This window comes from Burkholderia sp. AU30198 (assembly GCF_020419825.1).
Classification (GTDB): Bacteria; Pseudomonadota; Gammaproteobacteria; order Burkholderiales; family Burkholderiaceae; genus Burkholderia.
Genome location: NZ_JAIZSA010000001.1, coordinates 1 through 115343 on the forward strand (window position 1 = coordinate 1; position 115343 = coordinate 115343).

Sequence of the window (115343 nt, forward strand, 5' to 3'; positions counted from 1 at the left end):
TGGTCGAACAGTCGGTGAACATCTACAACTGCGAGCGGCCACATGCCGCCCTCAAATACAAAACGCCCGATGCGGTGCATCGGGCGTTTAGCGGGTGAACACTGTCAACCTATTCCAGGACTTGACACCGGTGCGACGTTGCGTCGCGCCGCATGGCTCAGCGTGCGAGCGACGCGAGATCCCAGCGCGGCTTCACCGTGAATGCGTAGTCGGCATTCGCCTGCTCGGGCCACCGGCCGAGCCGCAATGCGCCTGCGAGCGCGATCATCGCGCCGTTGTCGGTGCAGAGTGCGAGATCGGGGTAGTGCACGTCGAAACCGCGCTTGGCCGCGGCGGCCGACAGCGCGGCGCGCAACTGGCGGTTCGCGCCGACGCCGCCCGCGACCACGAGGCGCTTGAGCTTCGTCTTCTTCAGCGCGGCGAGCGACTTGGCAACGAGCACGTCGACGGCCGCGTCGACGAAGCCGCGCGCGAGGTCGGCCTTCGCGCGTTCGAGCGCTTCGCCTTCCAGCTTCGCCGCTTCGAACTTCTTCATCTGCGTGAGCACGGCCGTCTTCAGGCCGCTGAAGCTGAAGTCGAGGTCGCCCGAATGCAGCATCGGGCGTGGCAGCACGACCGCGCCCGGCGTACCGGTTTCGGCGAGCTTCGATACTTCCGGGCCGCCCGGGTAGCCGAGGCCGATCAGCTTCGCCGTCTTGTCGAATGCTTCGCCCGCGGCATCGTCGAGCGTTTCGCCGAGCGTCTCGTACACGCCGACGTCGGTCACGCGCATCAGTTGCGTGTGGCCGCCGGACACCAGCAGTGCGACGAACGGGAACGGCGGCGGCTCGTCGACGAGCAGCGGCGACAGCAGGTGGCCTTCGAGGTGATGGATGCCGACGGTCGGCTTGTTCCAGGCGAGCGCGAGCGCATTCGCGATGCTCGCGCCGACCAGCAGCGCGCCGGCAAGGCCGGGGCCCTGCGTGAACGCGATCGCGTCGATGTCGTCGCGGCGCGTGCCGCTTTGCGCCATCACTTCCTCGAGCAGCGGCAGCGCGCGGCGGATGTGGTCGCGCGACGCGAGCTCGGGCACGACGCCGCCGTATTCGCGGTGCATGGCGATCTGCGAGTGGAGCGCGTGCGCGAGCAGGCCGCGCTGCGTGTCGTAGAGCGCGAGGCCGGTTTCGTCACAGGAGCTTTCGATGCCGAGAACGAGCATGGGTGCGGGCAGGGCGCGCCGTATCGGACGCGCCGCAGGAAGGTCAACGTAACCGGAAATTATAGCAGGCGAGGGCCTGCCGCCGCTGGTGGCGGCCCGGGCCCGATGCCGGGCAGGTACAATCCGCGCCATGGAAACTTATGACATCGCCGTGATCGGCGCGGGCGCTGCCGGGATGATGAGCGCCGCGGTTGCCGGGCAGCTCGGCCGCCGCGTCGTGCTGATCGATCACGCGCCGCGGCTCGCCGAGAAGATCCGCATCTCGGGTGGCGGCCGCTGCAACTTCACGAACCTGTACGCCGGCCCCGACAACTATCTGTCGTCGAATCCGCATTTCGCGCGCTCGGCGCTGGCGCGCTATACGCCGCGCGATTTCCTCGGGCTGCTCAAGCGTCATCATGTGACCTGGCACGAAAAGCACAAGGGCCAGCTCTTTTGCGACCACGGCAGCGACGCGGTCATCGACGTGCTGAAGCACGAGTGCGATGCGGGCGGCATCGCGTGGCGCCGGCCGGTCGTCGTCGACACGGTGCGCCACGCGCCGGCCGACGGCTTCATGCTCGACACGCAGCAGGCGGGGACGATCGGTGCGCGCGCGCTGATCGTCGCGACCGGTGGCCTGTCGATCCCGAAGATCGGTGCGACCGACTTCGGCTACCGGCTGGCCAAGCAGTTCGGCCACAAGCTCATCGATACGCGGCCTGCGCTCGTGCCGTTGACGTTCGCGCAGCAGGACTGGGAGCCGTTCGCGGCGTTGTCCGGCGTATCGCTCGAAGTGCGCGTATCGACCGGCGACAAGAAGCGCGGCGGCGAATTCGTCGAGGACCTGCTGCTGACCCATCGTGGCCTGTCCGGGCCCGGGATCCTGCAGATCTCGAGTTACTGGCAGCCTGGCGACCCGATTCGCGTCGATCTGTTGCCGCAGCGCGACGCGGTGGCCGACCTGCTCGACGCGAAGCGCACGTCGAAGCGCCAGATCGGTTCGCTGCTCGCGGACTGGGTGCCGTCGCGCCTCGCGCATGCGTGGCTCGACACGCATCGCGTCGCGGCCGACGCGCGGCTCGCGGACCTGCCCGACAAGACGCTGCGCCAGGTGGGCGACGCGCTGTCCGGCTGGACGCTGACGCCGAACGGCACCGAGGGCTACAAGAAGGCCGAAGTGACGAAGGGTGGGGTCGATACGCGCGACCTGTCGTCGGCGACGATGATGAGTACGCGCGTGCCCGGGCTCTTCTTCGTCGGCGAGGCGGTGGACGTGACGGGCTGGCTCGGCGGCTACAACTTCCAGTGGGCGTGGGCGTCGGGCACGGCGGCCGGGCAGGCTGCGGCGGAGTATGCGCGCGGCGCTTGACAGGGCCGGGCTGGCGCCGTTTGGTGGGACCAGGCCCCGTGCCTTCAGGCAATCGCTCTGCTATACTCGGCAGTCTTTCCCTGCAATCCTTTATTCGTGTCGGATCATGACGATCATTCGCGTTAAAGAGAACGAGCCGTTCGAAGTTGCAATGCGTCGCTTCAAGCGCACGGTCGAGAAGAACGGTCTGCTGACCGAGCTTCGAGCGCGCGAGTTTTTCGAGAAGCCGACCGCGGAGCGCAAGCGCAAGAAGGCTGCTGCAGTGAAGCGTCATTACAAGCGTATCCGCAGCCAGACGCTGCCGAAGAAGCTGTACTGAACGATTGGGCGCCGCGCGGTTCACTGAGCGGCGCACCGGCGACTCCGTGCGATCGTGGAAGATCGAGCTGATCGTGCAATCGATCAGGCGAGCCGCCGATGCCGGATTCGAGCAACCCGCTTGAGACATTGTCCCAAGCGGGTTTTTGTGTTGACGTCCGTTCGCGGGCGTCGAATTCACGTTTCCTTCCCGGGTGAAAGATGAGTTTGAAAGAGCAGATCAGCGAAGACATGAAGGCCGCGATGCGCGCGAAGGAAAGCGAGCGCCTGGCAACGATTCGCCTGCTGATGGCCGCGATCAAGCAGCGCGAAGTCGACGATCGGATCACCCTCGACGACGCGGGCATCACGGCCGTGATCGACAAGATGATCAAGCAGCGCAAGGATTCGATCAGCCAGTTCCAGGCAGCCGGCCGTGACGATCTCGTCGCGAAGGAGCAGGCCGAACTGGTCGTGCTGGGCGGTTACATGCCCGAGCAGCTGTCGGAGGCCGAGGTGGCTGCCGAAGTCCAGGCCGCGGTCGCGCAGACGGGCGCCGCCGGCCCGCAGGACATGGGCAAGGTGATGGGCGTGCTGAAGGGCAAGCTCGCCGGCCGTGCCGACATGACGGCCATCTCCGCGCTGGTCAAGGCCGCGCTGACGAAGTAACCCCTGTTTCCCTGGTGCGCGCCGTGCGTGCGCCGGGGTGTCGTATTGTCTTTTTTTCGCTCGATCCCACGGTGATTCCGCATTCGTTCCTGCAGGATTTGCTGAACCGCGTCGATATCGTCGACGTGGTGGGCAAGTACGTGCAGCTCAAGAAGGGCGGCGCCAACTTCATGGGGCTGTGCCCGTTCCATAACGAGAAGAGCCCGTCGTTTACCGTCAGCCCGACCAAGCAGTTCTATCACTGCTTCGGTTGCGGCGCGCACGGCACGGCGATCGGCTTCCTGATGGAGCACGCGGGGCTCACGTTCCCGGAGGCCGTGCAGGACCTCGCGCAGTCCGTCGGGCTGACCGTGCCGCACGAGCCGTCGATGCGCGGCGGCGGTGGAGGCGGTGGCGGCGACTATCCGGCGCCGGTGTCGAAATCGGTCGCGACCGCGTTGTCCGATGCGATGACCGCCGCGTGCGACTACTACCGCAAGCAGTTGCGCGGTGCGACCGTCGCGATCCAGTACCTGAAGAACCGGGGCCTGACCGGCGAGATCGCCGCGCGCTTCGGGCTCGGCTATGCGCCGGATGGCTGGCAGAACCTCGAAACTGCGTTCCCGGACTATCGCGACGAGTCGCTCGTCGAGTCGGGGCTCGTGATCGTCAGCGAGAAGACCGATGCGCAGGGCGTCGCGCGCCGCTACGACCGGTTCCGCGAGCGGATCATGTTCCCGATCCGCAACGTGAAGGGGCAGGTGATCGGCTTCGGCGGCCGCGTGCTCGGCAGCGGCGAACCGAAGTATTTGAACTCGCCCGAAACCCCGCTGTTCAACAAAGGCAGCGAACTGTACGGGTTGTTCGAGGCGCGGCTCGCGATTCGCGAGCGCAAGTACGTGCTGGTCGTCGAAGGCTACATGGACGTCGTCGCCCTCGCGCAGCTCGGGTTCCCGAACGCGGTCGCGACGCTCGGCACCGCGTGCACGCCGATTCACGTGCAGAAGCTGCTGCGCCAGACCGATACGGTCATTTTCAGTTTCGACGGCGATTCGGCCGGGCGACGGGCGGCCCGGCGTGCGCTCGAAGCCTGCCTGCCGCATGCGGGCGACAACCGCACGATCCGGTTCCTTTTTCTGCCGGCCGAGCACGATCCGGACAGCTATGTGCGCGAGTTCGGCGAGGCAGCGTTCTCCGAGCAGGTCGAGCGCGCGATGCCGCTGTCACAATTTCTGCTGAACGAAGCAATTTCCGGCAAGGCGCTCGACCAGCCGGAAGGCCGCGCGAAGGCGCTGTTTGACGCGAAGCCGTTGTTGCAGGCGCTGCCCGCGAACGCGTTGCGCGCGCAGATCATGCACATGTTCGCCGATCGCCTCGACATCCCGTTCGAGGAGGTCGCGGGGCTGTCCGATGTCGATACGCGGATCGCGGCACCGCCGCGCCAGGCGCCCCCGCGCAGCGAGCGGCGCCGCGTGACGGACAGCGAAAAGCGTGCGTTGCGCACGCTGGTGATGCATCCGCGCATCGCGTCGCAGCTCGACGACGAGCAGCTCGCGACCCTGCGTGCATTGCCGCGCATCGGCGAACTGTTCGCGGAAGTGGTCGATCATGCGCGCGCGCTGGGCGATGGCGCGGAGTTCCGGCTGCTGTCGGATGTCCTGCGGACGTCCTCGAATGGAGCGACTTACGAGGAAATCTTCCGCGAAATTCTGGACTATGATGAAAACGTCCGCGACTTGCTGTTACAGAATCCGGAAGACGAGACGGTGCCCGAGCGGCAGCGTGAACAGGAACGGATCGCGGGGGAGGAACTGCAGGCGGCGGTGCTCAAGATGCGTTACGACGCTTGCTGCGACCGGCTTGACAGGCTGGCGCGGCAATCCACCTTCACACCCGAGGAATTGGCCGAATTGACGGAATTGAACCAGCAGCGAACCGACATGAAGCGTCGGCTCGGGCTGTAGGCGGCCGCGGAGCTTAGAGAGGGCTCCCCAGCGTGCTATAATATAAGGTTTCCAGCGGTTTGTTTTCTAAGCAGAGGCGAGAATCGCGATGGCAAAGACGACAGGCGGAAAGAAAGCAACAGGCAAGGGCTCGACGGAGCCGACCAAGCAGGTCACAGCGGCCAAGTCTGCTTCTTCCACCAGGACAACGTCTTCAGCCACGTCAGCCCCAGCAGGAAAGAAAACCGCGGCCGGCACTGCTCAGGCTGCGCCGGCGTCGGCAGCCAGAACACGGGCTGCCGCCAGACCCGACTCCGGGCCGGCCAAGCCGGCGGCGAAGCGGGCAAGTGCGAAAAGCGCAAGGGACACGACTGCCGCCGCGGACGAAACGGCAGTACGTACTACTCATGCACCCACGGTTCAACCGGCTGTCGTCCAGCAGCCGCGAGTCGATATAGCCGGTACGGCGAACTCCATGACCAAAAAGCTGAACGAAGTATCCGTCGAAGACGACGCAAATCAGAGCGACGAGCAGCCCGCCGCAGCAGCAGCGGCGGCTGCACCGGGCAAATCCAAGGTGCGCGATCGTCGCGCCAAGGAAAAGGCGCTACTGAAGGAAGCGTTCGCGACGAGCACGCCGGGTACGGCCGAGGAGCTCGAAGAGCGCCGCGTGAAACTGCGCGCGCTGATCAAGCTCGGCAAGGAGCGCGGCTTCCTCACGTACGCCGAAATCAACGACCACCTGCCGGACAACTTCACCGAGACCGAAGCCCTCGAAGGCATCATCGGCACGTTCAACGACATGGGCGTGGCGGTCTACGAGCAGGCGCCGGACGCGGAAACGCTGCTCCTGAACGACAACGCGCCCGCCGCGTCGTCGGACGATGAAGTCGAAGAGGAAGCGGAAGTCGCGCTGTCTACCGTCGATTCGGAATTCGGCCGCACGACCGATCCGGTCCGGATGTACATGCGTGAAATGGGCACGGTCGAACTGCTCACGCGAGAAGGCGAAATCGAGATCGCGAAGCGGATCGAGGACGGCCTGCGCCACATGGTGATGGCCATCTCCGCGTGCCCGACGACGATCGCCGACATCCTCGCGATGGCTGAACGCGTCGCGAACGAAGAGATCCGCGTCGACGAGCTCGTCGACGGCCTGCTCGATCCGAATGCTTCGGACTCCGCCGATACCGACGGCTTCTCCGCGAAGGAAGCGGAAGCCATCGAGAACGAGAACGAGGAAGCCGAAGAGGAAGAGGAAGAAGAGGAAGAGGAGGAGGATGACGGTGCCGCCCAGGCATCGGCCAACGCCGCCCAGCTCGAAGCCCTCAAGCGTGCGTCGCTCGACAAGTTCTCGCAGATCAGCGAGTGGTTCGACAAGATGCGCCGCGCGTTCGAAAAGGAAGGCTACAAGTCGAAGGCCTACCTGAAGGCGCAGGAAACGATCCAGACCGAACTGATGACGATCCGCTTCACCGCGCGTACCGTCGAACGCCTGTGCGACACGCTGCGTGCGCAGGTGGACGAAGTGCGTCAGGTCGAGCGTCAGATCCTGCACATCGTCGTCGACAAGTGCGGCATGCCGCGTTCGGAATTCATCGCGCGCTTCCCGGGCAGCGAGACGGATCTCGACTGGTCCGAGAAGGTCATGGCCGAAGGCCATTCGTACAGCGCGGTGCTGTCGCGTAACGTGCCGGCGATCCGCGAACAGCAGCAGCGCTTGCTCGACCTGCAGGCACGCGTCGTGCTGCCGCTGAAGGACCTGAAGGAAACCAACCGCCAGATGGCGGCCGGCGAACTGAAGGCACGCCAGGCGAAGCGCGAAATGACCGAGGCGAACCTGCGTCTCGTGATCTCGATCGCGAAGAAGTACACGAACCGCGGCCTGCAGTTCCTCGACCTGATCCAGGAAGGCAACATCGGCCTGATGAAGGCGGTGGACAAGTTCGAATACCGTCGCGGCTACAAGTTCTCGACCTACGCGACGTGGTGGATCCGCCAGGCCATCACGCGCTCGATCGCTGACCAGGCGCGCACGATCCGTATTCCGGTTCACATGATCGAGACGATCAACAAGATGAACCGCATCTCGCGGCAGATCCTGCAGGAAACCGGTCTCGAGCCGGATCCGGCAACGCTCGCCGAGAAGATGGAGATGCCGGAAGACAAGATCCGCAAGATCATGAAGATCGCGAAGGAGCCGATCTCGATGGAAACGCCGATCGGTGACGACGACGATTCCCATCTCGGCGACTTCATCGAGGACAACAACACGGTCGCGCCGGCGGATGCCGCGCTGCATGCGAGCATGCGCGATGTCGTGAAGGACGTGCTCGATTCGCTGACGCCGCGTGAGGCGAAGGTGCTGCGGATGCGCTTCGGTATCGAGATGAGCACCGATCACACGCTCGAGGAAGTCGGCAAGCAGTTCGACGTCACGCGCGAGCGGATCCGTCAGATCGAGGCCAAGGCGCTGCGCAAGCTGCGTCACCCGAGCCGTTCCGACAAGCTGAAGTCGTTCCTCGAAGGGAACTGATTTCCAGCGTCTCTCCTGCGAACGCCGCCGGTATCTGCATGATGCCGGTGGCGTTTGTCTCCTTTGTTGTTACAATGCCGGCCCGGCTTCTTTGTCGGGGCAGCGTGTGACACGCTTTGCTTCTCATCAGGGCTTGTAGCTCAGCGGTTAGAGCAGTCGACTCATAATCGATTGGTCGCGGGTTCGAACCCCGCCGGGCCCACCAGATTTCATGCGCGCACTTGCGCAGCATGCCGAAACCCGCGATGGCTTCATGCGTCGCGGGTTTTTCTTTGCGCGGACGCGAGACGAGCGTCCGAATCAGGAAAGTACCGAGACGGTGCCGCTCCGCTGTCAATCGAAGTATGCTGTAGCGCGGCCGTTTCGCACGCAACACCGGTTGCGGCCGAAGGAAAACCAGACAGCCCCGCGATCCATCCGGCGGCGAGAACAAACAGACTTCGGCCGGGAGTGGGGCGGCAATCATGACCATGCTGCGTTCGTGGGGTGCGATTCTTTCGTTGCTGGCGCTCGTTGCATGCGCGAGCCTGCCGCCGCAGGCCGATCGTGCGCCGACACATGCGTACACCGATACCGACAACACGCGGCTGGGTGTCGCGTTCCAGAAGCAGGCCAGTACGCATCCAGGGCAGGACGCGTTTCATCTGCTGACCGATCCGGTCGACGCGCTGGATGCGCGCGTGTTGCTTGCCGATCGCGCGGACCGCTCGCTCGACCTTCAGTACTACATCTGGCACGACGACCTGACCGGGCACGAACTGGCCGATGCGATCATTCGCGCGGCCGATCGCGGCGTGCGCGTCCGTGCGCTGCTCGACGATCTCGGCACGAACGCGGACGACCGCAAGCTGCTCGAGATCAGTTCGCATCCGAACATCGAGATCCGGCTGTTCAATCCGGTCGCTACGCGCCGGTTCAAGAAGATCGGCACGGTGTTCGAGTTCTCGCGCGTCAACCGGCGCATGCACAACAAGGCGATGATCGCGGACAACCAGGCAGCGATCATCGGCGGCCGCAATATCGGCGACGAGTATTTCGGCGCATCGTCGATGCTGGAATTCGGCGACCTCGATGTCGTCGTCCACGGCCCGGTCGTGAAAAACATCTCGACCGAATTCGACACGTTCTGGAATTCCCCGTACGCGTATCCGATCGATGCGCTGGTCGGACACGATGCGGCGCCGGGCGGGCTGGACCGCGAGCGTGAACGGTTGCGCGACTACCTGAGGACCATGGAGGACAATCCGTACGTACTCGAGGCGAGGCAACGGCTCGACCAGATTGTTCACGGGGCTGGCACGGAACTGTCGTGGGGCCACGCGACGGTGCTGTACGACGATCCGTCAAAGATCGCGCACGCGCCGAAGGACAGCGACGGGCACCTGATGCCGCAGTTGCGGGCGCTCGCATTGCAGCCTGAGCATGACCTGCTGATCGTGTCGCCGTATTTCGTGCCGGGCAAGGAGGTCGTCGAGCGGTTGCGCGCGCTGACGGCCCGCGGCGTGCGCGTAACCGTGCTGACCAACTCGCTAGCGTCGACCGACGTGGCGGCCGTGCATGCGGGCTACCGGCAATACCGCAGCGATCTCGTGGCGGCCGGCGTGCGGCTGTACGAACGGCGGCCGTCGGGCGACAAGAGCATTTCGAAGCAGGTGATCATCGGGTCGTCGCGCGCATCGCTGCATGCGAAGACCTACGTGTTCGACCACAAGAGCATTTTCATCGGATCGATGAATCTCGATCCGCGCTCGCTGAACCTCAATACGGAAATCGGCGTTTACTGCGAGAGTCCGGCGATTGCGTCGCAGGTGGCCAACGATCTGGAAGCACGGCTCGATCGAATTGCGTGGCGGGTCGAGCCGAGGACCGATCCGGCGGGCACAGGGCAGCTCAAGTGGATTCAGACCGATTCGGACGGGAAGGTCACGGAGCTCGATCACGAGCCGGAAGTGTCGGCCGCGCGGCGGATGGAAATCTGGTTTCTCGGGCTGCTCCCGATCGAATCGCAACTGTGAGCGGCGACGCCGCGCGAGACGCTCAGCAACGCGTGTGGCCGTGCTGCTCGATGACGGCCGCGAGCTGCATCGTCGAGGTCTCTATCGTCGCATCGTTCAGGCCGGCGTATCCCAGCACGAAGCCGTTGTACGGCCGGCCGTCGCCGACCCGATAGCTGCTCAGCGGCTGAAGCAGCAGGCCATGCGCGGCTGCGGCGCGGGCGACGTCGGTATCGTGCAGCGGCATCGCGAGATCCGCCGACAGATGCATGCCGCCCGGACTGTCCCGAACGCTCAGCGCGGTGCCGAGGTGGCGGGCGAGTGCCGCTTCGAGGCTGCTCCGTCGCTCGGCGTACAGCATCCTCATCTTGCGCAGGTGCCGCGCAAAAAGGCCGGTGTCGATGAATTCGGCCATCGCCAGTTGGTCGGCCGAGTGGCCGCGATGGACGAGTTCGCGCAGCGTTCGGGTGAAGCGCTCGACCAAAACCGGCGGAACCACCATGAAGCCGAGCCGCAGAGCGGGAAACATCGTCTTGCTGAAGGTGCCGAGATAGCAGACCGGTGCGTCGGCATGCAGGCCCTGGATCGCGGGCAGTGGCTGGCCGCCGTGGCGGAACTCGCTGTCGTAATCGTCCTCGATGATCCACGCGCCGCATGTCCGTGCATGCTCGACGAGCGCCGCGCGCCGCCGGGGGCTCATCAGCGCGCCAAGCGGGTACTGATGCGATGGTGTCGTATAGATCAGCCGGGGCGGCCGGGTGCGCCACTGTTCATCGGTCGGCGCCATCCCTTCGTGGTCGACCTCGATCGGCACGAGATCCAGGCCGGTCGACCGGAATGCGGTTCGGGCGCCGTTGTAGCAGGGGTTCTCGAGCCAGCCGAATTCACCGGGATTCGCCAGCATGCGCGCGCATAGTTCGAGGCTGCTTTGCGTGCCGTCGGTGATGAATACCTGGCCTGTTTCGCAGCGCACGCCTCGCGAGACCCGGATGTAGGCGGCCACGGCGCGCCGCAATTCGGGCAGCCCTTCGACCGGGCCGTATGCGAGCTGCGCGGGCTTGATGACTTTCCATGCGCGCTCGATGCAACGGCGCCATTGGGTAACGGGGAATTCATCGAGCGACGGAAGGCCGGGCACGAACGGCAGCATGCGTTCGGGTTCGGGATCGGCGTTCTCCAGCCCGTGCACGCGCTCGGACAATTGAACCGGGGCCGGGCCGCTTTCGAGCCCGGCGCTCGAGCGGCCGCATCCATCCCATAGCGTGATCGTACCGTTGCGCGTGGCCGCCACGAAACCCTCCTCGGCAAGACGCTCGTACGCATAGACGGCCGAATTGCGCGCGATGCCCAGCTCCGCCGCGAGCACGCGCGTCGACACGAGCCGTGTGCCGGACGGAATGTGTCCGTCCAGCAGCATGTTGCGCAGGCTCCGGTAGAGCGCTTCCTGCTGGCTGTGTCGGGTCGTGCCGTCCTGTCTGGAAAGCGATGAGATGAGCAGCGCGAGATCCATGGGCTGGTTCCAGAATTTTTCGTTGGGCTGGTTCTTTTGAAGATTCGACGCGCATCGTATCGTTCACGTTCTCGCGGTGCCGGCCGGCGCGGGGGTTTTCCGGCGATCGTCCAGGATAGCGGCACGCGCGTATTTGATCGATTTGGCAAGCGACTGTCGATGGGCCGATCGACAGGTCGGCTCAGCCGTGGAAGTCGCACGCATCCGATTCGATCAGCTTCGGAGTACAAATATATTCAGGGTGGATGCCCGCGCGGTGTCGGAACGCGGGCCACTCGATGTGTGCAAGGGCACGCGAACAGGAACACGAAACATGAAAGACCAGACCGTCATCTCTCCCACGTCCCGCACCACCATTCGCCGTCTGCCGGAACTGGCGAACCGCGATCGCACGATGCTTCATCGCATCGTGGACGAGGCCTACGTCTGCCATATCGCGTTCGGTGCAGGCGAGGACACGCACTGCATCCCGACCGCGCACTGGAGACGGGGCGATTACCTCTATATTCACGGGTCCAACGGCAGCCGGATGATCAAGGCGCTGTCGGCGGGCGCACAGGCCTCCGTCGCGATTACGTTGCTGGACGGTCTCGTGTTGGCCAGGTCGGCCTTCAACCATTCGATGAATTACCGATCCGCGGTGATCTACGGGCGGTTCGAGAGGGTGGAGGGGAGTGCGGACAAGCTGATGGCGCTGGATGTATTGATGGACAAGATTGCGCCCGGTCGCAAGCATGACGCGCGGCCCGGCAACGAGAACGAACTCAATGCGACCAGCGTGCTGCGGATTGCGCTCGAGGAAGCTGCCGTGAAAGTCAGTGATTCAATGCCGTCCGACAAGGACGAAGATCTCGCGCTCGCTGTCTGGACGGGGATCCTGCCGCTGAAGACGACGCGCGGCGCACCGGTTCATGCCGACGGCAACATGCCGGTGCCGGACTACGTCCGCAACTGGGCCGAGTGAGTTGCGCGACAAGGCCGCACGTTTTTGCGGAAAGCGGCCGCGCGCGGCGTCTTGAGCCGTGTTGCTTTCGCATGGCAATGAGACGCGACCTTCGCCGGCCGACAGCGCGAATGTCGCGCCGTCGTGACGGGGGGCGTTTCACTCGGTGCGATGCTCATGCGTCTCGTGCGGCGGTTGCGACTCCGCAGGGCGCGGATGCGGTGCGGGCGCGTGCTCGGCGGCCGGTTGCCGAGGCGGCGGTGCCACGTGTTCCTGAGGATGCGCTTCGTTGTGCGGCGGCGCCTCCTTATGCAGTTGCTGCTGAGCTTCGTTACGTTGTTGCATGGCTTCGCGCTCCTGCTGCTGCGCCGCATTGTGTTGCTGCATCTCCTCGCGCTGCTGTTGCTCCGCTGCGTTGTGTTGCTGCATTTCCGCGCGTTGCTGCTGTTGTGCCGCGTTGCGCTGTTGCAGTTCCTCGCGTTGCTGCAGTGCCTCGTTGCGCTGCTGTTGCTGCAATTGCTGCTGCTGCGCGGCCGCGCGATTTTCCTGCGCAGCGTGCTCCTGCTGCATTGCCTGTTGCCGCTCCTCGCGCATCGCACCGGGTGCATGTTGCGCCGGTGTTTCGGCATGCGGTTCGTTCGCACGGTTCTGCGCGAATGCGTCGGGCGACGGCCGCGCGCCGGGGCGCGTATCGTTCGCGCCGAAGTGCGGCATCGTCATCGGCACGGCACCCGGGCGTTGCTCCATGACCTGTCCACGCATCGGCGTCGCGCCCGGCTGCATCGTGTTGCGTTCGATCGTCGTGTTCGTCGTGTTGTTGGTGACGTTGCCGCCGTAGTTGTTCGTGATCCGTGTGTTGCGGATATTGGTGATGTTGTTGATCACGGTGGTCGACTTCGACACGTACGTGGTGTGGTTGTACACCACGGCCGGGCGCTGCCAGCCGCCGTTCCAGCCGGGGCCTTCCGGACGCGGCGCGCCCCAGTTCATGCCCCATGCATGCCAGCCCCAGTCGTGGTGGCCGAAGATCGCGGCGCCGACGGCGATACCGACGCCGAACGTGATCACGCTGGCGGCAACGACTTCACCCGTGCTGTATGAAGGCGGCCGATACACGTAGCCGGGGTAGGACGAAACCGGCTCGCCGTAGACGACCGTCGGGTTGTAAGACGGGACATAGACGACGTCGGGCTGGGCCGATTCGATCTCGATGGCCTGCGCGGGCGGCGGCACGATGGCCGGCCCGGCGTAGACCACGGGCGCGTCGGTGGCCGGCGTATAGCCGGACGGTGCGGCCTGCGCGACTTGCGTGACACGCATCTGGCCGCCCGAGCGGAGATGGCCGGATGTCTGCGCGCGCTGGCGCATCGCCTGGATCGCGTTCATCACGTCGGTCGGATCGTTGTAGTACGCCTGGCCGAGCGACGTGGTCCAGGCCGGGTTCGACGCCATCTGCGACAGCACCGCGGGGAACGCGGTCAAGGCCTTGACGGACGGATCCCACGGCTGCGTATCGGCGGCGGTTGCGAGTGCCTGCCCTTTCAACGACGGATTCTGCATGACCCAGTTATTGGCGGCCGTGACCTGGTCCGGGTACGTTGCACCCGCCAGCACCAGCGCGACGAGCTTGTCGGGGAACAGCGCGACCGGCGCGACCATCTGGTAGAGCTGATCGGCGGTCGGCGGCGTGTAGGCAACCGGCGTCGAAGCGGGCTGGGCCACCGCGGCCGCGCTCGCGTCGCTGGCCGGTGTGGCGGTGCTGTTGTCGCCGTTCTTGTTGCAGGCCGAGAGGCCGAGCAGCGACACGACGAGGGACGACGCGATCAGCGTTCTGACAGGGCGGTGTGCACGTGTGTTGTTCATGTTGTTCGTTCGGTGTTGTGTCGGCGTTGGCAGGCACGCGGGCTGCGCGATCGGCTTGAGCACTGCGCCGCGACCGTCAGCGCCTGCCCCGGGGTCATCGGCCGGGGCAGGCGGCAAGGTCGTGTTCGCATGGTGTTGTCCCGCGACGAATCGATATATCCAGTTAAACGCGTGACACGCGCGGAAGTTGTCCGGGTGTTGTGTAACAGTGTGTACCTTGCAGTCCGTAAGCGGGCTGGCGCTGCTCGCGTAATTGATCTGAAAGTTGTTCGCGCAACGATTGCAAGGTCGGCGAGTGCGTCGTCGCGCCGGATGCTGCGCCGCGAGATTGCGCGGAACGCAAAAAAACCGCGAGAGCTTGGCAGCGCTCGCGGGTCGTTCAAACGATCACATCCGGTTCGATGCGTGCGCTACGGCGCACGCATCGAACCGGGGCGGTCATCGGTGCATCAGCGTGCGAAATCCGGCGTGCTCTGGATGAACGCGTTCAGCTTCGAGATGTTCACGCTGCCGAAGCCCGTCGTCGCGTCCCAGCCGGCCTTCGCCTTGTAGCCGTAGGTGCCGCTGCCGTTGTTGCCGGACGTGACGTCATGCAGCAGCGCCGCGTTGCTCGGGAAGTACTTGTAGATGCTCGACGCGGGGAACCCGAGCGCATTGTTGTTCGCGGACTGCAAGCGCGCCCAGATGCCCGTGAAGATCGGCGCGGCAAGGCTCGTCCCGCCTTCATTGTTCAGGTAGCCCGAGCCCCACAGCGTGTCGGACGTCTGGCCGTTCACGACGAGAATCGCGCCGGTGCGCAGGTCCGCGTCGAAGCCGACGTCAGGCAGTGCGCGCTTGGTCGATCCCGTGAGGCTCGACGATTGCCACGACGGCGCGGCTTCGTACTTGCTGTACCCGCCGCCCGTCGACCACACGGTGCCCGGCTGCCAGCTCGGATCGTTCCAGACGATCTCGCTGTTGTACGCATTGGTCGACGTATTCGTGAACAGCGTCGTGCCGCCCACCGCGATCACGTACGGCGACGTTGCCGGCTCGCTCACCGTGTAGGTCGAGCGTGACGGTGTGCCGCTCGCGCATTCGTACGCACCGTGGTCGCCGGCGGATACCGAGAAGGTCTGCCCTTGCGCGATCGCCTGCTTGAAGATCGTGTCGTCGGTCGCCTGCGAGCCGGTGCTGTTCGCGGACGATTCGCACACGCCGAGCGACACGTTGATCACCTTCGCGACGTTGTCGGTCACGGCCTTGTTGTATGCGGCGGTGATCGCCGTGAGCGTCATCGACGGTGCGACGTAGAACACGACCTGCTTCACGCTGCCGCCAGCCGCGCCGACGATCGACTGGCTGTCGAGGTTCCATTCGACGGTGCCGTCGGTGTCGGTGTACGTGCTGCCGGACGGGCCCGTCTTCACGATGCTGCTGCTGATCGTGCCGAGGCTGTTGTTCGCGGCGAACGTATTGAGGTCGCTCACCGTCTGCGACAGGTCGCCTTCGGAGATGATGCCGACGGTGGTCTGCGAGGCCGTCGGCGTACCGTCGCCGCCGTAGATCGACGAAAATTCGGTCGGGTAGTGCGGCACTGCCGATGCACCGGCCGGAATCGTCAGGTTGCTGGTGTTGCCTTGCGGCTGGCTGCCCGCGCCCGTGTGCATCAGTTCGACGTTCTGCAGGCCGAGCACCGCGCCCACGACGCCGCCGATCGCGTTCGGCACTTGCGCGGCATCGGTATTCGCATAGACGCTGCGGCCGTTACGCGTGAAACGCTTGAGCGTCGTGCGGAACGCGGACTGGATGGTCGCCGCGGTGCCGGACGCGGATACCAGCAGGCGGTTCGGCGCGACCACGATGTTCACGAAGCCCGCCTTGCGCAGATGCGCGACGACCGAAGCGACCTGCTGGTCGGTCGGCGCATATTGCGCGGCGAACTGCGCCGGTGTGAGGAACTGCCGGTAATGCGATGAACCAGGCGTATGCAGGTCGTGCAGGTATTGGTCGAGTTGTGCTTCATTGCGCAGATTCAGACCGAGCACGATGTCCACCGATTCGCCCGGCGCCATCTCGACAGCTGCCGCTGCAGCGGCGGCCGTGCTCGCGGCAGGCGCACCGGCCGTGCCGGCTTCGCTCTGCTGCACGAGCGGCAGGAAGCCCTTGGTGCGCGTTTCCGTCCAGCCGGCCGCGGGCGCGGCGTGGACGGTTGAGATGCCGAACGACGCAACTGCGGCGGCGGCGAATGCGAGCTTGACGAAGCGATTGTGCTTTTGTTTCTTGTCTGCAACCTGGTTCATTTGAATTACCCCTCCGGTTGAACATCGAACGGCACGAACAACAACGGTCGACAGCGGTGCGGATCATGCACCGCCGATTTCTGTCGCACGCGTGCGGATGGCGCGGACGCGACAGGGCCTTTCGCCCGATCCGGAAAGGTGTTTTTTCTCCGGAGGCGAAATACGGAAAGCGCGGTAACGGGAAGGCTGCGCCGCGAAACGGCGCAACGGCGCCGGGAATGGCGCGGGCGGGATGGCTAGAGCAACAGTTTCGGTGTCCTGCTCATTTGGTTCGATCCTTCGGCCTGCTGCCGGATGACAGTTGTCCAATGAGATGCATCGGGATGTTGCATGTGCCGGTGCGCGAACGATACAGCCGGCGGCGAGCACTTCGGTGCGGCGGAAGCGAAAAAACGTAGAGCGGAAGCGATTGCGTAGTGAGCAATTCGTCAGATTGCTTGCATCGGACGGTATCAAGAACGAAAGCGAGGTGTCAAACTTTTTTTGATTATATGAAACTAAATTAAAGCGAATAAATGCAATGTTTTTGAAAATATTGGCAGTAATTTGTAATATTCGGGGCCGGCAAAGAAAGTAATGCTGAATGCGATTTGCCGATCGTTTCCGGTTCGACGCGTAATGGGCGCAGTGGGCCAATCGTGTTCGAGGCGTGACTCGAATCGCCGGGGCGCGGCGGCGAAAGTCGAGTTTGCGGGCAGCAGGAAGCGGGGCATGAAGTGCCGAGGCGTCTAACCTTGCGCATGTCGGCCCATTTAACGAGGATCGAACCTGACGTGATCGATAACGACAAGTTTTGCATCGAAGTGCCCGCGACCTGGAAGGCCGCGCTGGCAGATGGCCGATGGACGCGACAGACGGAAGGGCAGTCGGATGCCGCGGTGTTCCGGCTCGATGCGCGCGACGGATCGCGCCAGTTCATCAAGACCGAACCGGCGGGGCCGCTGGGCGAACTGCGTGACGAGGCGGCGCGACTGCGCTGGCTGGCGACGACGGGCTTGCCGGGTGCGCAGGTGCTCGACGTGGCGTCGGCGGCGGGGCGCGAGTGGATGCTGCTGAGTGCCGTGCGCGGCGAAAATCTCGAAGTCGCGCAGCTCGCGCCGGCGGCGAAGGTCGCGATCATCGCCGACGTACTGCGGGCGCTGCATCGGCTCGATCCGGCAACCTGCCCGTTCGATCACGGCGCTGCGTCTCGCATCGAGCGTGCCCGTGCGCGGATGCACGCGGGGCGCGTCGATGAGAGCAACCTCGACGAGGCGAATACGGGCGTACCGCTCGACGAACTGTTCGCCAGGCTTCAGGCGAGCCGGCCGTCGAGCGAGGACAGGGTCGTGACGCACGGTGACGCGTGTCTGCCCAACTTCATGGTCGAAGACGGTCGCTTCTCGGGCTTCATCGACTGCGGACGCCTCGGCGTGTCCGATCGCTATCAGGATCTGGCGCTGGCGGCGCGTGATATCGAAGCGGATCTCGGTGGCGAATGGGTCACGCCATTCTTCGCGCGATACGGGATTGAACATCCCGATCCGGATCGGATCGCTTTCTACCGGCTGCTCGACGAGTTTTTCTGAGTCCGCGTGACGTTGCGGATGGCGCAAGAGATTGCTTCATTATCCCTCGCGTTCCCGGAAATAAGCAGGAATCCTGCTTTTTTAATGTCCGGCACCGGCATGCCGTAGCGCGTCAACAGCTTCCGTGTTGTCGTGCGACTGCGCGAGCTGCAGCAGCATCTTGCCGCGCCGGTCGACATGATTCGGATTTGCACCATGTGCGACGAGGCGCGGGATCAGTTCGAATCGATTGAACAGCGTGGCGAATTCGAGATGTCGGCGGTCGGCACGAACTCACCGTCACCCCGCACTTGCCTGCCAGCCGAGCCCGAGGCTCTTCTGCAGCGACACGTAGTCCTTGATCAGTTCGGCTTGCCCGGCAATCACGTTCTGCTGCGCGGACAGCGCTTCGCGTTGCGTATCGAGCAGGTCGATCATCGATGCGACACCTGCGCGATAGCGCTCGTCCATCAGCGATCGGGAATGCACGGCCGACGTCTGCACCTTGGTGAGCGCAACGACGTGCTCGCGCTGGTGCCCGTAGCGCTGCAATGCCGTGTTGGCATCCTGCAAGGCACCGAGCACCGCCTTCTGATAGTTCGCTTCCGCTTCGTCGCGCGATGCTTCGGCCGCGCGCACCGCGCCGCGCGTGCGCCCGAAGTCGAGAATGTTCCATTGCAGGTAGGGCGCACCGACCCAGGTGAAGTTCTGCTTGCGGAACAGGTGGCCCGGATCCGTCGCGCTGAAGCCGAGATCGCCGAGCAGCGTCACCTTCGGGAAATAATCGGCGACGTGCTCGCCGATCTGCGCATTGCTCGACGCGAGCCGGCGCTCGGCCGCGCGAATGTCGGGGCGCTGTTTCAGCAGCGTGGCCGGATCGCCGATCGCGATGCTGCCGGGTAGCGTTGGCAGCAGTGCCTCCGGTGTCGACAGTGTTGCGTCGAGCGCACCCGGCGCGCGGCCCGTCAGGATCGCGAGCCGGTCGAGCGATTCCGTCACCTGCGCGTCGAGCGGGATCAGCGATGCGCGCGTGTTTTCGACTTGCGTCGTCAGGCGTTCGATGTCGACATCGGCGGCAACGCCGCGCGCGCGACGCTGCTGCGTGAGTTCGAGCATCTGTTGCTGCAACTCGGCGGTGCGCCGCGACAGCGCCAGCCGCTGCTGCTGGTCGCGCAGGTCGACATACGCGTTCGCGACTTCGGCCGCGATCGACACCTGCGTATCGGCGAGATCGGCGTCGACTGCTTCCGCCTGCGCGGACGCGGCCTCGACCGCGCGGCGCGTGCCGCCGAACAGGTCGATTTCCCAGGTTGCGTCGAAGCCTGCCGAATAGAGCTGCAGCGGACCCGAGCCGCCCAGCGACGGCGACGTGCCGCCCGCCTGGTTCGAGCCGTTCGACGGCAGCAGCGAACCGAGCGCGCTGACGTCCGGCTCGCGCATGCGGATCGCGGCAACGGTGGCCGACGATTTCGGCAACTGCGCCGCGCGCTGTTGCGAGAGCTGCGCGCGCGATGCGCGCAAGCGTGCCTGCGCAGCGTGCAGGTCGGGGTTGTACACGAGTGCGGCGGTGATCAGGTCGTCGAGCTGGCGATCGTTGAGCGCGTGCCACCACGCGCTCGGCGCGGGGGCAGTGGTGTCGACGCCGGAGGCCGGCGCGCGCACGAAGGTCGGTGCATCGGGCGCGGCGGGCGCGCCGCGATAATCGGGGCCGACCGTGCAGCCGGCGAGCAGGCACGCGGCCGCGCACAGCGTGAGCGCAGGGCGACGGGGCAGGGAGAAGGGTTTCATCGCGTAAGACGGTTCAGTGGCCGGACGACATCGGCTGCGGCCCGCGAGGCGTTCTCAACAGCAGCGCGAGCGGTACGCAGGCGAGCAGTGCGAGGCCCAGCAGATAAAAGGTTTCGGAATAGGTCATCACGACGGCCTGGATCTGGATCTGCTGCGCCAGTTGCCCGAGCGCGCGCATGTTCGAATACGCGAGGTCGCCGGTGTGCGCGAACCAGTTGGCCGCATAGGCCGACAGCCGGTCCTGCCCGATCAGCGAGTTGGCCGTCACCGATTCGCGTAGTGCGGCCGTATGGAAGGTCGTGCGCCGGTCGATCACGGTACCGATGATCGCGAGCCCGATCGAGCCGCCGAGATTGCGCGCCATGTTGTAGAGCCCGGCCGCGTCGCCCGAGTCTTCGCGCGCGACGGCCGCCATCGATGCCTGGTTGAGCGGCATCATCGCGAGCATCTGCGCGACACCGCGGATCAGCTGCGACCAGACGAAGTCGTGGCCGACACTTTGCGCGGTCAGGCTGATGTCGAGCATGCAACTCAGGCAGAACAGCAGCAGCCCCGCAATCACGAGGATGCGGAAATCGACCTTGCCGAGCAGGCGCGGCAGGATCGGCATCACGAGAAAGGCAGGCAGCCCCGACAGCAGCATGATTGCGCCCGCCTGTTCCGCGTTGTAGCCGGCGACGATCGCGAGGAACTGCGGCAGCAGGTAGGACACGCCGTACAGCCCGGCACCGACCGCGGACACGATCACGATCACGCTCGCATAGCGCGGGTTGCGCATCAGCGACAGCCGCATGATCGGCCGCTTCGCGAAGATCTGCGACAACGCGATCAGGATCATGCCGGCGAGCGACACCAGGCTCAGCATGACGATCATCTGCGATTCGAACCAGCGTTCGCGCTGGCCTTCCTCGAGCACGACGGTGAGCGAGCTCAGCCCGATTGCGAGGCCGAAGATCCCGAGCCAGTCCGCGTTCAAGAATGCGTGCCATTGCGGGCGGTCCGACGGCAGCCCGAATATCAACAGCGCCATCAGCAACAGGCACACCGGCAGGTTCAGGAAAAAGCACCAGCTCCAGCTGACGTTCTCCGCAAGCCAGCCGCCGAGCACGGGGCCGAACAGCGGCCCGAGCAGCACGATCAGGCCGAACAGCGTCATGCCGACCGGCAACTGCGACAGCGGCAGCCGCGTGCGGATGATGGTCTGCGCGGTCGGGATCAGCGCACCGCCGGTGAAGCCCTGGCCGATCCGGCCGGCGATCATCATCGGCAGCGAATGCGACCAGCCGCACATCATCGAGAACGCGATGAACAGCGCGGAGTTCGTCAGCAGGAAATTGCGCAGCCCGAACACGCGCGTGAGCCATGCGGCGAGCGGGATCATCACGATCTCCGACATCAGGTAGCCGGTCGAGATCCACGTGCCTTCGGTGCCGGTCGCGCCGATTTCGCCCTGGATCTGCGGCAGTGCGGAGTTCGTGATCGAGATGTCGAGCGTCGCCATCAGCGCGCCGAGTGCGCCGGCCGCGACCGCGATCCAGTCGGTCACGCTTGCACGCCCTTCGTGCGGTGGCACCGGCATCGTGGCGGACGGTTCAGCCATGGTGCGTCTCGTCGCGGGTCGAGCGGGTATCGACATCGACCGTCACCGACAGCCCCGGCAGCAGCATGCGCTGCGCGCGGGCGTTCGCGGCGAGGCGGATGCGGACCGGCACGCGCTGGACGATCTTCGTGAAGTTGCCGGTCGCGTTTTCGGGCGGCAGCAGCGCGAACTGCGCGCCGGTGCCGGGCGCGAAGCTGTCGACGACGCCGGACAACGCGCCGTCCGGCAATGCGTCGACGTGCAGTTCGACGGGTTGGCCGATGCGCATGTTGCCGATCTGCGTTTCCTTGAAGTTCGCGACGAGGTAGATCGCGTCGACGGGCACCACGGTCAGCAGGCGCGTGCCGGGCTGCACGTATTGGCCGACCCGCACCGTGCGATCGCCGACGCGGCCGGTGAGGGTGCTGCGCACGATCGTGTTGTCGAGGTCGAGCTGCGCCTGCGCGGCGCTGGCCTGCGCGGCTTCGAGCTGCGCGCGTGCCTGCTGGAGCTGCGCGGTGAACGACGCGATCTGCGTGCGCGCGGCAGCGATCGACGCTTGGTTCGCGGCGAGCGTCGCGGCCGCCTGATCGCGGGTGCTCTTCAGGTCGGCCACGCGTTCGTGCGTTTCCGCACCGGTCGCCGCGAGCGGCGCATAGCGCGTGTATTCGTCGCTGGCGTGCTGCGCGTTGATCCGCGACACCTTTGCCTGCGCGTCGGCCTGTTCGAGATTCGCGTGCTGCTGGCTGATGTCGGCCTCGGCGCGCGTGATATCCGCGCGGCGCGCGTCGACGGTCGCCAGCGATTGCGCGAGCGCGACCTGGTACTGGCGGACGTCGAGCCGCACGAGCGGATCGCCGGCCTTCACGGCCTGGTTGTCGCGCACATACACATCGGTCACGTAGCCGGCGACCTTCGGCGCGGCGGTCATGCTGTCCGCCTGCAGATACGCGTCGTTGGTGCTTTCGATGAAGCGGTCGACCGTCCACCAGCGGCCGAGCCAGACGGCGCCGCCGATGGCCGCGAGCACGGCGGCGACGAGCAGGATGCGTCGTTTCGATCCGACCTTGCCGTTGCGCGGAGTTGTTCCGGTTTCCTGACGATTTGCTTTCTGTGGCGGGTCTTGCAGCGTCGACATGCTGACATCCAATTTATTCCAGGTGGAAGAATTATTCCAGTTGATAAAATTGTGTCAAGTAGAATGTCGGTCGATCGAATGACGAGGAAGGCATGAACGAAGCGAAGAAGCTGCGCCGTACGTCGGCGGGCGGCTACGCCCGCGGCGACGAAACGCGCCAGCGGATCATCGAGGCGGCGATCGAACTGTTCGGCGAGCGCGGGTTCGCGGGTGCATCGACACGCGAGATCGCCGCGATGGCCGGCGTGAACGCGCCGGCGCTGCAGTACTACTTCGAGAACAAGGAAGGCGTGTACCGCGCGTGCGTGGAGACGATCGCGGAGCACGGCTGGGAGGTGTTCGCACCGTCGGTCGGCCATGCGTGGGCGATGCTCGATGCGGACGCGGACGTCGACGTGCTGATCGACGCGTTCGTCGAGCTGCTGCGCGCGCTGTCGGACCGGATGTTCACGGCGCCGAAGACGATGAACCAGCGGATGTTCTTCGCGCGCGAGCAAGGCGGCCAGGAGCCGGCGAGCGCGAGCGAAATCCTGATGACGCGCATGCGCAAGCCGCTCAACGACGTGAGCGCCGAACTGATCGGCCGCATCTCGGGGCGGCCGGCCAACGATCCGGTCACGCGCTTGCGCGCGCTGAGCCTGTTCGGGCAGATCACCGTGTTCCACATCGCGCAGCGTTCGGCGCTGCAGTTGCTCGAATGGGAGGCATTCGAGGGCGAGCGCGCGGCACTGCTGATCGACACGATCGCCGAACAGACGCGCACGCTGCTCGCGCAATGGCACGCGCAGCGCGACGTAGCGGCTGCCGCTCCTGAAGCCGGCTCGAAGCGCGGGCAGGGGGTGGCGGTGAAACGCACGGCGAAGGCGAAGGCGTCAGCACCTGCCGCGAAAAGCACCCGGCGCGTGAACAAGCCCGCCGCGTGCTGAACGCGCCGCGCCGTCAGCCCCGGCCGGTCAACCCGGCTTGCGCGCCGGTTCGGCCGGCGACGACGGCCGGGCCGTCGCTTCGGCGGCATGGCCGTTATCGCTGTTGCGGTCGTTTTCACCATTGACGACGGGCCGCGATCCGTCTGCATACGCGACGACGCTGCGCTGCGGATTGGCGATCCGGATGCCGCGTTCGCGGAACGTCTCCGCGATCCGCCGGTTGAATTCACGCTGCACGCTCCAGCGCGTCGAGTCCGTGCATTGCATCTGCCCGGCCAGCGCGAGCGTCGCGCCGTCGACCTGGTCGATACCCCAGTAGCTGAAGTCCGACAGGATGCCGTCGCGGTATTTCGGATCGTCGCGCAACGCGGCGCCGATCTCCTTCAGCGTCGCGATCGCGCGATCGATATCCTCGCCGTAGGCAATGCTGATCTTGACGGCCGCATTGCCGAGCCCGCGATTCGTGTTGTTGACCGTCGTCACCGAGCTGAACGGGATCGTGTACAGCGACCCGTCGCCGGCGCGCAGCCGCACGGTGCGGATCGACAGGTACTCGACGGTGCCCGACACGCCGGCGAGTGTGACCCAGTCGCCGACCTGCATCGCGTTTTCCATCAGCAGGAAGATCCCGGTGATGAAATCCTGCACGAGCTTCTGCGAGCCGAAGCCGAGCGCGACGCCGAAGATGCTGGCGCCGGCAAGCAGCGGGCCGACGTTCACGCCGAGCTGGCTGAGGCCCGTCAGCACGACGACGAGCGCGATCATCACGAACAGTAGCGAGCGCAGCATCGGCAGCAGTGTGCGCAGCCGCGCCGCACGCATGAGATTGCCTTCGCGCGTCCATCGTTGCAGCCGGCGCTCGATCGCGATGTTCGCGGCTTCCCACACGATGAGTGCGACGATGGCCGCAATCGCGATCGTCACCAGCGCCGACGCGAGCCGGTGGCCGATCGTGCCGGTTTCGAACGCGCGAAAGATCGGTACGCCCCAGATCTGCAGCAGCAGCGCGACGGTCACGATGCCGATCGCGCCCGACACGATCTGGCGCAGCAGCGGGTAGTAGCGGTAGGCGTGCAGATGGACGAGCGTGCGGTCTTCGTCGTGGCCCTGGAACAGCCGCGCGAGCGCACCGAACACGACGATCGACACCATCCGCATGCCGATCATCACGGCGATCGAGCGGCCGCCGAGCGTGATCAGCACGCGGTAGCCGTTGTGGACGTCGAGCGCCCACACGAACCACAGCGCCATCACGATGAATACCGACACGGGCGCCCATGCGTCCGCGAGCGCGTTGCCGATCATCGCGAACGATGGACGGCCCTCGCCGGCCTCACGGATCCGCGCGGCGACGGGCCGGCGGCACTGCAGGATCAGCGCCGAGACCATCAGGTGCCCGACGAGTGCGACGGCTTTCAGCAGCGCGACGTGACCGGCGTCGCTCAGACCGAAGTTCGCGGCGACCTCGACCGCCGCCGTGCAGGCGCCGACGACGATCGCGATCCGCGCGATTGAACGTTGGGCGAAGTCAGCCCATGCGTCACTGATGTGCAGCAACCGCAGTTGCCGTGCATCGGGCTGGAAGCACAGCCGGCTGACGATCGTGACGAGGCGGCAGATCACGTAGATGTCGATCAGTGCTTCGAGCGCGGATTCGATCGGGCTGCCCGCATCGCCGATCGCCGACATCGTCAGGCTCGCGACGCCGACGAACACGAGCAGCGGCACCGCGCGCAGCGCAAGGCTGACGAGCGCGCGCGGCATCCGGTACAGCAGCGTGGTGTGGCGACGTGCGTGGCCACGACCCTCCGACGAGGTGGGCGCGGTGTCGGGGGTGTCCGGCGGCGCGTCGTCGTCGTCGTCGGGCGTGGCGGAGTCGGACGTAACGGACTCGGACTCGGACTCGGACTCGGGCTCGGGCTCGGTCTCGGGCGCAGTGCGGCGCGACGTGTCGGCGCGCCGTGCAGCCACTGCGGCCAGCGCACGTCGCAACAGCCGCTTCGCGAACCATTCGACCAGGAGCGCGGGCACGAGCACCGCGATGATGATCGAGAGCGCGTGCGCGAGATCCGCGCGCGCGTCGGCGCGCACCAGCCGGTCATGCCACCAGCTTCCGACCGAGCCGACATCGAGCAGCGAGCGCAGCGATTCCTTCAGCGCATCGCCGATTTCGGTGGTCCAGCGCGATCCCTGCCGGACCAGCATCGACGCGAGCCCGTTCGACGTGAGCGCGGCCGGGGCCGCGGCAGCCGACGCGCCGCTGGCCGCAGCCGCATCGCTTGCCGAGACCGCTGGCGCGGCAAGCGCGCCGACGGCCGCGATCGCACGCAGGGTCGTTTCGACCTGCGCGCGATCGCGTGGATTTTCGAGCACATTGAGTGCCTGCTGCGCCTGTTGTGGCGTCAGCGCGGGCGCGGTGCCGGAAGCGGCCGACGCGGCGGCCGGGGCGGGCGTGGCCGCGTGGGCGGCCGAGACGACGGCGGCAAGCAGCCAGCCTAGGAGGAAATGTCGCATGGAGTTGGCATGCGGGCGCGCATCGGCGCGCGGCCCGCCGGGCTGAACGATGGACGGAAGTTAACATGATCGCGGTCGGAACCGAATAGTTCCGTCGACGATCATTCGAATCGGGCATACACGACGCACCGCGGGCGATTGCGGCGCGTTTGCGCAGTCATGTGCCTGACGTGGACTGTAGGCAGTCAGATACGGTGGAGCGTTTCAATTACCGGGGTGTAAGGCGTTTGTAACGCCGGCTTGCCGGTAACGGTGAGCGACGCACCCATCGCATCGGAGTAATTAATCTGGAATCCTGCTGAATCACGCTGGCCCGTCGTGAAAAACCGGCAGAACGTGTTCCGCGATTTCTTCGATGACGTCGCGCACGGGACGGTCCGAACCCGGATTCAGCGTGACGTGATGCGTGCCCGCCGCACGCATGTCCTGCAGGATGTCGATCAATGCGTGGCGTCCGGTTGCATAGCCGAGCGGCAATGCGGTGGCTGGCGCATCGGGATCCGCGGCGAGGTCGAGCCGCATCGACACGCCGAATGCGCGAAAGGCCGGCGACGCGAGGCGGTCGACGGCCGCGCGCCACATCGAATAGCGTGCGCGCTGCGTGTCCGGATCGCGGTGGTACGTCATCCAGCCGATCGAGTGACGCGCGATCCAGTCGAGGCTTTGCCCGCCCGAGCCGACTGCCAGCATCGACACCGCGTCGGTGCCGCGCGGCAGCAGCGTGAATTCGGGCGCATCGGGCGGCGCCTCGTCGGGGAGGACGCGCGATGGCATGCCGAGCGCGGCCGCGACGACGTCCCAGTGCGTGCGGTAGCGGTCGCGCCGCGTCTCCGCATCGACGCCGAACGCCGCATATTCGGGCGGCCGGTCGCCGGAGCCGAGCCCGAGGATGAAGCGTCCGCCCGACAGCGTCGCGACCGACAGCGCGCCTTTCGCGATATGCAGCGGATGACGCAGCGGCAGCACGATCGCGCCGCTGGCGAGTGCGATCCGGCGCGTGCGTGACGCCAGTGCGCCGAGCAGGACCCACGGGTCGAGGTGGCCGACCGGGTCGGGGTAGTCGGCGCTGTTCAGCGGCACGTCGCGAATCCACAGCGCGCGAAAGCCGAGCGTGTCGGCCAGCGCCGCGAGTTCGAGCTGCTCGTCGAAGTCGGCGACGATATGGCCGGTGCGAAGCAGCGGAAGCGTGAGGCCGATCGACAACTGCCCGGCCGAAAAGACGCGATGCGCGACATCGGGTTGGGCAGGGGCGGGCGTAGTCATGGGGAATCCTTGGCGGCGGTGCAAAGCGAACGCGCGACGTGGCGTGTCCGAATGCTAGCGTGTTTGCACATCGGGTGCGCGGCACGGGATGCGCAGTGACGGGTCGGGCGTGACCGGTTGGTGTCGAGACAACGCGGGCCATGCGGGCAGCGGGCCGGGCATAATCGGTGCCTTCGGTCATTGAAAACAACGCATCCGGATGAACGTCCTTCAACACATCGCGATCGGTCTGGCGGCGAGCGCGGCGCTCTTCGCGGTTGCGTCCGATGCGCTCGCGGACGATGCGGAGCGCGCCGCTATCTGCAAGACCGCCGAGGAAACGGGCTACACGGCCGACATCCGCAATTGCCTCCGGCTGAAATACGAAGCGGCTGACAAGCGGTTGAATGCAGCCTACAAGGCGAAGATGGCGAACCTGGATGAGCCGGGCAGGGCGAAGTTGCGCAACGACGAGCGCCGCTGGCTCAAGGCGCGGGATGCCGCCTGCGCCGAATCGCGGCAGCCCGATGCAGGCGGCACGCTCGGGCTGGTGGAGGTCGACAGCTGCTTCGTCGACGAAACCGAGCTTCGCGTGAAGGTGATCGACGCCTTTCGTTGAAATGGGTCGAGGTGTCGCGCCGGCCCCGGCGCTATGTCACCCGCAGCGTCGTGCCGCGCAGCGTGAGGCCAAGGCGCGACGCCACGCGTTGCGATGCGCGGTTGTCGCTGTCGGTGCTGTAGAACAGCGTGCGCGTCTGAAGCGACGGCAGCCGCGACCACGCGGCGGTTACCGCCGCCGCGAGGCCGCGCCCCCGAAACGCGGGGGCCGTCGCGAGACCGAGCTCGGCACCGACGTCCGACAACCGCGCGGCGCACGCGACCGATGCGACTTCTCCGTCGACGACGGCCGCGCACCACGGTGCCCACAGATCGGCGGCGCTCCGAAACCCCATCGAGCACAGGCTTTCGGGCAACCCGTGCGTGGACAGCGCATGCAGCAGATGCCGGCCCGCATCGCTGTCGCCGTCGATCATCGCGACGCGTGCGTCGGCGTCGAAACCGAGTGCGTGCGGCAGCGCGTAGACGAGGCCGATATTCCAGTGCGGAACCGGGGCGAGCAGCGCGAGATAGCGTTCGAGATGCGCGGGGGGCGTGCGATCGGCTACCAGCGGTTCGCTGTCGGCCAGGCGCGCCAGTTCGTCTGCGACAGCGGCGGGCACGTCGGCGCGTACGCCGGCCAGGTTGCCATCCGCGCATCGGCCGAGCCAGAAGCGCGGCGCGGGCGAGCAGTCGGGATCGTTCTCGCGTGCGATCCGGCGATCCGGATGCAGGCGGAACAGCGTGCGGTAGTCGATCTCCAGCCAGTCGTGTGCGTCAGGCATGCGTGGGGCAGGGGCTCCGGTCAGGTGGCGGCGAGGTGCGCGAGGAATGCCAGGGCGGGCCCGCGCGTCCCTTCGTGCGCACGCCGCACTGTGGGGCGATTGTAAGCCGATCGACGATCGCGCGCCGATGCAACGCCGTGACGTTGGCGTCAGCCGGGCCGGTGCGGCGTGACGGCGCGCGGTCGACGGTTGCCGGCCGGCAGGCGTTTCAGTTTCGAAACGTTCGCGCTTCTTGGCGGTGCGCGATTCTTGTCGCTGGCCCCGTATCGGCCCGCGCGGCCTTGCGGCGTGAAGCATGGTGCGCTCCTTGCATATCTATGCAGGCCGTGAGCGCGGTCGCGGACGCAGTTGGTCCGGCGATCGCTTCAGTGGGTCGGACGTATCGGAGACGGGGACAAGAGAATGAAAACAGACCGAATCGCAACATGTCATGTTGCAAACATGAATCGCCGACCTGCCGGGTTATTCGTTTCGCCGTTTTTCGAGGCGACGTGAGCGCGCGGCTTTCCGTTCCATCCGAGCAATCGGGTTCGTTCTGAACGACGACGTGCAGGTGTGACGCACGAGGCCGACTGGTGCCGGTCGGCCGTCGGGGATGAACCGTGAATGCCTGTGGATGGCCCGGCCCGGATCCCGGATCGTCATGCTGCCGCGCGCAATGCGAGTCGTCGCGCGGTGTAGGTGTGCGCGCGCCGTGCATCGCGTCGGCGCGCCGGGTCCGAACCGGATCGCACCGGAAAGCCGGCAGCGCATCGATGCATTCGACATTGCGGAACACATGTAGTCCAGGGGAAGCGTTCACCAGCCGTAGCAGGGCGGGCGCCGCGAAATTGTGCTGTCAGTTGATCCACTACCCCGATGGATCAATTGTTGAAGCGCCCATCGCCCAGTGGCGGATGGGCGTCTTTTTTTGTGCGCCGGTTTGCGACGCGAGCCATCGGCCCGATCGCGCGGCGTTCTGTATCATGTGCTGGCGTGCCTGGCCGCCCGTGCGGGCGCACGGCTTGCCGGCGCGCTCGATCACGCGTTGCCAACATGAACGACAAAGCCCTGCACGACCCTTCAACCGCCGGCGTCGATCCGGCCGCCCTCGATGCGCTGCACGCGTTCGTCGAGCGTCATCCGCGCCTGCTGGTGCTGACCGGCGCGGGCATCAGCACCGACTCCGGCATTCCCGGCTATCGCGATCGCAATGGCCAATGGATGCGCTCGCCGCCGATCCAGCTCCACGAATTCCTCGGCTCCGATGCCGCGCGGCGGCGCTACTGGGCACGCAGCATGATCGGCTGGCCCGTCGTCGGCCGCGCGCAGCCGAACGGGTCGCACGTTGCGCTGGCGCGGCTCGGCAGCGCAGGGCGGATCGAGCGTCTCGTCACGCAGAACGTCGACGGCCTGCACCAGCGCGCGGGCAGCGGCGACGTCATTGAGCTGCACGGCGGCATCGACGGCGTCACATGCCTCGGCTGCGGCGCGCATCATGCGCGTGCGACGATCCAGGTCATGCTCGAGGCAGACAATCCCGAACTGCTGGGCGCGGAAGCCGAGCCGGCCGCGGATGGCGACGCGCACCTCGAATGGGCCGCGCTCGATACGTTCCGCATTCCGGCGTGCCCCGCGTGCGGCGGGCTGCTGAAGCCGGCGGTCGTGTTCTTCGGCGAAAACGTGCCGCGCGAGCGCGTGGCGCTCGCGTCGCAGGCGCTCGATGCGGCCGATGCGCTGCTCGTCGTCGGCTCGTCGCTGATGGTGTATTCCGGCTACCGCTTCTGCGTGTGGGCGCAGGCGCAGCACAAGCCGGTCGCCGCGCTCAATCTCGGCCATACGCGCGCCGATCAGATGCTGACGCTGAAGGTCGAAGCACGCTGCGCGCCCGCGCTCGACGCGCTGACTGCGCGGCTGGGCCTCGCGGGCCACGCACCGGAGCAGGCATCGTGACCGGCCCGACCACTTCGCCCGATCCGTCCGCGCGGCTGTCGGCGCCGGCGGCCGAACGCAATCGCGGGCCGATCCTCGACGTCTTGCGCCGCGTGCTGCCGGCAAGCGGCCGCGTGCTTGAAATCGCGAGCGGCACGGGGCAGCACGCAGTCCACTTCGCGCAGGCGCTGCCGGGTCTGCACTGGCAGCCGAGCGATCCCGATGCGCAGGCGCGGCGTTCGATCGCCGCGTGGGTGGCCCATGCGGGCCTTGCCAACGTTGCCGGGCCGCTCGCGTTCGACGTGCGCGACGCGTCGTGGCCGGTCGACGCGCTCGATGCAATCGTCTGCATCAACATGATTCACATCTCGCCGTGGGCCTGCACCGACGCGCTGTTCGCGGGCGCGTCGCGCCTGCTGCGGCCGGGCGGCGTGCTGTTCCTCTACGGGCCGTATCGGCGCGAGGGCCGGCATACGGCGCCGTCGAACGAAGCCTTCGACCTGCAGTTGCGCAGCCGCGACCCGTCGTGGGGCGTGCGCGATCTCGAGACGGTCGTCGCGCTCGGCCTCGATCGTGGCCTCGACTGCATCGAGGTGGTCGAGATGCCGGCGAACAACCTGAGCGTCGTGTTCCGGCGGCTGCCGCACGCGGAGCAATGACACGGAAGCGCGCATCGCTGCCGGGTTTCCACTATCCTTTCGCCTGTGCGCGCGACCCGGCTCGGGTCGCGCCCCGTTTTTTCCGGAGAATTGACTAATGGGCAAACAAGCAATCGGTGTGATCGGGCTCGCGGTGATGGGCCGCAATCTCGCACTCAATATCGAGAGCCGCGGTTACGCGGTGTCGGTGTACAACCGCAGCCGCGAGAAAACCGACGAACTGATCGCCGAATTCCCCGGCCGCAATCTGGTGCCGACCTATACGCTCGAGGAGTTCGTCGCGTCGCTCGAAACGCCGCGCCGGATCCTGATGATGGTGAAGGCCGGCGAGGCGACCGATGCGACGATCGCGTCGCTCAAGCCGCTGCTCGAGAAGGGCGACGTGCTGATCGACGGCGGCAACACGCATTTCACCGACACGATCCGCCGCAACCAGGAGCTCGCGCAATCGGGCCTGCACTTCATCGGCACCGGCGTGTCGGGCGGCGAAGAGGGCGCGCTGCGCGGCCCGTCGATCATGCCCGGCGGCCAGCGTGACGCTTACGACCTCGTGGAGCCGATCCTCAAGCAGATCGCCGCGAAGGCGCCGACGGACGGCGAGCCGTGCGTCGCGTACATGGGCCCGGACGGTGCGGGCCATTACGTGAAGATGGTCCACAACGGCATCGAATACGGCGACATGCAGCTGATCGCCGAAAGCTATGCGGTGCTGAAGGACGTCGCGGGCCTGACCAACGACGAACTCGGCGCGGTGTACACCGAGTGGAACCAGGGCGAACTCGACAGCTACCTGATGGAGATCACGTCGAAGATCTTCGGCAAGAAGGACGAGGAAACCGGCAAGCACCTGGTCGACGTGATCCTCGATCGCGCCGCGCAGAAGGGCACCGGCAAGTGGACGAGCCAGAATGCGCTGGATCTCGGCGTGCCGCTGCCGCTGATCACCGAATCGGTGTTCGCGCGCGTGCTGTCGTCGCTGAAGACCGAGCGCGTCGCGGCCAGCAAGGTCCTGTCGGGCCCGGCCGCCGCGCCGTTCGACGGCGATCGTGCCGCGTTCGTCGAAGCGGTGCGCCGCGCGCTGTACCTGAGCAAGGTGATCTCGTACGCGCAGGGTTTCGCGCAACTGCGCACGGCGTCCGAGGAATACGGCTGGAACCTCGATCTCGGGACGATCGCAAAGATCTTCCGTGCGGGCTGCATCATCCGCGCGCGCTTCCTGCAGAAGATCACCGACGCGTACGCGAAGGATTCGGCGCTCGCGAACCTGCTGCTCGATCCGTACTTCAAGGACATCGCCGCGAATTACCAGGCATCGCTGCGCGACGTCGTGGTCGCCGCGGTGAAGGCCGGCGTGCCGGTGCCGGCGTTCGCGTCGGCGGTCGCGTACTTCGACAGCTACCGCTCCGAGCGGCTGCCGGCGAATCTCGTGCAGGCGCAGCGAGATTTCTTCGGCGCGCACACGTTCGAGCGTACCGACAAGCCGGGCAGCTTCCACGCGAACTGGTCGTAACCGGCTGGCGGGGACAGCATTGTTGCGAAAATCTATTCTTTGAGTAGGGTTTTTCGATCCCGGATGCCGACATTGTTGGCTCCGGGGAAACAGTGTTTTCGTTGTTTCATGGTTTTCCCTAGGGGACGCCGGGACTAAACTCTGTTCCATCGCTGCAGACATGGTGTGTGCGGCGGAGCAAAAAAAATCCCGGAGGTAATCATGAAATCGCTGATCGCAACGTTCGCCGCAGCTGCCGTCCTCGCCGTTCCCGCCGTCTCGTTCGCCCAACAGAATGCACCCGTCACCCGTGCACAGGTGAAGGCCGATCTGGTCGCCGTGCAACAGGCCGGCTACAAGCTGGGCAGCGACCGTACGAACTACCCGGAAGGCATCCAGGCTGCTGAAGCCCGCCTGAACCCGCAACAGAACGTCGCCGCTGCCGACACGACCGGCTACGGCGCGCAACCGGCCGCTGCGCAGGAATCCGGCGCACCGGCCAAGGCCAAGACCGACTGGCAAGTCAAGCGTATCGCTGACGACGCCCCGATCTACAAGGGTCGTTAATGGTGCGGCCGCATCGGCGGCCTGATCCGACCCTGGAAGTACAAACAGCCCGTCGTTCCGGCATTCGGAACGGCGGGCTGTTTTCATTGGCGGCGCGTGTATCGCGCCAGCGGCCCGTTCAGTGCAGCGGGCGCCGGCCGCGCCCGATATCCCGGAACAGCGCTTCGGCCGGTTCCAGCACCTGCAGCCACGTTTCGTCATAGCCGCTCAACGTATCGAGCGCGTCGCGCAGCCGCTCGATCGCGAGGACCGGCAGCTCGACGCTATGGCGCGTGGCGCCGGTCATATGCGCGACGCTCGCCAACTGGACGAGCGCATCGGCCGCCTCGGCGACATCGGTCGCGAACAGCAGGTGCCGGTTGAGCAATTCGACCAGGCCGCTGGAACCGGAGAAATCGTCGGCGTCGAGCTGCACGGAAAGAAACGTCGCGTTGTTCATTGTCATGCTCCTCGTTGTCGTTGGATCGCGCAGTGCATCACCGAGTATAGGTGGCGATCGAAGCGGAGAATGTGACGGGATCGATATGGCAGGCGAGGGCGGCGAAGCGGGCGGCGGATCCGCGGCAGGCACGCCCGACGGCCCGCACGGCGTGGCTTGCAGGCCGCCGGTACGCCGGCGCGACGACGCAAGATTGTTGCCGGATCCGGCACCTGACGCGGCCCTGACCGCGACAAATGGTATCTTTGCCGATTGGGACGACGCGAAAAAGGGGCCGGTGAGCCCATTCGCGCCGACGTTCCACTATGGAAACTGACGGCCGCGACAGCGGTCGGATACTGGTTGGTCCGGCCCTCTGGCCGGACATCGTGCGTCGCGCGCCGGGGGGCGGTGGGCGGCGCAGCGACGCAAATCCGGGAGGACCCTTGAGAGAAATTATTCCCATCCACGATGCGCTGACGCGCTGGCTGCCGCAGGCGGCGCTCGTTGCCGCGGCCATCGCGCTGACGGGCTGCACGATGACGCCGTGGACCGATAGCTGGCAGCCGGCGCGCCAGTCGGCACCCACGTCGGCCGCGACGCCGGGCGTGATCGCCGGCTATTACCGCGTGAACCCGGGCGATACGCTCGCGGGCGTCGCGAATGCGTACGGGCAGCGCGTGCAGGACGTGGCCAGCTGGAACCACATGGCGCCCACCGATGCCGTGTATCCCGGCCAGGTGCTGCGCGTCGCGCCGCCGCCTGCCGCGACGTCGCTCGGGCAGCCGCCGTCGGCGGCCGCGCAGCCGGGCTCGCTCGCGTGGCCGGCCACGGGTGTCGTGGCGGCGCCGTTCGCGGCCGGCAAGACGCGCGGCATCGTGATCGCCGCGTCCGGGCCCGACCACTCGGTGCGGGCCGCGGCCGCCGGGCGCGTGGTTTACGCCGGGTCCGGCGTCAAGGCTTACGGCCCGCTCGTGATCCTGAAGCATGAGAGCGGGCTCATCACGGCCTACGGACACAACGGCAAACTGCTCGTCAATGAAGGCGACGCGGTGCGCCAGGGCCAGCCGGTCGCCGAAATGGGCACCGACGCAAGCGGCCGTTCGACGTTCGAGTTCGAAGTCCGCCAGAACGGCAAGGTCGTCGATCCGATGAACTTCCTGCCGCGCAACGGCGGTTGACGACGCGCTTCACTCCGTGTGCGCCGGGCGGCGCACACGTTCCCGCCTTCATCCTTTCCAGAACGTCACCGCACCGGACGGTCTCGCGTGATTGCCGAGCCAGCGAATGCCCAGTGCGAGCGCCACCGCGCCGATCGCAATCAGCGAACACTGGATCGCGACCGGCAGGTAGCCGTGCGGCCGCGGATCGACGAACGGATAGGGATACCAGTTCTCCAGCGCGCCGCGCACGAGCGTATAGCCGAGATAGATGACCGGAAAGCCGAGCCACGCGAACGCGCTGCGCCACCGGATCGGCAAGCGCGGCTCCACGTACAGCCAGTCGCACAGCATGACGAGCGGCACGATCCGGTGCAGCACCCAGTTGTTGAACGCCGGCGTGACGTGGCGCAGCGCATCGAGCCGAGCGAGCAGGAGTTCGTAGACGATCGCGGTGATCAGGACGTACAGCACCGCGGCGCCGCGCATCGATTCGTAGCGGGCCGAGCCGGGGCGCGCGATGCGCCAGAGCCCGGCGGCGAGCATCACGGCCGCGTAGAGGCTGCTCAGTTGCGTGAAGTAGCTGAGGTAGTTGCCGAGATGAAAGCCCGGCAGGTGCCAGTAGTCGGCGACACTGTGCAGCGTGGTGGATACCGCGAGCAACGCGGCGGTCAGCCGATAGGCCGCAACGAAGAACGCCTTGCTCATGATGCCCGCGCGCCGTCGCACCAAAGCTCCATCGTGCCACAGCCGTTCTGGCGCGCGATGCGGATTTTCCATATGACGCTGCCGTGACGCGCGTGGGCGATTCGTCGGATATTTGCGCCGCGTCGTGCAAATCCGGGCGCACGTGCGGCTACAATCGGGGCAGCTTTGCCGGGCGCAGGCCGGTTGCCGCATGCGCCCATCCCCGCATACAACACGAGACGAAGCATGAGAAACATCCTCGCGAAACAGACGCGCTACAGCTCGCCCGCGATCTTCTTCCACTGGGCCGTCTTCCTGCTGGTGGCGCTGGCCTACCTGGCCATCGAGATCCGCGGGCCGAAAGGCAGCGACAGCCGGGTGTTCTGGATGAACGTGCATCTCACCGCGGGCACGCTCGTGCTCGTGCTGTCGGTGCTGCGCGTGCTGTGGCGAGCCGTCAGCCGCGTGCCGGAGGCGATTCCGCAGGCGGCGCTGCTGCGCTGGCTCTCGAAGCTCGCCCATGTCGCGCTCTACGTATTCATCATCGCGCAGCCGCTGCTCGGCATCATGATGATCAACCTGGGCGGCAAGCCGGTGTCGCTCGACTGGCTCGGCCTGTCGTTCACGCTGTTCGGCCCCGACAAGGCGCTGCGGCCGACGATCAAGGAAGCGCACGAGCTGATCGGCAACGCGTTCTACTTCGTGATCGGCCTGCACGCGCTGGCTGCGCTCTATCATCATTTCATCCGGCGCGACGACGTGCTGCGGCGCATGGCGCCCTGAACGGCACGCGCCGAAGCACGCGGCAGGCGGGGGCGCATGGTTGCGTTGACAACCATGCGCCCCCGGTTCGTTTACCGTCATCCGCGCTGGTCATCGCGTTAAACATTCTGTAACATCTCGGCTGTTTTTACATTCCGCTTACTCGTTGCCGAGCATGCTGCCCCGACATCGTCACCTGACCGCCTGGCTTGGCGTGCTCGCGATCTGGTTCGCGATCGCGGCGCCGCTGGTGTCGCAGTGGCGCGTCGCGCAGGCGGCCACGCCCGACGCGATCGTCTGCAGTGCAGAGCATGGCGCGCATCCGTCATCCGATGCGGGCCGCATGCACGATCATGCGCTGCATCTCGATGCATGCGGCTACTGCGGCTTCTTCGCGCACAGCCCCGCGATCGGCGGGCCTGCCGCCGCGGCACTCGCTTCCGTTCCCGCTGTTTCCGTTTCCGCCGTCGCGCCGCCTGCCATCGTGGCGCGCGCCGACCGCTATCCGCGCGCGTATCCGCGCGCACCGCCCGAGCGCGCCTGACGCGCTGTTTCCGTTCTTTCACCGCCGATATCCGTGCGGCCCGTCGCGGCCGCGTGGAGGGCGTCACTCGGGCTTTCGATCATGACCATTTTCCAGTTGCGTGCGCCGCGGGCGTCACGCAATGCCGGTGCGCGGCGCATCCCGCGCGTGCTGAAACTCACCGTTCCCGCGCTGGCCGTCGGCGCATTGGCCGCGAGCGCCGCGGCCGCCGAAACGGCGCGCGCATCCAGCGCGCCGACCGACGATACGGCCGCGCCGCTGCCGGCCATCGAAGTCGTCGCATCGCCGCTGACGACGCCGCTCGTCGTCGTCACGGATCCGAAGACTCCACGCCAGCCGCTGCCCGCCAGCGACGGCGCGGATTATCTGAAAACGATCCCCGGCTTCACGTCGATCCGCAGCGGCGGCACCAACGGCGACCTCGTGTTGCGCGGGATGTTCGGCTCGCGGCTGAACATCCTGGCGAACGGGATGTCGACGCTCGGCGCATGTCCGGGCCGGATGGATGCGCCGACGTCGTATATCGCACCGGAAAGCTATGACAAGGTCACGGTCGTGAAGGGGCCGCAGACCGTGTTGTACGGGCCCGGCGCGTCGGCCGGCACCGTGATGTTCGAGCGCGTGACGCCGCGCTTCGACAAGCCCGGCATGCGCTTCGAGGGCAGCCTGGTCGGCGGGTCGTTCGGCCGCAACGACCAGAACCTCGACGTGACGGCCGGCACACCGGACGTCTACGGCCGCGTGACCGCGAACCACGCGCATTCGCAGGACTACAAGGACGGTAACGGCAACACCGTGCCGTCGCAGTGGGACAAGTGGAACGCCGATGCCGCGCTGGGCTGGACGCCGGACGACCACACACGCGTCGAGCTGACCGCCGGCACCGGCGACGGCTATGCGCGCTACGCGGGGCGCGGGATGGACGGCGCGCATTTCCGCCGCGAGACGTTCGGGCTGTCGTTCGACAAGAAGCATCTCGGCGACGTGCTCGACCGGATCGAGGCACGCGTGTACTACAACGAAGCCGACCACGTGATGGACAACTACACGTTGCGGCAACCGGACCCGACCAGCAGCATGCCGATGCGGATGGCGTCGGAAGTGCGGCGCCGCACGTTCGGCGCACGCGCGGCCGCGACGTTCCGTTTCGCCGACGACTTCAAGCTCGTGACGGGTGTCGATGCGCAATCGAACCGGCTCGACTCGCGCTCGGCGATGGGGCGGCAGAACTACGGCGACAAGCCGTGGGATGCGCAGGCGACGATGTGGAACGCGGGCGTGTTCGGCGAACTGACGTGGTACGCGAGCGACGTGTCGCGCGTGATCGGCGGCGCGCGCGTCGACTATGCGAGCGCACGCGACAAGCGCTCGACGACGAGCGGCATGATGATGAGCAAGCCGAATCCGACCTTCGACGACGATCGCACGCGCGTGCTGCCGAGCGGCTTCGTGCGCTACGAGCGCGATCTCGCATCGCTGCCCGTCACGTGGTACGCGGGCGTCGGCCATACGGAGCGCTATCCCGACTACTGGGAGCTGTTCTCCGCGACGCGCGGGCCGGCCGGTTCGGTCAACGCGTTTTCGGCGGTGCAGCCGGAGAAGACCACGCAGCTCGACATCGGTGCTCAATACAGGAGCGACCGGCTCGATGCATGGGTGTCGGCCTACGCCGGCTACGTGCAGGACTTCATCCTGTTCAACTACGCGGCCGGCATGATGGGCCCGACCACGCAGGCGACCAACGTCAACGCGCAGATCATGGGCGGCGAAGCGGGCGTGTCGTGGAAACCGGTTGCACCATTGCGCGTCGAGACATCGCTCGCGTATGCGTGGGGGCGTAACGTGGCAAGCGGCGATCCGCTGCCGCAGATGCCGCCGCTCGAGGCGCGCATCGGGCTCGAGTACACGCGTGGCGCGTGGTCGGCGGGCGGCCTGTGGCGGATCGTTGCGCCGCAGCATCGCTATGCACTGAATGAGGGCAACGTGGTCGGCAAGGACTTCGGCCCGAGCGCCGGATTCGGTGTGCTCTCGCTGCATACGCAGTACAACGTCAGCAAGACCGTGCAGATCTCGGTCGGCGTCGACAACGTGCTGAACAAGGCCTACACCGAACACCTGAACCTTGCCGGCAACGCGGGCTTCGGCTATCCGGCGAATTCGCCGGTGATGGAGCCGGGCCGGACCGCGTGGGTGCGCGTGAGCGCGAAGCTGTAACGCATCGCGCGTGTGCGCTGCAGCATGCGCGCACAGGAACGCGGCCCCGCCTGAACGGGCGGGGCGCGTCAACCGATTAGAGAACCGTATCTAGTCAGGGCGCAAACGTTCGCGAGTCGTGATTCACTCCCGCATTCGACGCACACGGTGGTTGCGACGTTCGAGGCGCGTAGTGTGTGTCGATCCGGCTTCATTCGCACCGGCAGCACAATAATCAGGAGAACATGCATGGCCAGAACGATGCGTTCCAGGGTGGTGGCAGGGGCAGTGGCATGCGCGATGAGCATCGCGCCGTTCGCGGGGACGACCGCAGTGATGACGCTCGCGACGACGCGCGCGGCGATGGCGGCGACCGCGCCCGCCGATGGCTACGCGGCGACGCGCTATCCGATCATCCTCGTGCACGGGCTGACGGGTACCGACAAATACGCCGGCGTGCTCGAGTATTGGTACGGTATCCAGGAAGACCTGCAACAGAACGGCGCGACTGTCTACGTTGCGAATCTGTCGGGTTTCCAGAGCGATGATGGCCCGAACGGGCGCGGCGAACAGTTGCTCGCTTACGTGAAGACGGTGCTTGCGGCGACGGGCGCGACCAAGGTCAATCTCGTCGGCCACAGCCAGGGCGGGCTTACATCGCGCTATGTCGCGGCCGTCGCGCCCGATCTTGTCGCGTCGGTGACGACGATCGGCACGCCGCATCGCGGCTCCGAGTTCGCCGACTTCGTGCAGAACGTGCTTGCGTACGATCCGACCGGGCTTTCGTCAACGGTGATCGCCGCGTTCGTCAATGTATTCGGAATCCTGACGAGCAGCACTAACAACACGAACCAGGATGCGCTCGCTGCGCTGCAGACGCTGACCACCGCACGGGCCGCCACGTACAACCAGAACTATCCGAGCGCGGGCCTGGGTGCGCCGGGCAGTTGCCAGACCGGTGCGCCGACGGAAACCGTTGGCGGCAACACGCACCTGCTGTACTCGTGGGCCGGCACGGCGATCCAGCCGACGCTCTCGCTGTTCGGCGTCACGGGCGCGACCGACACGAGCACCATTCCGGTCGTCGATCCGGCGAACGCACTCGATCCGTCCACGCTCGCGCTGCTCGGCACGGGCACGGTGATGATCAACCGCGGCTCCGGGCAGAACGACGGGGTCGTGTCGAAATGCAGCGCGCTGTACGGCAAGGTGCTGAGTACGAGCTACAAGTGGAACCACCTCGACGAGATCAACCAGCTGCTCGGCGTGCGCGGCGCATATGCGGAAGATCCGGTCGCGGTGATCCGCACGCATGCGAACCGGCTGAAGCTGGCGGGCGTGTAATCGATGACGGCACGTGAAGGGCGCGCGCCGCTGGCGCGGCGCGCCGTGGTCTATGGTGTCGTGGGGCTGGCGGCGATTGCCGGTGTCGCGATGTGGAGCGGAGCGGGCTGGCATCGCGGAACGGGCACGGCCGGCGATTCTCCGGATGCGGCGGCGGTGGGCGGCGTGGCAGCTTCACCGCCGCAGGCCGCGATGCCGGCAAGCGCGGGCCTGCCGCCGTCGTTGGCAGGCTCCAGCGCACCCCGGTTGCCGCTCGATGCCGGCGGCCATCTCGCGAAGTCGCGTGCGGTGCGCGATTTCTTCGACTACTGCCTGACCGCGCAGAGCGACCTGAGCGCGGCCGCGCTCGATGCATTCGTCGCTCGCGAGATTGCCGCGCAGCTCGACGGCACCTTCGCGCAGGCCGAGGCGCTCGACGTGTGGCGCCGGTATCGCGCGTATCTCGACGCACTCGCGAAACTGCGCGACGCCGGCGCGGTCGAGAAGTCCGACCTGGGCGCGCTGCAGCTCGCGCTCGACCAGCGTGCATCGATCGCATACCGCACGCTCGGCGACTGGAGCCAGCCATTCTTCGGTGCGGAGCAGTGGCGGCAGCGCTACGACCTTGCGCGGCTGAAGATCGCGCAGGATCCCACGCTGACGGATGCGCAGAAGGCCGAGCGGCTTGCAGCGCTCGAACAGCAGATGCCGGCCGACGAACGCGCCGAGCAGCAGCGCATCGACCAGCAGCGCGCGGCGATCGACCAGATCGCGCAATTGCAGAAGAGCGGGGCGACGCCCGATGCGATGCGCGCGCAACTGACCCAGACGCTCGGCCCCGAAGCGGCCGCGCGTGTCGCGCAGATGCAGCAGGACGACGCGTCGTGGCAGAGCCGCTACGCGGACTACGCGGCGCAGCGTGCGCAGATCGAATCGGCAGGCCTGTCGCCGCAGGATCGCGATGCGCAGATCGCCGCGCTGCGGCAGCGCGTGTTCACGAAGCCCGGCGAAGCCGTGCGCGCGGCCTCGCTCGATCGTGGGGCGGGCAGCGCGCGGTAATGCGGAAAGCGCGGGCAGTACGGCGCGTGTCCGCCGCTATGCCGCGCGCGTGAGGTCCCGCGGCAGGTGTTGCTCGATGGTATTCGCGAGCGTGTCGAACGCGGGCACGATGCCTTCATGCGCGACGCACGCATAGCCGAGCAGCAGGCCGCGCTGCGCGGTGTCGAGGCTGCTGTAGTAGCTGGTGAGCGGGCGCACGATCACGCCCGCATCGAACGCGCTCTGCGTGACCGCGCGATCGTCGCACGCGTCGGGCAGGCCGAGCACGAGATGCAGGCCGGCCTCGTCGCCCATCACGGGCAGCGCGTCGCCGAAGCGCGCGCGGATCGCGTCGATCATCAGTTGCCGGCGCTCGCCGTACAGCGTGCGCATCCGCCTGACGTGCGAAGTCAGGTGGCCGTCCATGATGAATTCGGCGAGCACGGCCTGCTGCATCAGCTGGCCTTCGCGGTACAACTCCGATAACCCGGTGCGGAACGTGTCGACCAGATGCTCGGGCACGACCATGTAGCCCATCCGCAGCCCCGGGAACAGCATCTTGCCGAGGCTGCCGACGTAGATCACGCGGCCGCCGTCGTCGAGCCCCTGCAGCGACGCGAGCGGGCGGCTGCCGTAGCGGAATTCGCTGTCGTAGTCGTCCTCGATGATCCAGCAGCGATGCTGGCGCGCATATTCGAGCAGCATCCGGCGCCGCGCGAGGCTCATCACCATCCCGAGCGGGTACTGATGCGACGGCGTGACGAGCACGAGCCGCGGCGGATGCTGCATGTCGCTGGCGCGCGGGTCGAGCCCCTCCTGGTCGACAGGCACCGGCGTCAGGGTGAGGCCGGCTGCCTGCAGGACGCTGCGCACGCCCCAGTAGCACGGCTCCTCGACCCATGCGCGATCGCCGATGTCGGACAGCAGCCGCACCGCGAGATCGATCGACTGGTGGATGCCCGTCGTGATGATCACCTGGTCCGGCGAGCATTTGACCGAGCGCGCGACGCGCAGGTAATCGGCGAGCGCGCGCCGCAACGGCCGGTAGCCGCCGCCCGGCGCATAGGTCAGCAGTTCGGGGTTCGCTTCCTTCCACAACCGCGCCTGCAGGCGGCTCCACGTCCGGCTCGGGAATTCCGACACGTCCGGCACGCCCGGCATGAACGCGCCCCATTGGCGGCGTGACACCCCCGCGTGCTCGATCAGTTGCCGGCCACGCGTCGACAGGCTGCCCTGCGCATCGGGCAGCGGCGGTTCGTCGGCGGCCGACGGCGGCGGCGCGGCGCCTGGCACGTGGATCGCGGCGGCGTCCGGCCGCGTGTCGGCCACATAGGTGCCGCTGCCGGTCGTCGTCAGCACGTAGCCTTCCGCGGTCAGCTGGTCGTACACGTGCAGCACGGTATTGCGCGCGATCGACAGGTCGGCCGCGAGCGTGCGCGAACTCGGTAGCTTGGTTCCTGGCCCCAATTCCCCGGTCAGGATGGCCTGCTGCATCAACTGCAGCAACTGGCGGTACATCGGCTCGGGCGAACTACGGTCGAGGCGGGCGGAGAGCCAGTCGGCGACGATCACGGTGTCCAAAGTGGTCCCACGCGGAATATTGAAATGGTTCCCTATTGTAGAACCGTGCGCGCCGTATAGTGATTCGCATCTCAAAATCAATTGTCGCGAAGCAAGGGGACAGCCACGATGAAGTCCGATGATGTGATCGTCAGCTTTCGCGGCGTGCGGAAGACCTACGACGGCGAGACGCTGGTCGTCAAATCGCTCGACCTCGATATCCACCGCGGGGAATTCCTGACGCTGCTCGGCCCGTCGGGCTCAGGCAAGACGACCTGCCTGATGATGCTCGCCGGCTTCGAATTCCCGACGGGCGGCGAGATCCGCCTCGACGGCGAGCTGCTGAACAACGTGCCGCCGCACAAGCGCAACATCGGCATGGTGTTCCAGAACTACGCGCTGTTTCCACACCTGACGGTCGAGCAGAACGTCGCGTATCCGCTGACCGTGCGCAAGCTGCCGGCGGCCGAGCGCGCGGAACGCGTCGCGCACGCGCTGAAGATGGTGCAGATGGAGCGCTTCGCGAAACGCTACCCGGCGCAGCTGTCGGGCGGCCAGCAGCAGCGCATCGCGCTGGCGCGTGCACTCGTGTTCGAGCCGAAGCTGGTGCTGATGGACGAGCCGCTCGGTGCGCTCGACAAGCAGCTGCGCGAACACATGCAGTACGAACTGAAGGCGCTGCACGAAAAGCTCGGCGTGACCTTCGTGTACGTGACGCACGACCAGGGCGAGGCGCTGACGATGTCCGATCGCGTCGCGGTGTTCGACAAGGGCATCGTGCAGCAGCTCGACACCGTCGACCGCCTGTACGAATCGCCGTGCAACGAATTCGTCGCGAACTTCATCGGCGACAGCAACCGGCTGCGCGGCACCATCGCGCGCGTCGACGGCGAATTCTGCGAATTCCGGCTCGACGACGGCACGAAGCTCGTCGGCCGCCGCATCGGCGACGCGGCCGAGGGCGCGCCCGCCGTCGCGTGCATCCGCCCCGAACGCATGAGCCTCGCCGCGCACGGTGCGAACGGGCACGCGAACGGCTCGGCCGCCAACCAGTTGAGCGGCGAGGCGCGCAGCCTCATCTATTTCGGCGACCACGTGCGCATGCGCTGCGCACTGCCGGGCCAGGACGAATGCTTCGTGAAGGTGCCGCTCGGCACCGGCGCGCTCGATGCGTTCTCGCCCGGCGCACCGGTCGCGCTCGCATTTGCACCCGAACACCTGCGCGTGTTCGCGTGAGCAGGGCTTCCCCGATTTTCCGTAGCACGTCGTCAACAACAACTGCCCACTTCCACCACGAGAGGAGAGGAACCACCATGAACCGAGCAAGCTTTACCGCGCGGCGTACCGCGCTGGCACTGGCGCTCGCCGTCGTCGGCGCATCGGCTTCGGCTGCCGAACTCACGGTCGTCAACTTCGGCGGCGCGAACGGCGACGCGCAGAAGGCCGCGTTCAACCAGCCGTTCGAGAAGGCGACCGGCAACAAGGTCACGGCCGTCGAATACAACGGCGAGCAGGCGAAAGTGAAGGCGATGGTCGAGGCGAAGCACGTCAACTGGGACGTGGTCGAAGTCGAATCGGGCGACCTGAATCGCGGCTGCGACGAAGGGCTGTACGAGAAGCTCGACTGGTCGAAGATCGCGAAGAAGTCCGACCTGATTCCGGAATCGCCGCAGGTGTGCGGCGTCGGCTTCTTCGTGTGGTCGACGGCGCTGTCGTACAACGCGGACAAGCTGAAATCGGCACCGACCGGCTGGGCCGATTTCTGGAACGTGAAGAAATTCCCCGGCAAGCGCGGCATGCGCAAGGGCGCGCGCTATAACCTCGAGTTCGCGCTGATGGCCGACGGCGTCGCGCCGAAGGACGTCTACAAGGTGCTCGGCACGAAGGCTGGCCAGGACCGCGCGTTCAAGAAGCTCGACGAGCTGAAGCCGAACATCCAGTGGTGGGAAGCGGGCGCGCAGCCGCCGCAGTTCCTCGTCGCCGGCGATGTCGTGATGTCGACCGCGTACAACGGCCGCATCGACGCCGCGCAGAAGGAAGGCAAGAACCTGAAGGTCGTGTGGAACGGCAGCATCTACGACCTCGACTACTGGGCGATTCCGAAGGGCTCGCCGAACAAGGCGCTGGCCGAGCAGTACATCGCGTACACGCTGACACCGAAGCCGCAGCAGGGCTATGCGCAGCACATCGCGTACGGCCCGGCGAACATCGCGGCGATCAAGTCGCTCGACGCGAAGACGCTCGCGAACCTGCCGAACTCGCCGGCGAACGGCAAGACCGCGGTGCTGGAAGATATCGGCTTCTGGACCGACCACAGCGACGAGCTCGAGCAGCGTTTCGCCGCATGGGCGACGAAGTAACTGCCGTTCAGGTGTCCTGAAGCAACCGGCCGCGCGGCACGTCGATCGTGTCGCGCGGCCTTCCGCTGGATCATGCCCGGCCGGAGAGAACCGTTGAATACGATGACGATCGCGCCTTCCTCGCCGTCGGCGGCCGCGCTCAAGCGCGAGCTGAAGGCCGCCGAAGCCCGCAAGCGCACGATGGCGCTGCTGCTGGTCGCGCCGCTCGCGATATTCCTGCTGCTGATTTTCGTCGTGCCGATCGGCACGCTGCTCACGCGCGCGGTGCAGAACCCGGAGATCGCGACCGCGTTGCCGAACACGATCGCCGCGCTGTCGGGCTGGGACCGCAAGGCACCGCCGGCCGACGCCGCATATGTCGCGCTCGCGGCCGACATGACGAAGGTGGCCGACAGCGAGGCGATGGGTGCGCTCGCGCGGCGCCTGAACACCGAGATTCCCGGCTATCGCTCGCTCGTCGCGAAGACGGCGCGCGCGATGCCGCTGAAGGGCGACAACGACGCGGCGCTGACGCCCGCCCAGACGCGCGAGAAAATCGTCGAGCTCGACGCGCGCTGGGGCGACGTCGCGTACTGGCAGTCGATCGCGAAGAACGGCAGCCAGGTGTCGCCGTTCTACCTGCTCGCCGCGCTCGACCACAAGCAGGACGGCTTCGGCCACATCGTGCAGGCCGACCCCGACCAGTCGATCTATCTCGCGATCTTCGGCCGCACGTTCGTGATCGGCGTTGCCGTCACGCTGTTCGCGCTGCTGCTCGGCTATCCGCTCGCGTACTGGATCTCGACGCTGTCGGAGCGTCGCGCGAACCTCGTGATGATCCTCGTGCTGATTCCGTTCTGGACGTCGGTGCTCGTGCGCGTCGCCGCGTGGATCGTGCTGCTGCAGAGCGAAGGGCTCATCAACACCGCGCTGATCGGCAGCGGGCTGATCTCGCATCCGCTGACGCTGCTGTTCAACCGCGTCGGCGTGTACATCTCGATGACGCACATCCTGCTGCCGTTCATGATCCTGCCGCTGTACAGCGTGATGAAGTCGATCCCGCCGACCTACCAGCGCGCGGCCGTGTCGCTCGGCAGCCACCCGTTCGCCGCGTTCTGGCGCGTGTACGTGCCGCAGACTTATCCGGGCGTCGGCGCGGGCGCGCTGCTCGTGTTCATCCTCGCGATCGGCTACTACATCACGCCCGCGCTGCTCGGCGGGCCGAACGACCAGATGGTCAGCTACTACGTTGCGTACTTCACGAACGTGACGATCAACTGGGGCATGGCGTGCGCGCTCGGCGGGCTGCTGCTCGCGGCGACGCTCGTGCTGTACGCGGTGTACGGGCGCTTCACGCGCACGAACGTGAGCCTCGGCTGAACGCAGCGCACAACGAAACGGGAAGGGGAATCCGACCATGAAACTCGCCAGGCCGCTGTTCGCGCCACACATGTCGTTCGTCGAGCGCGCGTGGTACGTCGCGCTGCGCGTGCTCGTCGTGCTGACACTGCTGTACCTGATCCTGCCGGTGCTCGCGATCGTGCCGCTGTCGTTTTCGTCGAGCACGTTCCTCGTCTATCCGATCCCGGGCTTCTCGATGCGCTGGTACGAGAACCTGATCGCGTCCGACGAGTGGCGGATGGCCGCGAAGAACAGCTTCATCGTCGCGCCGTCGGCGACCGTCGTCGCGACGGTGCTCGGCACGCTCGCCGCGATCGGCCTCACGAAGGCGGACTTCCGCGGCAAGGGGCTGCTGATGGCCGTGCTGCTGTCGCCGATGATCGTGCCGGTGGTCGTGGTCGGCGTCGGCATGTACCTGTTCTTCGCGCCGCTCGGGCTCGCGAACACCTACACGGGGTTGATCGCCGCGCACGCGGCGCTCGGCGTGCCGTTCGTCGTGACGACGGTTGCCGCGACGCTGCAGGGCTTCAACCAGAACCTCGTGCGCGCCAGCCTGTCGCTGGGCGCGAATCCGGTGTCGACGTTCTTCCGTGTGACGCTGCCGGTCATTGCGCCGGGCGTGATGTCGGGCGCATTGTTCGCGTTCGCGACGTCGTTCGACGAAGTCGTCGTCACGCTGTTCCTCGCGGGTGCGGACCAGACGACGCTGCCGCGCCAGATGTTCACCGGTATCCGCGAGAACATCAGCCCGACGATCGCTGCGCTCGCAACGATCCTGATCCTCTTCTCGACGAGCCTGCTGCTGGCGCTCGAATGGTTGCGCGGTCGCAATGCGCGGCGCGCGGTGAGCTGACCCGGCTGGCCCGCCTGCTGCGCCAGCGTGGCCGCGCGTCCTGCACGGCAACGCGCTTTCTTTCATTTCGCTGACTGACGAGGCAGCCGCCTGCACGTTCGATGCGGCTCTGCAACAATACGGGGCGCGGCGGCGCGCGTTCCGTGCGGTGCGACCGGAACGCCGCCGCGAGTCCAATCCGCGACGCGGCGCAACGCGTCGCTCGTCAGCCGAGCCTCATCTTGTCCGAATTCGCTTCCCCCGCCGGCGCGCATGAGCCGGCCGTCAACTGGCGTGCGATGTCCGCGGTGCTGCTGGCCGTCGCGCTCGCGACCCTCGACACCGCGATCGCGAATACCGCGCTGCCCGCGATCGCCACCGACCTGCATGCGTCGCCGGCCGCGTCCGTGTGGATCATCAACGCCTACCAGCTCGCGATGGTTGCGACGCTGTTGCCGTTCGCGTCGCTCGGCGACATCGTCGGCCACAAGCGCGTGTATATCGCCGGGCTCGCGGTGTTCACGCTCGCGTCGCTCGGCTGTTCGCTCGCATCGACGCTGCCGACGCTGACGGCCGCGCGGATCGTGCAGGGCTTCGGCGCGAGCGCGATCATGAGCGTCAACGTCGCGCTGATCCGCGGGCTGTTCCCCGCGCACCGGCTCGGGCGCGGCGTCGGCTTCAACGCGCTCGTGGTCGGCGTGTCGTTTGCGGTGGGGCCCACCATCGCATCGCTGATCCTGTCGGTCGCCGCGTGGCCGTGGCTGTTTGCGGTGAACGTGCCGCTCGGTGTGTTCGCGCTCGCAGTGGCGATTCCGTCGCTGCCGCAGACAGCGCGCGGCAAGCATGCGTTCGATCCGGTCGCTGCCTTGTTCAACGTGATCACGTTCGCGTCGCTGATCTTCGCGCTCGGCGAGTTCGCGCAGCGCGGGCCGCTTTCCGTCGTGTTCGCGGCGGCCGCGGTCGCACTCGCATTCGGCTGGCTGCTGATCCGCCGCCAGGCCGGGCACCCGGCACCGATGCTGCCGGTCGACCTGTTTCGCCGGCCGGTGTTCACGCTGTCCGCGCTGACCGCCGTGTGCGCGTTCGCCGCGCAGGGGCTCGCGTTCGTGTCGCTGCCGTTCTATTTCGAAACCGTCCTGCATCGCGACGCGGTCGAAACAGGGTTCCTGATGACGCCGTGGTCGGTGATCGTCGCGCTCGCCGCGCCGATCGCGGGCCGGTTGTCGGATCGCTATCCGCCGGGCCTGCTCGGCGCGATCGGTCTTGCATTGCTGAGCGCGGGCATGGTGTCGCTCGCCGCGTTGCCGGCGGCGCCGAGCGTCGTCGACATCGGCTGGCGGATGATGCTGTGCGGCGCCGGCTTCGGCTTCTTCCAGTCGCCGAACCTGAAGGCGCTGATGTCGAGCGCACCGCCCGAGCGCAGCGGCGGCGCGAGCGGGATCATCGCGACCGCACGGCTGATCGGGCAGGCGACGGGCGCGGCGCTCGTCGCGCTGTCGTTCGGCATCGCGGGGCGCCATGGGCCGACGCTCGCGCTGATGCTCGGTGCCGGCTTCGCCGGGGCCGCGAGCGTCGCGAGCGGGTTGCGGCTCTTTGCACCGTCGCATCGGGCCGGCGTGCCGGCCGCGTCGACGCGCGTAAGCAAGCGCGCGACGGAGTAGCCGGTGGCGCGCGGCAGGCCGGCGTGATTGACCGAGCGCACGGTCGGGTGCAACGTAGCATTTCACGTCGAATTCGCGAGCACATATGAATTTGCGCAGCGTTGATCTGAATCTGTTGGTCGCACTCGATGCGTTGCTGACCGAGAAGCATGTGACGCGTGCCGCGACGAAGGTGGGGTTGAGTCAGTCGGCGATGAGCAGCGCGCTGGGGCGTTTGCGGATGCTGATGCGCGACGAGTTGCTGATACGCAATGCAACGGGCATGGAGCCGACGCCGCGTGCGCTGGAACTGGAAGCGCCACTGAGACAACTGCTTCGCCAGGCAGAGCGGCTCCTCGAGTCGGATGGCGCGTTCGATCCGGCAACGACGACCCGGCACTTCCGGCTGAGGATGTCCGACGTGCTCGAATATCTGCTGATGCCGTCATTGCTCGCGCAGCTCGAACAGCAGGCGCCCGGCGTGACGCTCGACGTGGTGCACCTGTCGCCGGGGCAGACCGTGACCGCGCTCGATGCCGACGACGTCGACGTCGCGGTCAGCATGGATCTGGAGCATGCGGGCGCGGTGCAGGCGACACCGCTGTTCGACGACCGCATGGTCTGCGTGATGGCGCGGGACCATCCGTGTGCCGCTGAAGAGTTGACGCTCGACCTGTTCCTTTCCCTGCCGCATCTCAAGGTGTCCATCAGTGCGACCGACGGGCGTTACGTCGATGCCACGCTCGCCGGAATGCGCCGCGCCCGGAACGTGGTGCTCAATGTCCCGCACTGGCTGGTCGTGCCGCATCTGTTGCGCCATTCGTCGATGGTCGCGGTGATGTCCGCGCGCCTGGCCGAACGTTTCGCGGAAGACGGGCTGGTGCTCAAGGCGCTGCCGTTCGAGTCAGCGGGTTTCCAGTGGTCGATGTACTGGCACCGGCGCCACGACGGCGTTCCCGCGCAGATCTGGCTGAGGGAGAGGATTCGCGAGGCGGCGAGGCCGATGCGGTTGCCCGGCGCACAGCGCGCGGCGGGCTGAACGCCGTCGATGCGTCACGGGCGTCGCCAGCGCGGCAATTGCCGGAGGCAGCTGATGACCGTGCCCGCCAGTGCGAATACGCTGCCGGCCCACAACGCGACGATCGGGCCACCGGCCCCGGCGACGTGAAAGCACAAGGCCACCAGCGCTGCACCGAGCGTCTGTCCGAGCAGGCGGGCCGTCGCGACGATGCCGCTGGCGCCGCCGCTGCGCTCGGCCGGCGCACTGCCCATCAGCGCCTTGAGGTTCGGCGCCTGGAAGAAGCCGAATCCGGCGCCGCACATCATCATCCGCCACACGATATCGAGCGTCGAAGGCGCGGGCGGCAGCATGGCCAGCGATGCCATGCCGATGCACAGGATCGAGAGGCCGACGGTGCCGAGGATGCCGGCCGGGTATCGGTCGGCCAGGCGTCCGGCCACGGGCGCCATGATGGCCACCACGACAGGCCACGGCGTCATGAGGAAGCCCGTGTCGACCTGACTGTTGCCGAGGCCGGCTTGCAGGAAGAACGGCAGTGACACGAACGCGAGGCCCTGCGTCGCAAACGAGCAAACCGAGGTGGCGGCGGACAGGGAGAAGACCGGCCGTCGAAACAGGTCGGCTGCGAGCAGCGGAGCGGGGTGATGCGCCTGGCGCTTCAGCAGCGTGTAGCCGCAGGCTGCCGCGACGATCCATTCGGCGATGACCGTCGGCGACAGACCGTCGTGCGAAACCGTTCCCAGTCCAAGGATCAGCAGTGCGAAGCAACCGGCGCACAGCAAGGCGGCGGCGATATCGAAGTCATGTCGGGCACGAGCGGTGATCGGCAGGGTGCGAACCGCCAATGCGACGGAAAGCAGGCCGATAGGAACGTTGATCAGGAACAGCCAGTGCCATGACGTGACCGACAGGATGGCCGACGCGACGGTCGGCCCGACGGTGAACGAAACGGCGACGACGAGCGCATTCAACCCGACGCCGCGGCCGAGCAGCCTGGCCGGGTACGCAAAACGAATCAGCGCGGTGTTGACGCTCATGATTGCAGCCGCGCCGATACCTTGCAACGCACGCGAAGCGGCGAGCGCGGGAAGCGACCCTGCGATGCCGCACGCGAGTGAGCTGGCGGTGAACAGGATCAGCCCGGCGATGTAAATGCGCCGGTGGCCGAATATCTCGCCGAGCGACGCAAACGGCAGCAAGGTCGCGATCATCGCAAGCTGATACGCATTGACGACCCAGATCACCGAGGCAGGATCGGCGCCGATGCTTCTGCCGATGGTCGGCAGCGCGGTATTGGTAATGGCCGTATCGAGATTGGCCATCGCGACCGCGAGCGAGAGGGCGATCAATGCCGCGATTCGCTGTCGCGTCGGCAGGCCGTCGTGAAGGGGCGGGCTGAGGGGAGGCAGGTGGGTTGTCGACATCGCGGGCAGCGCAGGTTGGGTGAATGCCCACTGTCGCATCCGCCAGGCAATTGATCCAACGGATGTTTGTGATGCCGATATTGACGCGGTGGATAGTGGTGTCGCCGTGAGGCGATCCGCGTTCATGCTGTCTTCCGCCGGCCGGCGCGCGACCTGCCACCGCCGCGCGCCGGTTTTCACGCTTCGCTTAGAACCCGCCCGACTTGATCAGCTGGTTGAGGTTCGCGATGTTCAGGCTGCCGAAGCCGGTCGTGTAATCCCAGCCGGTGCCTGCGTTATAGCCATACCCCTGATAGCCGTTGTTCCCCGACACCACGTCGTAGCGCACGAGCGACGGGTTCGACGGAATGTCGGCGTAGAACTTCCCGGCCGGGAAGCCGAGGCCCGTGCCGTTCGCTGCAAGCAGGCGTGCCCAGAGGCCCGTGAAGATCGGCGCGGCGAGGCTCGTGCCGCCGATCTGCTGCAACTGGCCGTAGTTGTAGATGTACGCGCCGGTGCTTTGCGCGGCGTCGAACGCGACGTCCGGCAACTGGCGGTTGCTGCCCGACTGCCACGACGGCGCGGGCAGGATCGTGCTGACGCCGCCGCCGGTCGCCCACAGCTTGCCGTTCGAATCGAGCCCTTCGTTCCACACCGTCTCGCTCGAGAACGCGCCCGCCGACGACGTATAGAGCGTCGTGCCGCCGATCGCGAGCACGTGCGGCGACGAGGCCGGCCACGACACCGTGTAGTTCGCGCCGTCCGGATAGCCGCGGTTGTTGCACTCGTACACGCCTTCGTCGCCCGACGAAACCGAGAACGTCTGGCCTTGCGCCGCGGCGGTCGTGAAGATCTGTTCCTCGGCGTCGATCGTGCCGTCCGCGTTCGCGTCGGTCTCGCACCAGCCGAGCGACACGTTGATCACTTTTGCGGTGTTGTCCGACACCGCCTGGTTGAACGCCTGCGTGAGCCCCGTGTTGCCGGAGGCGCTGAGGTCCGCCATGTAGAACACGAGCTTGCCGACCTGGCCGCCGGCCGAGCCGACGATCGACTGGCTGTCGAGATCCCATTCGCCCTGGCCGTCCTGGTCGTCGGTGTAGCTGCCGCCCGAGCCGTTGGTCTGGACGGTCTGCGTCGACACCGCGCCGTAGCCGTTGCTCGACGTGAACTGCTTCAGGTCCTGCAGCGTCTGCGACACGCCGCCGATCGTGATGATGCCGACGGTCACGCCGGCCGCGGTCGGCACGCCGGTTGCGTTGTAGAGGCCCGGGAATTCCTTCGGATAGTGGCCGGTTGCGGTGCCGGCCGCGAGCGCCTGCGGCTTCGACACGTTGCCGATGCGCAGCAGCGGCCGCGCGTGTGCGACGCTCTGCAGCCCGAGCACCGAACCGACGACGTCGCCGAGCGCGCGCGGCACCTGCGCGGTCGACGTATTGGCGAAGCCCGAGCGGCCCGCGTAGTCGAAGTGCACGAGCGACGTGTTGAAGGCGGCCTTCACCGTGCCGGCCGTGCCGCGAGCGGATACCAGCAACCGGTTCGGCGCGACCTCGACGTTCACGAAGCCGCTCTTGTGCAGGTAGTCGACGACCGACTTCACCTGCGCGTCGGTCGGCGCGTAGCTGGCGAGGAACTGCGCATGCGTGAGGTACTGGCGGTAATGCGCGCTGCCCGGCCGGTTCACGTCGCGCGCCAGTTGCTTGAGCTGCGCGGCATTGCGCAGCTTCAGGCTGACGACGACGTTGCTCGTTTCACCGGACGCGAGTTCGAGCGACGGCGCCGCGCTGCGCGCCATCAACTGCGGGCCGGTCAGAAAGGCCTTCGTATGGGTGTCGACCCAGTCCGTCGCCGCATGCGCCGCAGCGGCGGCGAACACGAGCGGTGCCACGCACGCAAGGCGGCGGGGCGACGGCAGGGGCAGGGCAAACCAGGCGTTCCTTTTCATCGGGAGTCCTTTTTAGGAGAGACGACGTTGCTGGAGCCCCCGACCCTTGTGGGGTCGCGAGCGGTGACGAGCGTAGGGCGTCGCCGCGGTTCGGGTAGCTGCCAGTTTCCATAGCTGTCAGTTCTGACATCGGCGCTTCCACGCGCATGCGTTGCGTCGTCCGCACAAGCAATCGTGGCCGTGGCGAACGGAACCGGTTCGCGACACGAGGGCACGGCAAGGCGCGACGTTCGCACGCACGAGTCGTTCGTCGCGGCGCCGGAACGTGCGCGATCGCGGAGCGGATCGACCCGTGAACGCATCGCGCGCGGCCGGTCGTTGCCGCGTGCCGCGTCGCACTATGTGGTCAAACGAAGCGGCATGGCAGGAATGGATTCGTGCGTGCACAAAAAAGGGGCTGGTCGATCGCAAACGTTTCCCGAACTGTGGAACGGTGCTTCCGACAGTCTTGCGGGCTGCTTTCGGATCGCATGCTGCGGTTGCAAATTAGAGGAAAGGCTCGAATCCGGCGGCGTGCGCGTGCCGACGCGGCGCACGGCAGGCCCGTGCAAGATCGCACGACGCCGTTCGTGAAATTCCGCCTTGACGCGCGTCGATCAGCGGATATTCTTCGATCCATAACCATCGGGTTATGGATTTGGACATGCAGAACGCACACGACATGCTTTTCAGGACGCTGGCCGATCCCACCCGCCGCGCGCTCTTCGAGCGGCTGTGCGCGGACGGCGAGCTGACGGTTGCCGCGCTGACGGCCCATGCGGGCGTCTCGCAGCCGGCCGTCTCGAAGCATCTCGGCGTCCTGAAGCATGCCGGGCTCGTGAGCGACCGTCACGAAGGCCGGCAGACGCACTACAGCGCACAGCCTCAAGCGCTGGCCCCGCTGATCGACTGGACGAGCCAGATGGCCGGCTTCTGGCAGAACCGGTTCGATGCCCTCGAAGATCTTCTGAAAAGGATGGATCAGTAATGAACCAGGCCACCACTGAAACGCGCTCCGTCGTTGTCGACCGGGAGCTGCCTCATCCGCCGGAGAAGATCTGGCGCGCGCTCACGCAACCGCACCTGATCGAAGCGTGGCTGATGAAGAGCGACTTCGAGCCCGTCGCGGGCCGCGCTTTCAGCTTCCGCGCGGACTGGGGTTCGGTCGACTGCACGGTGCTGACGATCGAGCCGCCGCGGGAGTTGTCCTATACGTGGGCCGCGTATGGCCTCGAAAGCGTCGTCACATGGACGCTCACGCCGACACCGGCCGGCACGCACCTGCGGATGGAGCAGGTCGGCTTCCGCACGGACCAGGAGCAGGCGTATCGCGGTGCACAGCACGGCTGGGTCCGGTTCTTCGACGCGCTCGAACAGGTGCTGGCCCGCCCCGACGAAGGCACGGAGGCGCGCGCATGAGCACAACGGACCTCACGCCGTCGGCGCGTATCGACGCGCTGATCGCCGGCATCGCGGACTGGCGCGGCAAGACCTTCGCCGACCTGCGCCAGACGATCCTCGCTGCGCAAGCGGGCATCGTCGAGGAGTGGAAATGGATGGGCAGCCCCGTGTGGGAATGCGACGGGATGATCGCGGTGGCGAACGCGCACAAGGGCAAGGTGAAGCTGACCTTCATGCACGGCGCGCAGCTGCCCGATCCCGACCAGCTGTTCAACGACGGTCTCGACGGCAACGCGCGGCGCGCGATCGACTTTTTCGAAGGCGACCGGATCGACAAGCGGGCGTTGAAGAACCTCGTACGCGCGGCGATTGACTACAACCGCACGCATCTGAAGAAGAACGCGCGGGCGGGTGCCAGTGCGAAGGTGCGAAGCAGCAAGGTGGCGTGATGTGGCGCGGCGCCGTTATCGGTCCTTGCGCCGGAAAGTGAACATGGTGCCGCCACAGCAGTTGCCTTGCTGCAAGAAGACGGTGAAGGTTTTGTCAACGACGGCATAGCTGATGGTCACGACGTCCAGGCGGTCGTTGGGCAAATAGCTTCCCGACATCGCCGGGACGAAATCAATCGCGTCGCGGGCGAGCAGGTAGAGATGCTCGTCATGCACCGTCGTGGCAGGCGACAGGGTGTTCAGCTCGTTCTCCGCGGCGCTGTCGTGGGGCTGGCCGATCTCGTATTGCATGCCTGCATCGCGGTACGGGATCGACAGCAGCACCTTGCCCTCGACACTCACGCGCGTCGCGAGCGATGGGTCCACGATGATCGTCATGCTGTCGAGCCGGTGCAGGTCCTTGCGTGTCAGGCTCACGTCCGAGAACTCGCGACGCGCCATCGAGATGACCGATATGTTTGATTTCCATCGGCCTTTCTCGCGCCATGAATCCCACATGCCGTTGGCTCCGCCGGAGCCGGTGATGTTGTCGAGCACGTAAGTGCCGATCGCGTGCGTGAGGATCTCGCGTTTCGAGCCGATGACGATTTCCGACGTCTGATGCGCGTCGACAGGCAAATGCCGGTCGCCACGGGCCGATGTCCAGGTTCCGTCGAGCGTGTTGCCGGTCACCTTGCCTGTGAAGGTGCCGGTGTGTTGACCGTCACTCCCGATCTCGTCCATCGTAAAGGTGCCCACTGGATCAATCTTGCCGCTCAGCGCGATAGCGTTGCGCTTGCCGGCGTAGCGATAGCTTCCCGTCAACTTTCCTTCGGTATTCTTGAGATCCATCGTGAACGCATAGCGGTCACCGATCCGGCCTGCAAAGTACTTGTGGAAGTACTGAGCGTCGGCCAGCGCTGTCGTGGCAGTGATCAAGGACAGAAGCACTGCGGCGAGTTGCAGGGCAGGACGGAACATGGGGCGCGGTAGGGGGCGATGGTGGCGCCATTGTGACACGGTGGCCCAAATCGCGACGTAGCCGGTCCCGCGCGTGGCGCGGCCCGTCGGCGGGACGTCGATTCATTCGCGATGACCGCAAAAAAAGCCCGACACGAGGTCGGGCATCCAAATCGGCCGCAACCACCGCGAGGCGGCTGCGGCACCTGCAAAAGCCGCGCGCTTACGCTGCGAGCAGCGAGCGCAGCACGAACGGCAGGATACCGCCGTGCTTGTAGTAGTCGACTTCGATCGGCGTATCGATGCGCAGCAGCACCTGCACGCGCTGCGATTCGCCGTTCTTGCGGTTGATCACGAGCGTGACGTCCTGCTGCGGCTTGAAGTCGTCGCCAAGGCCTTCGATGTCGTACGTCTCTTCGCCGGTGATGCCGAGCGACTGGATGCTGTCCGCGCCCTTGAACTGCAGCGGCAGCACGCCCATGCCGACCAGGTTCGAGCGGTGGATCCGCTCGAAGCTGCGTGCGATCACGGCCTTCACGCCGAGCAGTTGCGTGCCCTTCGCGGCCCAGTCGCGCGACGAGCCCGTGCCGTACTCTTCGCCCGCGAACACGACCGTCGGCGTATCCGCGCCGACATATTGCATGGCCGCGTCGTAGATCGACTGCTGTTCGCCGCTCGGCTGGTGGATCGTCAGGCCGCCTTCGACGCGCGAGCCGTCTTCCTTCGCCGGGATCATCAGGTTCTTGATCCGGACGTTCGCGAACGTACCGCGCATCATCACGTCGTGGTTGCCGCGGCGCGAGCCGTAGCTGTTGAAGTCGGCCTTCTGCACGCCGTTTTCCTTCAGCCACTTGCCTGCCGGCGAGTCTTCCTTGATCGAGCCTGCCGGGCTGATGTGGTCGGTCGTGACCGAGTCACCGAAGATGCCCAGTGCGCGCGCGCCCTTGACCGTCGGGATCGATGCAGCCGGTTCCATCGAGAAGTCGTTGCCGAAGAACGGCGGCTCGGCGATGTACGTCGACTTCGGCCAGTCGTAGACCTGGCCCGTTTCGCCCTCGATCTTGCTCCAGAGGTCGCCCTTCTTGGTCAGCTTCGAGTAGTTGTCCTCGAACTTCTTCGGATCGAGCGCGAACTTGAGCAGCGCGTGGATTTCGTCGCTCGTCGGCCAGATGTCGCCGAGATAGATATCGCGGCCGCCCTTGCCCTTGCCGACCGGCTCGGTCATCAGGTCGCGCGTGATGTTGCCGGCGATCGCGTACGCGACGACCAGCGGCGGCGACGCGAGGAAGTTCGCGCGGATGTTCGGGTGGATACGCGCTTCGAAGTTACGGTTGCCCGACAGCACGGCTGCCGCGACGATGTCGTTCTTCGTGATCGCTTCGTTCAGCTCCGGCGTCAGGTCGCCCGCGTTGCCGATACAGGTCGTGCAGCCATAGGCCGCGACTTCGAAGCCGAGCTTCGACAGGTAGGGCAGCAGGCCCGTCTTCGTCAGGTACTCGGTGACGATGCGCGATCCCGGCGCGAGCGAGGTCTTGATCTTCGGATCGACCGTGAGGCCGGCCTCGACCGCCTTCTTCGCGAGCAGGCCAGCGGCCAGCAGCACGCTCGGGTTCGACGTGTTCGTGCACGACGTGATCGCGGCGATCAGCACGTCGCCGTTCTTCACGTCGACGCCGTTGCTCGTCGTGTATTGCGTGGCCAGATCGTCCGCCTTCTTCGCGAAGCCGTTGTCTGCCACCGGCTTCGAGAACAGGTCGGTGAACGTCGACTTGACGTTGCCGATCTCGATGCGGTCCTGCGGGCGCTTCGGGCCGGCCAGCGACGGAGCGACCGTTGCCAGATCCAGCGTCACGACCTTCGTGTAGTCGATGTCGCCGGCCTTCGGGATACCGAACAGCTTCTGCGCCTTGAAGTAGTTTTCGAACGCGGCGATTTCCGCCTTCGTGCGGCCCGTGCCTTCGAAGTAGTCGATCGTCTTTTCGTCGACCGGGAAGAAGCCCATCGTTGCGCCGTATTCCGGCGCCATGTTGCCGATCGTCGCGCGGTCCGGCAGCGACAGCGACTTCGTGCCAGCGCCAAAGAACTCGACGAACTTGCCGACGACCTTTTCCTTGCGCAGCATTTCGGTGATGGTCAGCACCAGGTCGGTGGCCGTCACGCCTTCGCGCAGCTTGCCCTTCAGCTCGACGCCGACGACGTCAGGCGTCAGGAAGTACACCGGCTGGCCGAGCATGCCGGCTTCAGCCTCGATGCCGCCCACGCCCCAGCCGACCACGCCGATGCCGTTGATCATCGTCGTGTGGCTGTCGGTGCCGACGAGGGTATCCGGGTAGTACACGGTATCGCCGCCGTCCGACTTCTTGTGGACGCCACGCGCGAGGTATTCGAGGTTCACCTGGTGGACGATGCCGACGCCCGGCGGCACGACCTTGAACGTGTCGAATGCCTGCATGCCCCACTTCATGAACTGGTAGCGCTCGTTGTTGCGCTGGAATTCCAGTTTCATGTTCAGGTCGAGCGCGTCCTTCTGGCGGAAGTAGTCGATCTGGACCGAGTGGTCGACGACGAGATCGACCGGGACCAGCGGCTCGATCTTCTTCGGGTTCTTGCCCGTGCGCTCCGCGACGCCGCGCATGGCCGCGATGTCGGCGAGCAGCGGCACACCCGTGAAGTCCTGCAGCACGACGCGCGACACCACGAACGGAATCTCGTCGACGCGCTTGGCCGTCGGCTTCCAGTTCGCCAACTGCTCGATGTGCTCTTCGGTGATCTTCTTGCCGTCGTAGTTGCGCAGCACAGACTCGAGCACGATACGGATCGACACCGGCAGGCGTTCGATCTTCGTCTTCAGTTCCTTGCCGAGCTGCGGCAGCGAGTAGAACTTGCCTTTGCCGGAACCGCTGTCGAATTCCTTGAGGGTCTTGTGGAGATTGTGGGCCATGGTGATTTTCCTGGGTTTAAGGCTAGGAAACAACGTGTCCTGTAGATGACGGCTATATCACATACAAGTCGACGTACTGATCGACCGGCATCGCTTCGAGCTTTGCCTGATCCAGCGACACGTCGAGAATCGCTTGTTGCTGCTTTGCCGGGAAGCGGCGGGCGAGGTTGGTCCTGAACTTCTCGACCAGGAGCGGGATGCCTTCGGTGCGGCGTCGCTGATGGCCGAGCGGGTATTCGACCGCCACTTCGGCAAGTTTCGATCCGTCCGCGAACTCGATCGTCAGTGCATTCGCGATCGAGCGCTTGTCCGGGTCGTGGTAATCCTTCGTGAACTGCGGATCCTCGACGCATACCGTCTTCGCGCGCAGCGCGTCGATGCGGGGATCGGCGGCGGCCGAATCTTCATAGTCGGCCGCGGTCAGCCGGCCGAACAGCAGCGGCACGGCGACCATGTACTGGATGCAGTGGTCGCGGTCGGCCGGATTGGCGAGCGGGCCCTGCTTGTCGATGATGCGGATCGCGGCCGCGTGCGTGCGGATCGTGATCCGGCTGATCTCGTCGGTCGTGCGGCCCGCGGCGGCGAGCTGCGCGTGCAGCTGCAGCGCGGCCTCGGCGGCCGTTTGCGCGTGGAATTCGGCGGGGAACGCGATCTTGAACAGCACGTTTTCCATCACGTACGTGCCGTACGGGCGCTGGAAGCGGAGCGGCTTGCCGTCGAACAGCACGTCGTAGAAGCCCCAGGTCCTGGCGGTGAGCGCCGACGGGTAGCCCATTTCCCCCGTTTTCGCGATCAGCGCGAGGCGCACCGCGCGGGAGGTCGCGTCGCCGGCCGCCCATGATTTGCGCGAACCGGTGTTCGGCGCGTGGCGGTAGGTGCGCAGCGCCTGGCCGTCGACGAACGCGTTGGACACCGCGTTGATCAGCTCGTCGCGCGTGAGCCCGAGCAGCCGGCCGACGACGGCCGTCGACGCGACTTTTACGAGCAGCACGTGGTCGAGCCCGACTGCGTTGAACGAATTCTCGAGGGCGAGGCAGCCCTGGATCTCGTGGGCCTGGATCATCGCGACCAGTACGTCGCGCATCAGGAGCGGCTTCCGGCCGGCCGCGACGGCCGTGCGGGAGAGCCAGTCGGCCGTCGCCAGGATCCCGCCGAGATTGTCGGACGGATGACCCCATTCGGCGGCGAGCCAGGTGTCGTTGAAGTCCAGCCAGCGGATCATCGCACCGATGCCGAACGCGGCCTGGACGGGATCGAGCTGGAAGGACGTGCCGGGCACCTTCGCGCCGTTCGGCACGATCGTGCCGGGCACGACGGGGCCGAGCAGCTTGGTGCAGGCAGGGTAGGACAGCGCCTCGAGTCCACATCCGAGCGTGTCGATCAGGCAATGACGCGCCGTCTCCAGCGCGAGCGCGCTGTCGAGACCGGTGTTCAGCACGTAGTCGACGATATCGACGAGTACCGTATCCGGAGCAGGGCGGACGTTGGAGACCGGGGCGGACATCGAGGGGCCGATGGAACGCGCTTAGTTCGTTGCCGGCTTCAGCTCGTTCGACTGCGTCGGTGCCGGCGTGCCTTGCGTCATTTCCGGCGTCACGCATTCGTCCGCGAGGCGCTCGCCGCCGTTTGCGTCCGAGAACAGCATTGCCTTGGTCGGGATCACGATCAGCTTGAAGCCTGCTGCCGGATCGTAGAACGTGTCGGCGCCCGTCGTCGTGGCTTGACGCGGCAGCTTGTAGTTCTTCTTCGCCCAGTGAACCGTGACGACCTGGTCGCGCTTCATGTCGCCGGCGAGGTCGAACGACAGACCTTCCTTGCAGGACCACTTGACCGCGCCGTCCGGTACCGGATCGACCTTCGCTGCGGCACGTGCCTGTGCCTTCTTGCTACGCGGGATGATGCGCTTGGCCGGCGCCGGGCGCTTGGCCGTTGCCTTCTTCGCGGTCGTCGTAGTCGTACCCTGGGCAAACGCGCTCGGAGCCGACACCAGCATCGTGGCGGACAAGGCGCCGATAGCGGTAGCGATCAGGAGTTTCTTCATGGAGTCAGAACCTTTCGATAATCAGTTGACAAGGGCCGGCAATCGAAGCGGCCGGCCGGTTTGAAACTGCACGCGCCCCGAAAGCGCGCAGCGGCCGCTATTTTCACCTATTTGGCCGCATACATATCAGGTTTTCGGGCTCCGTTACGTTTTTTGTCGTTTCGCAAAACTCTATCCGGTTCGCGCGTCGTCGAATGCATGAATCTCGTGTATCGGCCGGCGGCGCGCGCTTACGGCGCGCTGCCTGCGGCGGCCGGCCCGAACAGCGGCGCGGCCTCGGCCGGTACGGGCTGGCCGGTGGCCTGCGCGCGGCGCAGCACCGACCAGTAATACCGGTAGCTCGCGCGATCGTGCAGCGTATCACCGTGGCGCGTCGGCCCCCAGTCGGCGGCCTGCGCGGCCAGCAGGATCTCGGCGGCCAGCGCGACTTCGTCGGTGCGCGGCGCGAATGCGTCGACGATCGGGCGGATCTGCGCGGGATGGATGCTCCACATCCGCGTGAACGCGAATTCGTCGCGCGCGCGGCGTGCATCGCCGGCGACGATGCTCATGTCGCGCACCTCGGTCGTCACGTTGTGCGACGGCGTCTTGCCGTGCGCGTGGCAGGCCGCGGCGATTTCCAGCTTCGCGCGGCGCACGAGCGGATGCTCGAACTGGCCCGGCGAGCGCATCGCGGAATCGGGAATCGCGCCATGGTGCGCGGAAACGAAATCCATCAGCCCGAAGCTCAGCGTGCCGACCGTCGGCAGCGCGGCGAGGGCGGCCGCCTGCGCGAGCGCGCCGTGCGTCTCGACCAGCACGTCGACCGGGATCGGCTGCGTAATGCCGAGCTCGCGGCGCGTGCCTTCGATGAACGCGGTCATTTCGGCTGCGTCGGCGGCACTCGCGATCTTCGGGAGCGTGATGTAGGCGGGAGCGCGCGACGCACGCAGCACGATGCGCACGTCGTCGCGCCAGTGCGGGTGGGAAAAGTCGTGGATACGGACGCCGACGCGGCCGAAGCGGTTCTCGGCGCTGCCGAGCAGTTCGGCGACGAGTGCCGCGTGCGCGGCTTCCTGGCCGACGGCCGCGCCGTCTTCGCAGTCGAGCGTGATGTCGAAAACGGGGCCCGTTTCGGCCTGCAGCGCGAGCGACTTGCGCATCAGCTTTTCGCTGCCCGCGTAGTGATCGCAGCAGGGCAGGATCGCGGGCGGGGACGCCCCGTCGTACAGCACTTGTGCAGGAGTGAGCGCGGCCATCTCGTCTACGTCAGGGAAGCGGGTCAACGTGGAGAAAATCGGATTCGGGCGCGTTCTGGGCCGGGGCGCGGCGGGCGCGGGCGGCAAAACGTGCGCGGATCGGATCGATCGGCCGGGCCGGCGGCATGCCGGCACGGGCCGAAACCGGGCTACCCGAGGGCCGCCCGGCGATACGCGTGATGCTTAGTTCTTCAGCAGGTGGGCGACGCCATCGCGCTCTTCGAGCAGCTCGGCCAGCGTGCCGTCCATCTTCTCGCGCGAGAACGCGTCGATTTCCAGGCCTTCGATACGCTTGTACTCGCCGTTTTCGCAAACGACCGGCACGCCGTAGATGATGTCTTCGGGGATGCCGTACGAGCCGTCCGACGGGATGCCCATCGTGACCCACTTGCCGTTCGTGCCGAGGACCCAGTCACGCACGTGGTCGATCGCCGCGTTGGCTGCCGACGCTGCCGACGACAGGCCGCGCGCTTCGATGATCGCCGCGCCGCGCTTGCCGACGGTCGGGATGAACGTGTCGCGGTTCCACACGTCGTCGTTGATCAGCTTCAGCAGCGATTCGCCTTCGGCGGTCGCGAAGCGGAAGTCGGGGTACATCGTCGGCGAGTGGTTGCCCCACACGGCGAGCTTCTCGATCGATGCGACCGGCTTGCCCGACTTCGCTGCGAGTTGCGACAGCGCGCGGTTGTGGTCGAGGCGCAGCATGGCCGTGAAGTTCTTCTTCGGCAGATCCGGTGCCGACTTCATCGCGATGTATGCGTTCGTGTTCGCCGGGTTGCCGACGACCAGCACCTTCACGTCGCGGCTCGCGACTTCGTTCAGCGCAGCGCCCTGAACCGTGAAGATTTCGGCGTTCGCCGACAGCAGGTCCTTGCGCTCCATGCCCTTCGAGCGCGGACGTGCGCCGACCAGCAGTGCGACGTCGGCATCCTTGAATGCAACCTTCGGATCATCGGTGATCACGACGCCCGACAGCAGCGGGAACGCGCAATCGTCGAGTTCCATCACGACGCCCTTGACGGCGCCTTGGGCTTGCGGGAGGTCGAGCAGTTGCAGGATGACCGGCTGGTCCTTGCCGAGCAGGTCGCCGTTCGCGATGCGGAACAGCAGGGAGTAAGCGATTTGACCTGCGGCGCCGGTGACGGCAACACGCTTTGCGGGCTTAGCCATTGAAAATCTCCAGGACGGGTGAAGCGTTGGACACTCGCGAAAACGCCATTCTATGCGCGTTGTGCGTAGCGTTGCATTGAAGCAGGGCGGAGGACTCGCGATGGCAGACGCGGTGAACCTGGAGACGGCCTTGGCACGTAGCCGGGGACGCGCTGTTGCACCCGCGAACCCTTGCTCGACCCGGAGTGTAGGAGCCGGCAGGCCCAAAGTCAAACGGTATCATATGTCTTATATAAGACAGATGTTTTGCGGAAATTGAGTGGACTTAAAAGTGCGGATTGTGATGAAATGCGCGCCATGACATCGAACCAGGCGAATACCGCGAATCAGACCGGCGCAGGCGGCCCAGGGCAGCCGGGCGCGAGCGATCCCGCATCTTCGCCTGCGGCGGCGCCGTCGCCGACGTTCAGCCCGTTATACCAGCAGATTAAGTCATTGATCACGCAAAGTCTCGAAACCGGTGAATGGAAGCCGGGCGAGATCATCCCGAGCGAGGTGGAGCTCGCGGCCCGCTACAAGGTCAGCCAGGGCACCGTCCGCAAGGCGATCGACGAGCTGGCCGCCGAAAACCTCGTGGTCCGGCGGCAGGGCAAGGGCACTTTTGTTGCAACGCACAATGAGGATCGCGCGCAGTTCCGCTTCCTGCGCCTCCTGGCCGACGACGGTGCCGAGCATCCGCACGTGAGCCGCCTGCTCGAATGCCGGCGCCTGCGCGCGCCGGCCGAGATCGCGCGGCAGCTCGACCTGAAACCGGCCGATCCCGTCGTGCAGGTGCGCCGCCTGCTGGAATTCGAGAACGAAGTGACGGTGGTCGACGAGATCTGGCTGCCGGGCGCGATGTTCCGCGGGCTCACGTTCGAGCGGCTGAGCGAGTACAAGGGGCCGCTCTATGCGATGTTCGAGACCGAGTTCGGCACGCGGATGATCCGCGCGACGGAAAAGATCCGCGCGGTCGCGGCGGAGCCGGCGGTAGCCGACCTGCTGCACGTGCCGGCGGGTTTTCCTTTGCTGTCGGTCGAGCGCGTGTCCTATACATACGGAGACCGGCCGGTGGAAGTGCGTCGCGGCTGGTATGTCACAACCGGGTACTACTATCAGAATGACTTGAGTTGACGGTGTATCGGCTCAAGCCGAGTGCGTTCGCGTTCCCCACGGTCGCGAAGCACGTTTCGGGCCGCCTTTTGTTCTTGTTCGCGCAACTATCCAGAGCAGACTTTCGCTGCAGCGCGATATAAAAAGGCGCTAAAATCGCGGATTAGTGTGACAACATAGTAGGGGTCTAGCATGACTGATGCAGTAAGAAAGCCGAGGCCGGAATACCGGAACATCGGATTCGGCGATATCACGATGAAATATCGCATGCCGCTGGCAGCGATATTGTCGATTCTCCATCGAGTCAGCGGCGCGCTGCTGTTCTTGTTCCTGCCGTTCCTGCTGTTCCTCTTCGACCAGAGCCTCACGTCCGAGCTTAGCTTCGAAGTCTTCAAGGCTTTCCTCTCCAACATCATCGTCAAGCTGATCGTCCTCGCACTGTCGTGGGCCTTCTTCCACCATTTCTGCGCCGGCATTCGCCACCTGCTGATGGACGTCAACCATGACGCCGTCACGAAGGAAGGCGGCAAGCGGACGGCAGTCGTCGTCTTTGTCGTCTCGATCGCCCTGACGATCGCCATGGCACTCAAACTGTTCGGAGCATTCTAAGAAAATGGCAGCCAATAACCGAATCGGCTCGAAGCGCCTCGTCGTCGGCGCGCACTACGGCCTGCGCGACTGGCTCGCGCAACGCGTCACCGCCACGATCATGGCGGTCTACACGGTCATCCTGCTCGTCCTGTTCTTCGGCGCGCACGATTTCTCGTACGAAGGCTGGGCCTCGATCTTCGCCGCGCAATGGATGAAGCTCGCGACCTTCGTGATGCTGCTTTCCCTCTTCTACCACGCATGGGTCGGCGTGCGCGACATCTGGATGGACTACGTGAAGCCCGTCGGTGTGCGCCTGCTGCTGCAATCGCTGACCATCGTCTGGCTGCTCGCATGTGCGGGCTACGCCGCGCAGATTCTCTGGAGAGTGTAAAGAATGGCTGCAATCAAATCTAACCTCCCGCGTCGCAAGTTCGACGTGGTGATCGTCGGCGCGGGCGGCTCCGGCTTGCGCGCAGCGCTGCAACTGTCGCGCGCGGGCCTGTCGGTCGGCGTGCTGTCGAAGGTGTTCCCGACCCGTTCGCACACGGTGGCCGCGCAGGGCGGTATCGGCGCGTCGCTCGGCAACATGAGCGAAGACAACTGGCACTTCCACTTCTACGACACGATCAAGGGCTCCGACTGGCTCGGCGACCAGGACGCGATCGAATTCATGTGCCGTGAAGCGCCGAACGTCGTGTACGAACTCGAGCACTTCGGCATGCCGTTCGACCGTAACGCGGACGGCACGATCTACCAGCGCCCGTTCGGCGGCCACACCGCGAACTACGGCGAGAAGCCGGTCCAGCGCGCTTGCGCGGCCGCCGACCGTACCGGTCACGCGCTGCTGCACACGCTGTACCAGCAGAACGTCGAAGCGAAGACGCAGTTCTTCGTCGAATGGATGGCGCTCGACCTGATCCGCGACGCGGAAGGCGACGTGCTCGGCGTGACGGCCCTCGAGATGGAGACGGGTGACGTCTACATCATGGAAGGCAAGACCACGCTGTTCGCGACGGGCGGCGCAGGCCGGATCTTCGCGGCATCGACCAACGCGTTCATCAACACCGGCGACGGCCTCGGCATGGCTGCGCGTTCGGGCATCGCGCTGCAGGACATGGAGTTCTGGCAGTTCCACCCGACCGGCGTGGCCGGCGCGGGCGTGCTGATCACCGAAGGCGTGCGCGGCGAAGGCGGTATCCTGCGCAACGCGAACGGCGAGCGTTTCATGGAGCGCTACGCGCCGACGCTGAAGGATCTGGCGCCGCGTGACTTCGTGTCGCGTTCGATGGACCAGGAAATCAAGGAAGGCCGTGGCGTGGGTCCGAACAAGGATCACGTGCTGCTCGACCTGTCGCACATCGGCGCCGAGACGATCATGAAGCGTCTGCCGTCGATCCGCGAAATCGCGCTGAAGTTCGCGAACGTCGATGCGATCAAGGAACCGATCCCGGTCGTCCCGACGATCCACTACCAGATGGGCGGCATCCCGACCAACATCCACGGTCAGGTCGTCGGCACGTCGAGCGGCGGTCACAAGGATCCGGTCAACGGCTTCTACGCAGTGGGCGAATGCTCGTGCGTGTCCGTGCACGGCGCGAACCGCCTCGGCACGAACTCGCTGCTGGACCTCGTGGTGTTCGGCCGTGCGGCCGGCAACCACATCGTCGAGCACGTGAAGAACCAGCGCGATCACAAGCCGCTGCCGGCCGATGCAGGCGAATTCTCGCTGGCACGCCTGGCGAAGCTCGAGAAGTCGACCTCGGGCGAATACACGCAGGACATCGCGAACGACATCCGCTCGACGATGCAGAAGCACGCAGGCGTGTTCCGCACGTCGAAACTGCTGAAGGAAGGCGTCGACGAGATGGCCGGCCTGAAGGCACGCGTGGAAAACATCCACCTGAAGGACAAGTCGAAGGTGTTCAACACCGCGCGCGTCGAAGCGCTCGAGCTGGAGAACCTGATCGAAGTTGCTCGCGCAACGATGGTGTCGGCGGAAGCACGTAAGGAAAGCCGTGGCGCACACGCCCACAGCGACTACGAACACCGCGACGACGACAACTGGCTGCGCCACACGCTGTGGTACAGCGAAGGCGATCGCCTCGACTACAAGCCGGTTCAAATGAAGCCGCTGACGGTCGAATCCGTGCCGCCGAAGCCGCGCACGTTCTAAGCCGAGTCAAAGGAATCCGAAATGGCAAAACGCATTTTTGAAGTCTACCGCTACGATCCGGACAAGGACGCAGCGCCGCGCATGCAGACGTACGAGCTCGAGCTCCAGCACGAGCGCATGCTGCTCGACGCACTGGTCAAGCTGAAGGCAGTGGACGAGACGCTGTCGTTCCGCCGTTCGTGCCGTGAAGGCGTGTGCGGTTCGGACGCGATGAACATCAACGGCAAGAACGGTCTCGCGTGTCTCACGAACCTGAACGACCTGCCGCAGAAGATCGTGCTGCGTCCGCTGCCGGGCCTGCCCGTCGTGCGCGACCTGATCGTCGACATGACGCACTTCTTCAACCAGTACCACTCGATCAAGCCGTACCTGATCAACGACGCGCCGCCGCCGGAGAAGGAACGCCTCCAGTCGCCGGAAGAACGCGACGAGCTCGACGGCGTGTACGAGTGCATTCTGTGTGCGAGCTGCTCGACGTCGTGCCCGAGCTTCTGGTGGAACCCGGACAAGTTCGTCGGCCCGGCCGGCCTGCTGCAGGCTTACCGCTTCATCGCGGATAGCCGCGACACGGCCACCGGCGAGCGTCTCGACAACCTGGAAGACCCGTACCGTCTGTTCCGTTGCCACACGATCATGAACTGCGTCGACGTTTGCCCGAAGGGCCTGAACCCGACGAAGGCGATCGGCAAGATCAAGGAACTGATGGTCCGCCGCGCGGTTTAAGGTCGAGATGAGCGACGATTCGCATCAATCCGACCCGCACCGTCGCGCACGCCTCCGCTGGCGTGCGCGGCGGGGTCTGCTGGAGAACGACATCATTTTCGAGCGTTTCTTCAGCAGATACGAGCATGACCTCACCGATGCAGACGTAGGCGCGTTGTCGCGCCTGCTCGATCTGAGCGACAACGACCTGATGGACTTGCTCCTCGCGCGCAAGGAACCAGAAGGCGACCTAAACAGCCCGGACATTCACCGGCTGTTGGAGATGCTGCGCAACGTGTAACGCGTTACGCCCGTTATCGAATCCCGTTTCTTTATTTCGATTGAGGATGTGCCATGACTCCGTCTGATGTTAAAGCCACGCTATCGTTCAGCGACAATTCGCCGAGCGTCGAACTGCCGATCTACAAGGGCACGTTGGGCCCGGACGTAATCGACATCCGCAAGCTGTACGGCCAGACCGGCAAGTTCACATACGACCCGGGCTTCATGTCGACGGCAGCTTGTAATTCGGCGATCACGTACATCGACGGCGACAAGGGTGAGCTGCTGTACCGCGGCTACCCGATCGACAACCTCGCGCAAAACGCGGACTTCCTCGAAAGCTGCTATCTGCTGCTGAAGGGTGAACTGCCGAACGCAGCGCAGAAGAAGGAATTCGTCGACACCGTCACGAAGCACACGATGGTGCACGAGCAGATGCACTTCTTCTTCCGTGGCTTCCGCCGCGACGCGCACCCGATGGCGGTGCTGGTTGCCGCAGTCGGCGCGCTGTCCGCGTTCTACCACGACTCGCTCGACATCAACGATCCGCGTCACCGTGAAGTGTCGGCGATCCGCATGATCGCGAAGCTGCCGACGCTCGTCGCGATGGCGTACAAGTTCAGCATCGGCCAGCCGTTCGTCTATCCGAAGAACGAACTGTCGTACAGCGCGAACTTCATGCACATGATGTTCTCGAACCCGTGCGAAGAGTACAAGGTCAACGACGTGCTCGTCCGCGCACTCGACCGCATCCTGATCCTGCACGCCGACCACGAGCAGAACGCATCGACGTCGACCGTCCGCCTGGCCGGTTCGTCGGGCGCGAACCCGTTCGCGTGTATCGCTGCCGGTATCGCGTGTCTGTGGGGCCCGGCGCACGGTGGTGCGAACGAAGCCGCGCTGAACATGCTCGAGCAGATCGGTTCGCCGGACAACATCCCCGAATTCATCAAGCAGGTGAAGGACAAGAATTCGGGCGTGAAGCTGATGGGCTTCGGTCACCGCGTGTACAAGAACTACGACCCGCGTGCGAAGCTGATGCGCGAAACGTGCTACGAAGTGCTGAATGAACTGGGCCTGCACGACGACCCGCTGTTCAAGCTCGCGATGCAGCTCGAGAAGATCGCGCTGGAAGACGAATACTTCGTGTCGCGCAAGCTGTACCCGAACGTCGACTTCTACTCGGGCATCGTTCAGCGCGCGCTGGGCATCCCGACGTCGATGTTCACGTGTATCTTCGCGATGGCACGTACGGTCGGCTGGATTGCACAGTGGAACGAAATGATCGGCGATCCGGAACAGAAGATCGGCCGTCCGCGTCAGCTGTTCATCGGCGATACGCCGCGCGAAGCGAAGCCGCTCAACGCACGTTAAGTCGTGCGCGGCGCGAACGGCCGGCAGGCCGCTCGCGTCGGGCGATCGCAACGCCTCGACACCCCGACGGGTCATCCCGTCGGGGTGTTTTCATTTGTGCGGCCGGGGTTCGCCCGTGCCGGCGCGGTGTTCGAGCGACGGCGGGCGCGTGTCGAGTGCGGGTGCGTTGTCATCGGGCGCGTGGCCGTGCTGCGCGAAGAACTGCCGGTATGCGCCGGGCGTCATCCCGCGCGCGGCGAGGAACTGGCGGTTGAAGTTCGCGGCATTCGGAATGCCGCAGCGCGCAGCCACGGTCGCGATCGGCCAGTCGGTGCCGACGAGATGACGGCACGCGTGCGCGAGCCGCAACCGCTGCACGTAGCGGCCGACGCTTTCGCCGAGATGCCGGACGAACAGGCGCTGCAGCGTGCGTTCGGACATGTGCGCAGCGGTGGCGAGCGTGTCGATGCGCAGCGGTTCGTGGAAGTGCCGGTCGATTGCGTCGAGCACGCGATCGAGGCGTTCGGCTTCAGGGGCGGCCGTGTCGGCGGGCGGCGCCGTGCCGTCGGCCCGGTCGTACGCGTGCGCGGTGGCGAGCGGTTCGCCGCCGGCGTCCGCGAGATCGGCGAGGGTGTCGAGCGTGGCCGCGAGCCGTGTGCGCGGCGACGGATCGAGCAACTGCGGCAGCCGCGCGCGCATTGCGCGGGCCACGTCCGGGTCGAAGCGCAGGCCCGGTGCGGCACGCCGCAGCAGCGAGCGCAGCGGCGCGTATTCGGGGCAGCAGTCGGCCAGCCGCCGCACCCAGTCGCCGTCGAACCAGATGACGAGCGCGACTTCGGGTGCCTCGCGATCGATGCGTGCGTTCGACGACCACGTATGCGGCAGGTTGGGCGGCACGAGCACCAGGTCGTCGTCCGTGTAGTGCGCGACGTGATCGCCGATGAAGCGCCGGCCGCGGCTGTTGAGCGTCAGCGTCAGTTCGTATTCCGGATGGCGATGCCATTCGAACGGAATGCGGGCGAGCTGGCGGTGATACACGCGGATCGAACAGCCGGGGGCGAACGTCACGTGCTCGTACTGCGGTTTCATCGCGGCCTCCGGGCGAGGGCGGGCATCGCGCCGTGGCATGATCGTGAGCATTCGTCACGACGGAGCGATGCGATGTTTTCACATGTTTGCGTGGGTGTGACCGACACCGCGCGCGCCTACGATTTCTATGCGCCGCTGTTCGCGGAACTCGGGCTGCGCCTGAAATTCCGCGAGCCGGACGGCTGGTCGGGCTGGATGCCGGCCGATGCCGACCGGCCGCTGTTCTTCTTCGGCTAGCCGCTCGACGGCCGCGCGCCCGAACCGGGCAATGGCCACACGATCGCGTTCGTTGCACCGACGCGCGCGCATGTCGATCGCTGCCACGCGCTCGCGCTGCGCCACGGCGGCACCTGCGAAGGGCCGCCGGGCCTGCGGCCGGACTATCACCGCGACTACTACGGCGCCTATTTCCGCGATCCGGACGGCAACAAGCTGTGTGTGGTCTGCCATCGTCCGGAGTGACGCACGGTTGTCCGGATTGTATCGATAGTTGGCCGGATAGCGGTAATCGCGGTCGCGCACCGGCCGTACGCTGACAGCACATCACACGACACCTGTCAGCGAGGAGACCACGATGCAACTGACGATTGACGACCTGCCTGCCGCGATTCGCGCGGCGAAAAGGGGGCTGCGCACCGATTTGCCCGGTTATGCGGCCACGTTCCGCGAACTGGAGGGCGATATCGCGCGGCAGGTCGACGCGATCCGCCGCGCGCATGCGCATGGCCGTGACGTGATTCCGGTGGTGCCGTTCGCGGATATCGCGGGCGGAACCGTCGATCCGCACGCGATTGCGGCGATACGCACGCATGGCGCGGCCGTGATCCGCGGCGTATTCGGTGTGCAGCAGGCGCGCGACTGGAACGACGAGATCGGCGCCTACCTGGACGCGAACCGCTTCGCCGAGCGGCTGCATGCGCGTGCCGAAGACCGCTATTTCGGCAATCTCGCCTCGGGCAAGCCGCAGATCTACGGCGTCTACTGGTCGAAGCCGCAGGTGGCTGCGCGTCAGTCTCTGGCGCTGACCCAGGCGCGCGTATTCCTGAACCGCCTTTGGCGGCACGCGGAAGGCGGGCGCACGCACTTCGATCCCGAACAGGTGCCGGCCTATGCGGACCGGATTCGTCGCCGCCCGCCCGGCTCGACGTCGCTCGGGCTGTCGCCGCATGTCGACGGCGGTTCCGTCGAACGCTGGCTCGGCGCGAATTTCCGCCAGGTCTACCGTCACGTGCTGGCCGGCCGCTGGCGCGATTACGACCCGTTCGATGCGGCGTTCCGCCCGGACGTCGAGGAGATTCCTTCGCCGGCCGTGTGCTCGATGTTCCGCACGTTCCAGGGCTGGACCGCGCTGACGCCGCAGGGGCCCGGCGACGGCACGCTGCAGTTGATCCCGGTCGCGAACGCGATGGCCTACGTCGTGCTGCGCGCGCTGCAGGACGATGTCGCCGATGACGACCTGTGCGGCGCGCGTCCGGGCCGCGCGCTGTCGATCCGGCCCGAATGGCACGCGCTGCTGCTCGACGCACTGGTGCCGATCCCGCACATGGAGCCGGGCGACGCGGTGTTCTGGCATGGCGACGTCGTGCACGCGGTCGAGGATGCGCATCGCGGCAATGGCGACAGCAACGTGATGTACATTGCGGCCGCGCCCGGTTGCGCGAAGAACGACGCGTATCTGCAGCGCCAGCGGGCTGCGTTCCTGCGCGGCGAGAGCCCGCCCGATTTTCCGGCCGATCATTTCGAGGTCGAATTCGACGGGCGCGGCGGGGAGGGCGACCTCACGGCGCTCGGCCGTTCGCAGATGGGGTTCGGGCCGGGCGGGTAGCGGGCGCGCCGCATGCGAAGGCGGCCGCTCGCGGCGCAGTGAGCGGCCGTTTGCCGAATCCGCTGCGCGCCGCGTGCAATTCGACGCAATCGGCTGTCGGCGCCGCCGAAATCGACGCGAATTGCGCAATTTGGCTTCCGATAATGGTCCGGACACAACGCAGCCGCCCCGTTGAAGCACGGGTGTGGCGCTGACCATGGAGGAGTCGATGCAATTCACGCAAGCGATCGTTCGCCGCCCCGCGCCGTCCTGTGGCGCGGGCCTGACCACCGCCGAACTCGGCGCGCCCGATTACGACAAGACGCTCACGCAGTTCCACGCTTACTGCGACGCGTTGCGCACGCTCGGCGTCGAGCTGACCGAGTTGCCGCCGCTGGAGGCGTTCCCCGATTCGCACTTCGTCGAGGACACCGCGGTCGTGACGCCGGAATTCGCGGTGATCACGCGGCCCGGTGCGCCCGCGCGGCGTGGCGAGACGGTACACATCGAAGCGGCGCTCGCCGCGCATCGCGACCTGCTGCCGATGCAGGACGGCCGTCTCGACGGCGGCGACGTGATGCAGGTCGGCAAGCGCTTCTACATCGGCCTGACGGGCCGCACCGACGCCGCAGGCATCGCCGCCTTCGAATGGCTCGTGTCGCGCTACGGCTACTCGGTCGTCGCGGTGCCGGTGGGCGCCGGCCTGCACCTGAAGTCGGTCGTCAACGCGCTCGGCGACGACACGCTGCTCGTGACCGAAGCGCTGGCCGCGCATCCGGCGTTCGCCGACTATCGCCGGATCGCGATCTCGGCCGCCGACGAATACGCGGGCAACACGCTGCGCGTGAACGGCACGCTGATCACGCCCGCCGGCTACCCGCGCGTGCACGATGCGATCGCGTCGCTCGGGCTGCCGCTGCACGTGATCGACACGAGCGAGTTCCGCAAGATGGACGGCGGGCTGACCTGCCTGTCGCTGCGGTTCTAGCCGATTGGCGCGCGGCCGCTTCGGCCGGATAATGTGGCCCCCGCGCGGAACAGCAGACGTTCCGCGCACCAGCCACGACCCGACCGGAGCGAACGCGGATGACCGACAAGAAGATGCAGCTCGACAAGATCGATCTCCGGATCCTCGACATCCTGCGTACCGACGGGCGGATTTCCTACCGGAAGCTGTCGGAACTCGTGAATCTCACGCCGCGGCCCTGCCAGGCGCGCGTGGAGCGGCTCGAGGCGCTCGGCGTGATCGAAGGGTACCGCGCGGTGATCAAGGCGCCGCGCGCGACCAAGCCGATCGTCGTGATCGCGCAGATCACGCTGGCCGACCACGGGCGTTCGCAGGCGCCGTTCGAGGACGAAATGCGCGCGAATCCGGCCGTGCTCGATTGCTGGCTCGTCAGCGGCACGTTCGATTTTCTCGTGCGGCTCGCGTGCGAGGATCTCGACGAGTACCGGCGGATCGCGAACGTGTGGCTGGAAAGCCCGCGGTTCCGGATCGAGAAGATCGTGACGACGGCCGAACTGCAGGCGATCAAGCGCAGCGTCGTGTGAGGCGGCCGGCCGGGAAGGGCCGGTTTCGACGGGAATGACCGGGCCTGACGATTTGCATTCCGAATCAAATCGTCAGGCTCGAATCACAATCAGGGTGAACACTATGGATGCTTTGCAAGCGGCAGTGGAGACGGCCGCACCGTCCGGAACGACGCTGAAGCGCCGTCTGCAGGGCCGCCACATCGCGATGATCGCGATCGGCGGCTCGATCGGCACGGGGCTGTTCGTCGCATCGGGCGCGTCAGTCGCGCAGGCGGGGCCGGGCGGTGCGATCGCCGCGTATATCGCGATCGGGTTGATGGTGTACTTCGTCGTCACGGGCCTTGGCGAAATGGCCGCGCTGATGCCGGTATCGGGCTCGTTTGCGATCTACGGCGAGAAGTACGTCGACGAAGGATTCGGCGTCGCGCTCGGCTGGACCTACTGGTACAGCTGGGCGGTGACGATCGCGATCGAACTGGTCGCCGCGCAGATCGTGATGCGCTACTGGTTTCCAACCATACCCGGCATCTGGTGGGGCGCGGGCTTCCTCGTGCTGATCTTCCTGCTCAATACGCTGTCGGTGCGCGGATTCGGCGAATCGGAATACTGGTTCTCGCTGATCAAGGTCGTCACCGTGGTCGCGTTCATCGCGGCCGGGTTGCTGATCGCCGCCGGCCTGATCGGGAACGGGCATCCGGTCGGCTTGCGCAACTTCACGACGGGAGACGCGCCGTTCGTCGGCGGCGTGCACGCGATGATGAGCGTCGCGCTGATCGCGGGCTTCTCGTTTCTCGGCACCGAGCTGGTCGGGATCACGGCCGGCGAATCGGAGAATCCGCGCCAGACGATCCCGCGCGCAGTGAAGCAGATCTTCTGGCGAATCATGCTGTTTTACGTGTTCGCGATCTTCGTGATCGGCCTGCTCGTGCCGTACACGGATCCGAACCTGTTGAAGAGCGACGTGACCGACATCGGCGTGAGCCCGTTCACGCTGGTGTTCAGCCACGCGGGCTTCCGTCTCGCGGCCGGTGCAATGAATCTCGTGATCCTGACGGCCGTGCTGTCGGCCGGCAATTCCGGCACTTACGCGGCCACGCGGATGCTGTACAACCTCGCCGCCGAAGGGCGCGCGCCGGCGATGTTCGCGACGCTGTCGCCGGGCGGCGTGCCGCGCAACGCGCTGTACGCGACGATGGCCGTCGGCGGGCTGTGCTTCCTCACGTCGCTGACCAACAACCAGGGCATCTATCTGTGGCTGCTGAATACGGTCGGCATCACGGGCTTCATCGCGTGGCTCGGCATCGCGGTCTGCCATTACCGGTTCCGCAAGGGGTTCCTGAAGCAGGGCTACCGGCTCGATCAACTGCCGTACCGCGCGAAATGGTTTCCGTTCGGGCCGCTGTTCGCGATCGCGATCTGCATCGTGATCTCGCTCGGGCAGGATTACCAGGCGTTCTTCGCGGCCCGCATCGACTGGATGGAAGTGCTGTCGATCTACGTGTGGATTCCGCTGTTCGTCGCGATCTGGTGGGCGTATCGCCGTGCGCGCAAGAGCCGGCTCGTGCGCTATGAGGAGATGGACATCGGGCCCTGGCTGACGCGCTCGGTCGAGGCCGTCGATGCGACGGTCACGCAGCACGGGCAGCCGCACTGACTGCCCGGCACTGAAAGCGCGGTTACGGGAGCCGGTTGTATCGTACGGCCGGCTCCGATGCGGCGGCCTGCGCACGTCGACGCACGCAAACGGCGCTCAGTGCCCGTGCCGCAACTGCGCCTTCATGAAATCCACCCACGCGCGCACTTTCTGCGGCACGTGCCGCGTCGCGACATACAGCGCGTAGACGTTCTGCTGCGGAAACCGGTAGGCGGGCAACGCGTCGACCAGCGTGCCGCTTTCGAGATCGTCGCGTACGAGCCATTCGGGCAGCAGCGCGACGCCGCTGCCCTGGCGCGCCAGTTCGCTCAATACCGATGCGTTGTCGACGACGATGTGAGGCTTCCTGGCCGGTCGAAACGCATGTTCGTTGCCTGCACGATCGGTGAGCGTCCATTCGGCGATCCGCTCGAGCCGGCTGTGGCCGAGCTGCGGCAAGCGGGCCAGGTCGTCGGGCGACGCCGGGTGCGGCAACCCGGCCTGCGCAGGCAGGTCGGGTGCCATCACGGCGAGCACGTCGTAGGTGGCGAGGCAGACGCCGCGATAGGGCAGGTCGCGAAAGTGCGCGTCGCGTCCGAGCCGGATCGCGACGTCGAAGCGGTCGCGCACGAGATCGGCCTGGGACGTATGCGTTTCGAGCCGCACGCGCAACGCGGGATGCTGCGCGGTGAACACATGCAGCATCGGCGCGAGGACGCGCGCCGCATACTCGACCGTCGACGTTACGCGCAGGACGCCGTGCATGCCGCCATGCTCGCCGCGCACCTCGTCGATCGCGCCTTCCGCTTCTTCGAGCACGCGCAGGCAGCGCTGGTAGAAGCGCTCGCCGGCGTCGGTCAGTTCGACACGCCGGGTCGTCCGCGTGAGCAGCGTGACACCGAGCTCCGCTTCGAGCTGCTTGATGTTGAAACTGACGGCCGCCCGCGCCTGGTTCAGCGCGGTGGCGGCGGCCGTGAACGAACCGGCTTCGACCACGGCACGGAAGACGGCGAAACGATCGAGGCTCACCATGGTTGGGGCGTGGGTCCTGTCTATGCGTTGGATCGCTCGAAGGGTACCCGAATGTGCGGCCGCGTGCGGCGTGCGGTGTGTTGCAGCGGATGCGCGGCGTGGTCGCCGCATGATCCGATTGTCAAAGAAATTCGACGAGACTCGTCGAATCCGGCCGCTTACCGATGTGCGAGCCGGCTTCTACACTGCGGCGTTTCGTGATGTTCCCGCCGCCATGCCCGACCGTTCCAGAATCGCCGCCGTTTACCTGCTCGGTTTCGCGATCGATCTCGCGAACATGTTCATGCTGAACGCCGCGTATCCGGCGTTGCAGCGCGAGCTGCACGCGTCGGTCGCGCAGCTTGCGTGGGTCGGCAACGCGTACGTGCTCGGCCTGACCGTCGTGATCCCGTTCGGCACGTGGCTCGCGCGCCGCTGCGGAGAGCGGCGCGTGTTCGCCGCATCGCTGCTGCTGTTCGGGTTAGGCAGCGCCGGCGTCGGCGCGTCGCCGTCGATCGAAGCGCTGCTCGCGTGGCGGCTGGTGCAGGGGCTCGGCGGCGGGCTGCTGATTCCGGTCGGGCAGACGATGGCCTATCGCGCGTATCCGCCGCAGGCGCGGGCGCGGCTCACGTCGGTCGTGATGATGGTCGCGCTGCTCGTGCCCGCGTTGTCGCCGGCGATCGGCGGCGCTATCGTCGATCGCGGGTCGTGGCGCGCGATCTTCTTCGCGATGTTGCCGATCGCGGCCGCGACCTGCGCGCTCGCGTTCGTGTGGCTGCCGCGCGACGGCGCGCGCGACCGGCCGCCGCGGCTCGACTGGCCGGGGCTCGGCCTGAGTGCGGCAACGCTCGTCGCGTTGCTGCTCGGGCTGACCGCCGCGGGGCAGCCCGGCGGCGCGGGTTTCCCGCTCGCGATGCTGGCCGTCGCGCTCGCGGCAGGTGCCGGCTATGTGGCGCATGCGCGTCGGGCCGTGTCGCCGGTGGTCGACCTGCGCCTGCTCGCGCAGCCGCTGCTGCGGATCGGCGTGGTGGTCTATCTGTGCGTGCCGGGCATCTTTACGGGCGTCAACCTCGTTGCGTCGCTCTATCTGCAGAACGCGCTCGGATTGAGCGCCGCGCATGCCGGCGCGCTGATGCTGCCATGGGCGATCGCGGCATTCTTCGCGATCGCGACGACGCGCCGCTGCTTTCCGCGCCACGGCGCGAAGCCGCTATTCGCGTGCGGCATCGCGATCGATTGCGTCGGCATCGCCCTGCTCGCGACGCCGTGGGCCAGCGTCGAAGCCGTGCGCATCGCGGCATTCGTGGCGATGGGGTTCGGCGCGAGCCTGTGCACGAGCACGTCGCAAAGCGCGGCGTTCGTCGATGTGCCGACCGACCGGATGGGCGACGCGAGTGCGCTGTGGAACATCAACCGCCAGTTGAGCTTTTGCGTCGGCGTGGCCGTGCTCGGCAGCGCACTCAATGCGTTGCTGGGGTTCGACGCGGGCGGCCCGTCGCTCGCGCCGTACCGCTGGTGCTTCGGGCTGGCGGCCGTGCTGACGTTGCTGCCGCTCGGCCTGATCGCGCGGCTTCCCGCGCACCCTGCGCCGGCCGCGCAACCCGTTTCATCCCACTCCTGAGAACCTGAGAACCTGAGAGCCTTATGACTTTGCCGAATCCGTATTTCAAGGAAGTCGTCGATACCGTTGCCGACATCGAGTGCTGGTTGTCCGGCCGTGCTGCTCCCGAGCGGCTCGCGGCGCTGATGGCGCGTTTCTCGCCGGGATTTTCGATGATCGCGATGTCGGGCGCGGTGCTCGATTACGCGGGCGTCGATGCGCTGTTTTCACACGGACACGGCGCGCGTCCCGGGCTGGCGATCGACATCGACGAGTTGCGCGGGCTGGCCGTGTGGTCCGATGGTGCGACGATCGGCTATCGCGAAACGCAGACCGATGCGCAGGGGCGGCGCTTGGTGCGGCGTTCGACGGCCGTATTCCGGCGCGAGGCGGATGGCCTGATCGTGTGGCGCCATCTGCACGAGACGCCGGTCGTCGCGTGAAGGGGGCGTCCGCCGCCGCGTATGAAGCGGCGCGGACGCCGGGCCGGCGTTACTTGTCCAGCTCGGGATAGTGCCGGAAGATGCCCATGTCGTTGAACGGAATGCGGCGTTCCGATTCGAGATAGTGCGCGACGGGCGGATGCAGTGCGACGCGGTCGTGCAGCACGACCAGCGCCGCGATCTTCCGCTCCGCGCGCTTCATCGCTTTCGGAAACGCGTAGCGCAGGCCCTCGATCAACTGGAACATCGACAGGTCCGCATAGCTGAGTGCGTTGCCGGCGAGGTAGCCGCTCTTGTGCGGATTCTGGTCGAGTACGCGTTCGAAGTAACCGAGGAATTTCGGCAGCCGGTTTTCCAGGAAATCGGCTGCGCGCTCGGCGGCTTCCGCCTGCTGGTCCTCGTAGTAGAGGCCGCTTGCGATCGGGTGATGCGTGTCGTGGATCTCGGTGACGAAATCGGCGACGGTCAGCTGAAGCTGGTGTACCCACAGCCGGCCGGCTTCGTCGTCGGGCGCGAGCCCGAGCCGCGCGCCGAGAAACAGCAGGATGTTCGCGGTCTGCCCGACCACCAGGTCGCCGGCCTTCAGGAACGGCGGCGCGAACGGCACGCATTCGGCCTTCGTGCCGTCCATCATGCGCATCATTGCCGCCACGCCCATGCCGCGCCCCGATTCGCGCGCGACGTCGACATAGTCGGCTTCGGCCGCTTCGAGCGCGAGCCGCACATATTCGCCGCGGCCCTGGATCTCGGGCCAGTAATACAGTTCGTATCGCATGCTGTTTTCCCGTTCGTTGAACCGGCTGCCACAGGCATCGTGACGACCGGGCGACCGCGTGTCGCGCGCCGCCCGCTGCGAATAGACAGTCTAGGCGATCACCGGAAAAGTGCCGCGCGCATCGCGCACTACGCGTTGCGCTCGCCGCCCTCGGGGCCGTAGAAGAACACCCAGGTCGAGAAGTCGTCGGAGAAGCCGACGAAGCGGTGCTCGGCGTGGGCGGGGACGAACAGCACATCGCCGGCCGCGACCTCGCAGGCGCGTCCGTCGACGACGAAGCGCGAGGTGCCGGTGGCGATCGCGTAGACCTCGTCGCGCGTATGCGGCTTCTGCTTGTCCTCGATGCGCGGCCGGTACAGCTCGACGTCGAGCGTGCCATGGTGGAACAGCGTCGTGAACAGCGTGCCTGCTTCGTCGAGGCGTGCGAGCGATTCGTTCAGGCCGAGCTTCATGGCGGTGTGCTCCGGATCCGGGTCGTGGGGACGGGGGAATGCGCGTTGCGCCATCGTAGCTCGAAATCCGGCGCGCGGCGCCCAGCGCCCGGCGACGCTCGCGAATCCCGTCGCTCGCCACCGATGAAACAACGGCCGCACGCGCTCGCCATGGATGAAACGCATTTGTCCATCAGTGGAACGGCGTGACGATCGTTCGTATTCGATCGACAAGTTCACTGCGATTTAATAAACGCCCACTACGATCCCGCATCGTCAATCGACAGACGCGCCGCGATGCGATTCGAGCGTCGATCCAGCCGTCCCTCGCGCAGCTCGATCGCACGACGCGTCAGGTTGTCGTTTCCCGTGAACCCGCGATTTGCAACGCCGCGATCGGCTGCCGGCGTGGCTCGCATCATTTCGTATTTCTCATGAATCTGAATCCGTCGGCTTCATTACGCAGAAAATTCCTGGCTGCCGCGCCCGCGGTTGCCGTGGCGCCGTTGCTGAGCGCATGCGGCGGTGGCGACGATGTCACGTCGGCACCCGTCACCGATGCGGCGCTGGCCGCGCAGATGTCCGCGAAGCTCAACGCGCAGCTCGGCGACGCGGCGACGGTCAACGCGATCATGCCGGCGCTGACCGACGTCGGCTTCACGTGGGACCTGCCGACAGTGCCGGCCGCGCAGATCGGTGCGATCGTCGCGTACAGCTTCGGCAATCGCCCGAACGCGGCAAGCGGCAACACGTCGAGCACCGGCGGCAACCAGTCCGCGCTGCCCGACCCGGGGCCCGTCAACGAAGCGCTCGCGGATGCCGTGTATCGCATCCGTCAGTTGAAACCGGTGAAGGTGTACGCGCAGTGGGAGATCGCGCGCTTTCTGGTGTCGAAGTATGGAATGGGCGCCGACGTGCTGTCGTCGGTCGAGCCTGTAATCGCGAGCGACGGCTCGATCGTGTACCTGAGCACGGCCGGCGTCGCGGCCGTGGCCGTGTCGCGCGCGGGTGGCGCGGCCGCGATGGGCACCGTCGCGGTGGTCGGCCATCGCGACCATGCGAAGCGCTGCATCCAGACTTCGCAGCAGGCGGGCATGAAGGCCGCCGCAGTGGCCGAGGTGTCGCTCCCGACGATGTACGACCCGCAATCGGGCCAGCCGTGGACGCGCAACCGCAGCCTCTATCTCGTCCACGACATGTATGCGCAGATGCTTGGCCGCGCGGTGACCGCGACGATGCAGGCGTTTCCGAAGGGCTGACGCCTTTCGCTCTCCACCCGACTCTCATGACCATGACGACCCGCCGCCATTTCCTGGCTTCCACTTCGCTGCTCGCCGCCTCGTGGGCGGCCGTTGCCCCGGCTTTCGCGAGCGACGCCCCCGTTTCCGATGCGGAATTGCAGCGCCAGATGCTCGGCAAGCTGACGAACGAACTGAACGACCGCGCGACCGCCACCGACGAAACCGGCTACCTGTTCGACACGTTTTTCTCGTGGACGCCGCCGACCGTCGACACCGCCGCCATCAACACGATTGCCGCGTTCGGCTTCGGCAGCCGCGCGGCAACATCCGGCACCACGCCCGTGCCGGGCCCCGTGAACGAGGCGATTGCCGACGCCGTGTTCCAGCTTCGACAGAAGATCTCCGTGCCGATCTATGCGCAGCAGGAGGTCGCGAGCGTGCTCGCATCGAAGTACGGGCTGACCGCCGGCGTGACGTCGATCGCGACCCCGGCGCTGGCTGCCGGCAGCCCGATCCCGACACCCGACGGCGTGGCCGCCGCGATCGTCAAGCAGGCCGGCTCGGCCGCGGCGTTGGGGAAGGTCGGCGTCGTCACGCATTCGGATCAGGCGTCGATCGCCGTGCGCGTATCGACTGCGGCGGGGATGCAGGCCGCCGTGCCGGCCGGCCTGACGCTGCCGTCGCTCTACGACACGTCGGCGCAGATGCCGGCCTTGCGGCGGCGCGATCTCTACCTGCTGAGCAATGCGGGCGTGCAGCTCGGCATGCTGCGGCTCGACCTGATCGCTCGCGAGTACCCGAACGGCTGACGCCGCGAGGCATCGGCGCGCGCGATCCGGGTGGCGCGATTCGCGATTCACGATCGCGCTGCGCCGGATCCCGCGTACCAGGTTTGGCTGGTAATGCCGATACAGGTATTGGCACTACCAGCCAAACCACTGTTTTTAATGGGTTTTTTCGCATCCGGCCTGCGCCGCGGTGCGTTCTGCGTGGCATAATCGACCGCATCCGTAAGGCTTGTAGTCACAACGACCCCGCATACCCATGGCACAGACTCTCTACGACAAACTGTGGAACACCCACGTGGTCCACGCCGAGGAAGACGGCACGACGCTGCTCTATATCGACCGTCAGCTGCTGCATGAAGTCACGAGCCCGCAGGCGTTCGAAGGGCTGAAGATCGCGCAGCGTCCGGTGTGGCGCATCAGCGCGAACCTGGCCGTGTCGGACCACAACGTGCCGACCACCGATCGCAGCCACGGCATCGCCGATCCCGTCTCGAAGCTGCAGGTCGACACGCTCGACGCGAACTGCGATGCGTTCGGCATCACGCAGTTCAAGATGAACGACGTGCGCCAGGGCATCGTCCACATCATCGGGCCGGAGCAGGGCGCGACGCTGCCGGGCATGACGATCGTGTGCGGCGATTCGCATACGTCGACGCACGGCGCGTTCGGCGCACTCGCACACGGCATCGGCACGTCGGAAGTCGAGCACGTGCTCGCCACGCAAACCCTGCTGCAGAAGAAGAGCAAGAACATGCTCGTGAAGGTCGAGGGCACGCTGCCGCGCGGCTGTACCGCGAAGGACATCGTGCTCGCGATCATCGGCAAGATCGGCACGGCCGGCGGCACGGGCTACGCGATCGAATTCGGCGGCTCGACGATCCGCGCGCTGACGATGGAAGGCCGCATGACCGTCTGCAACATGGCGATCGAAGCCGGCGCACGCGCGGGCATGGTCGCGGTGGACGACACGACGATCGATTACCTGAAGGGCCGTCCGTTCGTGCCGACCGGCGCGGAATGGAACCAGGCCGTCGAATACTGGCGCCAGTTCAAGTCGGACGAAGGTGCGCAGTTCGATCGCGTGGTCGAGCTGAACGCAGCCGAGATCGTCCCGCAGGTCACGTGGGGTACGTCGCCGGAAATGGTCACGTCGATCGACGGTCGCGTGCCCGATCCGGAGCGCGAGAAGGATCCGGTCAAGCGCGACGCGATGGAGCGTGCACTGGCCTATATGGCGCTCGAGCCGAACACGCCGATCGAATCGATCAAGGTCGACAAGATCTTCATCGGTTCGTGCACGAACGCGCGCATCGAGGACATCCGTGCAGCCGCGTATGTCGTGAAGAAGCTGAACCGTCGCGTCGCATCGAACGTGCGGCTCGCGATGGTCGTGCCGGGCTCGGGTCTCGTGAAGGCGCAGGCCGAGCGCGAAGGGCTCGACAAGGTGTTCACGGACGCTGGCTTCGAATGGCGCGAGCCGGGGTGCTCGATGTGCCTCGCGATGAACGCCGATCGTCTGGATCCGGGCGAGCGCTGCGCATCGACGTCGAACCGCAACTTCGAAGGCCGGCAGGGCGCGGGCGGTCGCACGCATCTCGTCAGCCCCGCGATGGCGGCAGCCGCGGCGATCGAAGGCCATTTCGTCGACATTCGCCAGCTGGGGTAACGCGTGACGGCATCGAAACTCGTGGCGCGGCTGGTTGCCGCGCTGGCGCTCGCAGGGCTGGGCTTCGGTCTTGCGGGCTGCAATACCGTCCAGGGCTTCGGGCAGGACGTCAACGCCGCCGGCAGCGCGCTGAAGCGCGCCGCGGAGTGACGTCCCCCACCGAGAATTTGTCGATGTGCGCCGGCTGAACGCCGGCCCTTCAACCGGATAGACGGATCATGGAAAAATTCACAGTGCATACCGGCGTCGTGGCGCCGCTCGATCGCGAAAACGTCGACACCGACGCGATCATTCCGAAGCAGTTCCTGAAATCGATCAAGCGCACGGGGTTCGGCCCGAACGCGTTCGACGAGTGGCGTTATCTCGACCACGGCGAACCGGGGCAGGACAACTCGAAGCGTCCGCTGAATCCCGACTTCGTGCTGAACCAGCCGCGCTACCAGGGCGCATCGGTGCTGCTCGCGCGCAAGAACTTCGGCTGCGGCAGCTCGCGCGAGCACGCGCCGTGGGCGCTGCAGCAGTACGGCTTCCGCGCGATCATCGCGCCGAGCTTCGCTGATATTTTCTTCAACAACTGCTACAAGAACGGGCTGCTGCCGATCGTGCTGACCGAGCAGCAGGTCGATCACCTGTTCAACGAGACGGTCGCGTTCAACGGCTTCGAAGTGACGGTCGATCTCGACGCGCAGGTCGTGCGCACGGGCGACGGCCGCGAGTATCCGTTCGAGATCACCGCGTTCCGCAAGTACTGCCTGCTGAACGGCTTCGACGACATCGGCCTCACGCTGCGCCACGCGGACAAGATCCGCCAGTTCGAGGCCGAGCGCCTCGTGAAGCAGCCGTGGCTCAACACCAAGCTGGTCGGCTGACAGCACCTTTCGGGCGGGCGCGCCGGCGGCGCGTTCGCCGGCCTGCCTCCATAAAAACCTACCCAGTCAGGAATTTCGCATGAAGATTGCAGTGCTGCCCGGCGACGGCATCGGTCCGGAAATCGTCAATGAAGCCGTGAAGGTGCTGAACGCACTCGACGAGAAGTTCGAACTCGAACAGGCGCCGGTCGGCGGCGCGGGCTACGAGGCAAGCGGCCATCCGCTGCCCGACGCGACGCTGAAGCTCGCGAAGGAAGCCGATGCGATCCTGTTCGGCGCCGTGGGCGACTGGAAGTACGACTCGCTCGAGCGCGCGCTGCGCCCCGAGCAGGCGATCCTCGGGCTGCGTAAGCACCTCGAGCTGTTCGCGAACTTCCGCCCGGCGATCTGCTATCCGCAGCTCGTCGATGCATCGCCGCTGAAGCCCGAGCTGGTCGCGGGCCTCGACATCCTGATCGTGCGCGAACTGAACGGCGACATCTACTTCGGCCAGCCGCGCGGCGTGCGCGCTGCACCGGACGGCCTGTTCGCCGGCGAGCGCGAAGGCTTCGACACGATGCGCTATTCGGAACCGGAAGTGCGCCGCATCGCGCACGTCGCGTTCCAGGCAGCCCGCAAGCGCGCGAAGAAGCTGCTGTCGGTCGACAAGGCGAACGTGCTCGAAACGTCGCAGTTCTGGCGCGACATCATGATCGACGTGTCGAAGGAATACGCGGACGTCGAGCTGTCGCACATGTATGTCGACAACGCGGCGATGCAGCTCGCGAAGGCGCCGAAGCAGTTCGACGTGATCGTCACCGGCAACATGTTCGGCGACATCCTGTCGGATGAAGCGTCGATGCTGACGGGCTCGATCGGCATGCTGCCGTCGGCGTCGCTCGACAAGAACAACAAGGGTCTGTACGAACCGTCGCACGGTTCGGCGCCGGACATCGCGGGCAAGGGCATCGCAAACCCGCTCGCGACGATCCTGTCGGCCGCGATGATGCTGCGCTATTCGCTGAATCGCGCGGAGCAGGCCGATCGCATCGAGCGCGCGGTGAAAACGGTGCTCGAACAGGGCTACCGCACGGGCGACATCGCGACGCCGGGCGGCAAGCAGGTCGGCACGACGGCGATGGGCGACGCGGTGGTCGCGGCGCTGTAACGCAATCATGTAGAAAGGGTGCGAACGGGCCGCGAAATCGGCCGGTTCGCATGCGGTTGGCCGTTGTGCGGGCCACCGGCTTTGTGTAGACTCGAACGATGGCGCATTTTTCCCTGATCTCCCCGGTCTTGAAACTCCACGGCAACATTGCCCGTGCGGGTGCGCGCGCCATCGTCATCACGAAAACCATTACCACGAAAACGATCATTAAACGCTGATCGTCCGTCGTGCCCGCCTATTTCCCCGCGCGGTCACACCGGGGACGGAAATGGCGGGGAAGCTCCATCAAAGGGTTAGTCATGAACGTAGGTCTCGTAGGTTGGCGCGGCATGGTCGGCAGCGTCCTGATGCAGCGCATGCAGGAAGAGGGCGATTTCGACCTGATCGAACCGGTGTTTTTCAGCACCAGCAACACGGGCGGCAAAGCGCCGTCGTTCGCGAAAAACGAGACTACGCTCAAGGACGCGACCAACGTCGACGAGCTGAAGAAGTGCGACGTGATCATCACGTGCCAGGGCGGCGACTACACGAACGACGTGTTCCCGAAGCTGCGCGCGGCCGGCTGGAACGGCTACTGGATCGATGCGGCATCGTCGCTGCGAATGAAGGATGACGCGGTCATCATCCTCGATCCGGTCAACCTCGACGTGATCAAGGACGCGCTCGTCAAGGGCCAGAAGAACTTCATCGGCGGCAACTGCACGGTCAGCCTGATGCTGATGGCACTCGGCGGCCTGTTCCGCGAGAACCTCGTCGACTGGATGACGGCGATGACCTACCAGGCCGCATCGGGCGCGGGCGCGCAGAACATGCGCGAGCTGCTGTCGCAGATGGGCACGCTGAACGGCGCAGTGAAGGAGCAACTCGCCGATCCGGCTTCCGCGATCCTCGACATCGACCGCCGCGTGCTGGCCGCGATGAACAGCGATGCGATGCCGACGAGCAACTTCGGCGTGCCGCTCGCCGGCTCGCTGATCCCGTGGATCGACAAGGATCTCGGCAACGGGATGTCGAAGGAAGAGTGGAAGGGCGGCGCGGAAACCAACAAGATCCTCGGCAAGCCGGGCATGGGCGAGCCGGGTTCGATCCCGGTCGACGGCCTGTGCGTGCGGATCGGCGCAATGCGCTGCCACTCGCAGGCGCTGACGATCAAGCTGAACAAGGACGTGCCGCTCGACGAGATCAACGGCATCCTCGCATCGGCGAACGACTGGGTGAAGGTCGTGCCGAACGAGCGTGAAGCGTCGATGCGCGACCTGTCGCCGGCGAACGTCACGGGCACGCTGACGGTGCCGGTCGGCCGCCTGCGCAAGCTCGCGATGGGTGGCGAATACCTGTCGGCGTTCACGGTCGGCGACCAGCTGCTGTGGGGCGCCGCCGAGCCGCTGCGCCGCATGCTGCGCATCCTGCTCGACAAGTAAGCCTGCATGTCCGGCCCGCGACACGCGGGCCGCATTGCACAAGATTGCGCGCCGCGTCGGCCTTGAACCTGTCAAGGCTGGCGCGGCGCGTTTTTCATGCGCGGGTCAGCGCATGTTCAGGAGCGTCTGGTCGACGGTCTGCTGGGTCTTGATCGTCTGCGCATTGGCCTGGTAGTCGCGCTGCGCCTTGATCAGGTTCACGAGCTCGGTCGTCAGGTCGACGTTCGAGTTTTCCAGCGCGCTCCCCTGCAGCGTGCCGTGGTTCGTGCTGCCCGGCGCGGAGATCTGCGGCACGCCCGACGAGGCGGTTTCCACATACTGATTGCCGCCGATGTTCTCGAGCCCGTTCGGGTTGTTGAAGTTCGCGAGCGCGATCAGGCCGAGCACCGCGCTCTGGCCGTTCGAGTAATTGCCGGTGAGCTTGCCGTCGGTGCCGATCGAGAACGTCGTCAGCGTGCCGCTCGCGAAGCCGTCCTGCGCGAGATTGTTCACGCCGCTTTTCCCGCCGAACTGCGTCGTGCCGCCCAGGTCGAGCGTCAGGTTCTGCGGATTGGCGGCGCCCGACGCGTTGGGGATCGAGAACGCGAACTGGCCGAGGCTCGCCGTCGGCTGGCCGGTTGCGGCCGACGTCGTCGAGCTGATCCGGCCCGATGCGTCGAACGTGACGGTGCCGAGATTCGTCGGCGTCTGGCCCTGCACGCCGGCGTAGGCCTGCCAGGTGCCGGCCGTGTTCTTCGTGAAATACATCGACACCTGTTGCGCGCCGCCGAGCGTGTCGTACACCTGGATCGACGAATTGTAGTTGTACGTGGCGTTGTCGCCCGCGTTGAACGGCGTCTTGGCCGGCACCTTGTCCTGCGAGTTCAGGTTGAACTGGCCGGTGATCTTCGTCGTCGCCAGCGGTGCGAGGTTGTTGGTCGGTGCCTGCAGCGGCACGGTCGCCGCGGTGTTGATCGCGCCGCCCGGGCCTGCTGCATAGCCCATCAGGTTGCGGTTTTGCGCGTCGACGATGGCGCCGCTCTTGTCGCGATGGAATACGCCGTCACGCGAGTACGTCGTCACGCCGTTGTTCGACATCTGGAAGAAGCCGTTGCCGTTGATCGCGATGTCGAGCGACGACTTCGTCGTGTTGATGGTCCCCTGGCCGAATTGTTGCTGCACCGATGTGAGCCGCGTGCCGATGCCGATCTGTGTGTTGGTCGACGTCGCGACCGAATTCGCGTACATGTCGGCGAAGTTCGCGCGCCCCTGTTTGAAGCCAACCGTGTTGGCATTCGCGATGTTGTTGCCGATCACGTCGAGATGGTTCGCCGCGCCGGCCAACCCGCTCAAACCCTGTTGATAGCCCATGTTCGATCCCCGTAACGAGCTGATGAGTAAATGCAGTCGTGCGACTGCGCGATGCCTCCCTGGCACCTCGCGGCGTCAGCCCGGCCGACCGCGTGCCGCCTTTCCGGCAGAGGCGGGCGCGAGGGGCGAATTGCGCCGATTCTTGTTTGAAGACGATCGTAGCGACGGCAATTATTCGATCTGTGTAATTTTGTGTAATGTAATTGAATTGCCGCTGAAATGATCGATTTCGTATGAGTAATGAGATGGGGGTAAAGGCGGGGAGCCTTGTTGGGCTTGGGTTTCGCGGCGCTGATTCTCAATTCGACGATAAGAGGTGGGAATTGGCCTCTTATCGATCAATTGAAATTTATTTGAATGAAGTTGATGGTTGCCGGGATTTATTTTGATTGGCGGCTGTTAATCCATTAACGGCAGGTCGTGCGAATTGTTGAGCAACCGTACCGGATTACCCGGTCGTGGCGCGGCATCGAGCACGGGTTGTGTAAGCCGCCCGGAGAGCGAGCAAAGGCTGCGGCATTCGTTGGGGTTCGATGCGGTCGGGCGGTTTTTCAATGGCGAGCGGCGTGCTTTTGATCGATCGGGCGCGCGTGCCGCAGCATGCGTACCCGGGCATCGGTGCGGCCCGGTCGCCGGGCGCGTCGACGCCCGACCGCGACCGGTTGCACCTGCCGGCGATGAATTCGGCCCGAACCTGATCGCGTGAAGTAAACTACGCGGTTACGACGCACAGACCCGCCGAAAGCGTCGCGTTCCACGCGACGCTTTTGCATTTCTGCGGCAACTTTATTGACGCTTTCAACCGCGAATCCGAGCCGCGCCCGCGCGCGGCGATAGAGCCAACGATGTCCCGAATTTCCTTGTTTCCGCGTCTGTCCCGTCTGTCGCGCGCCGTGCGTGGCGCGCTGGTGATCCTGGCGCTCGGCGCAACCGCATCGGCCTGGGCGGCCGGCACCGGCGAACTGCCGGCGTCCGCTGCCGGCGGCGCAGTGCCGCTTACCGTGACGGTCCAGCCGGGCCAGTCGCTGAACGACATCGCAAAAGCGGCCACGCAGTCGCGCGATCCCGTTGTGCTCGCGCGCGCCGGTCGCGCGCTGTTCGACGCCAATCCGCAGGCGTTCATGAAGCACGACGCGAGCCGCCTGAAAGTCGGCGCGACACTGGCCGTGCCGGCGCTCGACGCGACCGGCGCGGCACTCGTGCCGGCCGGCGCAGCCGGTGCATCGAGTGCGACGGCAGCGTTCGCGCCCGCTGCGGCATCGGGCGGCACGGCGGTCGCGCAGCATGGTGCGTCCGCACCGCATCCGGGGTCGACCGTGCAATCCGCGCCGGTGGCGCCGGCCATGCACGCGGCGCCGGTGAGCGGCGCGAGTGTCGCGGCGGCCGCTGGCGCTTCGGCATCGGTCGGCGCTTCGGCTGCGCACGGCGCATCGGCCGTCGAAAGCATGCAGCCGGCAGCGCCCGCTGCCGGTGCAAGCGGGCCACATGTGTGGAGCGGCACGATCCAGTCGGTGCCGTCGTCCGCGAGCGGTGCCGCGATCCCGCCTGCGACGGGCAGCCAGGTTGCGGGCACGAACCAACCGGCCGGCGCGGCACCTGCCACGGGTGCGTCGCAGCCGCGGCCGTCGAGCCTGCAGCAGCTGCTGGCGCTGAAGAACCGCGTGCTGATGGAATTGCAGAAGCATGGCATCGGCAAGCCGGCCACCACGAACGAGGTTGCGCCGGCTCCGTCCCCGGCACGCGCGCCCGCCGCGCCGCGTCCGGCCGCGAACGAGGCGGGCGCATCCGCTGCCGCGCCGACGGCAGGCGAAGCCGCGTCCGGCGTTGCCGCCAGCGCGGTGCAGCCGGCATCGGTATCGGCGCCTGCGCAACCGGTGGCACCGGAGGCGGCGCCTGCTCGCAGTACCGAGCAGATGGACTGGCGTCCGGCCGCGGTAGCCGGTGCGGCCGTGATCGTCCTTGCGGCGGGGTTCGCGTGGCGCAAGCGCCGGAAAGGCCGGCGCACGGAAGAGCCGGGCACGGGTGCGGCGGCTGCCGCGTCCGTAGCGGGCGGTGCCGCGGCTGCAGAAGCCGAAGTCGCGCCGACCGTCGAACCGGAACTGCCGATCCGGCCCGAAATGCCGGTCGCGCGTGACGCGGCTTCCGACTTGAACCTTGCCGCGGCGACTGCTGCGGCGGCGGAGACGGTCGAGCCGCTCGATACGGATGGGTCGCCGGAGCCGGAAGCGGCGAAGCCGCATGACGAGCTGCCCGAATTGCCGGCCGCGCATGCCGCCGTTCCGCCCGCGAGCGAGGCGGCTCCGGATCCGCACGATGCCGAGCCGGTAGAGAAGATCGCGGCCGAAAAGCTGGCGGACAAGCCTGCCGAGACGCCGTTCGCACCCGCGCCAACCGAAGCGCAGCACGCGGCGCTGATGCAGAACGCGATCAGCGCGCTCAGCAGCCTCGACATGCCGCTGCCGCCGCGCACGTCCGACGAGTCGGCGGCGGACGCGCCCGCTGCACGGGCAGGGCAGTCTGACACCGATAAAATCGCAACTAACGGTCAAGCCGCCCGGCACCTGCCGATTGGCGCGACCGATCCGGCCCCGGAACATCCGGCCGACCAGGACGACGAGTTCGATTGGGATCCGGACGCGGCGACGCCTGCCGGCCACGCGGGCAGCCCGTTCGCGACGTCGTCGCTGCCGCCGCTCGGCGGCGCGCAGTTCGGTGCGCTCAAGCTCGATTTCGATCTCGACCTGCCGTCCGCGCCGGGCGCCGCATTGCCGGCGCTGACGCCGGACGAGCTCGCCCGTATCGCGCGCAACAAGCTCGACCTCGCGGCCGAATACGTCGAGCTGGGCGACCTGTCCGGCGCGCGGACGCTGCTGCAGGAAGTGGTCGACGCGAACGACGCCGCGACGCGCGATGATGCGCGCGCGCTGCTCGCGAAACTGGCGGACGAGGCGTGATGCGGATCGCGCTCGGCATTCAGTACGACGGCGCGGCGTTCTGCGGCTGGCAGGCGCAGCCGCACGGCAAGACCGTGCAGGATCGGCTCGAGCACGCGCTGGCCGAGTTCGCGCGCGTGCCGCTGCATACGACCGTGGCCGGGCGGACCGACACGGGCGTGCACGGGCTCGGGCAGGTCGTGCACTTCGATACCGACCTCGATCGCGAGGTGTTCTCGTGGGTGCGCGGCACCAATGCGTTCCTGCCGCCGACCGTGTCGGTGCAATGGGCGAAGCCGATGCCGGACACGTTCCACGCGCGCTTCTCGGCCTTCGAACGCACGTATTACTACACGCTGTACGTGCATCCCGTGCGCTCGCCGATGCTGGCGGGGCGCGCGGGCTGGATCCATACGCCGCTCGACGACGATGCGATGCGTGCTGCCGCCGCGCACCTGATCGGCGAGCACGACTTCTCGTCGTTCCGCTCGTCGGAATGCCAGTCGAAGACGCCGGTCAAACACCTGTACCAGATCGACGTGCGGCGCGTGGGTCATTTCCTTCATTTCCGCTTCCGCGCCAACGCGTTCCTGCACCACATGGTGCGCAACCTGATGGGCTGCCTCGTCGCGGTCGGTCGTGGCCGCTATCCGGCCGACTGGCTGGCCGACGTGCTGGCCGGGCGCGACCGCAAACTTGCGGCGCCCACGTTCATGGCCGACGGGCTGTATCTCGCCCACGTCGGCTACCCGGCGGAATTCGCCGTCCCGCCCGCGCAGCTCGGCAGTGTGCCGTGGAGCAGCGTCTGGGCCGATCTGGACCCGCAATCATGACGGATCACGCCGTGTCTCCTACGATTCCCGCCGCGGCCGGCTTGCCGCCGCGCACGCGCATCAAGCTGTGCGGGCTGTCGAAGCCCGAGGACGTGCTGCACGCGGCCGCGCTCGGCGCCGATGCGATCGGCCTCGTGTTCTACCCGAAGAGCCCGCGCGCGGTGACGATCGCGCAGGCGGCCGAGCTGGCACGCCTCGCGCCGCCGTTCGTGTCGGTGGTCGGTTTGTTCGTGAATGCGACCGAAGCGGAGCTCGAGGCCGTCGTGCGCGACGTGCCGCTCACGCTGCTGCAGTTTCATGGCGACGAGACGCCCGAGCAGTGCGACGCGCTTGGCCGCGCGGCACGCCTGCCGTGGTTGCGTGCGGTGCGCGTCGGCCCCTCGACGCAATCGGCCGATTTGGTAGAATCGGGTCTTCATTATTCGAAAGCGCGCGGCCTCCTGTTCGACACCCTGGTGCCGGATTACGGTGGTAGCGGCAAGGTCTTCGATTGGTCTCTTATTCCCGCAGAGCTCGCGCATCGGGCCGTTTTGAGTGGTGGCTTGAGCGCGCAAAACGTCGGTGATGCGATTCGCCAGTTGCGCCCGTTTGCTGTCGATGTCTCGAGTGGCATCGAAGTGGAGGGCGCGAAGGGCGTGAAGGATCACGCCCGGATGGCGGCGTTCGTACGCGCGGTGCGCGAAGCGGACGCCGGGTGATGCAAGCCGGTGCAGCGCCGAAAGCGGGGTGCACCGACCGATCGAGAGAGACACCATGTACAACCTTCCTGATGACCGCGGCCACTTCGGCCCGTATGGCGGCACGTTCGTCGCCGAGACGCTGATTCACGCGCTGGACGAGCTGCGCGCGGCGTATGAAAAATTCCAGAACGATCCCGATTTCGTCGCCGAATTCGAGCGCGAGCTGAAGCATTTCGTCGGGCGTCCGTCGCCGATCTATCACGCGCAGCGCTGGAGCGAAACGCTCGGCGGCGCGCAGATCTACCTGAAGCGCGAAGACCTGAACCACACGGGCGCGCACAAGATCAACAACGTGATCGGCCAGGCGCTGCTCGCGAAGCGCATGGGCAAGAAGCGCGTGATCGCCGAGACGGGCGCCGGCCAGCACGGTGTCGCGACCGCGACGATCTGCGCGCGCTTCGGGATGGAGTGCGTCGTCTACATGGGTTCGGAAGACGTGCGCCGCCAGGCCGCGAACGTCTACCGGATGAAGCTGCTCGGCGCGACGGTCGTGCCGGTCGAATCGGGTTCGCGCACGCTGAAGGACGCGCTGAACGAAGCGATGCGCGACTGGGTCACGAACATCGAGAACACGTTCTACATCATCGGCACGGTCGCGGGCCCGCACCCGTACCCGATGATGGTGCGCGACTTCCAGCGCGTGATCGGCGACGAGTGCAAGGTGCAGATGCCGGAAATGACCGGCCGCCAGCCCGACGCGGTGATCGCCTGCGTGGGCGGCGGTTCGAACGCGATGGGCATCTTCTATCCGTACATCGACGACACCTCGGTGCAGCTGATCGGCGTCGAAGCGGCCGGCGACGGCCTCGACACGGGCCATCACGCGGCGTCGCTGATCGCCGGCAGCCCGGGCGTGCTGCACGGCAATCGCACGTACCTGCTGCAGGACGACAACGGCCAGATCATCGAGACGCATTCGGTGTCGGCGGGCCTCGACTATCCGGGCGTCGGCCCCGAGCATGCGTGGCTGAAGGACAGCGGCCGCGCGCAGTACGTCGGCATCACCGACGAGGAAGCGCTGAAGGCGTTCCACGACTGCTGCCGGATCGAGGGGATCATTCCCGCGCTCGAATCGAGCCACGCGATTGCATATGGCGTGAAGCTCGCGCCGACGTTGCCGAAGGACAAGATTCTGCTCGTCAACCTGTCGGGCCGCGGCGACAAGGACATGCACACGGTCGCCGAGCGATCGGGCATCGAGCTCTGACCCCGACCGATGCGTGACCTGATCGAAGAACCGGGCGGCGGTGCCGCGAGCGAGGCGGCGGCGGTTCAGCCCGCCGCTGCCGAGCCGCGCGCGCTGCCGTCCGGTATCGAACTGCATAACCGCGATTTCCTGACCCATGCCGCGCACCTGCCGGATGCGTCGATCGACCTGATCGTCGCCGATCCGCCGTACGGGCTCGGCAAGGACTACGGCAACGACTCGGACAAGCGTTCGGGCGACGACTTTCTCGCGTGGACGCGCGAGTGGCTCGAGCTCGCGATTCCGAAGCTGAAGCCGAGCGGGTCGATGTATATCTTCTGCACGTGGCAGTACGCGCCGGAAATCTTCAGTTTCCTGAAGACGCAACTCACGATGGTCAACGAGATCATCTGGGACCGGCGTGTGCCGAGCATGGGCGGCACGACGCGCCGTTTCACGTCGGTGCACGACAACATCGGCTTTTTCGCGGTTTCCAGGGCGTATTACTTCGATCTCGATCCGGTCCGCATCCCGTACGACGCCGACACGAAGAAGGCCCGCTCGCGCAAGCTGTTCGAAGGCAGCAAGTGGCTGGAGATGGGCTACAACCCGAAGGACGTCTGGTCGGTTTCGCGCCTGCACCGGCAGCACGCGGAGCGCGTCGATCATCCGACCCAGAAGCCGCTGGAAATCATCGAGCGGATGGTGCTCGCAAGCTGCCCGCCGGGCGGCCGCGTGCTCGATCCGTTCATGGGCAGCGGCACGACCGCGGTGGCCTGCGCACGGCAGGGGCGCGACTTCGTCGGCTACGAGATCAACGAAAGTTATTGCGCGATCGCGCATGAGCGCGTGAACGCGCTCGCCGCGCCGGCGTGCGCGTGAATCGCGCCGCCCGTGTTGCCGATCGCTGCTTTGCATGGGACCGGAGTAAGCGCTAAAGCGCTAACTCCGGTCGACAAAGGAAAATTGCCATGAATCGTATCCAACAGACCTTCGCCGCACTCGCCGAACAAGGCCGTAAGGGCCTGATCCCGTTCATCACGGCCGGCGACCCCGATCCGGCCAAGACCGTCGAATTCATGCACGCGCTCGCCGAAGGCGGCGCGGACGTGATCGAACTCGGCGTGCCGTTCTCGGACCCGATGGCCGACGGCCCCGTGATCCAGCGCTCGTCGGAACGCGCGCTCGCGCGTGGCGTCACGCTGAAGAGCGTGCTCGCCGACGTGAAGCGCTTTCGCGAAACCGACCCCAAAACCCCCGTCGTGCTGATGGGCTATGCGAACCCGATCGAGCGGATGGGCGTCGACACGTTCGCGGCCGAAGCCCAGGCGGCCGGGGTCGACGGCGTGCTCGTCGTCGACTACCCGCCGGAAGAGGCGGGCGTGTTCGCCGAGAAAATGCGCGCCGCGCAGATCGATCCGATCTTCCTGCTCGCACCCACGTCGACCGACGAACGCATCGCCGACGTCGGCAAGATCGCGAGCGGCTACGTGTATTACGTGTCGCTCAAGGGCGTGACCGGCGCAGGAAATCTGGATGTTTCGAGCATTGCGGGTAAAATCCCGGCCATCAAGTCGCGCGTGCCGGTTCCGGTAGGTGTCGGCTTCGGTATCCGCGACGCCGAAACGGCGCGCGCGGTGGCCGAAGTGTCGGACGCCGTCGTGATCGGCAGCCGCCTCGTGCAGCTGCTCGAAAGCGCTGCGCCGGAGGGAGCGGCCACCGCGCTGAAGACTTTCATTGCCGAGCTGCGCGCCGCCCTGGACGGCGCGGGCAAGACGGCGCGATAAACACAACACAGGAAGCGGGAGCGGGCCAGTCGGCCCGGCCCGCCACGGAACAGGAAACCATACGATGAGCTGGCTCGACAAACTGTTGCCGCCGAAGATCAAGCAGACCGACCCGAAAAGCCGCAAGGGCATTCCGGAAGGCCTGTGGGTCAAGTGCCCGTCCTGCGAGGCCGTGCTGTACCGCAACGACGTGGACGCGAACCTGCACGTGTGCCCGAAGTGCGATCACCACATGCGCATCGGTGCGCGTGAGCGTCTCGACGGGCTGCTCGATCCGGAAGGCCGCTACGAGATCGGCCAGGAAATCGTGCCGGTCGACACGCTGAAGTTCAAGGACAGCCGCAAGTATCCCGATCGTCTGAAGGAAGCGATGGAGGACACGGGCGAAACCGACGCGATGGTCGTGATGGGTGGTGCGATCCACACGCTGCCGGTGGTCGCAGCCTGCTTCGAGTTCTCGTTCATGGGCGGCTCGATGGGCTCGGTGGTCGGCGAGCGCTTTGCACGCGGCGCGCAGAACGCGCTCGAACAGCAAGTGCCGTTCATCTGCTTCACCGCTTCCGGCGGTGCGCGGATGCAGGAAAGCCTGCTGTCGCTGATGCAGATGGCGAAAACCACCGCGATGCTGACCAAGCTGGCCGAAGCCAAGCTGCCGTTCATCTCGGTGCTGACCGACCCGACGATGGGTGGCGTGTCGGCGAGCTTTGCATTCCTCGGCGACGTCGTGATCGCCGAACCGAAGGCGCTGATCGGCTTCGCCGGCCCGCGCGTGATCGAGCAGACGGTTCGCGAGAAGCTGCCGGAAGGCTTCCAGCGCGCCGAATTCCTGCTGAAGACGGGCGCGATCGACATGATCGTCGACCGCCGCAAGTTGCGCGACGAGATCGCGCAACTGCTCGCGCTGCTGCAGCGTCAGCCGGCCGACGCGCTGGCTTGACCGGCGCAAGGTCGTGAATACTGCGCGTCGCCTGGCTTCAGCGTCAGGCGGCGCGCTTCGTTTTTTGGCGTAGTGGCGGTCCCGATCCAGATTTGAACCGATGAGCACTTTTCCCACTCTCGACGCGTGGCTTTCGCATCTCGAACGCGCGCACCCGGTCGGCATCGACATGGGCCTGACCCGCATCGGGCAGGTCAAGGCGGCGCTGCAGCTCGAATTCGCATGCCCCGTCATCACCGTCGGCGGCACGAACGGCAAGGGCTCGACCTGCGCGTTCCTCGAGACGATCCTCGTGCGCGCCGGCTACAAGGTCGGCTGCCACACGTCGCCGCACCTGCTCGAATTCAACGAGCGCGCGCGCGTGAACGGGCAGAACGTCACCGACGATGAACTGCTGCCGCACTTCGAGGCCATCGAAGCCGCGCGCACGTCGCTGCCCGAGCCGGTGTCGCTCACGTATTTCGAATTCACGACGCTCGCGATCCTGCACCTGTTCGCGTCGCGCGGGCTCGATGCGGTGATCCTCGAAGTCGGCCTCGGCGGCCGGCTCGACGCGGTCAACATCATCGACACCGACTGCGCGATCATCACGAGCATCGACATCGATCACACCGAGTATCTCGGCGACACGCGCGAGAAGATCGCATTCGAGAAGGCCGGGATCTTCCGTCCGGGCAAGCCGGCGGTGTGCGGCGATCCGGCCGCGCCGCAGACGCTGATCGACCATGCGGAAGCGATCGGCGCGGATCTGTGGCTCGTCGGCCGCGATTTCCGCTACGAGGCGCAGGCAGGCGCCGAGCGCCAGCAGTGGAGCTACCTCGGCCGCGAGAAGCGCTATCCGTCGCTCGCGTATCCGGCGCTGCGCGGCGCGAATCAGCTGATCAATGCATCGGCCGCGCTCGCCGCGCTCGAAGCGCTGCGCCCGGTGCTGCCGGTGTCCGCGCAGGACATCCGGCTCGGACTCGCGAACGTCGAGTTGCCGGGGCGCTTCCAGGTGCTGCCGGGCAAGCCGGCGATCGTGCTCGACGTCGCGCACAACCCGCATGCATCGGCCGTGCTCGAGCAGAACCTCGGCAACATGGGCTTCTTCCCGTACACCTACGCGGTGTTCGGCGCGATGCACGACAAGGACATCGACGGCGTGCTGCAGCACCTGAAGGGCGAGATCGACCACTGGTGCGTGACCGACCTGCCGCTGCCGCGCGCGGCCTCCGCGGAGCAGCTCGAAGCCGCGCTGCGCAAGGCCGGCGTGGAGGAGGGGGCCGATTCGAGCGTCACGCGTTACACGTCGCCCGCCGAAGCGTTTCGCGATGCACTAAAAAGAGCATCCGAGAATGATAGAATCGTGGTTTTCGGCAGTTTCCATACGGTTGCCGGCGTGCTGGCCTACCGTAAATCGCAGCAACACTGACTGACGGGCAGTTTCGGACTCAGCCATTCATGGGAATTTTCTCGTTCGGCAAAAAAGACGACGACGCGCCCCAGCGGCGCGGCGGTCGCACCGGGACCTCCCGGAACGTGCGCACGGAGCGCACTGAACGCGTCGAGCGACGCTCGCGCCGCACGGAGCGTCCGGAATCGGACGCCCTGCTCCTCGATCCGACCCTTCCAGAAAAGCAACGCGCACGCCGTCGCCTCGTCGGCGCGATCGCGCTCGTCGTCGCCGCCGTGATCGTGCTGCCGATGGTGCTCGACTCGCACCCGAAGCCGGTAACGGACGACATCGCAATCGACATTCCGAACCGGCCCGCGCACCAGGCGGTCGCACCGCGTGACGATGACGCCTCCGACGTGCAGGCGGGCGTCGCGCACGACGAACCGCCGGCATCCGATGTCGCCGTTGCGGCTGCGCCGGCTCCGGAGCCGAAGGGCGCCGACAAGCCGGCCGCGAAACCCGATACCACGACCACGGCGAGCGTGACGCCGCCGAAGCCCGCGCCGAAACCGGCTGCCCCGGTGGCGAAGCCGGCTGCGCCGAAGCCTGTACCCGCGCCCGCGGCCGTCGCGAATGTCGACGCCGCGAGCCCGGACAGCGGCGATGCATCGTCGCCGTCGTCGCCGGCCGGTGCGCGCTTCGCGGTGCAGCTCGGGTCGTTCAAGGACGACGCGACGGCCCGTTCGTGGGCCACCAAGTTGAAATCGGCGGGCGTGCCCGCATATGTCGAGCATCGCAAGCAGGCGGACGGCAGCACGGCTACACTGTTGCGTGCGGGACCGTTCGCGGATCGCGCGGCGGCTTCCGCCGCGATCGCGAAGGTGCGCGAAGCCGGTCTGACGCAGTAACGCACGATGCTGACGGCTTTCGACTACGCTGTATTGGCGGTGATCGTGTTGTCTGCGTTGCGCGGTGCGTGGCGCGGCTTCGTGTCCGAGATTTTCGGGCTGATCGGCTGGATCGCGGCGATCGTGATCGCGGGCCGCTACGTCGGACTGGTCGTGCCATATATCCCGGCGAACTGGCCGGGTGGCGCGCTGACGCAGTGGGTGATCGCTTTCGCGTTGATCGTGATCGGCGTGGTGCTGGTCGCCGGTGTTGCGAACGCGCTGCTGTCGCGGATCGCGCAGGCGAGTGGCCTGGGCGGCGTCGACCGCTCGCTGGGCATGATGTTCGGGCTCGTCCGCGGCTGCGTGCTGGTGGTGCTGCTGGTCGCGGCGGCCGGGCTGACCGAGCTGCCCAAACAGGATTTCTGGCGCAATGCGCTATTGCGTCCTTTCGCCGAGCAGGGCGTGCACGAGCTGAAGCAGCTCCTGCCCGACGGCATGGCCCAGTACGTACGCGTGTGACGACGCGGCCGGGCAGGACGGAACCGATTTTGTCATTCTGAAGGACATGCCATGTGCGGCATCGTAGGCGTTATCTCCCAATCCCCGGTCAACCAGCTGATCTATGACAGCCTGCTGCTGCTGCAGCATCGCGGTCAGGACGCGGCGGGCATCGCGACGGCGGACGGCAACAATTTCCACATGTACAAGGCGAACGGCATGGTGCGCGACGTGTTCCGCACGCGCAACATGCGCAGCCTTCCCGGTACCTACGGCATCGGCCAGGTGCGCTACCCGACGGCCGGCTCGGCGTCGAGCGAAGCCGAGGCGCAACCGTTCTACGTGAACGCGCCGTTCGGGATCATCCTCGCGCACAACGGCAACCTGACGAACTGGCAGCAGCTGAAGGACGAGATGTTCCGGATCGACCGCCGGCATCTCAACACCAATTCCGACAGCGAAGTGCTGCTCAACGTGTTCGCGCACGAGCTGCAACTGTCGACCACGGGCCTCGAGCTCGATCCGGCGTCGGTGTTCAAGGCCGTCGCGGGCGTGCATCGCCGCCTGCAGGGCTCGTACGCGATCGTGTCGCTGATCGCCGGCTACGGCCTGCTCGCGTTCCGCGATCCGTTCGGCATCCGCCCGCTGTGCATCGGCAAGCTCGAAACCGAACACGGCACCGAGTGGATGGTCGCGTCGGAATCGGTGGCCGTCGAAGGCATCGGTTTCGAATTCGTCCGCGACGTGCAGCCGGGCGAAGCGATCTTCATCGACCCGGCCGGCAACTTCCACAGCCAGCAGTGCGCGGAGCAGCCGACGCTGAACCCGTGCATGTTCGAATACGTGTACCTCGCGCGTCCGGATTCGTGCCTCGACGGCGTGCCGGTCTACAACGTGCGCCTGCGCATGGGCGACTATCTCGCCGAGAAGATCAAGCGCGAGCTGCCGAACGTGCCGATCGACGTCGTGATGCCGATTCCCGATTCGTCGCGCCCGGCTGCGATGCAGGTCGCCGCGAAGCTCGGCGTCGAGTATCGCGAAGGCTTCTTCAAGAACCGCTACGTCGGCCGTACCTTCATCATGCCGGGGCAGGCCGTGCGCAAGAAGTCGGTGCGCCAGAAGCTCAATGCGATGAGCATCGAGTTCAAGGACAAGCACGTGCTGATCGTCGACGATTCGATCGTGCGTGGCACGACCTCGCATGAAATCGTGCAGATGGCGCGCGATGCAGGCGCGAAGTCGGTGATCTTCGCGTCGGCTGCGCCGCCCGTGAAGTTCCCGAACGTGTACGGCATCGACATGCCGACGCGTGGCGAGCTCGTCGCGCATGGCCGCACCGATGAAGAAGTCGCGAAGATCATCGGCGCCGACCACCTGATCTACCAGGACGTCGACGACCTGCGCCGCGCGGTGCGCGACATCAACCCGAAGCTCGAAGGCTTCGAGGCGTCGTGCTTCGACGGCAATTACATCACCGGCGACGTGACGCCCGAGTATCTCGATGCGATCGAGCGCGCGCGTCTCACGCCGGCATCGCAGGCCGATCGCGATACGGCTGGCGACACCGAACGCTCGCAGATGAACCTGCAGCTGTCGGTCGAGTGACACCGGCACACGCTTCTGACGAGGCGTGATAGGATGTGGCCTTGCGTCGATTTGATATCAGCTTGCGGACGCGGGGCGACTTCCCAAAACAGCTAAAGCGAAGGCCGGTGGCAACCGGCCCGAGTCGATCGCTGTCGTACCGCACCGAAGCCCGCTGATGCCGACGCATAGCGGGCTTTTTGTTTTGGCCTGGTTTTGACTGGGTTCGCGCCATCCGCGCGGCCATCGAATACGGAAAACGGAACATGGACGACTCCCTCAACTTCGACACGCTTGCCGTGCGCGCGGGCACGCTGCGCAGCGACTTCAACGAGCACTCGGAAGCGCTGTTCCTTACGTCGAGCTTTTGCTTCCAGAGCGCGGCCGACGCGGCCGAGCGCTTCGCGAACTCGGAAGACTACTTCACCTATTCGCGCTTCACGAACCCGACCGTCACCATGTTCCAGGAGCGTCTCGCGGCGCTCGAGGGCGGCGAGGCATGCATCGCGACGGCGTCGGGGATGGCCGCGATCATGTCGGTCGTGATGGCCGCGCTGCAGGCCGGCGACCACCTCGTCAGCTCGCGCAGCCTGTTCGGCTCGACGCTCGGGATGTTCTCGCAGATCTTCAGCAAGTTCGGGATCACGACGACCTTCGTCGACCCGACCGACCTGAACGCATGGCAGGAAGCCGTGCGGCCGGAAACGAAGATGTTCTTCCTCGAGACGCCGTCGAATCCGCTGACCGAACTCGCCGACATCGAGGCGATCGGCAAGATCGCGAAGGCATCGAATGCGCTGTTCGTCGTCGACAACTGTTTCTGCAGCCCGGTGCTGCAGCAGCCGCTGAAGCTTGGCGCGGATGTCGTGATGCACTCGGCCACCAAGTTCCTCGACGGCCAGGGCCGCGTGCTCGGCGGCGCGCTGGTTGGCTCGAAGGAATTCATCATGGGCAAGGTGTTCCCGTTCGTGCGCAGCGCGGGCCCGACGCTGTCGGCGTTCAACGCGTGGGTGCTGCTGAAGGGGATGGAGACGCTGTCGCTGCGCGTCGAGAAGCAATCGGCGAACGCGCTGGAGATCGCGCGCTGGCTCGATTCGCATCCGGCCGTCGCGCGCGTGTTTCATCCGGGCCTCGAGTCGCACCCGCAGCACGAACTCGCGAAGCGTCAGCAGAAGGCGGGCGGGGCGATCCTGTCGTTCGAGCTGAAGGGCGACACGCCCGAACAGCAGCGTGCGAACGCGTGGCGCGTGATCGACAACACGAAGCTGATCTCGATCACCGGCAACCTCGGTGATACGCGCACGACGATCACCCATCCGGCGACGACCACGCACGGCCGCATCACGCCGGAAGCGCGTGCGGCAGCAGGGGTCAGCGAAGGGTTGATCCGCTTGTCGGTCGGCTTGGAGGATGCGGGCGACCTGCGCAAGGATCTCGCACGCGGCCTCGAAGGCTGAGCGCGGCACGTCACGCATGTCGTGACGTGATTTGACGTGATACATGGACAAAGGGCCGTTCGCTTGCGCGAACGGCCCTTTGTTTTGGTGTGGAGGCAAATCGCCCGGCTTACCCGGCGCGATGCTCGCCCGCGTGCGCGTCGTTGCGCATCGCCTCCACCATCCATCGCAGCGTTTCATCGAGCGGCGTGACGGGCAGCTCGCCCACCGCGCGCCGCAGCTTGTCGCGCGACCCGCTCAGGTGCTTCACCTCGTTGTGCCGCACGAAACGCGGATCGATCGTCACGTCGATCACGTAACCGGCGATGCGCGACAGCATCGCCAGCACTTCCTTCAGCGAATACGCGTGCTCCGAACAGACGTTGAACGTCTCGCCGGCCGGCGCGGCTTCGACCAGCTTCAGGTACGCGGCCGTCACGTCGCGCACGTCGGAGAAATCGCGGCTCACGTCGAGATTGCCGAGCGAGATCCGCGGTGCGTTGCGCGCGTAGTGCGCGACGAGCTTCGGCAGCAGGTACGCATCGCTCTGGCCGACGCCCGTGTAGTTGAACGGCCGCGCGATCACGATCGGCAGCCGGTCGGCCCACAGCTTCGCCGCGTATTCCATCGCGAGCTTGCTGACCGCGTAGTCGTTCGCCGGGGCGGGCGCGACGGTTTCGTCGAGCACGCCTGCCGTCGAATTGCCGTAGATGTTAGCGCTGCTGGCGAGCAGCACGGCCGACGGGCGGCGGTCGAGGCCCGCAAGCGCGGCGAGCAGGTTGCGCGTGCCGACGATATTGACCGCGTAGGTTGGCGACGGCTCGTCCTGCGCGACATGCGCGCGTGCGGCGAGATGCACGACCGCATCGGGCCGGGCGTCGGCGGCGGCCGCGCGCATGGCCTCGGCGTCGAGCAGATCGACCGGCAGCAGCGTGCAGTGCGCGAAGGCCGGATCGTCGGGCTGCGCCACGCCAGGCGCGACCGTGCCCCAGACGTCATAGCCGGCCGCCTGCAGGCGCTCGGCCATGTAGCGGCCCGTGAAGCCCGTCAGGCCCGTGACGAACGCACGGCGCGACGGGCGCCCGGCTTCAGAACGTGTCATGGTGTTGATTCCGCGTCAAATCCGCTTCGACCATCATCTGGCAAAGTTGTTCGAGCGTCGTCTTCGGTTCCCAGCCGAGTTTGCTTTTCGCCTTGTCGGCGCAGCCGATCAGCAGGTCGACCTCGGCAGGGCGGTAGAACTTCGGGTTCACTTCCACGAGCACGTTGCCGTTCGATGCGTCGAGGCCGCGCTCCTGCTCGCCCTTGCCGGTCCATTCGATCTGGTAGCCCGCGGCCGCGAACGCCATCCGCACGAAATCGCGCACGGTCTCGGTACGGTTGGTCGCGAGCACGTAGGTGTCGGGTTCGTTGGCCTGCAGCATGCGCCACATGCCTTCGACGTATTCGAGCGCGAAGCCCCAGTCGCGCTTCGCGTCGAGGTTGCCGAGCTCGAGGCGGGTCGCCTTGCCGAGCTTGATCTTCGCGATGGTGTCGGTGATCTTGCGCGTGACGAACTCGCGGCCGCGCAGCGGCGACTCGTGGTTGAACAGGATGCCGCTGCTGCCGAACAGGCCGTACGACTCGCGGTAGTTCACCGTCATCCAGTGCGCATACAGCTTCGCGACACCGTACGGGCTGCGCGGATAGAACGAGGTCGCTTCCGTCTGCGGAATCGACTGCACCTTGCCGAACATCTCGGAGGTCGAGGCCTGGTAGAAGCGCGTCTTCGGGCTTACGACACGGATCGCTTCGAGCAGGTTCAGCGGGCCGATGCCGGTCACTTCGGCGGTCGTCGCCGGCTGGTCGAACGACACGCCGACGAAGCTCTGCGCGGCCAGGTTGTACAGCTCGTCCGGCTGCACGCGCTCGAGCAGGCGCAGGCTCGAACCGGCGTCGGTCAGGTCGTGCTCGACGAGCGTGAGATTCGGGTGCGTGTCGACGCCGAGCTCGGCGATGCGCCAGAAATTCACCGAGCTGGTGCGGCGGTAGGTGCCGGTGACCTCGTAGCCCTTGTCGAGCAGCAGCTTGGTCAGGTAGGCGCCGTCCTGCCCCGAAATCCCGGTAATGATGGCCTTCTTGCGAGTTTGGCTCATGACTTTGTCCTGGTAGAAACGATGGATGATGAAATTCAGGCGGTCGTGCTGGCGGCGGCCGGCAGCGCGCGGCGCGCGGGGCCGCGCGTCAGGCGCCGTTCGAAGCCGTACCAGCTCGCGGTGGCGTACGCGAGCGTGATCGCGAGCGCCAGCGCGGCCGTGACGAAGCGGTTCAGGTGCAGCGGCCACAGCGCGTACAGCACGCTGAGGTGGATCAGGTACACGGTGTAGCTGACGGTGCCTACGTAGACGAGCATCGGATTCGTCAGCACGCGCTGCACGATGCCGCGGCCGCGCAGGGCGATCACGACGATCGACGTGCACAGCAGCAGCGAGATGCTGTAGAGCGCGGCATTCGACAGCGGCGTGTTCGCGGCGCGAAAGCGCGGGAACGACAGGTGCAGCCAGCCGAGGATCGCGAGCGACACGAGCGCGCCGACGATCGCGAGCGGGTAGAACGGCTCCAGCGCGCGCCGGTCGCGGCGCAGCACGATCGCGAGCAGCGCGCCCGCGGCGAGCAGGTCCATCCGGAACGGCGTCAGGTAGTAGATCGGCCAGAACGAGTCGAACCACGGCGTCGCGATCGCGCGCAGCACGGGCGCGGCGACGATCAGCGCGGCGGCGATCCACAGCAGCGCGCGCTCCGAACACCACAGCACGACGAACGGCCAGAAGATATAAAACTGCTCCTCGACCGCGAGCGACCACAGCACGTTCAGGCTGTCATGGCCGATGCTGCCGAGCGACAGCCCGATATTGGTCGAGAAGAACGCGAACCACGGCCAGTGCGGCAGCCAGCTCGCGCCGAACAGGAGCGTCGACACCACCAGCAGCAGCACGTACGGCGGCAGGATGCGACGCACCCGGCGTGCGTAGAAGTGGCTGAAGTACGACTGCCCGCGCGCCTTGCGATCGAGCAGGATGCCGGTGATCAGCAGGCCGCTCAGCACGAAGAACAGGTCGACACCCATCCAGAGCGGCGCCTTCAGCGCGTGCTGCAGGAACACGGCGCCCACCGCGATCGCGCGCAGCCCGTCGAGCTGCACGATGCGGCCGTGTTGCGGCGGGGTGAGGTCCGCGGGTCGCGAGATGCCCGTCATCGCGCCGCTCCTTCGCGACGCGCGGCGTGAGCCGGGGCGTGTCGCACATCCGATGCGTAAACATGAACGTAATGCATGCCATTAAATGAAATATCGAATCGAAATCGATTCTAGGGAAAAGAAATCGGCAAAAAAACGCGCGTCATTTATCTGATGGAAAAGATTCAAATGCCGATTATTCCGGTCGCGAAATGAAAGGTTGCGGCCAGGGCAGCCCCGGCAGGCGGCGCGAAGCGGCATTTTCTACAGGCTGGAAAGTGAAAAGCGGTCGTTATTGCCGTTTTCGAGTGTCTTTTCGTACCTGTTCCGGTTCGATATTTCAGTCGGAAACATCCCCAAATATTTCCAAATTTCTTGTGATTATTTTTGCTTGTAACCTGCATCGCGACGTTTGAAACCCATTTAGCGACAGGACGGTCGGGCGGCCATGCGCCGCGGTCCCGGTCGCTTTCGCATCGAGTCTGGAGAAGCGCATTGCGACGTCTGATTCTGGTAGGCATGACGGTAGGCGCGGCGCTGCTGGCGAGCGCCGCACCGGCCGAAACGGTGTTGCCCGCGACGACGTCGTGGATCGGCAACACGTTCGGCTATGGCGACGGCAGCTGGACGCAGATCGACATCCGCGCGATCGCGGTGACGCCTGACGGCAAGGTGTATACGAATGCGCCGTGGGACGAGAGCGGGGCCGAGGCGAGCGTCTACCAGGACGGGAAGATGCTCGGCTTCGCCGGTGGCACGCACGGCTGGGGCAACCTCGGCGGCAGCGCGATCGCCGTGAACAGCAAATACGTGTACGTCGCGATCGGGGTCGGCAACGAGCGCGGCCACCTGCAGTCGCCCGGCATCTGGCCGGACAAGGGCAAGCAGTGGTTCGGCATTTCGCGCCGCACGATCGGCGACATGAAGCAGCCCGCGCCATTCCGCGCGGCGCCGCAGGTGGCAGCCGGCGGACGTGCCGATGCCGGCCGCGCGCGGATGGCCGCGAGCTTCATGATGATGAACGAGGTGGCGGCTCCTGCGCGCTCGGAAGTGGGCGAGCAGAAGGCGGAAGTCGGCGGCCTCGCGGCCGACGACAAGACGCTGTTCGCGACGAATCCGTCGCGTGACGCGGTGGACGTGTACGACGCGGAGACGATGCAGCAGAAGGGCACGTGGAGCGCGCACGAGCCGGGCCGCATCGCGCTTGCGGGCGACGGCACGCTGTGGCTGCTCACGGACACGATCAACGGTCCCGCGCATCTGGTGCACGTGCGCGCGGACGGCCGCACGCTCGACGACGCGCCCGCGCTGCCGGAAGGCACCGACGCGGTGGACGTGGCCGTCGACGCGAAAGGGCGCGTGCTGATCGCGGACAACGGGCCGCGCCAGCAGATCCTGATCTTCTCGAAAGGCGGCAAGGGTTATGCGCAGTCGGGCACGCTCGGCGAGCGCGGCGGCATCTTCGCGGGCCCGGTGCCGGGCCGGCCGGGGCCGCAGCGTTTCAACGGGCTGACGGGTGTCGGCGTCGACCGTGCGGGCAATATTTATGTGTCGATGAACGGCATCGGGCCGCGTCACGGCACTATCGGCGCAGGGCTCGGCGCGGTGCTCGACAGCTACACGCCGGACGGCAAGCCACGCTGGCAGGTGCAGGGGCTGCTGTTCGTCGATGGTGCATGGCTCGACCCGGCGCGGCCGAACAGCGTGTACACGGGCAACAAGCGCTTCGAGCTCGACCTGTCGAAGCCGCCGGGCCAGGACTGGAAATACGTCGGCTTCCTGTCGAACCGCTTCAAGTATCCGGACGACCCGGTGTTCCATACGGACCAGTGGCCCGGCATGCCGATCGCGCGTCGCCTCGACGGCCGCACGTTCCTGTACCTGACCGACATGTACGCCGATCACCTGAAGATCTACCGCTTCGACGCGAAGCGCGACGGCGAAGTCGCGATTCCGTCCGGCCTGATCGCGGGCCGTGCGCGGCCGGTCGACAACGTGCCGAACAAGCCGCCGGGCGGCGACTGGCTGTGGCGCGATGCGAACGGCAACGGCCGGCTGGATGCCGACGAGTTCACGATCAACACGACCGGCAAGGCAAAGGCGGGCGGCTGGGGCTGGTGGGTCGACACGAAGGGCGACATCTGGCGCACCAGCGACGTGCGCGGGATCCACCGCTTCCAGTACGGCGGCGTCGACAAGGCCGGCAACCCGATCTACTCGTACGACAAGGTCACGACCTACCCGATGCCGCAGCCGTTCACGCAACTGCGCCGCTCGATCTACGACGCGCAGACGGACACGCTGTACGTGACCGGCTACACGGCCGACGCACCGCCGGCGCCGGGCGTCAACAAGGAAGTGGGCCGCGTGCTGATCCGCTTCGACAAATGGTCGACGGGCTCGCCGGTCGTGCGCTACCAGGTCGCGCTGCCGTGGCAGCTCGACGCGAAGCCGATCTTCGACCTGATCGGGCTCACGGCCGAGGGCCGCTACCTGTTCGGGGTGGAGCCGGTCGGCAAGATCCACGTGTACGACAAGGAAACCGGCAAGGAAGTGGGCGTGATGAGCCCGGGCGCCGAAGTCGGCAAGGCATCCGGCTGGGTCGACGTGCCCTTCGGCATCAGCGCATTCCGGCGCGAGAACGGCGAATACCTCGTGTTCGTCGAGGAAGACGCGCGCGGCAAGGTGCTGATGTATCGCTGGAAACCGTGACGAGCGACGTCACACAAGGCAGAAGCATGGACAAAGGCATACTCAAGAACGTTTCGATCAACTTCATCGGGCTGATCCTGCCGACCTTCGTGTCGCTGGTGACGGTGCCCGCCTATATCCACGCGCTCGGCGTCGAACGCTACGGCGTCGTCAGCCTCGTGTGGACGCTGATCGGCTATTTCGGGATCCTCGATCTCGGGATGAGCATGGCCGCGCAGAACCATATCTCGAAGGCACTCGCGAGCGGCAACGCCGACGAAAGCGCGCGCGTGTTCTGGAGCGCGTTCTGGCTGAACCTCGGCACCGGCATCGTGGGCGGGCTGCTGATCTATTTCGGCGCGTTCATCTACACCGCGTACTTCACGAAGGTGTCGGCGGCGATGCAGCACGAGGTGTATCTCGCGCTGCCGTGGCTCGCGCTCGCGATTCCGCTGGCGAACGTGTCGTGGGTGTTCGCCGGCGCGATCAACGGCGCCGAACGCTTCGGCGTGTTCAACACGAACCAGACGATCGGCACGTTCCTGTTCCAGCTGCTGCCGCTCGCCGCCGCGTGGTGGATCGCGCCGAACCTGCAGACGGTGCTCGCCGCGGCGGTCGTCGCGCGCCTGGTCGCGGCGGTGATGCTCGGCCACGCCAGCATCAAGGTGCTCGGGATCCGGCGCATCGATCCGCCGCAGTGGGGCACCGCGAAAGGGCTGTTCAACTTCGGCGGCTGGATGCTGATCGCGAGCACGACGAGCATGATCGCCGACACGCTCGACCGCGTGATGCTCGGCGCCGGCATGGGCGCGAAGTTCGTCACTTACTACACGGTGCCGCAGAACCTCGTCACGCGCCTGAACATGCTGCCGAATGCGCTCGTGCGCACGTTGTTCCCGCGCCTGTCAGCCGTCGGTCGAGACCACGCGGACACGCTCGCGCGCCAGTCGCTCGAATTCCTGAACGGCGTGTTCACGCCGGTCGGCATCGTCGCGATCTTCGCGCTCGCGCCGTTCCTCACGCTGTGGGTCGGCTCGGATCTCGCCGCGCATTCGGCGCCGGTCGGCCGCGTGCTGGTGATCAGCGTGTGGCTCGTCGGCCAGGCGAGCGTCACGCGGATCCTGATCCAGTCGCAGGTCAACCCGGCCCGCGCGGCGTTCGCCGGGCTCGTCGAGATGCCGTTCTTCGTCGGCGGCCTGTGGTATGGCATCCATCACTTCGGGCTGATCGGCGCGGCGGTGGTTGTCGCGACGCGCGCGCTCGTCGACTACGGCGTGCTGCTGTACCTGTCGGCGATCCGGATGCGCGCGATCGTGCTCGACATGCTCGCGCACCTCGCGTTCCTGCTGGCGAGCCTGTTTCTGGCGCAGGCGTGGCCGGGGCTCGGTGAGTCGATCGGGATGTGCGCGGTCGTGGTGCTGCTGAACGTTGCGTGGTCGCTCACGATGACGCCGGGGCTGCGCGCGCTCGTGCGCGACCTGTTTGTCCGTCTCAATGCGAGGAAAACCGTATGAATCGCGATCTGGCGGAACACGCCGTATTGAATCTCGCCACCGCCGATGCGGCCGTGGCCGAAGCGGGCGACGCCGCCGCGCTGCGCCGGTCAGGGCCGGCCGAACGTGCCAGCGCGCGCCATGCGTCGCGCACGCTGCGCGTGGCGATCGTCCACGACTGGCTCGTCACCTATGCGGGCGCCGAGCGCGTGCTCGAACAGATCGTCGCGTGCTTTCCCGACGCGGACCTGTTCAGCCTCGTCGATTTCCTCGACGATCGCGGGTTCGTGCGCGGCAAGCCGGTGACGACGTCGTTCATCCAGAAGCTGCCGTTCGCGCGCACCAAGTACCGCAGCTACCTGCCGCTGATGCCGCTCGCGATCGAGCAGCTCGACGTATCGGAGTACGACCTGGTGATCTCGAGCAGCCACGCGGTCGCGAAGGGCGTGCTGACGGGGCCGGACCAGGTGCACATCAGCTACGTGCATTCGCCGATCCGCTATGCGTGGGATCTGCAGCACCAATACCTGGAACAGTCGAACCTCACGCACGGGCCGAAATCGCTGCTCGCGCGGATGATCCTGCATTACATCCGCAACTGGGACACGCGCACCGCGAACGCGGTGGACGGTTTCGTCGCGAACTCCGCGTTCATCGCGCGGCGCATCAAGAAGGTCTACCACCGCGATGCGGCGGTGATCTTCCCGCCGGTCGACGTCGACGCGTTTTCGCTGAACGCGGAAAAGGAGGACTTCTACCTGACCGCGTCGCGGATGGTGCCGTACAAGAAGATCGACCTGATCGTCGACGCGTTCTCGCGCACGCCCGAGCGCAAGCTCGTCGTGATCGGCGATGGCCCCGAGATGCAGAAGATCCGCGCGAAGGCCGGCCCGAACGTCGAGATCATGGGCTACCAGCCGTTCGCGGTGCTGCACGACCGGATGCGGCGCGCGAAAGCGTTCGTGTTCGCGGCCGAGGAGGATTTCGGGATCTCGGTGGTCGAGGCGCAGGCGTGCGGTACGCCGGTGATCGCGTACGGCAAGGGCGGCGCGCTCGAAACCGTGCTCGACCCGCAATCGAACCTGAACCCGACCGGGCTCTTTTTCGACGAACAGACGCCGCACGCGATCGTCGCGGCCGTCGACGATTTCGAGCGTGCGCCGCAGCGCTTCACGCCGAATGCCTGCCGTACGAATGCGGAGCGGTTTTCCGCCGATAAATTCCGCCGGCGCTTTCTTGATTATGTGGAAGCCGCGCTGCCCGGCTCGACCGCGCAGCGGGGCACGGCCATCGCGCCGATGCCGGCCGCGCGCGGCCCGGCGACGCTGGTGCTCGACCAGAGCGGCGTGCTCGGCGGTGCGGAGCTGTCGTTGCTCGAGATCATGAAGCACATGCGCGCGAACGCGGACGTGCTGCTGTTCGACGACGGCCCGTTCCGCGCGGCGCTCGACGAGATCGGCGCGCGCGTCGACGTGGTCGACCAGGGCGCGCTCGCGGGTGTGCGCAAGCAGGGCGGCGTATCGGTCGGCGCGGTGAAACAGCTCGTGCGGCTGGTGCGCGACGTCGCGCGCCGTGCACGCCGCGCCGAGGTGATCTACGCGAACACGCAGCGCGCGATGGTGGTCGCCGCACTGGCCGGGCGGCTCGCGCGCAAGCCGGTGGTGTGGCACCTGCGCGACATCGTCAGCACCGACCATTTCGGCAGCAAGCAGTTGCTGGCGATCAAGTACTGCGCACGGCTTGGCGTCACGCGCGTGATCGCGAACTCCGACGCTTCCGCGCAGGCGTTTCGCACGCTGACGGGCTTCACGCCGCAGCATGTCGACGTCGTGTTCAACGGCATTTCTGCCGAACCGTTCGATGCGCTGGAAGGCGTCAGCCAGGCTGCGCTGCGCGCGCGGCTGGGGTTGCCCGAGCACGCGTGGCTGGTCGGCTCGTTTAGCCGCCTCGCGCACTGGAAGGGGCAGCACGTGCTGCTGGAGGCCGCCGCGCGGCATCCCGACATGCACGTGGTGCTGGTCGGCGCGCCGCTGTTCGGCGAGGACGAATACGCCGCGCAGTTGCGCGAATATGTCGCGCGGCACGGGATGGACGCTCGCGTGCATTTCCTCGGGTTCCAGCGCGACGTGGCCGCCTGCATGACGGCGGTCGACGTCGTCGCGCACACGTCGATCACGCCGGAGCCGTTCGGGCGCGTGATCGTCGAGGGGATGCTCGCGCGCCGGCCGGTCGTCGCGGCCCGTGCGGGCGGCGTCGTCGAGATCATCGAGGACGGCGACAACGGGCTGCTCTGCGCGCCGGGCGATGCGACCGCGCTGGCCGATGCGCTGGATACGCTGAAGCGCGACGGCGCGCTGCGCGAACGGCTCGTCGCGAGCGGGCGCGCGACGGCGGTGCGCCGATTCGGCACCGAAACCTACGTGGAGCGGGTCGAGAAGATCCTCGCGGATACGGCGAAGGCCGCGAAGGCGAAGAAGCGGTAGCCGGCGCGAGCCGGCGGGAAACGGGCCCTCATGCGGCGGTGCGCTGCGTGGGGGCTTTGTCTTTCCGCGCGGGGGGGGGCTTTGTTGGGTGGGTGGTGGGCAGGTTGTTGCGTGCGGTGTAGGGCGCGTGCTTGACCGGTCGTCGGTTGGAAGGGGGCGGTTGGTGATGACAGAGGGTGACGTCAGAAGGTAATTCCAGAGGGCGACGCCAGAAGCTGATGCCAGAAGGTGACGCCAGAAGGTGATGCCAAAGGGTGATGCCAGAAGGTGTAGCCGGCAGGATTTGACTCGACTGACAACGTCCGATGATTTCTCGTTCTGTCTCGCGGCTCACTTTTTCCTTGCAAGCTGCTTTTGAACGTTGAAGATGGCCCGTCGGACCTCAAGACGGGATGCGTCAAGGAACGAAACGGACGGCAATGCCTCGGACACTGTTCGTCGGGTCGAGTATCGGCTGATACACAGAAGGTGACTCCAGAAGGTGACTCCAGAAGGCCGCGCCCAGGCAGTCCCGGTGGTGGAAAGTCGGTCGAGGACGGCTCATGCGGGCCGTAGCGCGGCCCGACACCCGAAGGCTACCCATCGCACGCCAACCCGACGTGCCAGCGCGCTCAGGCCATGAAAAAGCCCCCGCGCAGCGGGACGCCGCACGGGGGCTCGGGAAAGCGGACCTTTCGGGTCAGACGGCCCGTTCGGGTGCCGGCGTGACGACGTGGGCGGGGCGGGCCGGCTTGAAGCTGGCCGACCACGTCATCGCGGGCCGTTCGAACATCCGGTAGAACACATACGCGACCGGGATCGCGGCGGCCATGAACGCGAACGACGGCCAGATCGACAGCTGCAGCTCGGATTGGAACAGCACCGAGCCGAGGCAGACGAACAGCGGCAGGTGGATCAGGTACAGCGAGTAGCTGAAGTCACCGAACCAGCTCAGCACGCGCAGCGGCGGCGTCGGGCGCGGCGGGCGGGCGAGCGCGCGGTACAGGAAGCATGCGAAGCCGGCCGACCAAAGCTGGAACGCGCCGTACTGGCCGAAATGGAACGCGCCGCAACCGGCAGCCAGCAGCACGGCGGCCGCGCCGTACCACGCGCGCGACGGCACGGTGGCCGCGCCACCGCCACGTGCCTGCTGCGCACGCACGTCGGCGATCCACGCACCGATCGTCCAGGACAGCCAGTACGACGTGAAGAACTGCAGGTCGTGCCGTTCGAGCAGCCACGCCGACGCGACGTTGACGAGCGCGACCGCGGCCACGACCGCCGGCATGCCGATGCGCCGGCGGATCGCGAACAGCAGCGGATAGATCGCGTAGAACTGTACTTCGAGCGACAGCGTCCACAGCGCGCCGTTCGACCCGTACGTGTAGCCGGCGACGCCCTGCAGCGAGAACAGGTTCACGAGGAACGCGACGAGGCCGACGTCGCGGATCTTGTGGCTGACGGGCTCGATCTGCAGGCTGACCGAGTCGAGCGCGAGCGTAAACAGCAGCGCGGCGAGCAGCACCGGGTAGATGCGTGCGAACCGGCGCACCCAGAAGTTCGGCGCGTCGAGCCGGTACGCGGGATTGGCCGAGAGCTTGAGCGCCGCGTTGCGGTGGATGCAGTAGCCGCTGATCACGAAGAAGATCGGCACGCCGGCGGAGCCCCACGCGAACGGGAAGGTCAGGTAACCGGCGATCGCGCTCGGGGTGAGTGCATGACCGTAAGCGTGATGGAAGCTCTGCATGCCGACCCAGACGACCTGGCGGCAGTGGAAATAGGCGACGAGCAGCGCCGCGAAGCCGCGCATCGCGTCGATCACGTGTTCCTTGTGATCGGCGACGGGCGGCGCGGTCAGAGACGATCCGCTGAAAGCTTGCATGCGATTCGATTCCTTGCGACGGATGGACGGGAAGTTTCATCCAATCGTAATGCGCAAGAATTCGATCAATGAATAAAAAAATCTCGCCGGGAAATATCGGAATTCCACATCATGGTTTTATCGCGTTCAGAAAGCGGTTTCGCGAGGCGGGTCAATTATTTGCCGATTTTTTTCTGATAGTTTGAAGCTCCAGTTGATTGATGCAAGGAGCGGCAAGATGGACATGCATTGGATCGCGAGCGCTGCAGTACTGCTGGTCATGGCCGTGCTGTCGGCGTACCGCGAGGCGCTGAAGAACGAACCGATTCGCCCGGGTCTCGAACGGGGCGGCGTGCCCTATATCGAGGAATTCGAATCGTAAGAATTTGTATCTGGAAAATCGGTAATTTGTTTCTGCTTCGGCACTCGGTTCGGCAATATCGACCGGGTTGAAGGGATTATATTTTTTCCGGAATCATTGGGCAATCAGTCCATATCGAAAATGAGCGGAGTCGAATTGGCAGTACCGTCGATTCTCGATATGCCGTTCGGAACACAATCGCGCCGGGTCGCTGGTCGACGCGGCGCAGTCAACGCAATCAGGATGCGAACATGTTGAAAGTCACCAAGGCCGTGTTCCCCGTTGCCGGTCTCGGCACGCGGTTCCTCCCGGCAACGAAGGCGAGCCCGAAGGAAATGTT

99 protein-coding genes, 1 tRNA gene and 1 pseudogene (1 of these 101 running past the window's edge) are annotated in these 115343 nt (G+C 66.3%); 69 read left to right on the forward strand and 32 right to left on the reverse strand.

Features of this window, described 5'->3' with window-relative positions:
- Positions 1-157 precede the first annotated feature (157 nt).
- Positions 158-1198: a tRNA (adenosine(37)-N6)-threonylcarbamoyltransferase complex transferase subunit TsaD gene (gene tsaD, locus LGN19_RS00005; protein WP_039358123.1), complete on the reverse strand. Its 1041-nt coding sequence runs from the start codon at positions 1196-1198 to the stop codon at positions 158-160.
- Between the two features lie 130 nt (positions 1199-1328).
- Here tsaD and LGN19_RS00010 point away from each other — a divergent pair, with 130 nt between their 5' ends.
- The 7 genes from LGN19_RS00010 (at position 1329) to LGN19_RS00040 (ending at position 9988) form a co-directional block, all read left to right on the forward strand.
- Positions 1329-2549: an NAD(P)/FAD-dependent oxidoreductase gene (locus tag LGN19_RS00010; protein WP_264172855.1), complete on the forward strand. Its 1221-nt coding sequence runs from the start codon at positions 1329-1331 to the stop codon at positions 2547-2549.
- 106 nt (positions 2550-2655) lie between these two features.
- On the forward strand, positions 2656-2868 hold the full coding sequence (gene rpsU, locus LGN19_RS00015; RefSeq protein WP_226212760.1) for a 30S ribosomal protein S21: 213 nt from the start codon (positions 2656-2658) through the stop codon (positions 2866-2868).
- A 200-nt stretch (positions 2869-3068) separates the two neighbouring features.
- Positions 3069-3515 carry a GatB/YqeY domain-containing protein gene (locus LGN19_RS00020; protein WP_175031625.1) on the forward strand — a complete coding sequence of 149 codons (447 nt, stop codon included), beginning with the start codon at positions 3069-3071 and terminating at the stop codon, positions 3513-3515.
- A gap of 71 nt (positions 3516-3586) precedes the next feature.
- Positions 3587-5458, forward strand: a complete 1872-nt coding sequence (gene dnaG / locus LGN19_RS00025) for a DNA primase (protein WP_226212761.1) — start codon at positions 3587-3589, stop codon at positions 5456-5458.
- 88 nt (positions 5459-5546) lie between these two features.
- The gene (gene rpoD, locus LGN19_RS00030; protein ID WP_226212762.1) at positions 5547-7973 is read left to right on the forward strand and encodes an RNA polymerase sigma factor RpoD; all 2427 of its coding nucleotides are present in this window, start codon (positions 5547-5549) and stop codon (positions 7971-7973) included.
- A gap of 129 nt (positions 7974-8102) precedes the next feature.
- Positions 8103-8178 (forward strand) — tRNA-Ile (locus LGN19_RS00035).
- A 259-nt stretch (positions 8179-8437) separates the two neighbouring features.
- Positions 8438-9988 (forward strand): phospholipase D family protein, encoded by a 1551-nt coding sequence (locus LGN19_RS00040; RefSeq protein WP_226212763.1) that lies wholly within the window; start codon positions 8438-8440, stop codon positions 9986-9988.
- A gap of 22 nt (positions 9989-10010) precedes the next feature.
- On the opposite strand, the gene LGN19_RS00045 is transcribed toward LGN19_RS00040, so the two are convergent.
- Positions 10011-11477 carry a PLP-dependent aminotransferase family protein gene (locus LGN19_RS00045; protein ID WP_226212764.1) on the reverse strand — a complete coding sequence of 489 codons (1467 nt, stop codon included), beginning with the start codon at positions 11475-11477 and terminating at the stop codon, positions 10011-10013.
- A 313-nt stretch (positions 11478-11790) separates the two neighbouring features.
- On the opposite strand from LGN19_RS00045, the gene LGN19_RS00050 reads away from it, so the two are divergent.
- Positions 11791-12441: a pyridoxamine 5'-phosphate oxidase family protein gene (locus LGN19_RS00050; RefSeq protein ID WP_226212765.1), complete on the forward strand. Its 651-nt coding sequence runs from the start codon at positions 11791-11793 to the stop codon at positions 12439-12441.
- A 138-nt stretch (positions 12442-12579) separates the two neighbouring features.
- Here LGN19_RS00050 and LGN19_RS00055 read toward each other — a convergent pair whose 3' ends face one another.
- The 3 genes from LGN19_RS00055 to LGN19_RS00065 all read right to left on the reverse strand — a co-directional run bounded on the left by LGN19_RS00055 (position 12580) and on the right by LGN19_RS00065 (position 17201).
- Entirely contained in the window at positions 12580-14283 is a 1704-nt protein-coding gene (locus tag LGN19_RS00055) for a DUF3300 domain-containing protein (RefSeq protein WP_226212766.1), read from the reverse strand.
- Positions 14284-14732: 449 nt separating this feature from the next.
- A complete protein-coding gene (locus LGN19_RS00060) occupies positions 14733-16565 on the reverse strand; it encodes a protease pro-enzyme activation domain-containing protein (RefSeq protein WP_174960802.1) in 1833 nt (610 codons plus the stop codon).
- Between the two features lie 63 nt (positions 16566-16628).
- Entirely contained in the window at positions 16629-17201 is a 573-nt protein-coding gene (locus tag LGN19_RS00065) for a hypothetical protein (protein ID WP_226212767.1), read from the reverse strand.
- A gap of 137 nt (positions 17202-17338) precedes the next feature.
- Between LGN19_RS00065 and LGN19_RS00070 the strand changes: the two genes are divergently transcribed.
- Positions 17339-18133 carry an APH(3')-II family aminoglycoside O-phosphotransferase gene (locus tag LGN19_RS00070; RefSeq protein WP_226212768.1) on the forward strand — a complete coding sequence of 265 codons (795 nt, stop codon included), beginning with the start codon at positions 17339-17341 and terminating at the stop codon, positions 18131-18133.
- A gap of 81 nt (positions 18134-18214) precedes the next feature.
- Here LGN19_RS00070 and LGN19_RS39710 read toward each other — a convergent pair whose 3' ends face one another.
- The 4 genes from LGN19_RS39710 to LGN19_RS00085 are packed head-to-tail and all read right to left on the reverse strand — an operon-like array spanning position 18215 to position 22617.
- Positions 18215-18370: an ankyrin repeat domain-containing protein gene (locus tag LGN19_RS39710; protein ID WP_374104154.1), complete on the reverse strand. Its 156-nt coding sequence runs from the start codon at positions 18368-18370 to the stop codon at positions 18215-18217.
- Between the two features lie 42 nt (positions 18371-18412).
- The gene (locus tag LGN19_RS00075) at positions 18413-19900 is read right to left on the reverse strand and encodes an efflux transporter outer membrane subunit (protein WP_174960808.1); all 1488 of its coding nucleotides are present in this window, start codon (positions 19898-19900) and stop codon (positions 18413-18415) included.
- A gap of 13 nt (positions 19901-19913) precedes the next feature.
- Entirely contained in the window at positions 19914-21500 is a 1587-nt protein-coding gene (locus LGN19_RS00080; RefSeq protein ID WP_226212769.1) for an MDR family MFS transporter, read from the reverse strand.
- On the reverse strand, positions 21493-22617 hold the full coding sequence (locus LGN19_RS00085; RefSeq protein ID WP_226212770.1) for an HlyD family secretion protein: 1125 nt from the start codon (positions 22615-22617) through the stop codon (positions 21493-21495). Before LGN19_RS00085 ends, LGN19_RS00080 begins: the two co-directional genes overlap by 8 nt.
- Before the next feature lie 92 nt (positions 22618-22709).
- On the opposite strand from LGN19_RS00085, the gene LGN19_RS00090 reads away from it, so the two are divergent.
- On the forward strand, positions 22710-23543 hold the full coding sequence (locus LGN19_RS00090) for a CerR family C-terminal domain-containing protein (protein ID WP_226212771.1): 834 nt from the start codon (positions 22710-22712) through the stop codon (positions 23541-23543).
- Positions 23544-23570: 27 nt separating this feature from the next.
- Here the strand turns inward: LGN19_RS00090 and LGN19_RS00095 are convergent, their stop codons facing one another.
- Both LGN19_RS00095 and LGN19_RS00100 read right to left on the reverse strand, forming a co-directional pair.
- A complete protein-coding gene (locus LGN19_RS00095) occupies positions 23571-26057 on the reverse strand; it encodes a mechanosensitive ion channel domain-containing protein (protein ID WP_226212772.1) in 2487 nt (828 codons plus the stop codon).
- A gap of 303 nt (positions 26058-26360) precedes the next feature.
- Positions 26361-27320, reverse strand: a complete 960-nt coding sequence (locus tag LGN19_RS00100; protein ID WP_226212773.1) for an LLM class oxidoreductase — start codon at positions 27318-27320, stop codon at positions 26361-26363.
- Between the two features lie 199 nt (positions 27321-27519).
- Between LGN19_RS00100 and LGN19_RS00105 the strand changes: the two genes are divergently transcribed.
- Entirely contained in the window at positions 27520-27918 is a 399-nt protein-coding gene (locus LGN19_RS00105; protein WP_226212774.1) for a lysozyme inhibitor LprI family protein, read from the forward strand.
- Between the two features lie 31 nt (positions 27919-27949).
- On the opposite strand, the gene LGN19_RS00110 is transcribed toward LGN19_RS00105, so the two are convergent.
- Positions 27950-28681 carry a GNAT family N-acetyltransferase gene (locus LGN19_RS00110; RefSeq protein WP_226212775.1) on the reverse strand — a complete coding sequence of 244 codons (732 nt, stop codon included), beginning with the start codon at positions 28679-28681 and terminating at the stop codon, positions 27950-27952.
- Between the two features lie 1035 nt (positions 28682-29716).
- Between LGN19_RS00110 and LGN19_RS00115 the strand changes: the two genes are divergently transcribed.
- From LGN19_RS00115 to LGN19_RS00130, 4 genes are all read left to right on the forward strand, one after another.
- Complete coding sequence (locus LGN19_RS00115; protein WP_226212776.1) at positions 29717-30613, forward strand: NAD-dependent protein deacetylase; 897 nt, start codon at positions 29717-29719, stop codon at positions 30611-30613.
- Positions 30610-31251 (forward strand): DUF938 domain-containing protein, encoded by a 642-nt coding sequence (locus tag LGN19_RS00120; RefSeq protein WP_226212777.1) that lies wholly within the window; start codon positions 30610-30612, stop codon positions 31249-31251. Before LGN19_RS00115 ends, LGN19_RS00120 begins: the two co-directional genes overlap by 4 nt.
- 97 nt (positions 31252-31348) lie before the next feature.
- Entirely contained in the window at positions 31349-32761 is a 1413-nt protein-coding gene (gndA, locus tag LGN19_RS00125) for an NADP-dependent phosphogluconate dehydrogenase (protein WP_226212778.1), read from the forward strand.
- Positions 32762-32962: 201 nt separating this feature from the next.
- Complete coding sequence (locus LGN19_RS00130; RefSeq protein ID WP_226212779.1) at positions 32963-33307, forward strand: DUF4148 domain-containing protein; 345 nt, start codon at positions 32963-32965, stop codon at positions 33305-33307.
- A gap of 118 nt (positions 33308-33425) precedes the next feature.
- Here the strand turns inward: LGN19_RS00130 and LGN19_RS00135 are convergent, their stop codons facing one another.
- A complete protein-coding gene (locus LGN19_RS00135; RefSeq protein ID WP_122949192.1) occupies positions 33426-33746 on the reverse strand; it encodes a hypothetical protein in 321 nt (106 codons plus the stop codon).
- Between the two features lie 425 nt (positions 33747-34171).
- Here LGN19_RS00135 and LGN19_RS00140 point away from each other — a divergent pair, with 425 nt between their 5' ends.
- Positions 34172-34906 carry a peptidoglycan DD-metalloendopeptidase family protein gene (locus tag LGN19_RS00140; protein WP_122949193.1) on the forward strand — a complete coding sequence of 245 codons (735 nt, stop codon included), beginning with the start codon at positions 34172-34174 and terminating at the stop codon, positions 34904-34906.
- 48 nt (positions 34907-34954) lie between these two features.
- Here LGN19_RS00140 and LGN19_RS00145 read toward each other — a convergent pair whose 3' ends face one another.
- A complete protein-coding gene (locus LGN19_RS00145; RefSeq protein ID WP_226212780.1) occupies positions 34955-35593 on the reverse strand; it encodes a Pr6Pr family membrane protein in 639 nt (212 codons plus the stop codon).
- Between the two features lie 225 nt (positions 35594-35818).
- Between LGN19_RS00145 and LGN19_RS00150 the strand changes: the two genes are divergently transcribed.
- From LGN19_RS00150 to LGN19_RS00170, 5 genes are all read left to right on the forward strand, one after another.
- Positions 35819-36355: a cytochrome b gene (locus LGN19_RS00150; protein ID WP_089453395.1), complete on the forward strand. Its 537-nt coding sequence runs from the start codon at positions 35819-35821 to the stop codon at positions 36353-36355.
- A 154-nt stretch (positions 36356-36509) separates the two neighbouring features.
- On the forward strand, positions 36510-36878 hold the full coding sequence (locus LGN19_RS00155; protein WP_226212781.1) for a DUF2946 domain-containing protein: 369 nt from the start codon (positions 36510-36512) through the stop codon (positions 36876-36878).
- An 81-nt stretch (positions 36879-36959) separates the two neighbouring features.
- Positions 36960-39092 (forward strand): TonB-dependent copper receptor, encoded by a 2133-nt coding sequence (locus LGN19_RS00160; protein ID WP_226212782.1) that lies wholly within the window; start codon positions 36960-36962, stop codon positions 39090-39092.
- Positions 39093-39320: 228 nt separating this feature from the next.
- Positions 39321-40415 (forward strand): esterase/lipase family protein, encoded by a 1095-nt coding sequence (locus LGN19_RS00165; RefSeq protein ID WP_122949196.1) that lies wholly within the window; start codon positions 39321-39323, stop codon positions 40413-40415.
- Between the two features lie 3 nt (positions 40416-40418).
- A complete protein-coding gene (locus LGN19_RS00170) occupies positions 40419-41453 on the forward strand; it encodes a lipase secretion chaperone (RefSeq protein ID WP_226212783.1) in 1035 nt (344 codons plus the stop codon).
- 36 nt (positions 41454-41489) lie between these two features.
- Here LGN19_RS00170 and LGN19_RS00175 read toward each other — a convergent pair whose 3' ends face one another.
- Complete coding sequence (locus LGN19_RS00175) at positions 41490-43013, reverse strand: PLP-dependent aminotransferase family protein (RefSeq protein WP_226212784.1); 1524 nt, start codon at positions 43011-43013, stop codon at positions 41490-41492.
- Between the two features lie 108 nt (positions 43014-43121).
- On the opposite strand from LGN19_RS00175, the gene LGN19_RS00180 reads away from it, so the two are divergent.
- From LGN19_RS00180 to LGN19_RS00205, 6 genes are all read left to right on the forward strand, one after another.
- Positions 43122-44228: an ABC transporter ATP-binding protein gene (locus tag LGN19_RS00180; protein ID WP_226212785.1), complete on the forward strand. Its 1107-nt coding sequence runs from the start codon at positions 43122-43124 to the stop codon at positions 44226-44228.
- A 77-nt stretch (positions 44229-44305) separates the two neighbouring features.
- Positions 44306-45352 carry an ABC transporter substrate-binding protein gene (locus tag LGN19_RS00185; RefSeq protein WP_175222888.1) on the forward strand — a complete coding sequence of 349 codons (1047 nt, stop codon included), beginning with the start codon at positions 44306-44308 and terminating at the stop codon, positions 45350-45352.
- Between the two features lie 102 nt (positions 45353-45454).
- Positions 45455-46711 carry an ABC transporter permease gene (locus LGN19_RS00190; protein ID WP_174960885.1) on the forward strand — a complete coding sequence of 419 codons (1257 nt, stop codon included), beginning with the start codon at positions 45455-45457 and terminating at the stop codon, positions 46709-46711.
- Positions 46712-46748: 37 nt separating this feature from the next.
- The gene (locus LGN19_RS00195) at positions 46749-47585 is read left to right on the forward strand and encodes an ABC transporter permease (protein ID WP_122949202.1); all 837 of its coding nucleotides are present in this window, start codon (positions 46749-46751) and stop codon (positions 47583-47585) included.
- Positions 47586-47806: 221 nt separating this feature from the next.
- Positions 47807-49225 carry an MFS transporter gene (locus LGN19_RS00200; RefSeq protein ID WP_174960836.1) on the forward strand — a complete coding sequence of 473 codons (1419 nt, stop codon included), beginning with the start codon at positions 47807-47809 and terminating at the stop codon, positions 49223-49225.
- Positions 49226-49310: 85 nt separating this feature from the next.
- Positions 49311-50243 (forward strand): LysR family transcriptional regulator, encoded by a 933-nt coding sequence (locus tag LGN19_RS00205; protein ID WP_226212786.1) that lies wholly within the window; start codon positions 49311-49313, stop codon positions 50241-50243.
- Between the two features lie 14 nt (positions 50244-50257).
- Here LGN19_RS00205 and LGN19_RS00210 read toward each other — a convergent pair whose 3' ends face one another.
- On the reverse strand, positions 50258-51649 hold the full coding sequence (locus tag LGN19_RS00210; RefSeq protein WP_226213500.1) for an MFS transporter: 1392 nt from the start codon (positions 51647-51649) through the stop codon (positions 50258-50260).
- Between the two features lie 187 nt (positions 51650-51836).
- Complete coding sequence (locus LGN19_RS00215) at positions 51837-53570, reverse strand: protease pro-enzyme activation domain-containing protein (protein ID WP_226212787.1); 1734 nt, start codon at positions 53568-53570, stop codon at positions 51837-51839.
- Between the two features lie 643 nt (positions 53571-54213).
- Between LGN19_RS00215 and LGN19_RS00220 the strand changes: the two genes are divergently transcribed.
- Genes LGN19_RS00220 through LGN19_RS00230 form a run of 3 tightly spaced genes read left to right on the forward strand, consistent with a single transcriptional unit; the run spans position 54214 to position 55399 of the window.
- Positions 54214-54537: an ArsR/SmtB family transcription factor gene (locus LGN19_RS00220; protein ID WP_226212788.1), complete on the forward strand. Its 324-nt coding sequence runs from the start codon at positions 54214-54216 to the stop codon at positions 54535-54537.
- Positions 54537-54968, forward strand: coding sequence for an SRPBCC family protein (locus tag LGN19_RS00225; RefSeq protein WP_226212789.1), 432 nt, complete (start codon positions 54537-54539; stop codon positions 54966-54968). Before LGN19_RS00220 ends, LGN19_RS00225 begins: the two co-directional genes overlap by 1 nt.
- Positions 54965-55399, forward strand: coding sequence for a DUF1801 domain-containing protein (locus LGN19_RS00230; RefSeq protein ID WP_226212790.1), 435 nt, complete (start codon positions 54965-54967; stop codon positions 55397-55399). The genes LGN19_RS00225 and LGN19_RS00230 overlap by 4 nt, the downstream gene beginning before the upstream one ends.
- Before the next feature lie 15 nt (positions 55400-55414).
- Here the strand turns inward: LGN19_RS00230 and LGN19_RS00235 are convergent, their stop codons facing one another.
- From LGN19_RS00235 to LGN19_RS00260, 6 genes are all read right to left on the reverse strand, one after another.
- Complete coding sequence (locus tag LGN19_RS00235; RefSeq protein ID WP_226212791.1) at positions 55415-56359, reverse strand: hypothetical protein; 945 nt, start codon at positions 56357-56359, stop codon at positions 55415-55417.
- Positions 56360-56561: 202 nt separating this feature from the next.
- Positions 56562-59279 carry an aconitate hydratase AcnA gene (gene acnA, locus LGN19_RS00240; protein WP_226212792.1) on the reverse strand — a complete coding sequence of 906 codons (2718 nt, stop codon included), beginning with the start codon at positions 59277-59279 and terminating at the stop codon, positions 56562-56564.
- Positions 59280-59331: 52 nt separating this feature from the next.
- Entirely contained in the window at positions 59332-60783 is a 1452-nt protein-coding gene (locus LGN19_RS00245; protein WP_226212793.1) for a bifunctional 2-methylcitrate dehydratase/aconitate hydratase, read from the reverse strand.
- A 21-nt stretch (positions 60784-60804) separates the two neighbouring features.
- Entirely contained in the window at positions 60805-61320 is a 516-nt protein-coding gene (locus LGN19_RS00250) for a hypothetical protein (protein WP_011355750.1), read from the reverse strand.
- Between the two features lie 230 nt (positions 61321-61550).
- The gene (locus LGN19_RS00255; protein ID WP_319000620.1) at positions 61551-62558 is read right to left on the reverse strand and encodes an HpcH/HpaI aldolase/citrate lyase family protein; all 1008 of its coding nucleotides are present in this window, start codon (positions 62556-62558) and stop codon (positions 61551-61553) included.
- Positions 62559-62741: 183 nt separating this feature from the next.
- Positions 62742-63728, reverse strand: coding sequence for a malate dehydrogenase (locus LGN19_RS00260; RefSeq protein WP_011355748.1), 987 nt, complete (start codon positions 63726-63728; stop codon positions 62742-62744).
- Between the two features lie 288 nt (positions 63729-64016).
- On the opposite strand from LGN19_RS00260, the gene LGN19_RS00265 reads away from it, so the two are divergent.
- From LGN19_RS00265 to gltA, 7 genes are all read left to right on the forward strand, one after another.
- Positions 64017-64841, forward strand: a complete 825-nt coding sequence (locus tag LGN19_RS00265) for a GntR family transcriptional regulator (RefSeq protein WP_226213501.1) — start codon at positions 64017-64019, stop codon at positions 64839-64841.
- A 171-nt stretch (positions 64842-65012) separates the two neighbouring features.
- A complete protein-coding gene (sdhC, locus tag LGN19_RS00270) occupies positions 65013-65429 on the forward strand; it encodes a succinate dehydrogenase, cytochrome b556 subunit (RefSeq protein WP_034185792.1) in 417 nt (138 codons plus the stop codon).
- A gap of 4 nt (positions 65430-65433) precedes the next feature.
- Positions 65434-65802 carry a succinate dehydrogenase, hydrophobic membrane anchor protein gene (gene sdhD, locus LGN19_RS00275; protein ID WP_006487767.1) on the forward strand — a complete coding sequence of 123 codons (369 nt, stop codon included), beginning with the start codon at positions 65434-65436 and terminating at the stop codon, positions 65800-65802.
- Between the two features lie 3 nt (positions 65803-65805).
- Positions 65806-67584 carry a succinate dehydrogenase flavoprotein subunit gene (sdhA, locus tag LGN19_RS00280; protein ID WP_226212795.1) on the forward strand — a complete coding sequence of 593 codons (1779 nt, stop codon included), beginning with the start codon at positions 65806-65808 and terminating at the stop codon, positions 67582-67584.
- Positions 67585-67605: 21 nt separating this feature from the next.
- Complete coding sequence (locus LGN19_RS00285; protein ID WP_060242989.1) at positions 67606-68307, forward strand: succinate dehydrogenase iron-sulfur subunit; 702 nt, start codon at positions 67606-67608, stop codon at positions 68305-68307.
- Between the two features lie 7 nt (positions 68308-68314).
- Entirely contained in the window at positions 68315-68587 is a 273-nt protein-coding gene (locus LGN19_RS00290) for a succinate dehydrogenase assembly factor 2 (protein ID WP_122949213.1), read from the forward strand.
- Positions 68588-68640: 53 nt separating this feature from the next.
- Complete coding sequence (gltA, locus tag LGN19_RS00295; RefSeq protein ID WP_174911326.1) at positions 68641-69942, forward strand: citrate synthase; 1302 nt, start codon at positions 68641-68643, stop codon at positions 69940-69942.
- Positions 69943-70032: 90 nt separating this feature from the next.
- Here the strand turns inward: gltA and LGN19_RS00300 are convergent, their stop codons facing one another.
- Positions 70033-71010 (reverse strand): helix-turn-helix domain-containing protein, encoded by a 978-nt coding sequence (locus tag LGN19_RS00300; RefSeq protein ID WP_226212796.1) that lies wholly within the window; start codon positions 71008-71010, stop codon positions 70033-70035.
- Positions 71011-71082: 72 nt separating this feature from the next.
- Between LGN19_RS00300 and LGN19_RS00305 the strand changes: the two are divergent.
- The 5 genes and pseudogenes from LGN19_RS00305 to LGN19_RS00325 all read left to right on the forward strand — a co-directional run bounded on the left by LGN19_RS00305 (position 71083) and on the right by LGN19_RS00325 (position 76001).
- A pseudogene (locus LGN19_RS00305) lies at positions 71083-71472 on the forward strand (VOC family protein).
- Positions 71473-71584: 112 nt separating this feature from the next.
- Complete coding sequence (locus LGN19_RS00310; protein WP_226212797.1) at positions 71585-72835, forward strand: DUF1479 domain-containing protein; 1251 nt, start codon at positions 71585-71587, stop codon at positions 72833-72835.
- Between the two features lie 208 nt (positions 72836-73043).
- Positions 73044-73802 (forward strand): dimethylarginine dimethylaminohydrolase family protein, encoded by a 759-nt coding sequence (locus LGN19_RS00315; protein WP_122949741.1) that lies wholly within the window; start codon positions 73044-73046, stop codon positions 73800-73802.
- 98 nt (positions 73803-73900) lie between these two features.
- Entirely contained in the window at positions 73901-74365 is a 465-nt protein-coding gene (locus LGN19_RS00320; protein WP_011355736.1) for an Lrp/AsnC family transcriptional regulator, read from the forward strand.
- A gap of 103 nt (positions 74366-74468) precedes the next feature.
- Positions 74469-76001: an amino acid permease gene (locus tag LGN19_RS00325; protein WP_226212798.1), complete on the forward strand. Its 1533-nt coding sequence runs from the start codon at positions 74469-74471 to the stop codon at positions 75999-76001.
- A 96-nt stretch (positions 76002-76097) separates the two neighbouring features.
- On the opposite strand, the gene LGN19_RS00330 is transcribed toward LGN19_RS00325, so the two are convergent.
- Positions 76098-77012, reverse strand: coding sequence for a LysR family transcriptional regulator (locus LGN19_RS00330; RefSeq protein WP_226212799.1), 915 nt, complete (start codon positions 77010-77012; stop codon positions 76098-76100).
- A 214-nt stretch (positions 77013-77226) separates the two neighbouring features.
- On the opposite strand from LGN19_RS00330, the gene LGN19_RS00335 reads away from it, so the two are divergent.
- Together LGN19_RS00335 and LGN19_RS00340 are read left to right on the forward strand one after the other, a co-directional pair.
- Positions 77227-78612 (forward strand): MFS transporter, encoded by a 1386-nt coding sequence (locus LGN19_RS00335; protein WP_226212800.1) that lies wholly within the window; start codon positions 77227-77229, stop codon positions 78610-78612.
- A 23-nt stretch (positions 78613-78635) separates the two neighbouring features.
- Positions 78636-79034 carry a DUF4440 domain-containing protein gene (locus tag LGN19_RS00340; protein WP_226212801.1) on the forward strand — a complete coding sequence of 133 codons (399 nt, stop codon included), beginning with the start codon at positions 78636-78638 and terminating at the stop codon, positions 79032-79034.
- A 49-nt stretch (positions 79035-79083) separates the two neighbouring features.
- Here the strand turns inward: LGN19_RS00340 and LGN19_RS00345 are convergent, their stop codons facing one another.
- Together LGN19_RS00345 and LGN19_RS00350 are read right to left on the reverse strand one after the other, a co-directional pair.
- Complete coding sequence (locus tag LGN19_RS00345) at positions 79084-79809, reverse strand: glutathione S-transferase (protein ID WP_226212802.1); 726 nt, start codon at positions 79807-79809, stop codon at positions 79084-79086.
- A gap of 128 nt (positions 79810-79937) precedes the next feature.
- Positions 79938-80261, reverse strand: coding sequence for a cupin domain-containing protein (locus LGN19_RS00350; RefSeq protein WP_122949221.1), 324 nt, complete (start codon positions 80259-80261; stop codon positions 79938-79940).
- Positions 80262-80674: 413 nt separating this feature from the next.
- Between LGN19_RS00350 and LGN19_RS00355 the strand changes: the two genes are divergently transcribed.
- From LGN19_RS00355 to asd, 7 genes are all read left to right on the forward strand, one after another.
- On the forward strand, positions 80675-81499 hold the full coding sequence (locus LGN19_RS00355; protein WP_226212803.1) for a hypothetical protein: 825 nt from the start codon (positions 80675-80677) through the stop codon (positions 81497-81499).
- 32 nt (positions 81500-81531) lie between these two features.
- Complete coding sequence (locus tag LGN19_RS00360; RefSeq protein WP_226213502.1) at positions 81532-82290, forward strand: Tat pathway signal protein; 759 nt, start codon at positions 81532-81534, stop codon at positions 82288-82290.
- Positions 82291-82525: 235 nt separating this feature from the next.
- Complete coding sequence (leuC, locus tag LGN19_RS00365) at positions 82526-83935, forward strand: 3-isopropylmalate dehydratase large subunit (RefSeq protein WP_226212804.1); 1410 nt, start codon at positions 82526-82528, stop codon at positions 83933-83935.
- A 3-nt stretch (positions 83936-83938) separates the two neighbouring features.
- Complete coding sequence (locus LGN19_RS00370) at positions 83939-84085, forward strand: entericidin A/B family lipoprotein (protein ID WP_043177617.1); 147 nt, start codon at positions 83939-83941, stop codon at positions 84083-84085.
- Between the two features lie 68 nt (positions 84086-84153).
- Complete coding sequence (gene leuD / locus LGN19_RS00375; RefSeq protein ID WP_011355726.1) at positions 84154-84804, forward strand: 3-isopropylmalate dehydratase small subunit; 651 nt, start codon at positions 84154-84156, stop codon at positions 84802-84804.
- Positions 84805-84883: 79 nt separating this feature from the next.
- Positions 84884-85951 (forward strand): 3-isopropylmalate dehydrogenase, encoded by a 1068-nt coding sequence (gene leuB, locus LGN19_RS00380; RefSeq protein ID WP_059694010.1) that lies wholly within the window; start codon positions 84884-84886, stop codon positions 85949-85951.
- Positions 85952-86250: 299 nt separating this feature from the next.
- On the forward strand, positions 86251-87372 hold the full coding sequence (asd, locus tag LGN19_RS00385) for an aspartate-semialdehyde dehydrogenase (protein ID WP_122949225.1): 1122 nt from the start codon (positions 86251-86253) through the stop codon (positions 87370-87372).
- Between the two features lie 105 nt (positions 87373-87477).
- Here asd and flgE read toward each other — a convergent pair whose 3' ends face one another.
- On the reverse strand, positions 87478-88722 hold the full coding sequence (gene flgE / locus LGN19_RS00390; protein ID WP_226212805.1) for a flagellar hook protein FlgE: 1245 nt from the start codon (positions 88720-88722) through the stop codon (positions 87478-87480).
- A gap of 566 nt (positions 88723-89288) precedes the next feature.
- On the opposite strand from flgE, the gene LGN19_RS39505 reads away from it, so the two are divergent.
- The 13 genes from LGN19_RS39505 (at position 89289) to LGN19_RS00450 (ending at position 102942) form a co-directional block, all read left to right on the forward strand.
- Positions 89289-89420, forward strand: a complete 132-nt coding sequence (locus LGN19_RS39505) for a hypothetical protein (RefSeq protein ID WP_264172866.1) — start codon at positions 89289-89291, stop codon at positions 89418-89420.
- A 147-nt stretch (positions 89421-89567) separates the two neighbouring features.
- The gene (locus LGN19_RS00395; protein WP_226212806.1) at positions 89568-91676 is read left to right on the forward strand and encodes a FimV/HubP family polar landmark protein; all 2109 of its coding nucleotides are present in this window, start codon (positions 89568-89570) and stop codon (positions 91674-91676) included.
- Entirely contained in the window at positions 91676-92488 is an 813-nt protein-coding gene (gene truA, locus LGN19_RS00400) for a tRNA pseudouridine(38-40) synthase TruA (protein ID WP_226212807.1), read from the forward strand. The genes LGN19_RS00395 and truA overlap by 1 nt, the downstream gene beginning before the upstream one ends.
- The gene (locus LGN19_RS00405) at positions 92485-93186 is read left to right on the forward strand and encodes a phosphoribosylanthranilate isomerase (protein ID WP_174960873.1); all 702 of its coding nucleotides are present in this window, start codon (positions 92485-92487) and stop codon (positions 93184-93186) included. The genes truA and LGN19_RS00405 overlap by 4 nt, the downstream gene beginning before the upstream one ends.
- Before the next feature lie 55 nt (positions 93187-93241).
- On the forward strand, positions 93242-94435 hold the full coding sequence (gene trpB / locus LGN19_RS00410) for a tryptophan synthase subunit beta (protein ID WP_011355719.1): 1194 nt from the start codon (positions 93242-93244) through the stop codon (positions 94433-94435).
- A gap of 9 nt (positions 94436-94444) precedes the next feature.
- Positions 94445-95296, forward strand: coding sequence for a DNA-methyltransferase (locus tag LGN19_RS00415; RefSeq protein WP_175004300.1), 852 nt, complete (start codon positions 94445-94447; stop codon positions 95294-95296).
- 89 nt (positions 95297-95385) lie between these two features.
- Positions 95386-96201: a tryptophan synthase subunit alpha gene (gene trpA, locus LGN19_RS00420; RefSeq protein ID WP_122949231.1), complete on the forward strand. Its 816-nt coding sequence runs from the start codon at positions 95386-95388 to the stop codon at positions 96199-96201.
- A 64-nt stretch (positions 96202-96265) separates the two neighbouring features.
- Positions 96266-97138 carry an acetyl-CoA carboxylase, carboxyltransferase subunit beta gene (gene accD / locus LGN19_RS00425; protein ID WP_122949232.1) on the forward strand — a complete coding sequence of 291 codons (873 nt, stop codon included), beginning with the start codon at positions 96266-96268 and terminating at the stop codon, positions 97136-97138.
- 100 nt (positions 97139-97238) lie between these two features.
- A complete protein-coding gene (gene folC / locus LGN19_RS00430) occupies positions 97239-98549 on the forward strand; it encodes a bifunctional tetrahydrofolate synthase/dihydrofolate synthase (protein WP_122949233.1) in 1311 nt (436 codons plus the stop codon).
- A 29-nt stretch (positions 98550-98578) separates the two neighbouring features.
- Positions 98579-99421, forward strand: a complete 843-nt coding sequence (locus LGN19_RS00435) for an SPOR domain-containing protein (RefSeq protein WP_174960879.1) — start codon at positions 98579-98581, stop codon at positions 99419-99421.
- A gap of 6 nt (positions 99422-99427) precedes the next feature.
- Complete coding sequence (locus LGN19_RS00440) at positions 99428-99922, forward strand: CvpA family protein (protein WP_122949235.1); 495 nt, start codon at positions 99428-99430, stop codon at positions 99920-99922.
- Between the two features lie 51 nt (positions 99923-99973).
- Positions 99974-101506: an amidophosphoribosyltransferase gene (purF, locus tag LGN19_RS00445; protein ID WP_122949236.1), complete on the forward strand. Its 1533-nt coding sequence runs from the start codon at positions 99974-99976 to the stop codon at positions 101504-101506.
- A 245-nt stretch (positions 101507-101751) separates the two neighbouring features.
- Entirely contained in the window at positions 101752-102942 is a 1191-nt protein-coding gene (locus LGN19_RS00450) for an O-succinylhomoserine sulfhydrylase (RefSeq protein WP_226212808.1), read from the forward strand.
- A gap of 109 nt (positions 102943-103051) precedes the next feature.
- On the opposite strand, the gene LGN19_RS00455 is transcribed toward LGN19_RS00450, so the two are convergent.
- From LGN19_RS00455 to LGN19_RS00465, 3 genes are read right to left on the reverse strand one after another with little or no spacing between them, the layout of a single operon-like run.
- Positions 103052-104023 carry an NAD-dependent epimerase/dehydratase family protein gene (locus LGN19_RS00455; RefSeq protein WP_226212809.1) on the reverse strand — a complete coding sequence of 324 codons (972 nt, stop codon included), beginning with the start codon at positions 104021-104023 and terminating at the stop codon, positions 103052-103054.
- Complete coding sequence (gene gmd, locus LGN19_RS00460) at positions 104010-105056, reverse strand: GDP-mannose 4,6-dehydratase (RefSeq protein WP_122949239.1); 1047 nt, start codon at positions 105054-105056, stop codon at positions 104010-104012. Before gmd ends, LGN19_RS00455 begins: the two co-directional genes overlap by 14 nt.
- Before the next feature lie 35 nt (positions 105057-105091).
- Positions 105092-106156: an acyltransferase family protein gene (locus LGN19_RS00465; RefSeq protein WP_122949240.1), complete on the reverse strand. Its 1065-nt coding sequence runs from the start codon at positions 106154-106156 to the stop codon at positions 105092-105094.
- A gap of 498 nt (positions 106157-106654) precedes the next feature.
- Between LGN19_RS00465 and LGN19_RS00470 the strand changes: the two genes are divergently transcribed.
- From LGN19_RS00470 to LGN19_RS00480, 3 genes are read left to right on the forward strand one after another with little or no spacing between them, the layout of a single operon-like run.
- Positions 106655-108847, forward strand: a complete 2193-nt coding sequence (locus LGN19_RS00470; RefSeq protein ID WP_226213503.1) for a hypothetical protein — start codon at positions 106655-106657, stop codon at positions 108845-108847.
- Positions 108848-108873: 26 nt separating this feature from the next.
- A complete protein-coding gene (locus LGN19_RS00475; RefSeq protein ID WP_122949743.1) occupies positions 108874-110340 on the forward strand; it encodes a flippase in 1467 nt (488 codons plus the stop codon).
- Positions 110337-112802 (forward strand): glycosyltransferase family 4 protein, encoded by a 2466-nt coding sequence (locus tag LGN19_RS00480; protein WP_226212810.1) that lies wholly within the window; start codon positions 110337-110339, stop codon positions 112800-112802. Before LGN19_RS00475 ends, LGN19_RS00480 begins: the two co-directional genes overlap by 4 nt.
- A gap of 679 nt (positions 112803-113481) precedes the next feature.
- Here LGN19_RS00480 and LGN19_RS00485 read toward each other — a convergent pair.
- Positions 113482-114663: an acyltransferase family protein gene (locus LGN19_RS00485; protein WP_174958427.1), complete on the reverse strand. Its 1182-nt coding sequence runs from the start codon at positions 114661-114663 to the stop codon at positions 113482-113484.
- Between the two features lie 217 nt (positions 114664-114880).
- Between LGN19_RS00485 and LGN19_RS00490 the strand changes: the two genes are divergently transcribed.
- Positions 114881-115024: a hypothetical protein gene (locus LGN19_RS00490; protein ID WP_006479318.1), complete on the forward strand. Its 144-nt coding sequence runs from the start codon at positions 114881-114883 to the stop codon at positions 115022-115024.
- Positions 115025-115254: 230 nt separating this feature from the next.
- Positions 115255-115343: the 5' end (the start) of a UTP--glucose-1-phosphate uridylyltransferase GalU gene (galU, locus tag LGN19_RS00495; RefSeq protein WP_122949244.1), read on the forward strand. It continues 799 nt past the right edge of the window; 89 of the gene's 888 nt are visible here — the first part of the coding sequence; the start codon lies at positions 115255-115257; its stop codon lies beyond the right edge, outside the window.

Coding starts and splice junctions, on each gene's coding strand:
- tsaD (WP_039358123.1), bottom strand. CDS start 1,198: ATGCTCGTTCTCGGCATCGAAAGCTCCTGTGACGAAACCGGCCTCGCG.
- LGN19_RS00010 (WP_264172855.1), top strand. CDS start 1,329: ATGGAAACTTATGACATCGCCGTGATCGGCGCGGGCGCTGCCGGGATG.
- rpsU (WP_226212760.1), top strand. CDS start 2,656: ATGACGATCATTCGCGTTAAAGAGAACGAGCCGTTCGAAGTTGCAATG.
- LGN19_RS00020 (WP_175031625.1), top strand. CDS start 3,069: ATGAGTTTGAAAGAGCAGATCAGCGAAGACATGAAGGCCGCGATGCGC.
- rpoD (WP_226212762.1), top strand. CDS start 5,547: ATGGCAAAGACGACAGGCGGAAAGAAAGCAACAGGCAAGGGCTCGACG.
- LGN19_RS00040 (WP_226212763.1), top strand. CDS start 8,438: ATGACCATGCTGCGTTCGTGGGGTGCGATTCTTTCGTTGCTGGCGCTC.
- LGN19_RS00045 (WP_226212764.1), bottom strand. CDS start 11,477: ATGGATCTCGCGCTGCTCATCTCATCGCTTTCCAGACAGGACGGCACG.
- LGN19_RS00050 (WP_226212765.1), top strand. CDS start 11,791: ATGAAAGACCAGACCGTCATCTCTCCCACGTCCCGCACCACCATTCGC.
- LGN19_RS00055 (WP_226212766.1), bottom strand. CDS start 14,283: ATGAACAACACACGTGCACACCGCCCTGTCAGAACGCTGATCGCGTCG.
- LGN19_RS00060 (WP_174960802.1), bottom strand. CDS start 16,565: ATGAACCAGGTTGCAGACAAGAAACAAAAGCACAATCGCTTCGTCAAG.
- LGN19_RS00075 (WP_174960808.1), bottom strand. CDS start 19,900: ATGAAACCCTTCTCCCTGCCCCGTCGCCCTGCGCTCACGCTGTGCGCG.
- LGN19_RS00080 (WP_226212769.1), bottom strand. CDS start 21,500: ATGGCTGAACCGTCCGCCACGATGCCGGTGCCACCGCACGAAGGGCGT.
- LGN19_RS00085 (WP_226212770.1), bottom strand. CDS start 22,617: ATGTCGACGCTGCAAGACCCGCCACAGAAAGCAAATCGTCAGGAAACC.
- LGN19_RS00090 (WP_226212771.1), top strand. CDS start 22,710: ATGAACGAAGCGAAGAAGCTGCGCCGTACGTCGGCGGGCGGCTACGCC.
- LGN19_RS00095 (WP_226212772.1), bottom strand. CDS start 26,057: ATGCGACATTTCCTCCTAGGCTGGCTGCTTGCCGCCGTCGTCTCGGCC.
- LGN19_RS00100 (WP_226212773.1), bottom strand. CDS start 27,320: ATGACTACGCCCGCCCCTGCCCAACCCGATGTCGCGCATCGCGTCTTT.
- LGN19_RS00105 (WP_226212774.1), top strand. CDS start 27,520: ATGAACGTCCTTCAACACATCGCGATCGGTCTGGCGGCGAGCGCGGCG.
- LGN19_RS00110 (WP_226212775.1), bottom strand. CDS start 28,681: ATGCCTGACGCACACGACTGGCTGGAGATCGACTACCGCACGCTGTTC.
- LGN19_RS00115 (WP_226212776.1), top strand. CDS start 29,717: ATGAACGACAAAGCCCTGCACGACCCTTCAACCGCCGGCGTCGATCCG.
- gndA (WP_226212778.1), top strand. CDS start 31,349: ATGGGCAAACAAGCAATCGGTGTGATCGGGCTCGCGGTGATGGGCCGC.
- LGN19_RS00130 (WP_226212779.1), top strand. CDS start 32,963: ATGAAATCGCTGATCGCAACGTTCGCCGCAGCTGCCGTCCTCGCCGTT.
- LGN19_RS00135 (WP_122949192.1), bottom strand. CDS start 33,746: ATGAACAACGCGACGTTTCTTTCCGTGCAGCTCGACGCCGACGATTTC.
- LGN19_RS00145 (WP_226212780.1), bottom strand. CDS start 35,593: ATGAGCAAGGCGTTCTTCGTTGCGGCCTATCGGCTGACCGCCGCGTTG.
- LGN19_RS00150 (WP_089453395.1), top strand. CDS start 35,819: ATGAGAAACATCCTCGCGAAACAGACGCGCTACAGCTCGCCCGCGATC.
- LGN19_RS00155 (WP_226212781.1), top strand. CDS start 36,510: ATGCTGCCCCGACATCGTCACCTGACCGCCTGGCTTGGCGTGCTCGCG.
- LGN19_RS00160 (WP_226212782.1), top strand. CDS start 36,960: ATGACCATTTTCCAGTTGCGTGCGCCGCGGGCGTCACGCAATGCCGGT.
- LGN19_RS00165 (WP_122949196.1), top strand. CDS start 39,321: ATGGCCAGAACGATGCGTTCCAGGGTGGTGGCAGGGGCAGTGGCATGC.
- LGN19_RS00170 (WP_226212783.1), top strand. CDS start 40,419: ATGACGGCACGTGAAGGGCGCGCGCCGCTGGCGCGGCGCGCCGTGGTC.
- LGN19_RS00180 (WP_226212785.1), top strand. CDS start 43,122: ATGAAGTCCGATGATGTGATCGTCAGCTTTCGCGGCGTGCGGAAGACC.
- LGN19_RS00185 (WP_175222888.1), top strand. CDS start 44,306: ATGAACCGAGCAAGCTTTACCGCGCGGCGTACCGCGCTGGCACTGGCG.
- LGN19_RS00190 (WP_174960885.1), top strand. CDS start 45,455: ATGACGATCGCGCCTTCCTCGCCGTCGGCGGCCGCGCTCAAGCGCGAG.
- LGN19_RS00195 (WP_122949202.1), top strand. CDS start 46,749: ATGAAACTCGCCAGGCCGCTGTTCGCGCCACACATGTCGTTCGTCGAG.
- LGN19_RS00205 (WP_226212786.1), top strand. CDS start 49,311: ATGAATTTGCGCAGCGTTGATCTGAATCTGTTGGTCGCACTCGATGCG.
- LGN19_RS00210 (WP_226213500.1), bottom strand. CDS start 51,649: ATGTCGACAACCCACCTGCCTCCCCTCAGCCCGCCCCTTCACGACGGC.
- LGN19_RS00215 (WP_226212787.1), bottom strand. CDS start 53,570: ATGAAAAGGAACGCCTGGTTTGCCCTGCCCCTGCCGTCGCCCCGCCGC.
- LGN19_RS00220 (WP_226212788.1), top strand. CDS start 54,214: ATGCAGAACGCACACGACATGCTTTTCAGGACGCTGGCCGATCCCACC.
- LGN19_RS00225 (WP_226212789.1), top strand. CDS start 54,537: ATGAACCAGGCCACCACTGAAACGCGCTCCGTCGTTGTCGACCGGGAG.
- LGN19_RS00230 (WP_226212790.1), top strand. CDS start 54,965: ATGAGCACAACGGACCTCACGCCGTCGGCGCGTATCGACGCGCTGATC.
- LGN19_RS00235 (WP_226212791.1), bottom strand. CDS start 56,359: ATGTTCCGTCCTGCCCTGCAACTCGCCGCAGTGCTTCTGTCCTTGATC.
- acnA (WP_226212792.1), bottom strand. CDS start 59,279: ATGGCCCACAATCTCCACAAGACCCTCAAGGAATTCGACAGCGGTTCC.
- LGN19_RS00245 (WP_226212793.1), bottom strand. CDS start 60,783: ATGTCCGCCCCGGTCTCCAACGTCCGCCCTGCTCCGGATACGGTACTC.
- LGN19_RS00250 (WP_011355750.1), bottom strand. CDS start 61,320: ATGAAGAAACTCCTGATCGCTACCGCTATCGGCGCCTTGTCCGCCACG.
- LGN19_RS00255 (WP_319000620.1), bottom strand. CDS start 62,558: ATGGCCGCGCTCACTCCTGCACAAGTGCTGTACGACGGGGCGTCCCCG.
- LGN19_RS00260 (WP_011355748.1), bottom strand. CDS start 63,728: ATGGCTAAGCCCGCAAAGCGTGTTGCCGTCACCGGCGCCGCAGGTCAA.
- LGN19_RS00265 (WP_226213501.1), top strand. CDS start 64,017: ATGCGCGCCATGACATCGAACCAGGCGAATACCGCGAATCAGACCGGC.
- sdhC (WP_034185792.1), top strand. CDS start 65,013: ATGACTGATGCAGTAAGAAAGCCGAGGCCGGAATACCGGAACATCGGA.
- sdhD (WP_006487767.1), top strand. CDS start 65,434: ATGGCAGCCAATAACCGAATCGGCTCGAAGCGCCTCGTCGTCGGCGCG.
- sdhA (WP_226212795.1), top strand. CDS start 65,806: ATGGCTGCAATCAAATCTAACCTCCCGCGTCGCAAGTTCGACGTGGTG.
- LGN19_RS00285 (WP_060242989.1), top strand. CDS start 67,606: ATGGCAAAACGCATTTTTGAAGTCTACCGCTACGATCCGGACAAGGAC.
- LGN19_RS00290 (WP_122949213.1), top strand. CDS start 68,315: ATGAGCGACGATTCGCATCAATCCGACCCGCACCGTCGCGCACGCCTC.
- gltA (WP_174911326.1), top strand. CDS start 68,641: ATGACTCCGTCTGATGTTAAAGCCACGCTATCGTTCAGCGACAATTCG.
- LGN19_RS00300 (WP_226212796.1), bottom strand. CDS start 71,010: ATGAAACCGCAGTACGAGCACGTGACGTTCGCCCCCGGCTGTTCGATC.
- LGN19_RS00310 (WP_226212797.1), top strand. CDS start 71,585: ATGCAACTGACGATTGACGACCTGCCTGCCGCGATTCGCGCGGCGAAA.
- LGN19_RS00315 (WP_122949741.1), top strand. CDS start 73,044: ATGCAATTCACGCAAGCGATCGTTCGCCGCCCCGCGCCGTCCTGTGGC.
- LGN19_RS00320 (WP_011355736.1), top strand. CDS start 73,901: ATGACCGACAAGAAGATGCAGCTCGACAAGATCGATCTCCGGATCCTC.
- LGN19_RS00325 (WP_226212798.1), top strand. CDS start 74,469: ATGGATGCTTTGCAAGCGGCAGTGGAGACGGCCGCACCGTCCGGAACG.
- LGN19_RS00330 (WP_226212799.1), bottom strand. CDS start 77,012: ATGGTGAGCCTCGATCGTTTCGCCGTCTTCCGTGCCGTGGTCGAAGCC.
- LGN19_RS00335 (WP_226212800.1), top strand. CDS start 77,227: ATGCCCGACCGTTCCAGAATCGCCGCCGTTTACCTGCTCGGTTTCGCG.
- LGN19_RS00340 (WP_226212801.1), top strand. CDS start 78,636: ATGACTTTGCCGAATCCGTATTTCAAGGAAGTCGTCGATACCGTTGCC.
- LGN19_RS00345 (WP_226212802.1), bottom strand. CDS start 79,809: ATGCGATACGAACTGTATTACTGGCCCGAGATCCAGGGCCGCGGCGAA.
- LGN19_RS00350 (WP_122949221.1), bottom strand. CDS start 80,261: ATGAAGCTCGGCCTGAACGAATCGCTCGCACGCCTCGACGAAGCAGGC.
- LGN19_RS00355 (WP_226212803.1), top strand. CDS start 80,675: ATGAATCTGAATCCGTCGGCTTCATTACGCAGAAAATTCCTGGCTGCC.
- LGN19_RS00360 (WP_226213502.1), top strand. CDS start 81,532: ATGACGACCCGCCGCCATTTCCTGGCTTCCACTTCGCTGCTCGCCGCC.
- leuC (WP_226212804.1), top strand. CDS start 82,526: ATGGCACAGACTCTCTACGACAAACTGTGGAACACCCACGTGGTCCAC.
- leuD (WP_011355726.1), top strand. CDS start 84,154: ATGGAAAAATTCACAGTGCATACCGGCGTCGTGGCGCCGCTCGATCGC.
- leuB (WP_059694010.1), top strand. CDS start 84,884: ATGAAGATTGCAGTGCTGCCCGGCGACGGCATCGGTCCGGAAATCGTC.
- asd (WP_122949225.1), top strand. CDS start 86,251: ATGAACGTAGGTCTCGTAGGTTGGCGCGGCATGGTCGGCAGCGTCCTG.
- flgE (WP_226212805.1), bottom strand. CDS start 88,722: ATGGGCTATCAACAGGGTTTGAGCGGGTTGGCCGGCGCGGCGAACCAT.
- LGN19_RS00395 (WP_226212806.1), top strand. CDS start 89,568: ATGTCCCGAATTTCCTTGTTTCCGCGTCTGTCCCGTCTGTCGCGCGCC.
- truA (WP_226212807.1), top strand. CDS start 91,676: ATGCGGATCGCGCTCGGCATTCAGTACGACGGCGCGGCGTTCTGCGGC.
- LGN19_RS00405 (WP_174960873.1), top strand. CDS start 92,485: ATGACGGATCACGCCGTGTCTCCTACGATTCCCGCCGCGGCCGGCTTG.
- trpB (WP_011355719.1), top strand. CDS start 93,242: ATGTACAACCTTCCTGATGACCGCGGCCACTTCGGCCCGTATGGCGGC.
- LGN19_RS00415 (WP_175004300.1), top strand. CDS start 94,445: ATGCGTGACCTGATCGAAGAACCGGGCGGCGGTGCCGCGAGCGAGGCG.
- trpA (WP_122949231.1), top strand. CDS start 95,386: ATGAATCGTATCCAACAGACCTTCGCCGCACTCGCCGAACAAGGCCGT.
- accD (WP_122949232.1), top strand. CDS start 96,266: ATGAGCTGGCTCGACAAACTGTTGCCGCCGAAGATCAAGCAGACCGAC.
- folC (WP_122949233.1), top strand. CDS start 97,239: ATGAGCACTTTTCCCACTCTCGACGCGTGGCTTTCGCATCTCGAACGC.
- LGN19_RS00435 (WP_174960879.1), top strand. CDS start 98,579: ATGGGAATTTTCTCGTTCGGCAAAAAAGACGACGACGCGCCCCAGCGG.
- LGN19_RS00440 (WP_122949235.1), top strand. CDS start 99,428: ATGCTGACGGCTTTCGACTACGCTGTATTGGCGGTGATCGTGTTGTCT.
- purF (WP_122949236.1), top strand. CDS start 99,974: ATGTGCGGCATCGTAGGCGTTATCTCCCAATCCCCGGTCAACCAGCTG.
- LGN19_RS00450 (WP_226212808.1), top strand. CDS start 101,752: ATGGACGACTCCCTCAACTTCGACACGCTTGCCGTGCGCGCGGGCACG.
- LGN19_RS00455 (WP_226212809.1), bottom strand. CDS start 104,023: ATGACACGTTCTGAAGCCGGGCGCCCGTCGCGCCGTGCGTTCGTCACG.
- gmd (WP_122949239.1), bottom strand. CDS start 105,056: ATGAGCCAAACTCGCAAGAAGGCCATCATTACCGGGATTTCGGGGCAG.
- LGN19_RS00465 (WP_122949240.1), bottom strand. CDS start 106,156: ATGACGGGCATCTCGCGACCCGCGGACCTCACCCCGCCGCAACACGGC.
- LGN19_RS00470 (WP_226213503.1), top strand. CDS start 106,655: ATGACGGTAGGCGCGGCGCTGCTGGCGAGCGCCGCACCGGCCGAAACG.
- LGN19_RS00475 (WP_122949743.1), top strand. CDS start 108,874: ATGGACAAAGGCATACTCAAGAACGTTTCGATCAACTTCATCGGGCTG.
- LGN19_RS00480 (WP_226212810.1), top strand. CDS start 110,337: ATGAATCGCGATCTGGCGGAACACGCCGTATTGAATCTCGCCACCGCC.
- LGN19_RS00485 (WP_174958427.1), bottom strand. CDS start 114,663: ATGCAAGCTTTCAGCGGATCGTCTCTGACCGCGCCGCCCGTCGCCGAT.
- LGN19_RS00490 (WP_006479318.1), top strand. CDS start 114,881: ATGGACATGCATTGGATCGCGAGCGCTGCAGTACTGCTGGTCATGGCC.